Annotated in this window: 110 protein-coding genes and 1 pseudogene (2 of these 111 only partly in view); 39 read left to right on the plus strand and 72 right to left on the minus strand. The window is 57.1% G+C overall.

Translation table 11 applies throughout. The annotated features are described in order from the left end of the window. Positions 1–571, plus strand: the 3' portion of a protein-coding gene (gene gstA / locus OTG14_RS01375) for a glutathione transferase GstA (protein ID WP_048993219.1). 35 nt of this gene lie to the left of the window's left edge; 571 of the gene's 606 nt are visible here — the last part of the coding sequence; its start codon lies off the left edge, out of view; it ends in the stop codon at positions 569–571. Here the strand turns inward: gstA and OTG14_RS01380 are convergent. The 9 genes from OTG14_RS01380 to OTG14_RS01420 all read right to left on the minus strand — a co-directional run bounded on the left by OTG14_RS01380 (position 565) and on the right by OTG14_RS01420 (position 8,594). Further along, on the minus strand, positions 565–1,578 hold the full coding sequence (locus OTG14_RS01380) for a C45 family autoproteolytic acyltransferase/hydrolase (protein WP_267214472.1): 1,014 nt from the start codon (positions 1,576–1,578) through the stop codon (positions 565–567). The genes gstA and OTG14_RS01380 overlap by 7 nt on opposite strands. A gap of 21 nt (positions 1,579–1,599) precedes the next feature. After that, positions 1,600–2,322, minus strand: a complete 723-nt coding sequence (gene glnQ / locus OTG14_RS01385; protein ID WP_024906944.1) for a glutamine ABC transporter ATP-binding protein GlnQ — start codon at positions 2,320–2,322, stop codon at positions 1,600–1,602. Between the two features lie 2 nt (positions 2,323–2,324). After that, positions 2,325–2,981, minus strand: a complete 657-nt coding sequence (gene glnP, locus OTG14_RS01390; protein ID WP_024906945.1) for a glutamine ABC transporter permease GlnP — start codon at positions 2,979–2,981, stop codon at positions 2,325–2,327. Between the two features lie 50 nt (positions 2,982–3,031). After that, on the minus strand, positions 3,032–3,784 hold the full coding sequence (gene glnH / locus OTG14_RS01395) for a glutamine ABC transporter substrate-binding protein GlnH (RefSeq protein ID WP_267214473.1): 753 nt from the start codon (positions 3,782–3,784) through the stop codon (positions 3,032–3,034). Positions 3,785–3,909: 125 nt separating this feature from the next. Continuing rightward, positions 3,910–4,464, minus strand: coding sequence for a carboxymuconolactone decarboxylase family protein (locus OTG14_RS01400; protein ID WP_267214474.1), 555 nt, complete (start codon positions 4,462–4,464; stop codon positions 3,910–3,912). Then, a complete protein-coding gene (locus tag OTG14_RS01405; RefSeq protein WP_048993199.1) occupies positions 4,461–5,789 on the minus strand; it encodes an aspartate aminotransferase family protein in 1,329 nt (442 codons plus the stop codon). Before OTG14_RS01405 ends, OTG14_RS01400 begins: the two co-directional genes overlap by 4 nt. 127 nt (positions 5,790–5,916) lie before the next feature. Then, the gene (locus OTG14_RS01410; protein WP_208763590.1) at positions 5,917–6,774 is read right to left on the minus strand and encodes a MurR/RpiR family transcriptional regulator; all 858 of its coding nucleotides are present in this window, start codon (positions 6,772–6,774) and stop codon (positions 5,917–5,919) included. Positions 6,775–7,007: 233 nt separating this feature from the next. Continuing rightward, complete coding sequence (locus tag OTG14_RS01415) at positions 7,008–7,598, minus strand: hypothetical protein (protein WP_248272921.1); 591 nt, start codon at positions 7,596–7,598, stop codon at positions 7,008–7,010. Between the two features lie 111 nt (positions 7,599–7,709). Beyond that, positions 7,710–8,594 (minus strand): LysR family transcriptional regulator, encoded by an 885-nt coding sequence (locus tag OTG14_RS01420; RefSeq protein WP_248272920.1) that lies wholly within the window; start codon positions 8,592–8,594, stop codon positions 7,710–7,712. Between the two features lie 106 nt (positions 8,595–8,700). Between OTG14_RS01420 and OTG14_RS01425 the strand changes: the two genes are divergently transcribed. From OTG14_RS01425 to OTG14_RS01435, 3 genes are all read left to right on the plus strand, one after another. Then, positions 8,701–10,254, plus strand: coding sequence for an MFS transporter (locus OTG14_RS01425; RefSeq protein ID WP_267215182.1), 1,554 nt, complete (start codon positions 8,701–8,703; stop codon positions 10,252–10,254). A gap of 98 nt (positions 10,255–10,352) precedes the next feature. After that, positions 10,353–11,171, plus strand: coding sequence for an AraC family transcriptional regulator (locus OTG14_RS01430; protein WP_032649665.1), 819 nt, complete (start codon positions 10,353–10,355; stop codon positions 11,169–11,171). Positions 11,172–11,246: 75 nt separating this feature from the next. Then, positions 11,247–11,609: a cupin domain-containing protein gene (locus OTG14_RS01435; protein ID WP_032649663.1), complete on the plus strand. Its 363-nt coding sequence runs from the start codon at positions 11,247–11,249 to the stop codon at positions 11,607–11,609. A 122-nt stretch (positions 11,610–11,731) separates the two neighbouring features. Here the strand turns inward: OTG14_RS01435 and OTG14_RS01440 are convergent, their stop codons facing one another. Continuing rightward, the gene (locus OTG14_RS01440; protein WP_032649661.1) at positions 11,732–12,613 is read right to left on the minus strand and encodes a LysR family transcriptional regulator; all 882 of its coding nucleotides are present in this window, start codon (positions 12,611–12,613) and stop codon (positions 11,732–11,734) included. A 105-nt stretch (positions 12,614–12,718) separates the two neighbouring features. On the opposite strand from OTG14_RS01440, the gene budA reads away from it, so the two are divergent. The 4 genes from budA to OTG14_RS01460 all read left to right on the plus strand — a co-directional run bounded on the left by budA (position 12,719) and on the right by OTG14_RS01460 (position 16,587). After that, on the plus strand, positions 12,719–13,498 hold the full coding sequence (gene budA / locus OTG14_RS01445) for an acetolactate decarboxylase (RefSeq protein WP_061098944.1): 780 nt from the start codon (positions 12,719–12,721) through the stop codon (positions 13,496–13,498). Further along, on the plus strand, positions 13,470–15,191 hold the full coding sequence (alsS, locus tag OTG14_RS01450) for an acetolactate synthase AlsS (RefSeq protein ID WP_198925452.1): 1,722 nt from the start codon (positions 13,470–13,472) through the stop codon (positions 15,189–15,191). The genes budA and alsS overlap by 29 nt, the downstream gene beginning before the upstream one ends. 20 nt (positions 15,192–15,211) lie before the next feature. Next, positions 15,212–15,982 carry a (S)-acetoin forming diacetyl reductase gene (locus OTG14_RS01455; protein ID WP_024906954.1) on the plus strand — a complete coding sequence of 257 codons (771 nt, stop codon included), beginning with the start codon at positions 15,212–15,214 and terminating at the stop codon, positions 15,980–15,982. Positions 15,983–16,113: 131 nt separating this feature from the next. Further along, on the plus strand, positions 16,114–16,587 hold the full coding sequence (locus tag OTG14_RS01460; RefSeq protein ID WP_248272919.1) for a cold-shock protein: 474 nt from the start codon (positions 16,114–16,116) through the stop codon (positions 16,585–16,587). A gap of 43 nt (positions 16,588–16,630) precedes the next feature. Here OTG14_RS01460 and OTG14_RS01465 read toward each other — a convergent pair whose 3' ends face one another. From OTG14_RS01465 to OTG14_RS01485, 5 genes and pseudogenes are all read right to left on the minus strand, one after another. Beyond that, positions 16,631–17,335, minus strand: a complete 705-nt coding sequence (locus tag OTG14_RS01465) for an ABC transporter ATP-binding protein (RefSeq protein WP_248272918.1) — start codon at positions 17,333–17,335, stop codon at positions 16,631–16,633. Further along, complete coding sequence (locus OTG14_RS01470) at positions 17,322–18,158, minus strand: ABC transporter ATP-binding protein (RefSeq protein ID WP_267214475.1); 837 nt, start codon at positions 18,156–18,158, stop codon at positions 17,322–17,324. Before OTG14_RS01470 ends, OTG14_RS01465 begins: the two co-directional genes overlap by 14 nt. Continuing rightward, complete coding sequence (locus OTG14_RS01475) at positions 18,151–18,984, minus strand: ABC transporter permease (protein WP_267214476.1); 834 nt, start codon at positions 18,982–18,984, stop codon at positions 18,151–18,153. Before OTG14_RS01475 ends, OTG14_RS01470 begins: the two co-directional genes overlap by 8 nt. Next, positions 18,984–19,997: an ABC transporter permease gene (locus OTG14_RS01480; protein ID WP_248272915.1), complete on the minus strand. Its 1,014-nt coding sequence runs from the start codon at positions 19,995–19,997 to the stop codon at positions 18,984–18,986. Before OTG14_RS01480 ends, OTG14_RS01475 begins: the two co-directional genes overlap by 1 nt. A gap of 70 nt (positions 19,998–20,067) precedes the next feature. Beyond that, positions 20,068–21,635, minus strand: a pseudogene (locus tag OTG14_RS01485) (ABC transporter substrate-binding protein). Positions 21,636–21,836: 201 nt separating this feature from the next. On the opposite strand from OTG14_RS01485, the gene OTG14_RS01490 reads away from it, so the two are divergent. Next, complete coding sequence (locus OTG14_RS01490; RefSeq protein ID WP_248163546.1) at positions 21,837–22,535, plus strand: GNAT family N-acetyltransferase; 699 nt, start codon at positions 21,837–21,839, stop codon at positions 22,533–22,535. Between the two features lie 33 nt (positions 22,536–22,568). Here the strand turns inward: OTG14_RS01490 and OTG14_RS01495 are convergent, their stop codons facing one another. From OTG14_RS01495 to betI, 8 genes are all read right to left on the minus strand, one after another. Next, positions 22,569–24,263, minus strand: coding sequence for a thiamine pyrophosphate-binding protein (locus tag OTG14_RS01495; protein WP_248272912.1), 1,695 nt, complete (start codon positions 24,261–24,263; stop codon positions 22,569–22,571). A 33-nt stretch (positions 24,264–24,296) separates the two neighbouring features. Then, entirely contained in the window at positions 24,297–25,037 is a 741-nt protein-coding gene (locus OTG14_RS01500) for an SDR family oxidoreductase (protein WP_024906963.1), read from the minus strand. A gap of 275 nt (positions 25,038–25,312) precedes the next feature. Next, positions 25,313–25,960: an anti-sigma factor gene (locus tag OTG14_RS01505; protein ID WP_267215183.1), complete on the minus strand. Its 648-nt coding sequence runs from the start codon at positions 25,958–25,960 to the stop codon at positions 25,313–25,315. Next, positions 25,957–26,511 carry an RNA polymerase sigma factor gene (locus OTG14_RS01510; RefSeq protein ID WP_148768767.1) on the minus strand — a complete coding sequence of 185 codons (555 nt, stop codon included), beginning with the start codon at positions 26,509–26,511 and terminating at the stop codon, positions 25,957–25,959. Before OTG14_RS01510 ends, OTG14_RS01505 begins: the two co-directional genes overlap by 4 nt. Before the next feature lie 43 nt (positions 26,512–26,554). Continuing rightward, on the minus strand, positions 26,555–27,118 hold the full coding sequence (locus OTG14_RS01515; RefSeq protein ID WP_024906966.1) for a fasciclin domain-containing protein: 564 nt from the start codon (positions 27,116–27,118) through the stop codon (positions 26,555–26,557). Positions 27,119–27,271: 153 nt separating this feature from the next. Beyond that, positions 27,272–28,936, minus strand: coding sequence for a choline dehydrogenase (gene betA / locus OTG14_RS01520; RefSeq protein WP_267214477.1), 1,665 nt, complete (start codon positions 28,934–28,936; stop codon positions 27,272–27,274). A gap of 13 nt (positions 28,937–28,949) precedes the next feature. Next, positions 28,950–30,422: a betaine-aldehyde dehydrogenase gene (gene betB, locus OTG14_RS01525; protein ID WP_267214478.1), complete on the minus strand. Its 1,473-nt coding sequence runs from the start codon at positions 30,420–30,422 to the stop codon at positions 28,950–28,952. A gap of 13 nt (positions 30,423–30,435) precedes the next feature. Then, the gene (gene betI / locus OTG14_RS01530; protein WP_024906969.1) at positions 30,436–31,023 is read right to left on the minus strand and encodes a transcriptional regulator BetI; all 588 of its coding nucleotides are present in this window, start codon (positions 31,021–31,023) and stop codon (positions 30,436–30,438) included. Between the two features lie 128 nt (positions 31,024–31,151). Here betI and betT point away from each other — a divergent pair, with 128 nt between their 5' ends. Beyond that, a complete protein-coding gene (gene betT, locus OTG14_RS01535; RefSeq protein ID WP_267214479.1) occupies positions 31,152–33,185 on the plus strand; it encodes a choline BCCT transporter BetT in 2,034 nt (677 codons plus the stop codon). 46 nt (positions 33,186–33,231) lie between these two features. On the opposite strand, the gene OTG14_RS01540 is transcribed toward betT, so the two are convergent. The 3 genes from OTG14_RS01540 to OTG14_RS01550 all read right to left on the minus strand — a co-directional run bounded on the left by OTG14_RS01540 (position 33,232) and on the right by OTG14_RS01550 (position 38,753). Next, entirely contained in the window at positions 33,232–35,337 is a 2,106-nt protein-coding gene (locus OTG14_RS01540; RefSeq protein ID WP_267214480.1) for a prolyl oligopeptidase family serine peptidase, read from the minus strand. Between the two features lie 322 nt (positions 35,338–35,659). Then, entirely contained in the window at positions 35,660–36,313 is a 654-nt protein-coding gene (gene entD / locus OTG14_RS01545; RefSeq protein ID WP_267214481.1) for an enterobactin synthase subunit EntD, read from the minus strand. A 190-nt stretch (positions 36,314–36,503) separates the two neighbouring features. Beyond that, complete coding sequence (locus tag OTG14_RS01550) at positions 36,504–38,753, minus strand: TonB-dependent siderophore receptor (protein ID WP_267214482.1); 2,250 nt, start codon at positions 38,751–38,753, stop codon at positions 36,504–36,506. 144 nt (positions 38,754–38,897) lie between these two features. On the opposite strand from OTG14_RS01550, the gene fes reads away from it, so the two are divergent. The 3 genes from fes to entF are packed head-to-tail and all read left to right on the plus strand — an operon-like array spanning position 38,898 to position 44,174. Next, complete coding sequence (gene fes / locus OTG14_RS01555; protein WP_267214483.1) at positions 38,898–40,097, plus strand: enterochelin esterase; 1,200 nt, start codon at positions 38,898–38,900, stop codon at positions 40,095–40,097. 10 nt (positions 40,098–40,107) lie between these two features. Next, positions 40,108–40,320: an MbtH family protein gene (locus OTG14_RS01560; protein WP_267214484.1), complete on the plus strand. Its 213-nt coding sequence runs from the start codon at positions 40,108–40,110 to the stop codon at positions 40,318–40,320. After that, complete coding sequence (gene entF / locus OTG14_RS01565; protein ID WP_267214485.1) at positions 40,317–44,174, plus strand: enterobactin non-ribosomal peptide synthetase EntF; 3,858 nt, start codon at positions 40,317–40,319, stop codon at positions 44,172–44,174. The genes OTG14_RS01560 and entF overlap by 4 nt, the downstream gene beginning before the upstream one ends. A gap of 94 nt (positions 44,175–44,268) precedes the next feature. On the opposite strand, the gene fepC is transcribed toward entF, so the two are convergent. The 3 genes from fepC to fepD are packed head-to-tail and all read right to left on the minus strand — an operon-like array spanning position 44,269 to position 47,059. Beyond that, the gene (gene fepC / locus OTG14_RS01570) at positions 44,269–45,069 is read right to left on the minus strand and encodes an iron-enterobactin ABC transporter ATP-binding protein (protein ID WP_267214486.1); all 801 of its coding nucleotides are present in this window, start codon (positions 45,067–45,069) and stop codon (positions 44,269–44,271) included. Further along, complete coding sequence (gene fepG, locus OTG14_RS01575; RefSeq protein ID WP_267215184.1) at positions 45,066–46,055, minus strand: iron-enterobactin ABC transporter permease; 990 nt, start codon at positions 46,053–46,055, stop codon at positions 45,066–45,068. The genes fepC and fepG overlap by 4 nt, the downstream gene beginning before the upstream one ends. Next, on the minus strand, positions 46,055–47,059 hold the full coding sequence (gene fepD, locus OTG14_RS01580) for a Fe(3+)-siderophore ABC transporter permease (RefSeq protein WP_267214487.1): 1,005 nt from the start codon (positions 47,057–47,059) through the stop codon (positions 46,055–46,057). Before fepD ends, fepG begins: the two co-directional genes overlap by 1 nt. A gap of 108 nt (positions 47,060–47,167) precedes the next feature. Between fepD and entS the strand changes: the two genes are divergently transcribed. Then, positions 47,168–48,415, plus strand: coding sequence for an enterobactin transporter EntS (entS, locus tag OTG14_RS01585; protein ID WP_267214488.1), 1,248 nt, complete (start codon positions 47,168–47,170; stop codon positions 48,413–48,415). Between the two features lie 46 nt (positions 48,416–48,461). On the opposite strand, the gene fepB is transcribed toward entS, so the two are convergent. Then, complete coding sequence (fepB, locus tag OTG14_RS01590; protein WP_267214489.1) at positions 48,462–49,421, minus strand: Fe2+-enterobactin ABC transporter substrate-binding protein; 960 nt, start codon at positions 49,419–49,421, stop codon at positions 48,462–48,464. 188 nt (positions 49,422–49,609) lie between these two features. Here fepB and entC point away from each other — a divergent pair, with 188 nt between their 5' ends. The 7 genes from entC (at position 49,610) to OTG14_RS01625 (ending at position 56,950) form a co-directional block, all read left to right on the plus strand. Continuing rightward, on the plus strand, positions 49,610–50,785 hold the full coding sequence (entC, locus tag OTG14_RS01595; protein WP_267214490.1) for an isochorismate synthase EntC: 1,176 nt from the start codon (positions 49,610–49,612) through the stop codon (positions 50,783–50,785). Between the two features lie 9 nt (positions 50,786–50,794). Beyond that, complete coding sequence (gene entE, locus OTG14_RS01600) at positions 50,795–52,405, plus strand: (2,3-dihydroxybenzoyl)adenylate synthase EntE (protein WP_267214491.1); 1,611 nt, start codon at positions 50,795–50,797, stop codon at positions 52,403–52,405. Positions 52,406–52,415: 10 nt separating this feature from the next. Continuing rightward, positions 52,416–53,270, plus strand: a complete 855-nt coding sequence (locus OTG14_RS01605) for an isochorismatase (protein ID WP_267214492.1) — start codon at positions 52,416–52,418, stop codon at positions 53,268–53,270. Between the two features lie 5 nt (positions 53,271–53,275). Beyond that, complete coding sequence (gene entA, locus OTG14_RS01610; RefSeq protein WP_194266114.1) at positions 53,276–54,022, plus strand: 2,3-dihydro-2,3-dihydroxybenzoate dehydrogenase EntA; 747 nt, start codon at positions 53,276–53,278, stop codon at positions 54,020–54,022. Between the two features lies 1 nt (position 54,023). Next, positions 54,024–54,437 (plus strand): proofreading thioesterase EntH, encoded by a 414-nt coding sequence (gene entH, locus OTG14_RS01615; RefSeq protein ID WP_048993150.1) that lies wholly within the window; start codon positions 54,024–54,026, stop codon positions 54,435–54,437. Positions 54,438–54,586: 149 nt separating this feature from the next. Continuing rightward, the gene (gene cstA, locus OTG14_RS01620) at positions 54,587–56,692 is read left to right on the plus strand and encodes a pyruvate/proton symporter CstA (RefSeq protein WP_024906987.1); all 2,106 of its coding nucleotides are present in this window, start codon (positions 54,587–54,589) and stop codon (positions 56,690–56,692) included. A gap of 60 nt (positions 56,693–56,752) precedes the next feature. After that, the gene (locus tag OTG14_RS01625; protein ID WP_006809671.1) at positions 56,753–56,950 is read left to right on the plus strand and encodes a YbdD/YjiX family protein; all 198 of its coding nucleotides are present in this window, start codon (positions 56,753–56,755) and stop codon (positions 56,948–56,950) included. On the opposite strand, the gene OTG14_RS01630 is transcribed toward OTG14_RS01625, so the two are convergent. The 4 genes from OTG14_RS01630 to OTG14_RS01645 all read right to left on the minus strand — a co-directional run bounded on the left by OTG14_RS01630 (position 56,947) and on the right by OTG14_RS01645 (position 59,701). Next, positions 56,947–57,351 carry a helix-turn-helix domain-containing protein gene (locus OTG14_RS01630; protein ID WP_045909615.1) on the minus strand — a complete coding sequence of 135 codons (405 nt, stop codon included), beginning with the start codon at positions 57,349–57,351 and terminating at the stop codon, positions 56,947–56,949. The two genes, OTG14_RS01625 and OTG14_RS01630, sit on opposite strands and share 4 nt — an antisense overlap. Further along, positions 57,323–57,628: a type II toxin-antitoxin system RelE family toxin gene (locus tag OTG14_RS01635; protein ID WP_267214493.1), complete on the minus strand. Its 306-nt coding sequence runs from the start codon at positions 57,626–57,628 to the stop codon at positions 57,323–57,325. Before OTG14_RS01635 ends, OTG14_RS01630 begins: the two co-directional genes overlap by 29 nt. A gap of 183 nt (positions 57,629–57,811) precedes the next feature. Beyond that, positions 57,812–58,555, minus strand: a complete 744-nt coding sequence (locus tag OTG14_RS01640; protein WP_024906989.1) for an SDR family NAD(P)-dependent oxidoreductase — start codon at positions 58,553–58,555, stop codon at positions 57,812–57,814. A 57-nt stretch (positions 58,556–58,612) separates the two neighbouring features. Next, positions 58,613–59,701: an oxidoreductase gene (locus tag OTG14_RS01645; protein ID WP_267214494.1), complete on the minus strand. Its 1,089-nt coding sequence runs from the start codon at positions 59,699–59,701 to the stop codon at positions 58,613–58,615. Positions 59,702–59,860: 159 nt separating this feature from the next. Here OTG14_RS01645 and OTG14_RS01650 point away from each other — a divergent pair, with 159 nt between their 5' ends. From OTG14_RS01650 to OTG14_RS01665, 4 genes are all read left to right on the plus strand, one after another. Continuing rightward, positions 59,861–61,363 (plus strand): sugar ABC transporter ATP-binding protein, encoded by a 1,503-nt coding sequence (locus OTG14_RS01650; RefSeq protein ID WP_267214495.1) that lies wholly within the window; start codon positions 59,861–59,863, stop codon positions 61,361–61,363. Next, positions 61,360–62,355, plus strand: a complete 996-nt coding sequence (locus tag OTG14_RS01655) for an ABC transporter permease (RefSeq protein WP_045909610.1) — start codon at positions 61,360–61,362, stop codon at positions 62,353–62,355. Before OTG14_RS01650 ends, OTG14_RS01655 begins: the two co-directional genes overlap by 4 nt. Positions 62,356–62,374: 19 nt before the next feature. Continuing rightward, positions 62,375–63,439 (plus strand): sugar ABC transporter substrate-binding protein, encoded by a 1,065-nt coding sequence (locus OTG14_RS01660; protein WP_048026943.1) that lies wholly within the window; start codon positions 62,375–62,377, stop codon positions 63,437–63,439. 88 nt (positions 63,440–63,527) lie between these two features. After that, on the plus strand, positions 63,528–64,769 hold the full coding sequence (locus OTG14_RS01665) for an LVIVD repeat-containing protein (protein WP_267214496.1): 1,242 nt from the start codon (positions 63,528–63,530) through the stop codon (positions 64,767–64,769). Positions 64,770–64,858: 89 nt separating this feature from the next. On the opposite strand, the gene mtnK is transcribed toward OTG14_RS01665, so the two are convergent. Beyond that, a complete protein-coding gene (gene mtnK, locus OTG14_RS01670) occupies positions 64,859–66,058 on the minus strand; it encodes an S-methyl-5-thioribose kinase (protein WP_267214497.1) in 1,200 nt (399 codons plus the stop codon). A 103-nt stretch (positions 66,059–66,161) separates the two neighbouring features. On the opposite strand from mtnK, the gene mtnA reads away from it, so the two are divergent. Further along, a complete protein-coding gene (gene mtnA, locus OTG14_RS01675; RefSeq protein ID WP_267214498.1) occupies positions 66,162–67,178 on the plus strand; it encodes an S-methyl-5-thioribose-1-phosphate isomerase in 1,017 nt (338 codons plus the stop codon). Positions 67,179–67,220: 42 nt separating this feature from the next. Continuing rightward, positions 67,221–67,700, plus strand: a complete 480-nt coding sequence (locus OTG14_RS01680; protein WP_048990023.1) for an SRPBCC domain-containing protein — start codon at positions 67,221–67,223, stop codon at positions 67,698–67,700. Between the two features lie 35 nt (positions 67,701–67,735). On the opposite strand, the gene OTG14_RS01685 is transcribed toward OTG14_RS01680, so the two are convergent. Beyond that, the gene (locus OTG14_RS01685; protein ID WP_045325706.1) at positions 67,736–68,008 is read right to left on the minus strand and encodes a helix-turn-helix domain-containing protein; all 273 of its coding nucleotides are present in this window, start codon (positions 68,006–68,008) and stop codon (positions 67,736–67,738) included. A gap of 106 nt (positions 68,009–68,114) precedes the next feature. On the opposite strand from OTG14_RS01685, the gene OTG14_RS01690 reads away from it, so the two are divergent. Then, positions 68,115–68,339 (plus strand): helix-turn-helix transcriptional regulator, encoded by a 225-nt coding sequence (locus OTG14_RS01690; protein WP_048990019.1) that lies wholly within the window; start codon positions 68,115–68,117, stop codon positions 68,337–68,339. A gap of 140 nt (positions 68,340–68,479) precedes the next feature. Here the strand turns inward: OTG14_RS01690 and OTG14_RS01695 are convergent, their stop codons facing one another. Genes OTG14_RS01695 through OTG14_RS01705 form a run of 3 tightly spaced genes read right to left on the minus strand, consistent with a single transcriptional unit; the run spans position 68,480 to position 70,319 of the window. Further along, positions 68,480–69,022, minus strand: a complete 543-nt coding sequence (locus OTG14_RS01695; RefSeq protein WP_267214499.1) for a 1,2-dihydroxy-3-keto-5-methylthiopentene dioxygenase — start codon at positions 69,020–69,022, stop codon at positions 68,480–68,482. Continuing rightward, entirely contained in the window at positions 69,019–69,708 is a 690-nt protein-coding gene (gene mtnC / locus OTG14_RS01700) for an acireductone synthase (protein ID WP_024906997.1), read from the minus strand. Before mtnC ends, OTG14_RS01695 begins: the two co-directional genes overlap by 4 nt. Continuing rightward, complete coding sequence (locus OTG14_RS01705) at positions 69,705–70,319, minus strand: methylthioribulose 1-phosphate dehydratase (protein WP_267214500.1); 615 nt, start codon at positions 70,317–70,319, stop codon at positions 69,705–69,707. Before OTG14_RS01705 ends, mtnC begins: the two co-directional genes overlap by 4 nt. 123 nt (positions 70,320–70,442) lie before the next feature. On the opposite strand from OTG14_RS01705, the gene OTG14_RS01710 reads away from it, so the two are divergent. Further along, the gene (locus OTG14_RS01710) at positions 70,443–71,603 is read left to right on the plus strand and encodes a pyridoxal phosphate-dependent aminotransferase (protein WP_267214501.1); all 1,161 of its coding nucleotides are present in this window, start codon (positions 70,443–70,445) and stop codon (positions 71,601–71,603) included. Here OTG14_RS01710 and OTG14_RS01715 read toward each other — a convergent pair whose 3' ends face one another. From OTG14_RS01715 to citR, 3 genes are all read right to left on the minus strand, one after another. Continuing rightward, positions 71,604–72,230: an IbrB-like domain-containing protein gene (locus OTG14_RS01715; RefSeq protein ID WP_048990011.1), complete on the minus strand. Its 627-nt coding sequence runs from the start codon at positions 72,228–72,230 to the stop codon at positions 71,604–71,606. Continuing rightward, positions 72,215–73,438, minus strand: coding sequence for a phosphoadenosine phosphosulfate reductase (locus OTG14_RS01720; protein WP_267214502.1), 1,224 nt, complete (start codon positions 73,436–73,438; stop codon positions 72,215–72,217). The genes OTG14_RS01715 and OTG14_RS01720 overlap by 16 nt, the downstream gene beginning before the upstream one ends. A 156-nt stretch (positions 73,439–73,594) precedes the next feature. Further along, entirely contained in the window at positions 73,595–74,494 is a 900-nt protein-coding gene (gene citR, locus OTG14_RS01725) for a DNA-binding transcriptional repressor CitR (protein WP_267214503.1), read from the minus strand. Between the two features lie 622 nt (positions 74,495–75,116). Here citR and ahpC point away from each other — a divergent pair. Together ahpC and ahpF are read left to right on the plus strand one after the other, a co-directional pair. Then, entirely contained in the window at positions 75,117–75,680 is a 564-nt protein-coding gene (gene ahpC, locus OTG14_RS01730) for an alkyl hydroperoxide reductase subunit C (RefSeq protein ID WP_008501015.1), read from the plus strand. Positions 75,681–75,867: 187 nt separating this feature from the next. After that, positions 75,868–77,433: an alkyl hydroperoxide reductase subunit F gene (ahpF, locus tag OTG14_RS01735; RefSeq protein ID WP_148769596.1), complete on the plus strand. Its 1,566-nt coding sequence runs from the start codon at positions 75,868–75,870 to the stop codon at positions 77,431–77,433. Between the two features lie 60 nt (positions 77,434–77,493). Here the strand turns inward: ahpF and uspG are convergent, their stop codons facing one another. Next, entirely contained in the window at positions 77,494–77,922 is a 429-nt protein-coding gene (gene uspG, locus OTG14_RS01740) for a universal stress protein UspG (RefSeq protein ID WP_023310731.1), read from the minus strand. A 180-nt stretch (positions 77,923–78,102) separates the two neighbouring features. Between uspG and OTG14_RS01745 the strand changes: the two genes are divergently transcribed. Continuing rightward, the gene (locus OTG14_RS01745) at positions 78,103–79,341 is read left to right on the plus strand and encodes a zinc-dependent alcohol dehydrogenase (protein ID WP_045909599.1); all 1,239 of its coding nucleotides are present in this window, start codon (positions 78,103–78,105) and stop codon (positions 79,339–79,341) included. Positions 79,342–79,351: 10 nt separating this feature from the next. Here the strand turns inward: OTG14_RS01745 and yldA are convergent, their stop codons facing one another. Both yldA and rnk read right to left on the minus strand, forming a co-directional pair. Next, on the minus strand, positions 79,352–79,441 hold the full coding sequence (yldA, locus tag OTG14_RS23710; protein WP_008501020.1) for a small membrane protein YldA: 90 nt from the start codon (positions 79,439–79,441) through the stop codon (positions 79,352–79,354). 139 nt (positions 79,442–79,580) lie between these two features. Next, positions 79,581–79,991 carry a nucleoside diphosphate kinase regulator gene (gene rnk / locus OTG14_RS01750; RefSeq protein ID WP_024907006.1) on the minus strand — a complete coding sequence of 137 codons (411 nt, stop codon included), beginning with the start codon at positions 79,989–79,991 and terminating at the stop codon, positions 79,581–79,583. A gap of 246 nt (positions 79,992–80,237) precedes the next feature. Between rnk and OTG14_RS01755 the strand changes: the two genes are divergently transcribed. Further along, a complete protein-coding gene (locus OTG14_RS01755; protein ID WP_023310735.1) occupies positions 80,238–80,855 on the plus strand; it encodes a flavin reductase family protein in 618 nt (205 codons plus the stop codon). Here the strand turns inward: OTG14_RS01755 and rna are convergent. Both rna and dcuC read right to left on the minus strand, forming a co-directional pair. Then, positions 80,849–81,658 (minus strand): ribonuclease I, encoded by an 810-nt coding sequence (gene rna, locus OTG14_RS01760; protein ID WP_208763615.1) that lies wholly within the window; start codon positions 81,656–81,658, stop codon positions 80,849–80,851. The two genes, OTG14_RS01755 and rna, sit on opposite strands and share 7 nt — an antisense overlap. A 94-nt stretch (positions 81,659–81,752) precedes the next feature. Continuing rightward, positions 81,753–83,120, minus strand: coding sequence for an anaerobic C4-dicarboxylate transporter DcuC (dcuC, locus tag OTG14_RS01765; protein ID WP_267214504.1), 1,368 nt, complete (start codon positions 83,118–83,120; stop codon positions 81,753–81,755). A 393-nt stretch (positions 83,121–83,513) separates the two neighbouring features. Between dcuC and pagP the strand changes: the two genes are divergently transcribed. Both pagP and cspE read left to right on the plus strand, forming a co-directional pair. Then, on the plus strand, positions 83,514–84,131 hold the full coding sequence (gene pagP / locus OTG14_RS01770) for a lipid IV(A) palmitoyltransferase PagP (protein ID WP_080350496.1): 618 nt from the start codon (positions 83,514–83,516) through the stop codon (positions 84,129–84,131). Between the two features lie 190 nt (positions 84,132–84,321). Further along, positions 84,322–84,531, plus strand: a complete 210-nt coding sequence (gene cspE / locus OTG14_RS01775) for a transcription antiterminator/RNA stability regulator CspE (protein WP_002439184.1) — start codon at positions 84,322–84,324, stop codon at positions 84,529–84,531. A gap of 219 nt (positions 84,532–84,750) precedes the next feature. Here the strand turns inward: cspE and crcB are convergent, their stop codons facing one another. Beyond that, entirely contained in the window at positions 84,751–85,134 is a 384-nt protein-coding gene (crcB, locus tag OTG14_RS01780; RefSeq protein ID WP_024907010.1) for a fluoride efflux transporter CrcB, read from the minus strand. A gap of 67 nt (positions 85,135–85,201) precedes the next feature. On the opposite strand from crcB, the gene OTG14_RS01785 reads away from it, so the two are divergent. Both OTG14_RS01785 and tatE read left to right on the plus strand, forming a co-directional pair. Beyond that, a complete protein-coding gene (locus tag OTG14_RS01785) occupies positions 85,202–85,990 on the plus strand; it encodes a deaminated glutathione amidase (protein WP_157188769.1) in 789 nt (262 codons plus the stop codon). A 125-nt stretch (positions 85,991–86,115) separates the two neighbouring features. Beyond that, complete coding sequence (tatE, locus tag OTG14_RS01790) at positions 86,116–86,319, plus strand: twin-arginine translocase subunit TatE (protein ID WP_023310742.1); 204 nt, start codon at positions 86,116–86,118, stop codon at positions 86,317–86,319. Between the two features lie 82 nt (positions 86,320–86,401). Here the strand turns inward: tatE and lipA are convergent, their stop codons facing one another. The 14 genes from lipA to leuS all read right to left on the minus strand — a co-directional run bounded on the left by lipA (position 86,402) and on the right by leuS (position 101,365). After that, positions 86,402–87,367, minus strand: coding sequence for a lipoyl synthase (gene lipA, locus OTG14_RS01795; RefSeq protein WP_024907012.1), 966 nt, complete (start codon positions 87,365–87,367; stop codon positions 86,402–86,404). 207 nt (positions 87,368–87,574) lie between these two features. Then, positions 87,575–88,528: a YbeF family transcriptional regulator gene (locus OTG14_RS01800; RefSeq protein ID WP_024907013.1), complete on the minus strand. Its 954-nt coding sequence runs from the start codon at positions 88,526–88,528 to the stop codon at positions 87,575–87,577. Between the two features lie 291 nt (positions 88,529–88,819). Next, positions 88,820–89,461: a lipoyl(octanoyl) transferase LipB gene (gene lipB / locus OTG14_RS01805; RefSeq protein WP_024907014.1), complete on the minus strand. Its 642-nt coding sequence runs from the start codon at positions 89,459–89,461 to the stop codon at positions 88,820–88,822. A gap of 95 nt (positions 89,462–89,556) precedes the next feature. Then, positions 89,557–89,820, minus strand: a complete 264-nt coding sequence (ybeD, locus tag OTG14_RS01810) for a DUF493 family protein YbeD (protein ID WP_003858718.1) — start codon at positions 89,818–89,820, stop codon at positions 89,557–89,559. A gap of 106 nt (positions 89,821–89,926) precedes the next feature. After that, positions 89,927–91,138, minus strand: coding sequence for a D-alanyl-D-alanine carboxypeptidase DacA (gene dacA, locus OTG14_RS01815; protein ID WP_014069323.1), 1,212 nt, complete (start codon positions 91,136–91,138; stop codon positions 89,927–89,929). Positions 91,139–91,277: 139 nt separating this feature from the next. Then, entirely contained in the window at positions 91,278–92,390 is a 1,113-nt protein-coding gene (rlpA, locus tag OTG14_RS01820; protein WP_148769601.1) for an endolytic peptidoglycan transglycosylase RlpA, read from the minus strand. Positions 92,391–92,406: 16 nt separating this feature from the next. Next, complete coding sequence (gene mrdB, locus OTG14_RS01825; RefSeq protein ID WP_008501037.1) at positions 92,407–93,519, minus strand: peptidoglycan glycosyltransferase MrdB; 1,113 nt, start codon at positions 93,517–93,519, stop codon at positions 92,407–92,409. Between the two features lie 2 nt (positions 93,520–93,521). After that, the gene (mrdA, locus tag OTG14_RS01830) at positions 93,522–95,423 is read right to left on the minus strand and encodes a peptidoglycan DD-transpeptidase MrdA (RefSeq protein ID WP_032649564.1); all 1,902 of its coding nucleotides are present in this window, start codon (positions 95,421–95,423) and stop codon (positions 93,522–93,524) included. 28 nt (positions 95,424–95,451) lie between these two features. Next, a complete protein-coding gene (gene rlmH / locus OTG14_RS01835; protein ID WP_267214505.1) occupies positions 95,452–95,919 on the minus strand; it encodes a 23S rRNA (pseudouridine(1915)-N(3))-methyltransferase RlmH in 468 nt (155 codons plus the stop codon). A 3-nt stretch (positions 95,920–95,922) separates the two neighbouring features. Beyond that, entirely contained in the window at positions 95,923–96,240 is a 318-nt protein-coding gene (gene rsfS, locus OTG14_RS01840; protein WP_267214506.1) for a ribosome silencing factor, read from the minus strand. Between the two features lie 269 nt (positions 96,241–96,509). Then, a complete protein-coding gene (nadD, locus tag OTG14_RS01845) occupies positions 96,510–97,175 on the minus strand; it encodes a nicotinate-nucleotide adenylyltransferase (RefSeq protein WP_048989993.1) in 666 nt (221 codons plus the stop codon). Continuing rightward, the gene (gene holA / locus OTG14_RS01850; protein WP_267215185.1) at positions 97,168–98,199 is read right to left on the minus strand and encodes a DNA polymerase III subunit delta; all 1,032 of its coding nucleotides are present in this window, start codon (positions 98,197–98,199) and stop codon (positions 97,168–97,170) included. The genes nadD and holA overlap by 8 nt, the downstream gene beginning before the upstream one ends. After that, entirely contained in the window at positions 98,199–98,768 is a 570-nt protein-coding gene (gene lptE / locus OTG14_RS01855; protein WP_061715758.1) for an LPS assembly lipoprotein LptE, read from the minus strand. The genes holA and lptE overlap by 1 nt, the downstream gene beginning before the upstream one ends. Before the next feature lie 14 nt (positions 98,769–98,782). Then, positions 98,783–101,365, minus strand: coding sequence for a leucine--tRNA ligase (leuS, locus tag OTG14_RS01860; protein WP_208763618.1), 2,583 nt, complete (start codon positions 101,363–101,365; stop codon positions 98,783–98,785). Between the two features lie 214 nt (positions 101,366–101,579). Between leuS and OTG14_RS01865 the strand changes: the two genes are divergently transcribed. Beyond that, positions 101,580–102,062 (plus strand): zinc ribbon-containing protein, encoded by a 483-nt coding sequence (locus OTG14_RS01865; protein ID WP_023617134.1) that lies wholly within the window; start codon positions 101,580–101,582, stop codon positions 102,060–102,062. A gap of 54 nt (positions 102,063–102,116) precedes the next feature. On the opposite strand, the gene rihA is transcribed toward OTG14_RS01865, so the two are convergent. From rihA to miaB, 10 genes are all read right to left on the minus strand, one after another. Further along, entirely contained in the window at positions 102,117–103,058 is a 942-nt protein-coding gene (rihA, locus tag OTG14_RS01870; protein WP_267214507.1) for a pyrimidine-specific ribonucleoside hydrolase RihA, read from the minus strand. 120 nt (positions 103,059–103,178) lie between these two features. Further along, positions 103,179–103,904, minus strand: a complete 726-nt coding sequence (locus OTG14_RS01875) for an amino acid ABC transporter ATP-binding protein (RefSeq protein WP_014883001.1) — start codon at positions 103,902–103,904, stop codon at positions 103,179–103,181. Beyond that, positions 103,904–104,578 (minus strand): glutamate/aspartate ABC transporter permease GltK, encoded by a 675-nt coding sequence (gltK, locus tag OTG14_RS01880; RefSeq protein ID WP_032649550.1) that lies wholly within the window; start codon positions 104,576–104,578, stop codon positions 103,904–103,906. Before gltK ends, OTG14_RS01875 begins: the two co-directional genes overlap by 1 nt. Continuing rightward, on the minus strand, positions 104,578–105,318 hold the full coding sequence (gene gltJ, locus OTG14_RS01885) for a glutamate/aspartate ABC transporter permease GltJ (protein ID WP_008501048.1): 741 nt from the start codon (positions 105,316–105,318) through the stop codon (positions 104,578–104,580). Before gltJ ends, gltK begins: the two co-directional genes overlap by 1 nt. A gap of 155 nt (positions 105,319–105,473) precedes the next feature. Then, positions 105,474–106,379: an amino acid ABC transporter substrate-binding protein gene (locus tag OTG14_RS01890; protein WP_008501049.1), complete on the minus strand. Its 906-nt coding sequence runs from the start codon at positions 106,377–106,379 to the stop codon at positions 105,474–105,476. A gap of 353 nt (positions 106,380–106,732) precedes the next feature. After that, a complete protein-coding gene (gene lnt / locus OTG14_RS01895) occupies positions 106,733–108,271 on the minus strand; it encodes an apolipoprotein N-acyltransferase (protein ID WP_267214508.1) in 1,539 nt (512 codons plus the stop codon). Between the two features lie 5 nt (positions 108,272–108,276). Beyond that, positions 108,277–109,155, minus strand: coding sequence for a CNNM family magnesium/cobalt transport protein CorC (gene corC / locus OTG14_RS01900; protein WP_021242574.1), 879 nt, complete (start codon positions 109,153–109,155; stop codon positions 108,277–108,279). 89 nt (positions 109,156–109,244) lie between these two features. Further along, positions 109,245–109,712: an rRNA maturation RNase YbeY gene (gene ybeY / locus OTG14_RS01905; protein ID WP_061715754.1), complete on the minus strand. Its 468-nt coding sequence runs from the start codon at positions 109,710–109,712 to the stop codon at positions 109,245–109,247. Beyond that, positions 109,709–110,755, minus strand: coding sequence for a PhoH family protein (locus OTG14_RS01910; RefSeq protein ID WP_023310759.1), 1,047 nt, complete (start codon positions 110,753–110,755; stop codon positions 109,709–109,711). The genes ybeY and OTG14_RS01910 overlap by 4 nt, the downstream gene beginning before the upstream one ends. 163 nt (positions 110,756–110,918) lie before the next feature. Beyond that, positions 110,919–112,343: a tRNA (N6-isopentenyl adenosine(37)-C2)-methylthiotransferase MiaB gene (miaB, locus tag OTG14_RS01915; protein WP_024907023.1), complete on the minus strand. Its 1,425-nt coding sequence runs from the start codon at positions 112,341–112,343 to the stop codon at positions 110,919–110,921. Positions 112,344–112,478: 135 nt separating this feature from the next. Here miaB and ubiF point away from each other — a divergent pair, with 135 nt between their 5' ends. Then, positions 112,479–112,794: the 5' portion of a 3-demethoxyubiquinol 3-hydroxylase gene (gene ubiF, locus OTG14_RS01920; RefSeq protein ID WP_061715753.1), read on the plus strand. The gene runs 860 nt beyond the window's last position; only the first 316 of its 1,176 coding nucleotides appear in the window; the start codon lies at positions 112,479–112,481; its stop codon lies off the right edge, out of view.

Raw genomic sequence — 112,794 nt, forward strand, 5'->3', positions numbered from 1 at the left:
CTCACCCCATATCGTGCTTCGCGAACTGGCGATTGAGTTTGAGCTGGTTAAAGTGGACAACAGGAGCAAGCTTACCGCTGACGGGCGCGACTTCCTGACCATCAACCCTAAAGGCTATGTCGCCGCGCTTGAACGGGATGACGGAAATATCCTGACCGAGGGGCCAGCGATTTTGCAGTACCTCGCTGACCTCAAGCCGGAGAGGGGGCTGGCGCCGCGAGCAGACAGCTGGGAGCGGGTGCGGCTTCAGGAATGGCTTAACTTTATCACCAGTGAAATACACGCGGGATCGGCTCCTCTTTTCAATCGCGTGCTGCCCGAAGAGGTCAAATCCATTTTTCGTGAGAAGCTCTTCAGGCGGTTCAGTTTTCTTGAGGAAACGCTCTCCACTCGCGCTTATTTGACGGGATCGACCTTCAGCGTGGCAGATGCCTATCTTTTTACCGTGCTGGGGTGGTGCAAGTTCTTCTCCATTGAGCTGAGCCCCTGGCCTGCGCTGCTGGAATACAGAGATAAAATTAATGCCCGTCCAGCGGTGCAGGCCGCATTACGTGCGGAAGCGGCTCAGTAAGACTGTAAAGCAGGTTTTTGCCGATCGTGTGTGAATATCTGCCATTTTATCTCCGACGTACTCAGGGTAAAAATGGCCGTGGCCAGCGTGTTCTCTTCATCCGGGTCGTGTGGCGAGAGACGATAAATCGGGAGCGCGGGATCATGCTGGTCTGAAAGAATACCCAGTGCCGCCGCACCATCAAGGTGAGATTGCGTCTCCAGCCAGGCGTTTAGCCGCTGCTGGCGTGACCGGGAGCTGTCGGTGATCACCTGCTCAACCGCGTCAAGCTGAGGGTGGATAAGGTGATTAGCATGGGCGAAAACGTCCCGCAGCGGCGTGACGGAGCAGCCTGTTCCCGTCGCTTCTACGCTAAACAGCCGGCTGTCTCCCATTTGTCCCAGCGTATGATGAAATGCACCGGCGCGTGGCACGGTGGTCAGTATTGAGATGGCTTCATCTAAGGTGGCGGCATTCAGCGCGGCGCGGGCTAATACCTGGCGCGGCATTCCGCGTGGACGGTGCAAAGCGCGAATGTTATTCACCGTATTCACCACGCCCTTTTCGTTTACGGCGAAGGTATGTCCGCAAATTGAGCCCGGATAAGCAAAACTGGTGAACGCCAGGCCGTCATCCGGGGTGATGCTGACGATGGCGCAGTCATTACGAAGCTGCGGGAAACCGTCTTCATTATGCGCGATAATCAGCTCCCCCTCTGCGGTTCTTCCCGCTACCGTGGTACAGCCATCAGAGGTTGAGCGCACCAGATCGCCGCGGCAGTTCCAGGCAAACACCTCATCAAACGGTGCATCCAGACCCTCGGCTAATCCCTCCAGCTCCTGCCAGATCAGGGGATAGTGTGACTGGACCCGCGAGCGCATGCTTCGGGTCTGTTCTGCGTCTTTCATGGCGGTAACGGTTTGCCACAACGCCGTTTGCGTGAGTTTTGCATGCCAGGCCTCGCGGCCAAAGGCGCCAAGTTCCTGACCTACTGCAAAAGCGGAACCACGAATGTCGATTTTTTTCATAGTATTATCATTCACTTCTGTTCAGGATACGTGTTGCAAAAATTCTTTCAGGCGTGGATTGCGACTGCTATTCAGCAGCATATCAGGTGGACCATCTTCGGCAATGGTGCCGCCATCAATAAAGATGAGCCGTGATGCCACATCCCGGGCGAAGCCGATTTCATGGGTCACAATCACCATGGTCATGCCTTCTTCGGCCAGCGAGCGCATGACTTTCAGCACCTCGTGCCGTAATTCGGGGTCCAGCGCTGAGGTTGGCTCATCGAACAGCATCATTTTCGGTTTCACCGCCAGGGCTCTGGCAATGGCCACGCGTTGCTGCTGACCGCCAGAGAGCTCTGATGGGTAGTGACTGGCGCGTTCGCGTAAGCCAACGCGGTCCAGTAGCGCCAGCGCCTGCTCCCGCGCGGCGGCTTTGCTCTGTTTGCGTACGCGAACCGGACCAAACATCACATTCTCCAGCGCCGTCAGATGGGGGAACAGATGGAACTGCTGAAACACCATCCCGGCTTCGCGGCGGATATCACATTCGTTAGCGTGAGGATCGGTAATATGCATTCCCGCTACCAGCAGCGTGCCAGAGGAAATTTCCTCCAGCTTGTTAATGCAGCGCAGCAGCGTCGATTTGCCCGAACCGGAAGGGCCGATGATCACCACGACTTCGCCGGCGTCAATTTTTAAATTGATGTCGTGCAGCACCTGAGTGGCGCCGAAATTTTTCGACACTGCGCTAAATTCAACCATGCTCATAAAATATGGATCCTCTTCTCCAGTTGCTTCAGCAGGAAACTCAGGCACAGCGTCACCAGCAGATAAATCATTGCCACTGCGGTCCAGACTTCCAGCGCGCGGAAATTACCGGCAATAATTTCTTGCCCCTGACGAGTTAATTCCGCCACACCAATCACAATAAACAGCGAGGTGTCTTTAATACTGATAATCCACTGATTACCTAACGCAGGGATCATACGGCGTAATGCCAGCGGCATAATGACATGCCATAGCGTGCTGCGCTGAGATAATCCCATTGCCAGGCTGGCCTCTCTAAAACCTTTATTAATCGAGAGGATCGCCCCTCGGGTGATTTCTGCAATATAAGCACCCGAGTTAATCACAATAGTCGTAATGGCCGCGGTTACCGGATCGATATGAATCGGTAACACCATGGGGAGTGCGAAGTAAATAAACATCACTTGTACCATAATAGGCGTCCCGCGGATTAACTCGACAAAGACTAACGAGACTGTCTTTGATATTTTCCCTCCGAGCGCCCGGCAGGTTCCCGCCAGCAGGCCAATAACAAAACCACCCAATAAACCTGATAATGAAATAATCAGCGTCAGCTGTAGTCCTTGCAACAGCAGCGGCAGGGACTCCCAAATATATTTACTGTCGAAATTCATATGTTACCCGTTAAGATGCAACGAGGTCGGATCGCTCCGACCTGGCGGGATTATTTTGGCTGTTTAGCAAACCACTTCACGTAAATCTTGCTGTAAGTGCCGTCCGCACGTAACGCCTGCAGCGCGGCGTTGATCTTCGGCGTCAGGCTGCTGTTCTTCTGCATCGCAAAGCCGTAGTGCTGCGGCAGAATGCTGTCAGTCTCGCCGGTCGATTTCACTTTGCCATCACCTGCCGTTTTTACGTAATAGAGCACGTTGGGCGAATCATGCACCACGGCATCAAGGTTACCTGCCTGCAAATCAAGATAGGCGTTATCGATATTCGGGAATTCGACATAGTTCGCCTTATATTTGCTTTTCATAAAGCTGGCCGCCGCCGTTCCCTGCTTTAATCCCACTTTCTTTCCTGCTAAATCGCTGAATTTAGTAATGGTATTATCGCTGCTTTTCACCGCCATTAATAAATCAGCATCATAATAACCGTCGCTGAAATCGACGACCTGTTTACGCGCGTCGGTTATCGTAATGCCCGCCATGGCGACATCCAGATTACGTGATTGCAAACCCGGAATCAGTCCCCCGAAGTCCATCGGGCGTAATTCGTAGCTGACGTGCATTTTTTTAGCAATCGCATCCCACAAATCAATATCAAAGCCGACGTATTTATCGCCTTGTTTAAATTCAAAGGGGACAAACGCGGTATCAACGCCAACCGTTAATATATCCTGTGCTTCTGCCACAAAACTGGCGGAGCAAGCGACCAGTGCTAACGTAACTTTTAATTTAGTGAATAATCCAGACATGATAACCCTCGGCGTCAGTAAAGTAGCGTGCATGAATGTCACCCGGCGAAATATATCGGCAGGGTGGGGAAATAAAAAAGTTGATATGCAGGGCGCACTTTCATGCGCCAAAATTAAAACGATACTTATGCGGGAATAATCTCATCCCGCGTGTCGGGTACCGGCGTCTGTGCGCCGTTCATTACCATCGAGAGAAAACTGTAATAACCATTAATTCCGATTAGATCCACCACGCCTTTCTCGCCCCACAGCGCGATAGCGTGCTGCCAGGTGGCATCGCTGACCTTCTGCTGCTCCTGTAACTCCTTGCAAAAGTGATAGACCGCCCACTCATCCGACTGCAAATCCTCTGGAAGACGCTTTTCATTAATCGCCTGCACTGCCGCGGCAGAAATACCTTTCTCGCGCGCTATCGGCGCATGAATCGCCCACTCCACAGGCTGCGACCAGTGCCGCGCGGTCATTAAAATCGCCAGTTCCGACAGGCGCTGTCCCAGCGCGCTGCGATAACGCAGGTATTCGCCCATGCGTTGCGCATGCGCCATCAGCTCTGGACTGCGCAGCAGCGGCTCGAAAGGTGGCAGCAGCGCACCGCGGGGCCCGTTGATTATCTCTTCGGCCAAAGCACGCTGCTGGTCGTCCCATTCATGCTCCGCCAATGGGGGTAAACGATTGATCATAATTTGCCGGTCTCTTCGCGAATGACGGTGTTCAGCGTGTCCACTACAAAGTCGAGCTGGCCAGGCGTGACAATAAACGGGGGGGCGATCAGGATATGGTCGCCATACTGCCCGTCAATCGTTCCACCCATTGGATAGACCATCAGCCCACGTGACATACAGTTTGCTTTGATTGCTGCGTGCAGTTTCAGGGCAGGATCGAAGGGGGTTTTGCTGGCTTTATCGCGTACCAGCTCAACGCCCGCAAACAAGCCGCGTCCACGCGTATCACCGACATGCGGTAATTCCCCCAGCACTTCACGCAATGCGTTGTGCAGGTAAGCCCCCTGTTGCCTGACCGCCTGCAGTAAATTATCGCGCGCGATCACCTGCTGCACGGCCAGGGCTGCGGACGCGGCGGTCGCGTGACAAATGTAGGTGTGCCCGTGCTGGAACAGACCGCTACCGGCCTGCAGCGCTGAGACAATCTTCTCGCTCGCTAATACTGCGCCAATCGGCTGATAGCCGCCCCCCAGCCCCTTCGCGATGGTCACCAAATCCGGCACCACATCATCCTGTTCAAACGCATGCAATGTGCCGGTGCGTCCCATGCCGCACATGACTTCATCCGCGATATAGAGGATGCCGTATTTATCACACAGGTTGCGTACACCTTTAAGATAGCCTGGGGTAGGCGGCGTGGCGCCGGTGGTGGCTCCCACCACGGTTTCTGCACAGAAACCAATAATGGTGTCGGGACCGGCCTCAATAATGGCTTGCTCCAGCTCGTTGAGCAGACGCGTGGTGTATTGCTGCTGGGTTTCGTCTGCGCGGCGGTCGCGATACTCATTGCAGGCCGAAACGCGAATAACGTCGATCAGCAAGGGAGCAAACTGGCGGCGGCGCCATTCGTTGCCTCCCACCGCGAGCGCTCCAAGGGTATTGCCATGATAGCTCTGTTTACGGGCGATAAATTTGGTGCGCGACGGCTGGCCGATCTCAACAAAATACTGGCGCGCCAGCTTGAGCGCAGTTTCGACCGCTTCCGAACCGCCCGAAACGAAATAGGCATAGTTAAGATCGCCAGGCGCCGTGCGCGTCAGCTGTTCAGCAAGTTGTTCAACGGTGTCGCTGGTAAAAAAACTGGTGTGGGCATAGGCCAGTTGATCGATCTGGCGATGCATCGCAGCCAGAACGTCCGGATGCGCGTGGCCTAAACAGGAAACGGCGGCGCCACCGCAGGCATCCAGATACTGTTTTCCCTGTGCATCAAAAATGTACGCCCCCTGGGCGCGTACCGCCACGGCGGGCGTGTTGCGTAGACTGCGGTGAATGATATGGGTCATGCGGGTCCTGCTCCTGAATACGCTGTGCTAATAAAGCGCATCTTGCAGGATCCATTTGTATCACGTCAATTTCATTTTGATCCAAATGCATTCTGTTTTCTTATGCCGGATGCAAATGAATTATTTTTCAGGATTTTCCGGGCACCACATAGGCGCCAGAGTCGATAAGATAGCGTTCAGCATTTTCGATTTTATTGACTGCATCCCGACCATGGCGCGCGACCAGCATCGCCAGTAAACACTCGGCGAGCCCCATACCAGACACCACGGAAGGAAAAAACGACGGGCTGTCGATGGAGAACAGCAGCGTGCAATCGGCAGCCTGGGCTAATGGCGAGACGGGAGAATCCGTAATGGCGACGATTGTCGCGCCTGCCTGCTGGGCTGCGCGCAGGACATCGAGCGACTCACGCGAATAGGGGGCAAAACTGGTGAGTAACAGGCAATCTTGTGCTGTTAATTCGCGGGTGAACACCTCGATATTGCTCGCCAGACCATCAATGAGTGATGCTTGCCGATTGAACAGTCGATAGACATAAAACAGCGACCAGGCGATAGGAAAGCTGGCCCGGAAGCCGCAAATATAGACATTCTCAGCCGCGTCCAGCAGCGATACAGCCTGCTCCATGGCCTGATGGTTTTCATGCTGTGTGAAAGCCAAATTTACCTGATGCGCCTGAAACACCTCTTCATACAGCTGCGGCTGAGTGCCTTTGGCAATCAATTTCTCGGCTTTGGATACATATGTATCATTGCGCAGTCCGAGTTCATCAATGAATGCGTTCTTGAGTTCACCCCAGCCGTTGTAACCCAATCGTTGCGCTAACCGCAGCAGCGTGGCGGGTTTTACACCTGCTTCACTGGCGAAGGCACGCATCGATAGCACGACCAGCTGATTGGTATTCTGTAGAGAGAACTCGGCAGCACGCTGTAATTCTGCAGACAACTCACTGAATGTACTGACAATATTTTCCCTTGGATTCATAGCAAATAGTCCCGCTTTTTAAGGTTAGCGCTGCTGTTGTCAACTTACGTTCGATCTTCACAGACCGAACGGGTTCGCGTTGTCTCAGAAACGGATGATGAAAACACAGAGTGAATAAGTCAACGGGGAGCTGAACAGGGGGGGGTATCAGACGCGCGAAACCAATCTGATGATCATTATGATAAAGGCCAAAGGTAAGACTGTTTTCTATGCAGCATAGCGCTGCTCCTCGCTCATTCCAGCCCTTCGATATTCGACTTAACCGCTTTCAGCGTCTTTCTTCGGATCCAGCCGCTCCCGGCCCGTATTGCCAGCCAGTAGGCTACCATTTTTAGGTGAGTACGTTTGTCCGGACAATAGACGAAGGTCTCCGTACAGAGTTCATGTTGACCCGGGGCCAGTTCCGTTACCTGGTAGCGGAGCAACAGTTTTGCGCTGCCCGGCGCGGCTGGAGACTGAAAAGCAATGGCATCCGGTGCGTTTTCCAGACCGAAATCAGTCCTCCAGAATTGGCCTTTTAAGCCGTAGCTGAGCTCAGAGGCTGAGCTTTTCAAAAGCGTAAAGCTGTGCAACCCAAAGTTGCTGATTGAGTTAGCCTGCTGATTGCGCAGAAATCTTTGCGGCAATTGCCGCAAAGACATCAGCCGACGAATCACGGCATCTTGCCGGACGTCAAAGTTGGCAATCAACGGCAGAATATTTTCAGGATGCGCAGTAAGAATGACCGCTCGGTGTTTTTCATGAAACTGGAACTGGGGGAGAAAAGCAGGAACATCCCGCCACTGAGCAAGCGCTTTGCGGGTAACGAATCCGGGGTTCAGCATTGTTCTTCCTTGTCATCCTTTGAGCACAGCCAGAGTAACAGATGGTTTGCGGCAGACAATTACCAGGAAAACGTAGTACCGAAGCGTGCATCAACAAAACAATTACGGCTTTTAGATCCCGTTTTCAGACATGAAATCAATAAAGCAGCGAATTCTCGGGGAAAGGTGGCGTCTGGTTGCCCACAGCGCAGAAAATTGCCCTTGTCGTATACATGAACCCGATAAAACTTCTCTTAACTCTCCCTTTTCCAGTGCGTCACTCACGACAAAATCAGGAACGTAACTGATGCCCATTCCCGCAGTGCTCATGCGGATGATGGCTTCAATATTGTTGGCGGTTAAGACAGAAACCGGTGTGAAGTTACTTATCCCATCCGCACACTGCATCTCCCAGGGCTGTAATAACCCAGTTGAGGGAAAGCGGTAGAGAATGCACTTATGGTTGTTTAAATCCTCCGGGGATGCCGGTGAACCATACTCCAGCAGATAAGCGGGGCTGGCGCAGAGAACAAAACGGAAGCTACCAAGCTTCTTCGATGTGAGCCTGGAGTCCGCAATTTCACCGCTGCGTATCGCCACATCGAACCCTTCATCAATGATGTTTACCAGCCGATCGCTGAAGTCCAGCTCCAGCTCTATAGCTGGGTAGCGGCGGGTGAAGGACGGTAGAAGGGATAACAGCAATCGATAGCCTGTTACCGGAAGAGAAACCCTGAGTTTGCCAGAAGGTTGAGCAATATGGCGGGTCAGTTCGGCCTCCGCGTCCTGCAACTGTTCCAGGATCTGCTGACAACGAACCAGTAATACCGCTCCTTCTGCCGTCAGGCTTACGCTCCGGGTGCTGCGATTGAAAAGCCTGACGCCCAGTTTTTGTTCAAGCCTGGCAACATTTTTGCCAACGGCTGACGCTGAAATGCCTAGCAATCTTGCTGCCTGAACAAAACTCAGCGTTTCCGCGGTCCTGACAAACGAGGTGAGTGACGTCAAACTATCCATTGATTATAAACTTTATCTCTATTCAGTTGGTATTTTCAGTCTATTTATCTTGCTAATTGTCCGCAATAACATGGTTCACGTATTTCTCGCGAACCAGGATAACCCGATGCGCTCTTTCATAACTTCATTTCTCCGGCTTGCAGGAAGCCCCGCCGCCGCCTCAATTTTCGTGGCGGCCATACTGCTGCCGGTCAGTTTTACCGGTGGAGTGGTGACCACCCCTGCAATCAGCCATGAACTTGGCGGTTCCGCTGCGGCACTCTCATGGTTGACGAATGGATTCATGCTGACCTTCGGTAGCTTTCTCCTGTCAGCAGGCATAATGGCAGATGCAGCAGGCAGAAAACGGGTATTCATCCTGGGATTATTGATCTTTGGCCTCAGCAGTTCGCTCATATTCTTGGCCAATAATCTCTTTTTAATCAGCGTGCTCAGGTCACTACAGGGTATCGCAGCAGCGATGACTTTAGCGGGCGGGAGTGCTGTGCTCGCTCAGCTCTATGAGGGCGTTGCCCGAACCCGGGCATTCAGTATCCTGGGGACGATGTTTGGCACAGGATTAGCCTTCGGCCCTCTGGTTATTGGGTTTATCACTGATGTTCTGGGCTGGCGGTGGGTATATGCCTTGATGGCGCTGATCTCCGGAACGGTCATGCTGGCGGGCTCGTTGTTTATTCCCATGTCGGAAAAAAGTGAAAATCGACAGGTGGATTACGCAGGCTTAGCGCTGTTTACCGCTGCGCTGGTTCTGTTTACCGCGGGGGTCATGCTGGTGCCTGTCTGGGGATTCTTATCCCTCTCCAACCTTGCTCTGTTTGCTACCGCTTTACTGCTTTTTATCACGTTTATAGTGCGCTGCCTGAACGTCGAAAATCCTGTATTCGACTTATCTCTTGTGCGCGAGCCGCGTTTTGCCGGCGTCCTGTTGCTGCCGGTAGCAACCTGCTATTGCTATGTTGTACTGTTGATTATCCTCCCGCTGCATTTTATGGGCGGTGACGGCCTGAGCGAGACACAGAGTGCGTTTTATCTTATGGCACTGACGGCTCCGATGCTGATCGTTCCCTCACTCGCCGCCTTAATGACCCGGTGGTTTAATCCCGGGGCTGTTTCTGCCGCAGGACTCATGTTATCCGCAGCCGGATTGCTTATTCTCGGCCTGGCTTTACAGAGCACCAGTAGCAACCTCTTAGTGTTTTCACTGGTTTTAACCGGTGCGGGCGCCGCGCTTCCATGGGGGCTGATGGATGGCCTGGCTATTTCCTCCGTGCCTGTCGAAAAATCCGGTATGGCAGCAGGCCTGTTTAATACTGTTCGCGTTGCGGGAGAGGGCATTGCGCTTGCTATGGTGTCAGCATTTTTAGTGGAAATGAACGCGCTCAATCTTAGAAAGAACCTCTCCGGTTATGCGTCAAAAAGTATTGATAGTGCCGCTTCATGGCTGGGAAGTGGCAATATTGAACGGGCCGCCGCTCTTTTGCCGGAACTTTCTCATCCATTACTCAGGGAAAGTTATGATTCAGCCTATGTTTGGCTCTTTCGTCTCCTCGCCGTCATCACTGCGCTTTGCGCATTCCTGGTCTGGCGAATGTTAGGGCGGATAAGTCCCGTTTATACCTCCTTACCTTCAGCGGGGTCCCGGCCCCGACCCCCGTGTTAGCGCGCAAGGTCTTGCCGCGTTGCCAGCGACGACTTTCCAAACTGCACCCTATGCGTTTATGGTGTTGTTTCACCCTCACAGGGCATCAGGTGTCATCTATGACGAATGCAAAAGCCAACAAAGACTGGGTCAGACTGGCGCAACAACCCGGGAAAATAGAGCGCATTGAGGCGTATTTCAGCGGCCATGGCTATGAGCCGCATCGCCATGACACTTACGCCATAGGCCGGACCTTGTCCGGGGTGCAGAGTTTTCACTATCGGGGGAGTCAACAACATAGCCTTCCGGGCGGAACGATGGTCCTGCACCCGGACGAAGTGCATGATGGAGAAGCGGGAACAACAGAGGGATTCCAGTATCGAATGCTGTATATCGATCCGGCGTTAATTCAAAAAATCCTGGGCGGAAAGCCTTTGCCATTTATTCCCGGCGGGATTTCATCCGATCCCCGGCTTTTTGCCGCGACCGAACCGCTGTTAAAAGCGCCAGAAGAATCTGTCGATACGCTGGAAGAAGACGATGCGCTCTACGATCTCGCCCACGCGCTGGCCATCGTGGGAGGGCAACGTTTTCGCCGGAACAAGGTGGATTATCAATCCGCAGAGCGCGCGCGCGAATATATACACACTGAATTCATTCAGAACATTACGCTGGATACCTTATCCACCGTCAGTGGCAGGGATCGCTGGAGCCTGAGCCGGGATTTTCGTGCGCTTTACGGAACGAGTCCCTATCGCTATGTGACCATGCGTCGTCTTGAATACTGTCGACGCCTAATTCAGGCAGGCTTGTCGCTTGCTGAGGCTGCCGCTGCCGCGGGGTTTTCCGATCAAAGTCATATGACACGGCAGTTTATAAAAACGTTAGGGATCTCTCCGGGACGCTGGCAAAAATTCATCCAAAACAGCCGTGCCTGATTTGCACGATCGTTCAAGACCGGCACGCCGACCTTATTCTATCCTGGACGCTTCTCAACCATAGGAAGTATCTCCATGTATCAACCTGTTAATTTAGAAAATAAATTTTCTCTCTTCGACGCGCACTGGCAGCCGAAAGTCATCGCCCGGATGAACGACTATCAGTTTAAAATCGTCAAAATATCGGGTGATTTTATATGGCACGCGCACCCTGAAACCGATGAGGCATTCATCGTGGTCGAGGGCGTGTTACGTATTGATTTTCGTGACGGACATGTGCTCGTCAATCAGGGGGAAATGTACGTAGTGCCAAAAGGCGTTGAACATAAAACGTCTGCTGAAACGACGGTAAAAATGATGATGATAGAACCTTGCGGGGTCCTGAATACCGGACACGAGGGCGGGGATCGCACCGCAGAGAACGATGTCTGGATTTAACGCCGGAGGCTGCCTTGCCGGGTGGCGGCTGCGCCTTACCCGGCCTACAAGAGAAAAAAGAAAAGCGACACGAACCGTAGGCCCGTGCAAGCGAAGCGCCGCCGGGCACAGCCGCACTGCCGTCACCCCTCGCTCAGCATCGTCAAAAATCGCTTCACCGTCCGCGAACGTTCAAAACGCCGCCAGCAGAGCGCAATATCGGTATAAAGCTCCGGTGAACTCAGCGTGTGATAGGTGACATTCGGCGGTGAAATGGCCGCCATGGATTTGGGGACCAGCGCGAACCCGCCGCCAGCGGAGACCATGCTCAGGGAGGACGAAAGCTGCGACGACTGCAGCGCGTGCTGCACGTCAATCCCGGCCCGCTCGCAGCAGCCGTGAACCCGGTCATACAGGCCCGGCGCGACCTCCTGCGGGAACAACACCACCGGCGTTTCCCGAAGCTGCTCTAACGCCAGCGAATCGCACGCCGCCAGAGGATGATCGCGATGCAGCGCCACCACCATCGGCTCCCGGTCGAGAATTTTTAACTCGAATGCCTTGCTGCTCTCGCACGGCAGGCGCACGAAGGCGATATCCAGTTCACCCTCTGCCAGCATCGTCGTCAGCGACGACATATTGGCTTCCACCTGGTGAACCTGCACCGCCATGTTCTGCACCTGAAACTGGCGAATCAGGGTAAAAATTTTGGGATGAAAAGCGTCGGAGCTGGTGATGCCAATCGACAGGTTGCCGTTCAGCCCGCGCGCGATGCCGCGGGCTTTCTCCAGCGCGGCATCGCTCAGCGCCAGGATCTTGCAGGCATCCTCATAGAAGGCTTCTCCCGCTTCGGTCAGCTCCACGCCCCGCGTCAGACGTCTGAACAACGGCGTGCCCACTTCCTCTTCGAGCCGTTTGATTTGCTGACTCAGAGGAGGCTGTGAAATACCCAGCGCTTCGGCCGCCCTGGTGAAGTGTCGCTCGCGTGCAACCGCGACAAAATACCGCAGATAACGAAGTTCCATATCTAAAACGTCTCAAACCAGCATGGTTTCTATATTGGAACTCTCTGCTGAATCGGGTCAACATTTATTTAACCTTTCTAAATAAAGTTGAAGAGGACGAGCATGATGATGCATTCATCTGCCTGCGACTGTGAGGCCAGTTTGTGTGAGACCCTGCGCGGGTTCTCCGCCCAGCATCCTGACAGCGTGATCTATCAGACATCGCTAATGAGCGCCCTGTTAAGCGGCGTGTATGAAGGAGAGACCACCATCGCCGATCTGCTGGCACACGGTGATTTTGGTCTGGGTACCTTCAACGAGCTGGACGGCGAAATGATTGCCTTCAGCAGTCAGGTGTACCAGCTGCGCGCCGACGGCAGCGCCCGGGCCGCGAAGCCGGAGCAGAAAACGCCGTTCGCGGTCATGACCTGGTTCCAGCCGCAGTATCGCAAAACTTTCGATGCGCCGGTGAGCCGTCAGCAGATCCACGACGTCATCGACCAGCAGATCCCCTCCGATAACCTGTTCTGCGCGCTGCGCATCGACGGCAACTTCCGTCACGCCCACACCCGCACCGTACCGCGCCAGAAGCCGCCGTACCGCGCGATGACCGACGTGCTGGACGACCAGCCGGTGTTCCGCTTCAACCAGCGCGAGGGCGTGCTGGTCGGGTTCCGCACGCCGCAGCATATGCAGGGCATCAACGTGGCGGGCTATCACGAGCATTTCATCACCGACGACCGTCAGGGCGGGGGCCATCTGCTCGACTACCAGCTGGAGAGCGGTGTCCTCACCTTCGGTGAAATTCACAAGCTGATGATCGATCTGCCCGCCGACAGCGCCTTTTTACAGGCCAATCTTCACCCCAGCAATCTGGATGCGGCGATCCGTGCCGTCGAAAACTAACAGGAGAACTACCGTGAACAGTGAGAAACAGTCACGTCAGTGGGCGCACGGCGCCGATTTGGTTGTTGGCCAGCTGGAAGCGCAGGGCGTGAAGCAGGTGTTCGGGATCCCGGGGGCGAAAATCGACAAGGTCTTTGACTCCCTGCTGGATTCCTCCATCGAGATTATTCCGGTGCGTCACGAAGCCAACGCGGCGTTTATGGCGGCGGCGGTAGGGCGTCTGACCGGCAAGGCCGGGGTGGCGCTGGTGACCTCCGGGCCGGGCTGTTCCAACCTGATCACCGGCATCGCCACCGCCAACAGCGAAGGCGACCCGGTGGTGGCGCTGGGCGGGGCGGTGAAGCGGGCAGATAAAGCCAAGCTGGTGCACCAGAGCATGGACACCGTCGCCATGTTCAGCCCGGTCACCAAATACGCCGTGGAGGTGAGTGCGCCGGACGCGATTGCTGAGGTGGTTTCCAACGCGTTTCGCGCCGCCGAGCACGGCAGGCCGGGTGGCGCATTCGTCAGCCTGCCGCAGGATATTGTCGACCAGCCCGCCACGGGGGCAATTTTGCCCGCCAGCGGTCCCGCGCTGATGGGGCCGGCACCGGAATCCGCCATCAACGACGTGGCGAAGCTTATCGAAAAGGCCAAAAACCCGGTCATTCTGCTGGGGCTGATGGCGAGCCAGCCAGCCAACAGTGCGGCGCTGCGCAAGCTGCTGGAGAAAAGCCGCATTCCGGTTACCAGCACCTATCAGGCCGCCGGGGCGGTGAACCAGGAGCACTTCACCCGCTTCGCCGGACGCGTCGGTCTCTTCAATAACCAGGCGGGCGACCGGCTGCTCCATCTGGCGGATCTGATTATCTGCATCGGCTACAGCCCGGTGGAATACGAGCCGTCCATGTGGAACAGCGGCGACGCCACGCTGGTGCACATCGATGTGCTGCCTGCCTATGAAGAACGAAACTACGTGCCGGATCTGGAGCTGGTGGGGGACATCGCCGAAACGCTGAATCAGCTCGCTAACCGTATCGACCATAAGCTTGAGCTAAGCCAGCGGGCCTCCGAAATTCTGGTCGATCGCCAGCATCAGCGCGATCTGCTCGATCGTCGCGGCGCCTCGCTCAACCAGTTTGCCCTGCATCCGCTGCGCATCGTGCGCGCCATGCAGGACATCGTGAATAACGACGTGACGCTCACCGTCGACATGGGCAGCTTCCACATCTGGATCGCCCGCTATCTCTACAGCTTCCGGGCACGTCAGGTGATGATCTCCAACGGTCAGCAGACCATGGGCGTCGCGCTGCCGTGGGCCATTGGCGCGTGGCTGGTCAACCCGAGCCGCAAGGTGGTGTCGGTCTCCGGTGACGGCGGCTTCCTGCAGTCGAGCATGGAGCTGGAAACCGCGGTGCGCCTCAACGCTAACGTGCTGCACATCATCTGGGTGGATAACGGCTACAACATGGTTGCCATTCAGGAAGAGAAAAAATACCAGCGTCTTTCCGGCGTCGAGTTCGGCCCGGTCGATTTCAAAGTCTATGCCGACGCCTTTGGCGCGAAAGGCTTTGCCGTGGAGAGCGCCGACGCGCTCGAACCCACGCTGCGTGCGGCGATGGATGTGGATGGCCCGGCCGTGGTGGCCATTCCCGTCGACTACAGCGATAACCCGCTGCTGATGGGCCAGCTCCATCTCAGCCAGATTTTGTGAATCAACATAAGGACAGAGAAATGCAAAAAGTTGCTCTCGTAACAGGCTCAGGCCAGGGGATTGGTAAAGCGATCGCGCTTCGCCTGGTGAAAGATGGCTTTGCCGTCGCCATCGCCGACTATAACGTGGAGACGGCAAGAGCCGTCGCCGATGAAATCATCCGTAACGGCGGGAACGCCGTCGCCGTGAAGGTGGATGTCTCTGACCGCGAACAGGTATTTGCGGCGGTGGAGAAAGCCCGCACCGCACTGGGCGGATTCAACGTGATCGTCAATAACGCCGGGATTGCGCCGTCTACCCCAATTGAATCCATCACGCCGGATATTGTCGACAAGGTCTACAACATTAACGTGAAAGGGGTGATCTGGGGGATCCAGGCCGCGATTGACGCGTTCCGCAAAGAAGGGCACGGCGGCAAGATCATCAACGCCTGCTCCCAGGCGGGCCACACCGGCAACCCGGAGCTGGCGGTCTACAGTTCCAGCAAGTTCGCGGTGCGCGGCTTAACCCAGACCGCCGCACGGGATCTCGCGCCGCTGGGGATCACCGTTAACGCCTACTGCCCGGGCATCGTGAAAACGCCGATGTGGGCAGAGATCGACCGTCAGGTCTCCGAGGCGGCGGGTAAACCGCTGGGCTACGGGACCGAAACCTTTGCCAAACGCATCACGCTTGGCCGCCTGTCTGAACCGGAAGATGTCGCCGCCTGCGTCTCATACCTGGCTGGGCCGGATTCCGACTACATGACCGGCCAGTCGCTCTTAATTGATGGTGGGATGGTGTTCAACTAAATTCTAATAAGCTCTGACATGAGTTTTCCCCTGCACCCGTGCAGGGGCTTTTTTTTGTCTCCTCCGCCATTGTGCATTACACTGCGCGCTGCAAAACTTTAGTCATTACGATCTGACAGGCGGTAACAGCGATGAACGGTACAATCACAACGTGGTTTAAAGATAAAGGCTTTGGATTTATCAAAGATGAAAACGGCGATAACCGCTATTTTCATGTGATTAAGGTCGCGAACCCCGATCTGATTAAGAAAGATGCCGCGGTGACCTTCGAGCCGACCAACAACAACAAAGGCCTTTCCGCCTACGCGGTGAAGGTGATCCCCGAAAGCAAACATCTCTATATCGCAGGCGAGCGCGTGAAGCTCACCTCGATCAAATCCTTCGTGGTGTTCAACGAAGAAGAGCCCGCGGATACCAAAATCGACAAAGAAAATGCGGTGCTGTCGGTGGGGCTGCTGATGAACAGCATCAAGCCGAAATCTGATAAAAAGCCGGGCGAAATGCGCACGGTGAAGAAGCTGGCAATCACCACCTTCCAGAACACGACGCTGATCTTCACCGAAGATGAGATCGACATTGATGCCACGGTAAAGCTGCTGAAGTGATTGTTTGCCGGGTGGCGGCGATGCCTTACCCGGCCTGGAAAACTTAACCCATCCTGTGCTCGCCCCGTAACATCGCCTCACGGTCAAACACCTTCTGGATCTCCCCGTGCGACATAAACGCCGCCCGGTCGGACATATGGGCAATCACGTCCGCATCGTGACTCACCAGCAGATAGGTCATCTCGTGCTCGGCCTTCAGGCGGTTGAGCAGGTTCAGGATCTCCGCCTGCACGGACATATCCAGCGCCGAGGTCGGCTCGTCCAGCAGCAGAAGCTGCGGGCGCAGCAGCAGCGCGCGGGCAATGGCAACGCGCTGGCGCTGGCCGCCGGAAAGCTGGTGCGGATAACGTTTACCCGCGTCGGCAGAAAGCCCCACCTCGTGCAGCGCATTGGCCACCTTTTCCGCGATTTGTGTCTCGCCATGGATGCTTAACGGCTCCGACAGCGTGCGCGCAATGGTGTGGTTCGGGTGCAGCGACGCCCACGGATCCTGAAACACCATCTGCACGTTGCGGCGAAGCTCGCCTTCAAAACGTCGCCCTGGCGTTAACGCTTTTCCCAGCAGCGCAATACTGCCGCGCCACTCGCGCTGCAGCCCAGCCAGCACGCGCAGAATCGTCGATTTGCCGCAGCCGGATTCACCAATCAGGCTGAAGGTTTCACCTTTCTCGATGACAAAGCTGGCGGCGGACACCGCCGTTTTCTCCCCGAAGCTCACCTGGAGATCCTTTACTTCAACGAGCGCCATTATCGGCCTCCTTCCACGGCTGCGAACGGTCGAGCGTTGGCAGCATCTGTCCATAAGTATGGACGTCTGGACGACAGGTCCACAGGGTGCGCGTGTACGGATGCGTTGCCTGCGGGAGTTGGCTTGCCGCCATCTCATCCACCTTTTCGCCCTGATACATCACCAGCACGCGGTCGCAGTGCTCCGCCACCAGCGGCAGATCGTGGCTGATTAACAGCATCGCCATCCGGCGTTCTTCGCACTGCTGCACCAGCAGTTCGAGGATCTGGCTACGCAGGCGGGCGTCCAGCGCGGAGGTAGGTTCGTCGGCAATCAGCACCTGCGGGTTGTTGACGAGCGCAATCGCAATCATCACCCGCTGGCCCATGCCCCCGGAAAGCTCACCGGGGTAGCGCTGGAGGACATGTTCGTTGAGTCCGACGGCGCGGATGATGTCGTGAATGCGTGCCTGGCGTTCTGAACGCGGCAGCCGCTGATGCAGCGTGAGCGCCTCATCAAGCTGGGCGGCGACGGTTTTCACGGGGTTGAGGGCGTAGCGCGGGTCCTGCATGACCATCGCAATCCCGTTGCCGCGCAGCGCCTGCCAGCGGCGGGAGCTCAGGTTCAGCAGGTCGTTGCCGAGCACGTTAAGCCGGTTAGCGCTTACGATGCCGGGCTTACGCACCAGCCCCATCAGGGCGCGGGCGGACATCGACTTGCCGGAGCCGGATTCCCCCACCAGCGCCAGCCGCTCGTTGCCAAGCGTGAAGCTCAGGTTGTTGACCACGCGCGCGGCGGGGTAGTCGATATTCAGCGTATCGACGATGACGCGGTGTTCAGTCATGCTGTGGCTCCAGTACGTCGCGCAGGCCGTCGCCCAGCAGGTTAAAGGCCAGGCTGGCAAACAGGATGGCTCCGCCCGGAATGGCGGCAATCCACCACTGGTCGAAAATGACCTGCATGCCGTCGGCAATCATCGCCCCCCATTCGGCCATGGGCGGCCGTGCGCCAAGGCCGAGGAAGCCGAGACCAGCGGCCGCCAGAATAATCCCTGCCAGATCCAGCGCCAGGCGCACAATCGCGGACGGCAGGCACAGGGGCAGAATATGGCCGACCAGCAGGCGCATGCCGCGAATGTCCATCATCTCTGCGGCGGCCAGATAATCGCTGTGGCGCAGACGCTGAATTTCACTCCGTGCCTGACGCGCATAGGCAGGCCAGGTGGTTAAGGCCAGCGCCAGCGCGCCGTTGACCAGCCCCGGGCCGAGCATCGCCACAAACGCGAAGGCGAGGATCAGGCGCGGCATCGACATCACCACGTCGGTGAAGCGCATCAGGATGCGCTCCATCCAGCCGCCGTAGTAGCCGGACAAAATCCCCACCAGCAGCCCGGCAGGCAGGGTGATAACGGTAACCAGCGCCACCAGCCCGAGCGCCGGACGGGTGCCGTAAATCAGGCGCGAGAGCAGGTCGCGCCCGTAGCTGTCGGTACCCAGCCAGTGCTGGCCGTTCGGTGCCTGTAAGCGCGCGGCGGCGTCCTGCCAGTTCGGGTCAAGCGGCGCGAGCCAGGGGGCGAACAGGGCGATAAACACCAGCAGCGCGATGGCCACCAGCCCGCAAAACGCGGCAGGGGAGCGGCGCAGGCGGCGTAAGAAAAGATAAAACGGCATCAGCGCACCCTGGGATCGGTCGCCCGCACAAGCAGGTCGGTAAGGTTATTGATCAGCACAAAGCAGACGCCAATCAGCAGCGTGCCGCCCATGATGGCGGTGGTGTCTCCGGCGAACAGGGCGGTGGTGAGGTAGCGCCCGATCCCCGGCCAGGAGAAGACGGTTTCGGTCAGTACCGCGCCTTCCAGCATGCTGGTGTAGGCGAGGGCGATCACCGTCAGCAGGGTGCCACGAATGTTTGGCAGCACGTGGCGCAGCAGGATGGTCATCTCCCCGGCTCCCTTGGCGCGGGCGAGCAGGATGTACTCTTTGTTCATTTCGCTCAGGCAGGCGGAGCGCGTCAGGCGGGTAATGCTTGCCAGCGAGTAATAGGCCAGCAGCAGCACCGGCAGCACCAGGTGGCTGAGGGCGTTGCGAAACGCCTCGCGGTCGCCGGAAAGCCAGGTATCTATCAGCGCAAAGCCGGTACGCTGTTCGACGGTGAACTGCCAGATATCATCCAGCCTGCCGGGACCCGCGCTCCACTGCAGCTTCGCGTAGAACAGGGCCAGCATCAGCAGGCCGAGCCAGAAAATCGGTACCGAGTTGCCGAGCAGGGTAAGGGTTCTGATGGCGAGATCGAGCGGCGAACCGGCGTAGCGGGCGCACAGCACACCCGCAATCACGCCGAGCACGGCGCCGATGATCAAGGCAAGGGTCGCCAGCTCCAGCGTGGCGGGGAAGGCGTGCAGCAGATCCTGCAGCACCGGCTGTCCGGTGGCGCTGGCGGTGCCTAAATCACCATGGGCGAGGTTTTGCAGGTAGTGCGAGAACTGCACGGGCAGGGGCCGATCCAGCCCGAGCTGGTGGCGAACCTGATCGTACGTCGACTGGCTGGCGTGATCGCCGACGATCTGCAGCACGCGATCGACCGGTGAAAATGCCGACAGCGCAAACGTGACGAGCAGCAGCCCGAAAAGCGTGAGCAGCAGGGTCAGCAGACCCTGGAGCACGCGGGTGGAAAGATGTGGCATGGGAAAACCATTATTCTGAAAATATGCACGGACGACCCCCTCTCCCACGGGAGAGGGAGAAAGACAAGGGCTACTTCGTAACGCGATCGTACCAGACCATATCCGCGTTCAGCCCCTGCTGATACCCCTTCACGTTATCGCGCACCACGATCTGGGTTTTACCCTGATCGACAAATACGTATGGCGAGCTCTGCTGCAGCTGTTCCTGCATCTTCTTGTACAGATCCAGACGCTTCGCCGGATCCGGCTCAGCTACCGCCGCCAGCGTGGCCTTGTTCAGCTCCGGGATTTTCCAGCCGTTCAGACCGGCCACGGTGCTGGACTTCCCGTCGTTCCACGCGAAGGCGCTGGCGTTAGAGTGCGCATCGAAGTAGTCCGGGATCCACAGACGAATCGCCGCCTGATGCTGCTTAGCGCGCACGCGGGCATAGACCTGGCTCCCGGCGGCAGGCAGCAGATCCACCTTCACGCCACCCTGAGCAAAGCTCGCCTGCATCGACTGGGCGATGGTGATAAACGGCGGCTTGTTCTCTACGTCCAGCGTGAAGTGCGCGTCCTTAATGCCCGCTTTGGCGAGAATGGCTTTCGCTTTTGCCGGGTCAAATTTAAACGGATTGTCTTCCAGCGCGCCCGGCAGACCGACCGGCAGAAAGCTCTGGTGAACAAAATACTGGCCTTTCAGCAGATTTTTAGTGATGCCGTCATAATCGACCAGCCAGCGCGAGGCTTCCCAGAAGGCCGGGTTGTTCAGCAGCGGGTTAGCGCTGTTGCCGGTGTTAAACACCAGGTAATTCTGCTCGGCGGATGGAATGCTCAGCACCTTCACGCCCGGCTTGCCGTCCAGCGCGCTTATCTGATCGGCCCCCAGATCGCGCGCCACGTCCGCATCACCCTGCTGGATCAGCAGGCGGCGTGATGCCGGATCGGGGACGTTTTTAATGATGATGCTTTTGAGCTTCGGCGCGCCGCCGGGCGCGGAGTCGTTAGCTTCCAGCACGATGGCCTGATGCGGCTGATAGACGCGCATTTTGAACGCGCCGCTGCCCGCCGAGTGCATTTTCAGCCACGCGTTACCGAAGTCATTATCCTTCACGTTCGCGGCGACCTGCTTTTCATCGACGATAGAGGCAATCGGCGTGGAGAGAATATTGAGCGCCACAGACGGGCTGACGTCCGCCGTCCAGTGCAGCTGGAGGGTATGATCGTCCACCTTTTTCAGCTGGCTGGCGATGTTGCTCGCGTCCCAGCCCAGCACGTTCAGGATAAAGGCCGGGGATTTGTTCAGCGTCACGGCGCGGGTGTAGGAGAAAATCACGTCTTCCGGGCGCAGCGGGTTGCCGGAGGCGAATTTCGCATCGGGTTTAAGCTTGATGGTCAGGGTTTTTGCTGCCGCGTCCGCTTCCCAGCTTTCTGCCAGAATCGGCGTGATTTTTTCCGGATTATCGCGGTCCGGCTGGACCAGACGCTGGTACAGGCTCGGCACGGTCTGGATGCTGGAGAGCTCGTTGGCTTCAGCCGGGTCGAGGCTCACGATGTCATCAAGCCCCTGGGCAACCACAGCGTGTTGGGCGGAGTAGCGGCGTGGGTAGCGCCTGAGAGCGCAGCCAGCACCAGTAACGGCAACAGTTTTTTCGTCATAGCGATCCCTGAGAAGAATATATTGTGATTGTTTTATGCTCCGCTACGTTAGGGCGACTATGACATTCCGCAAAGTCGAAATTCAGCTTTGCTTATGCCTTCCGGGAATATCGCATGCGCTCGGGCTATTAAAATACGCTGCTTTTCGCGCGCTTTTTAACCTGCTATAACAAATGCCTTACCTTTCAGGGAGTCACCGCCGTGCCCGAAATCAATCAACATGGTCAAACCGTTAACGATATCGTTCCCGACTGGAAAGGCGCGCGCGCGTTAACCCGCACGCCGCTGTTCGGCCAGTATTGCCGCCTGGAGCCGCTGGACGCCGATCGCCACGCGGCCGATCTCTATGAGGCCTATGCGCTGGGCGACGACAGCGACTGGACGTGGCTTGCCAGCACGCAGCCCACGAGCGTGGAAGCCACCGCGCACTGGATCATGGCGAAGGTCATGGATGATGAGCTGGTGCCATTTGCCGTCATTGACTTACGCACCGAACGGGCGGTGGGGCTGGTGAGCTATATGGCCAACGAGCGGCTGCTGGGGTCGGTGGAGATAGGACACGTCACCTGGTCACGTAAAATGAAAGGTTCCCGCATCGGCACTGAAACGGTGTGGCTGCTGCTGAAAAATGCGTTTGAGCACGGCTACCGACGCCTCGAGTGGAAGTGCGATTCGATGAACGTTGCCTCACGCAGGGCGGCGGAGCGGCTGGGGTTTGTCTGGGAAGGGCGCCTGCGCCAGAAGCTGGTGCGCAAAGGACGCAATCGTGATAGCGATATGCTTTCTATTATTGACGGCGAATGGCCGCAAAGAGACGGGGAGCTGCGCGCCTGGCTGGCGGCGGAGAATTTTGACGACGACGGGCGTCAGATAAGGCGCCTTGAGGCGTTTCGGTTATAAGTGTTTTATGTAGGGTACAGCGTAAACGCGCGGCTAATCCGCGGAAATCGCGATTTCTATCAGGTTGGTTTTTCCTGACTGTAGCCCGCGCGCTACCGCTTCGGCGATATCTGCAGCCTCGGTTACCCGGCAGCAGTGGACGCCCATGGCGGTGGCCAGCGACTGAAAATCGATATGCGGGTTCACCAGGTCCATCCCGATAAAACGCCCCAGCCGCGTTGAGCTGTAGTCGGCCTGGCTCTTCATAAAGTTTTTCAGGATGTTGTACTCCCTGTTATTCATGACGATAAAGGTGACCGGCAGATTTTCGTGTGCCGCCGTCCAGAGCGCCTGCGGCGAGTACAGGGAGGCTCCGTCACCTATCAGGCAGACCACCGGCTCCCGTCCGCGTCCCAGCGAGTGCCCTACTGAGGCAGGCATCCCCCAGCCCAGTCCGCCGCCGCGCATAAAGTAGTAGCGCTGGTGCTGCTGGTCAGAGATGAACCGGCGGACATGCCGGGCGGTCGCTATCGCCTCATCCACGATGGTGGTACCCGCCGGAATGGACCGGATGACTTCCCAGGCAGCGACCATCGGTGAGATCGCCGGGCGTAGCCGCTCGGCGGCCAGACGTTCCTCCTGCTGCTGCCACTCCTTCTCCCGTTCGTCACGGGCTGCAACCAGCAGCCGCTGGTGGGCCAGCGTGCTGGCGATCAGGCGCTGCTTAAGCTTTGGCAAAAGTTCGTGCAGGGACAGTTTGATATCCCCCATCACCGAAAGGCGAGTGGCATAAGTGCGGCCAAGCTCGTGCATATCCGCCGAGAGCTGATACACCGCGCAGGTCGCCGGAATGGCCTCGCCCTCGCTGTACAAAATGGTGATCAGGCTTCTGCCGCCGATGATGAATACGGCATCGTAGGCGTTGATGATGCTGGCGATTTCGCTGGCGGTGGTGGGCATATTGCCCCGCCAGAGCGCGTGCTGAGTGGGAAAAGGCAAATTCAGCGGCCAGGAGGAGCCGTAGACATGGGCGCTGAGCGCTTCCGCCAGCTGGACAATCTCCTGCGTCGAGCCGCTGGAGTGCACCTCATCGCCCGCCACAATCATGATCCTGCCGGGCGTAACCTGGCTCAGTTCTTCGGCCAGTTCGTCCAGCGAGCCCGCCACGGTGTGGTAGTTCACTTTAGAGGCCGTTTGTATCCCGGCGTCGCTGAGCTCTTCCATCACGTTCATTGGCAGAGAGAGCAGCACCGGACCAGCCGGAGGATAGCTGGCAGCGTGAAACGCGCGGCGCACCAGCACCGGGAGCTGGTCGGCGCTGGTGACCTCCTGCGCCCATTTCATGACCGGGGAGCCAATGGAAACAATATCATCATACAGCAGCGGGTCGCGGACGTAGTGCCGCGTATCCTGCTGTCCAACGGTGACCACCAGCGGGGTTTTCATGATCCGCGAATTAATCAGATTCCCCATGCCGTGCCCCAGACCGCTGGCGGTATGCAAATTGATAAAGCCCGTTTTGCCGGAGGCTTTCGCATAGCCGTCAGCAATCGCCACTACGGTGCTTTCCTGAAGCGCCAGAATATAGTGAATATTTTCATGGCGAAGCAGGGCATCAATGAGTGGAAGCTCGGTGGTACCGGGGTTGCCAAAAATATATTCCACGCCTTCACTCTCCAGCACTTCAAGGAGAATATCGGCACCCGTTCGCATATTGAGATCTGATAAGGACGTTAATGATTTAATCATACTGATACCTCATTCAGTATTATTTAACCCAGGCTAAAATTCTTCCTGCGTTGGACGAACAACAATTTCATTAATATCAACGTCGCCAGGCTGTTCTATGGCAAATAAAACCGCGCGGGCAATCGCGTCAGCCGGAATAGCCTGCTTATAAAACTCATGGAGAAATTTTTTGCTCTCTTCGTCAGAGCTACCGAATTGCAGTTCGCTTTCAACGGCGCCGGGTGAAATAAGCGTCGTGCGGAGGGTTTTACCCGCTTCCTGACGTAAGCCTTCACTCAGCGCGCGGACGGCGAATTTCGTGGCGCTGTACACCACGCCGCCAGGCGCCAGCACCTTGATGCCCGCGACGGAGGCAACGTTAATAAAATGCCCGCTGCCCTGACGCTGGAACACCGGGAAAGCGGCAGCGATGCCGTACAGCACCCCTTTCAGATTGGTATCAATCATCTTGTCCCATTCGTCGGTTTTCAGCTCGCTAAGGGGGGCGATAGCCATAAAGCCCGCGTTGTTGATCAGCACATCCACGCGCTGGTAGGCGGCAACGGCAGCGTCAATGGCGCGCTGAACCTCTTCCTGACGGGTGACATCGGCCTTAACGGCAATAGCCTTGCCGCCTTGCTGAATAATCTGATCCACCAGGGCATTAATTCTGTCCAGACGGCGCGCCACCAGCACCAGCGAAAACGCGTTATTCGCTAAATGGAGGGCAATCGCCTGACCAATACCGCTACTGGCACCGGTAATGACAACAACCTTGTTTGCACTATTATTCATGATCTTATCTCGCTATTGAGTGATGCAAAAAATAAAAGGCAGAGAAGCGTTAATGAATAATGACAAATTCATTAACGCGGTTTTTTGATATATTGTGTATCGGGAATAAAATGATGTTCGTTTAAAACTTAATGGAGTGCGGAAGAGTCTGTCAATGTCGTTTTTTAATAATTAAATTAATTGCAGACTTAATATTTAATTCTTATAGGTAACCGAGAATAGTATATAGAATGAAATCGGGTCACGATAGCGGCCCTGCGAACAGGGCCTGAGGATTATAATTTGCCACTGTAAAGCACCGGGCCTGTGGGGAGTCCAGTGGGCGAGCCGCCCTCTGGTTCAAGGCTTATGGCTATCGTGGCGTCAGGAGGGAGCGTTGTGTTCCTGAGAGTGACACGTGTGGGGATGTCGTTATGCAGCAGCCCCATGGATACCGGCGCCTGCCCGCCTGGGATCAGCCAAAGCTGCAGGCTGTGTTGCGCCGCGACGGCCGTTGGTCGAAGAGGGGCAATGCTCAGGTGCTGACGGCTGGCGTCCGCGCTGACGACCCACTGTCCGTGCTGTTGGGTATCGTTGAGTACCATCAGCGGAGCGAGTTCCGGGGTGCGGATGGCATACCAGGCAACGACCGACAGGGCGGTGAGGGAGGCCGCAGCCATCCAGCCGACATAAGGCCGACTTTTGCGTAAAGGCTTTTTGGGCGGCAGATCGAGGGCGATTCTCTTCCACACCGTCTCGGGTGGAGAGACGGGCACAAGATGACTATCCAGCGTGCTGAACATTTCCTGCCAGTACGCCACGCGGGCGGCCAGAGCGGGTTCATGGAGGACCCTTTTCTGGAACTGAAGCCGCGCTCCTCCCCGCAGCGTGCCGAGGGCATACTCTGCTGCCAGCATGTCGTCGCGTTTTTCTGCATCATTCATAGCCCGACACACTCCCGAAGATGGTCCATTGCCCGGCGTATCCAGCTTTTCACCGAGCCCAGAGGCTGTTGGAGCCAGTCGGCAATGTCGCTGTGAGACATTCCCTGATAGTAGGCGAGCGTAATGCTCTGGCGCTGTTCGCTGCTCAAATGTTCGAGACACTGCCTGAGCCGTTCTGCCTGCACATCGTCGTGCCAGTTATTCTGCTCATCGTTCTCGCAAGGCAGAATCGCTTCGTTATACGCCGTCTCGCGGTCGGCAGCGCGGGTTTGCCCGCTGCGCAGCCAGTCAATACAGCGGTTGCGCACAATGTGCGTAAGCCAGGTCATCGGGGAGCTCAGTGCAGCGTTGTAAGTTTCGGCTTTACTCCAGACGGTGATAAAACAGTCGTGAAGGATCTCTTCTGCCCACGCGCGGTCACGCAGCATGCGCAGCGCGACGGCAAACAGGTGTGGCGACGTGAGTCGATAAAGTTGTTCAAATGCACGGCGATCGCCGTTTGCGACCGCCTGCATTAATTTCAGTTGCTGTTCAGCCAGCGCGTTATCCATGTTTTTCCCGGAAGGCAACGTCACACTTCCGAAGTATAGACAACTACTTAGGCATCAGGACGGTATCAATCACATCGATCACGCCGTTTTTTTGATGAACGTCATAGGTGCTAATGTTCGCCACATTGCCTTTACCATCCTTAAGCTGAATATTGTGCGGGCCGTTGCTCATGATCCACAGCGGCTGACCGTTAACGGTTTTCAGCTCCGCGTGGCCGCCGCCCTGTTTAATTTTCTGCTCCAGCGCTTTCATATCGTAATTACCGGCGACCACGTGATAGGTCAGGATGCTGGTGAGCGTGGCTTTGTTTTCGGGTTTGACCAGGTTTTCGACCGTGCCGGCAGGCAATTTCGCAAACGCCGCATTGGTCGGCGCAAACACGGTGAATGGCCCTTTGCTCTGAAGCGTATCCACCAGTCCAGCCGCTTTGACGGCGGCCACCAGCGTGGTGTGATCTTTCGAGTTTATGGCGTTTTCAACAATATTTTTGCTCGGGAACATTTCCGCTCCGCCTACCATCACGGAGCCTGACGTCATGGCGGCTGATGCGCCTGCACAGAAGAGTAAAGCGCTGGTTACGAATGCAACACGGGTTAGCTTTTTCATCATCTTTCCTCGGATTGGGGAGCAAAGGGGTTGCTCACTGACTGATATACGAGGGGCGGGTGGAAACTGGATGCAGGAAAATAAAAATAAATTATTGAAGGGGGGGATCCCCTCTCCCCTATGGGGAGAGGGCCAGGGTGAGGGGAAATATCCTCAGCGACGAACAGGTGCCCCGTTCGCCACATAATACGCGGCCGTGCTCTTCGCCAGCGGCTCGCGTCCGCGAATGACGTCGGCAATCTTTTCGCCGATCATAATGGTGGTGGCGTTCAGGTTGCCGGTGATGATCTGCGGCATAATCGACGCATCCACCACGCGCAGCCCTTCCAGCCCGTGAACGCGGCCTTCGCCGTCGACCACCGCCATCTCGTCGTAACCCATCTTGCAGGTGCCGCACGGGTGGAAGGCGGTTTCGGCGTGGTTGCGCACGAACTCGTCCAACTGCTCGTCGGTCTGGCAGTCAATACCCGGACTGATTTCACGGCCGCGGTACTTGTCCAGCGCGGGCTGGTGCATGATCTCGCGGGTGATGCGGATCGCGTCGCGGAACTCCTGCCAGTCCTGCTCGTGGGACATATAGTTGAACAGGATCGCCGGATGCTGGTGCGGATCGCGCGACTGGATGCGCACGTGTCCACGGCTCGGGGAGCGCATGGAGCCGACGTGGCACTGGAAGCCATGTTCTTTCACCGCGTTCGAGCCGTTGTAGTTAATCGCCACCGGCAGGAAGTGGTACTGAATGTTCGGCCATTCAAACTCTTCACGGCTGCGGATAAACCCGCCCGCTTCGAAGTGGTTGCTCGCGCCCACGCCGGTGCCGCCAAACAGCCACTCGGCGCCAATCTTCGGCTGGTTCCACCACTGCAGGGCAGGGTAGAGGGAGACCGGCTCTTTGCATTCGTACTGGAGGTACATCTCCAGGTGATCCTGCAGGTTTTCGCCCACGCCGGGCAGATCGTGTACCAGCGGGATATCGAACTGTTTCAGCAGGTCAGCGTTGCCCACGCCGGAGCGCTGGAGGATCTGCGGGGAGGCAATCGCCCCGGCGCTCAGCAGCACTTCTTTTTTTGCCGTCGCTTTGGATGGGATGGTGCTTTCACCCTCCAGCCACTCGACGCCCACCGCGCGCTTGCCCTCAAAGAGGATGCGATCGGTCATGGCGTGGGTGCGGATGGTCAGGTTTGGGCGCGGTTTCGCCTGATCCAGATAGCCGCGCGCGGTGCTGGCGCGTCGGCCCTGCGGCGTGACCGTGCGGTCCATCGGGCCGAAGCCTTCCTGCTGATAGCCGTTAAGATCGTCGGTACGCGGATAGCCCGCCTGCACGCCCGCCTCCACCATTGCCTCAAACAGCGGGTTCACACCCGGTTTCGAAGTGGTGACGCTCACCGGACCGTCGCCGCCGTGGTAGTCATTCGGCCCCACGTCGCGCGTCTCCGCCTTGCGGTAGTAGGGCAGGCAGTTGAGGTAGCTCCAGTGCTCCAGACCCGGCTCTTTTGCCCAGTGGTCGAGGTCCATCGCGTTACCGCGGATGTAGCACATGCCATTGATCAGCGACGAGCCGCCCAGCCCTTTGCCGCGTCCGCACTCCATGCGGCGGTTGTTCATGTGCGGCTCTGGTTCGGTTTCGTATGCCCAGTTGTAGCGCTTACCCTGCAGCGGGAACGCCAGCGCGGCGGGCATCTGGGTGCGGAAGTCAAAGCGGTAATCCGGTCCGCCTGCCTCAAGCAGCAGGACGGTGGTGTTCGGATCTTCAGTCAGTCGTGTAGCCAGCACGTTGCCGGCAGAGCCGGCCCCGATAATGATGTAGTCAAATTGCAAATAAACCTCCCGGTTAAAATATGGACTGGAATTTACCCATCTCAACCTGGATGGACTTCACCTGGGTGTAGCTCTGCAGCGTCATCACGCCGTTCTCGCGGCCAATGCCGGAGTGCTTGTAGCCGCCGACCGGCATCTCTGCGGCGGATTCACCCCAGGTGTTGATCCAGCAGATGCCCGCTTCGAGCTGATGAATGGCGCCGTGGGCGCGGTTCAGGTCGGCCGTGACGATGCCTGCCGCCAGCCCGTAGTCGGTGTCGTTGGCGCGGCGAATCGCTTCCTCAATGGACTCATAGGTGAGGATGGACATCACCGGGCCGAAGATCTCTTCTCGCACGATGGTCATCTCGTCGGTGCAGTCGGTGAACACGGTCGGGGCCACCCACGCGCCGTTATCGAAATCTTCGCCCTTCAGCGCGTCGCCACCGCACAGCACGCGCGCGCCTTCCTCTTTGCCTTTGGCGATGTAGCGCATCACGCTGTCGCGGTGCGGGAAGCTGACCATCGGACCAAAGTTGGTAGCTTCATCGAACAGATCGCCCGCGCGGATGCGGCCCACACGCTCGACGATTTTCTGCTCAAACGCGGCTTTGAACTTGGCCGGAACAAACACGCGGGTGCCGTTGGTGCACACCTGGCCGGAGCTGAAGAAGTTGGCCATCATGGCGATGTCCGCCGCGAGATCCAGATCGGCGTCGTCGAAAATAATCAGCGGGGATTTACCGCCCAGCTCCATCGTCACCTCTTTCAGGGACGAGGCCGCCGAGTTGGCCATCACCTTTTTGCCGCTGGCGACGCCGCCGGTAAAGGAGACTTTGGCGATGCCCGGATGCTCGGTCAGGTACTGGCCGGTCTCCGCGCCCACGCCCGGCAGGACGTTAAACACGCCGTCCGGCAGGCCCGCTTCGGTGTAGATCTCGGCAAGCTTCAGAGCGGTAAGCGGCGTCACTTCGCTTGGCTTGAAGATCATCGCGTTCCCCGCCGCCAGCGCCGGGGCCGATTTCCACAGGGCGATCTGGATCGGGTAGTTCCACGCCCCGATACCCGCCACCACGCCCAGCGGCTCGCGGCGGGTGTAGACGAATGAGGTCTCGCGCAATGGGATCTGACTGCCTTCCAGCGCCGGGATCAGTCCCGCGTAGTACTCCAGCACGTCCGCGCCGGTGACGATATCCACGGTTGAGGTTTCGGAATACGCTTTACCGGTGTCGAGGGTTTCCAGCTTTGCCAGGTCGTCGTTGCGTTCGCGCAGGATATCGACGGCGCGACGCAGGATGCGCGAGCGCTCCATGGCGGTCATCGCCGCCCAGACTTTTTGCCCGCGCGTTGCGCTTTCTACGGCGCGATCGACGTCTTCGCGCCCGGCGGCCTGTACGCTCGCCAGGACTTCACCGTTGGCCGGGTTGATGGTCTCGAAGGTGCGACCGCTGGTGGCCGATGTATAACCACCATTGATATAAAGCTGCTGTTCTGCCATTCGGGACATAAATTCTCCTCGGTTATTCGGTCGGTAAATGCTGGCTGATAAAGTGGCTGGTCAGTGACTGGGCCAGGGTCTTATCCAACGGCTTGCCGCTTAGCGCGGCGCGCAGCCACAGCCCGTCGATCAGCGCCGCCAGCCCGTAGCCCGCCTCTTCGGCCTGTTCGCGCGGCAGTTCGCGGCGGAACTCGTACACCAGGTTCGACAGCAGGCGGCGGCTGCTTACCTGCTGCAGGCGGTAGAGCATCGGCTGGTGCATGCTGCTCGCCCAGAAGGCCAGCCAGGCCTTCATTGCCGCGCCGCTGGTCTGGGTTTCATCAAAATTGCCGCCGACAATCGCCTGCAGGCGCTGCTCCGCGCTGGCGTCCGGCAGGGCGCGTAAGCGGCTTAATACCGCGTCGCGCAGCTGGCCGGTGATGTCGCGCATGGTTGCTTCCAGCAGACCGTTTTTGTCTTTGAAATAGTGACTGATGATCCCCGTGGAAACGCCCGCCCGACGGGCGATCTGCGCGATCGTCGCATCATGCATTCCCACTTCATTTATTGCTTCCAGCGTGGCGTCGATAAGCTGCCTGCGCCGGATCGGCTGCATCCCCACTTTGGGCATTTTTGCCACTCCATTCATCAGCGTTGGTTAACCATTAAAGCGGTTTTTGATTGGACGTTCAATATAAAATGTGTCTTAATTGTTGCGGATTTGGATTTTAATAGTTACAAGAAAAGTGGGGATACTGGATGACAGACCTTTCACAGGACAGAGAAAAAGACAAAATCAACCCGGTCGTTTTTTATACGTCTGCCGGGCTGATTTTGTTGTTTTCCCTGACAACGATCTTCTTTCGCGATTTTTCTGCCGAGTGGATTGGGCGCACCCTGAACTGGGTGTCGAAGACCTTCGGCTGGTACTACCTGCTGGCGGCGACGCTCTATATCGTCTTCGTGGTCTGCATTGCCTGCTCGCGCTTCGGTTCGGTGAAGCTCGGGCCAGAGCAGTCAAAGCCCGAGTTCAGCCTGCTGAGCTGGGCCGCAATGCTGTTTGCCGCGGGCATCGGCATCGACCTGATGTTCTTCTCCGTGGCCGAACCGGTCACGCAGTATATGCAGCCGCCGGAAGGGGCAGGGCAGACGTTGGAGGCCGCGCGTCAGGCGATGGTCTGGACGCTGTTCCACTATGGCCTGACCGGCTGGTCAATGTACGCCCTGATGGGCATGGCGCTGGGATACTTTAGCTATCGTTATAATTTGCCCCTCACCATCCGCTCCGCGCTGTACCCGATTTTCGGTAAAAAGATAAACGGCCCGATTGGCCACAGCGTCGACATTGCGGCGGTGATCGGCACCATCTTCGGTATCGCGACGACGCTCGGGATTGGCGTGGTGCAGCTTAACTACGGGCTGAGCGTGCTGTTTGATATTCCGGATTCGATGGCGGCGAAAGCGGCGCTGATTGCGCTCTCCGTCATTATCGCCACCATCTCGGTGACGTCGGGCGTCGATAAGGGCATCCGCGTGCTCTCTGAACTGAACGTGGCGCTGGCGCTGGGCCTGATCCTGTTCGTGCTGTTTATGGGCGATACCTCGTTCCTGCTCAATGCCTTAGTGCTGAACGTGGGCGACTATGTGAACCGCTTTATGGGCATGACGCTGAACAGCTTCGCCTTCGACCGCCCTGTAGAGTGGATGAACAACTGGACGCTGTTCTTCTGGGCGTGGTGGGTCGCGTGGTCGCCGTTCGTTGGCCTGTTCCTGGCGCGTATTTCGCGTGGTCGCACCATCCGCCAGTTTGTGATGGGCACGCTGATCATCCCGTTCACCTTTACGCTGCTGTGGCTGTCGGTGTTCGGCAACAGCGCGCTGCACGAGATTATCCACGGCAATGCTACTTTCGCGCAGGAAGCGATGGCGCACCCGGAGCGAGGCTTCTATAGCCTGCTAGCGCAGTATCCGGCGTTCACCTTTAGCGCCTCCGTGGCGACTATTACCGGCCTGCTGTTTTACGTCACCTCGGCGGATTCCGGCGCGCTGGTGCTGGGTAACTTCACCTCGAAGCTGAAGGACATCAACAGCGATGCCCCGAACTGGCTGCGCATCTTCTGGTCCGTCGCCATCGGCCTGCTGACGCTCGGCATGCTGATGACCAACGGCATCTCGGCGCTGCAGAACACCACGGTGATCATGGGGCTGCCGTTCAGCTTCGTCATCTTCTTTGTCATGGCCGGGCTGTATAAGTCCCTCAAGGTGGAAGATTACCGCCGCGTCAGCGCCAGCCGCGACACCGCACCGCGTCCGATGGGCGCGCAGGACCGGCTGAGCTGGAAGAAACGCCTCTCGCGCCTGATGAACTACCCGGGCACGCGCTACACCAAACAGATGATGGAGACGGTCTGCTTCCCGGCGATGGAAGAGGTGACGCAGGAACTTAAGCTGCGTGGCGCCTACGTGGAGCTGAAAAACCTGCCGCCGGAGGAGGGCGAGACCCTGGGGCACCTGGACCTGCTGGTGCACATGGGCGACGAGCAGAATTTTGTCTACCAGATCTGGCCGCAGCAGTACTCGGTCCCCGGTTTTACCTACCGGGCGCGCAGCGGGAAGTCGACCTACTACCGGCTTGAGACCTTCCTGCTGGAAGGGAGCCAGGGGAACGATTTGATGGACTACAGCAAGGAGCAGGTAATTACGGACATTCTGGATCAGTATGAACGGCACCTGAACTTTATCCATCTGCACAGGGAAGCGCCGGGGAATAGCGTGATGTTCCCGGATGTTTGAACCATTTCGTGTATGAATGACAGGGCACCCGTAACGGGTGCCGCTATCATCTATCCTGAACGTGAAGACCGGTTTTCCAGATAAAGAAGCTTACCGTGTCGACTAATTTTGAATCGGCCTCGGCATAGGTTGCGGCACTGTGTCCTCCCTGACGGTAAGCCAGAACCAGCACGCTGCGCGGCGAGCCTATTTCCTCTAAACGGGCGGCGAATTTTGCTGTTTGCCACGGGGAAACGCGCTGGTCATGCAGGCCTACGGTTAACAGGACGGGAGGATAACGTTTTTCAGGTACCAGATGCCGGTAAGCATCTATTTTCAGTAAGTTTAGCCTGCCAGACGGCGTCAGCGGCGATCCCAGTTCGTCATAGTTCATCACGCCTATCGGAATGTTATCCAGTCGGCTGGTATTGAGCATCCCTGCGTCTATGGCCGCAGCGGCAAACAGTTCCGGGCGACGGGTCATCGCCATACCCACGATAATTCCCCCCGCGCTTTCACCCCCGATTGCCAGTTTTGACGGTGAGGTGTAGCGACTGTCGATAAGATATTCCGCGCAACGGATAAAATCGGTAATGGAATTTTCTTTCTTATCTGCTCTTCCTGCTTCGTGCCATTCAGGGCCCATTTCACCGCCTCCGCGTACATGCGCGATAGCGAGAATACCGCCTTGTTCCAGCCAGAGCAGACGGGTCAGATCGAATGAAGGAAACGTACTCACGCCGTACGCGCCATAAGCCGTCAACCAGGTAGGGACCGAACCATCGCGCGCAATGCCTTTACGGTATATGAGGGTCAGTGGGACGCGAATATTGTCTGCTGTAGTGACCCATTTTTCTTCCGTCACATAGTCTGTCAGGGGCTGGCTTAACGGCGGTATTAACTCTGTTTTCTGGATAATGTTATCCGCAGGTTGATAATGATAAATGACGGGGGGATTAAGCCAGCCCTGACGGGTGAAGAGAATGTCCTGACTATTGCTGCTGGCAAATATCGCACTCACGTCTTCATCTGCAGGGACCGGAATTGCCTGGTGGTGACGGATATCAGCAAACGGAATACGCATGAATTTACTGCTTCCGGCGTTATGATAAGCAACATAAAGTGAATCCCTACTCAGGCTTAATTGTGTTAACTCTCCGTTCGACCAGCTCATCACGGGTTCTTTGGCGGAGGCAGGAGCCGCCAGATTGATGCGTGAAATATCATAGCCTGAGGAGGCGTTATAGCTCGCCAGATAAATCCACTCCCCGAAATAAACAAAGGCAGAAACATTTTTATCGGGATCAACAATCCTGGTCCAGTTGAGCGTGCCGTTGCCATCTGCGTCTTTTTTAGCGGAAAAAAGAGAGCTGCCATAACCGCTAATGGATTTTGACACGTTAACAATCAGGTAGTCAGAATCAGGGGAGGCGTAAAGATTAACGTTTTCGCAGGATTGCTGTGCGAGTTCTGGAATGGTGCGCCAGTCAAACGTCATAATATCGTTGTTGCTTTCTATATGGTGGAGATAGACCTTACCGCAGGTCTGCCGTCCTGAATCCTGAGTTATAGTGTTCAGACTGTAATAAAAGGACTGATTATCTGCGGCCCAGACAACATTGGGGTAGCGAACGGCGGGGATGCGAGTGTCTAATACCACGTTATCAGCCACTCTGATCACCGTGATATCCGTGCTTTCCGTTCCATTTCGTGAGCGCCCAACGGCAACGAAACGACCATCATGTGAAGGAATGAAAAAGTTAATCCCATAACCCACAGGCGGATCGATGAGCACACGTTCAGGCTTTCCCGCTTGTTTTACAAACAGCCGCAGGTAGGGATGTTCGACCGATGAGCGGAGATAAAAACGATTGTATCCCGCATCATAAATGTCTGAAATAGTGGGGGCCGTATTCACTAACTCGCTCAACCTTTTCGCCAGCACGTTTCGCCAGGGAAGGGCGTGGAGCATGTTAACCGTCTGGTTTGAGCGTTGATTTAACCAGCGTGCGGTCTGTTGGGGGTGAGTTTCCATCCAATGATAAGGATCCATGTCATCCTCATAGGGATTTTCGTTAGCATGAACGAAAAAGAGACAGCCAAAAAATGCGAGGATAGTAATAATTATCTGCTTGCTGATAGGTTTTATTCTCGGTATCAGGCAATGTTTCATTTCTGGCTGGGCTCATGTTGTTCTGTTAGTGGCGTTAGTTGAGTACGTTATGTTTCCTTAGTCACATCGAGATAATGTAAAACAGCGAAGGCATAATGTTCCTGAAATTATAAAATTGAAATAATTTATTTTGTATTTATTGATTTTTTATCCTCGTGTTTTTGATCTGGCTCGAGGTTTTATGACTGAATTCTGTTATGAAAAAACTCGCCCGAATACTTTTAAATGCTTCAGGAAGATTTTGGTGGCTATTATAAATGGTAGGAAGTGAGAGTTTCGTTATTTTTAGTCTTTAATTGCTGGAGCAATAAACAGGGCAGCATTATTCCTGAACGACAATCAAGGTATATACCTCTCCATTAACACATTGCCAGGCGAGGCTAAAGCATTTTCCCTGCTGATAACGGCCCGCCGGATGGCTGAGCGTCAACGCGATAGTTTTCTGATTCAACGCCGTGACCCGTGCACAATCGAATCCCATGTAGCGCCTTGCCGTAGGGAACAGGGCTTTAAACAAACTTTCCTTGGCGCTAAATGCCAACGTCAACGCCAGCGCAAAGGGGTAGCCCGAACGCTTCAGGCACATCGCTTCCTGTGCATCAATGATGCCGTCCTGGATTTCGCGGGCTTCACGGTCAGGAAGAATGGCTTCGCAATCAATACCCACCAGCGCATCTGGATGACGGACGGCAAGCGCCATCGCCTGCGTGCCGCAGTGGGTGATGCTCCCTGATACGCCGTCAGCCCAGAGAGGTTCACCGCTGGGGCCGATGCCGGGCACGGTGTGGTCAGGTAAGGCATGGGCTGCGGCGATGCGGCCTGCCAGATGCTCGGCTTTGCGTTTGCGCCCGGCATTTGAAAGCTCGGCGTGGTGGGGGAGCCAAAGGAGATCTGTGTCGGTGAAGGTGGTTGGGTCGAAGGTAACGTGGTGGACGGTGTGGCCGGCGAGAATGAGCGTGCTGTGGGTGGTGTGCATGGTTTTTTCCTTCAGAATTGTGCGGCCTGATGCCCTCACCCCGGCCCTCTCCCACGGGGAGAGGGAGCAAACACTAAAAACGGCAACAGGGTTGCCGTTTTGCTTTCACCTCGCCCTCACCCCGACCCTCTCCCACGAGGAGAGGGAGCAAACACTAAAAACGGCAACGGGGTTGCCGTTTTGCTTTTACCTAGAAACGCGTATTCACGCTCATGTACCAGGTACGACCCGGTTCATTATACGTATACGCACCCGCACCGTACATATACGCACCGGTGGTGGTGTTTCCGGTTGTCTGGGCATTACCCGCGCGCCACTGGCGTTTGTCAAAGACGTTGTCCACGCCGCCGGTCAGGCTGACGTTTTTGGTCATGTCCCACGTCGCGCTCAGGCCAACGATGCTGTACGGACTGACTTCGTCTTTTTCAGACCCGGTCACCGGCTGACCTTTGTAGTTGTACTTCTTCGGCTGCTGCTTGCCGTACCAGGTAAAGGTCGACTGGAGCGACACGTCCTGATGCACCTGCCAGCTCAGGGTTGAGTTCAGCGTGTACTCCGGAATGATCGACAGACGGTCGCCGGTCTCCTTGTTCTTGCTCTGCAGCATGTAGGTGATGTTGTTGGTCCAGTTAATCGTGTCGCTGACCGGCACGTTCAGGGAGCCTTCCAGCCCTTCGACGACTGCTTTAGGTACGTTTTCCCACTGGTAGATGTCGGTCTGCACTTTACCGGAAGAGGTGTGACCAATCGGCGCGTAGCCCGCTTCAATCTTGTCGCGGTAGTCGTTGCGGAACCAGGTGACGCCCGCCAGCCAGCCGTCGCGCTTCCACTCCAGACCAATCTCTTTGTTGATGCTGGTTTCGGCCTTCAGGTCGTCGTTACCCATCATATAGCAGCCCACGCCGTCGGAGCTGGCGTAGCAGCCCTGGCCTTTACTGTAGAGCAGGTAGTTCGGGTTGGTCTGGTACAGGCTCGGTGCCTTGTAGGCGCGCGCGATCCCCATCTTCAGCGTGAAGTTATCCCCCAGACCCTGCGACAGGTTAAGTGACGGGCTCCAGTTGTTGCCGACGATGGTGTGATGGTCGAAGCGCAGGGCAGGGGTCAGCATGGTGCTGTCGGTCAGCTCCATGTTGTTTTCGGCGAACAGCGAGAAGATCTCTGCCGACGTGTACGGGCTGCGGTCGTTGCTCATGCCCGGAATGGTGCCGCCCTGCTGGGTTTGGGTGAAGGAGGTCGAGTCCTTCATGCGCTGCTGGTTCCACTCGGTGCCGAGCGTCAAGTTTTGGTTGACGATGAAATCAATCGGCAGGTTGATTTCACTGTGCAGCATCACGTCGGCCAGATCGGTGTCGGTGAATTTATTACTGTTGAACAGACCTTCCAGACCGCCCGCCAGCCCCTCTCCCAGACGGGAGTTGCGGGTGTGCTCGTACTGCGCCCAGTTGCTGGTGGTAATGCCGTTATCCCAGCCGCCGTTCCAGGTCACCGCGAAGTTCTGGCGATAGATGCGGTTGGTCTCTTTGCCGTAGTTCTTTTTCACCAGACCGCTGGAGCTGTTGTCGTTGTTGGTGTTCTGCGTGTCGCCTGCGTAGAGGTTATTCTGACGGCTGTAGCCCGCCTCAAATTCCAGAGACTGCATCGGCGCAAAGTCCCAGCGCACCACGCCGTTAATGTCTTTGTTTTCTACACCCTCGCGGCCCGCGGGCAGCGTGTCGGCGTAGGCACCGGTTCGGTCAGACTGGTGACCCTGGTTGATGTCCCACGCGTCGGCCTGGGTTTTGTCCAGATTGCCGTACATGCGGAAGCTGAAGTCGCCGCCCAGCGGGCCGCTCAGGCTAAAGTTGGTGCGCTTGGTAGACCCTTCATCCTTGTGCTCAGGCGCATTCAGGTAGGTGTTCCAGGAGCCGTGCCACTGGTCGTCGAATTTTTTAGTGATGATGTTTACCACGCCGCCAGCCGCGCCGTTGCCGTAGCGTGCGGCGGCCGGACCGCGGATCACTTCGATGCGCTCGATCATCTCTGGTGGCACCCAGCCGGTATCGCCGCGGGTGTCGCGCTCGCCGCGCCAGCCCAGACGGATAGAGTTACGGCTGGTCACCGGCTTGCCGTCGATCAGGATCAGGGTGTTTTCTGGCCCCATGCCGCGGATATCAATCTGACGGTTGTTCCCGCGCTGGCCGCTGGTGGAGTTACCGGTCAGGTTAACGCCCGGCATGGTGCGGATGATTTCAGCCACGTCCCGCGCGGGCGGGTTTTTACGGATCTCATCGGCGGTGATGGTCGATACCCCCGGCGCCTGCAGATTCTGCTCGGCGGCGGTGATCACCATCGTGTCTTCGTGCTGCGCAGAGGCGGTGTTGTCGTCTGCCAGAGCGGGCAGCGCGACGCCGTAAATCCCTAAATTGACCAGCAAGGCCAAAGAGTGAATCTTCTTATTCATTGTACGTCCTGCTTTTGTGGTTGTTTTATGAGCGCTTCCCACAGCGCGGGCACTACGCTATTGCAAATGCAAATAGTTATCAATAATATTATCAATAAAATTTGCTCTGAAACAAAAAAGACTGTTAAACATGAGGTTATAAGGGTGACGGCGTTAACAACGGGAAGTGAAGCGTGGTGGCAGTCGAAAAACGGGCCTGAATGGAAGCCGGAAAAGGCAAACTATCGCGTCACGTTCTGGTGGCGTGACCCGGCAGGAACGCAAAGAACGTCACCGATCAAACGCGTCTGGCTCTACGTCACCGGCGTGACCGATCACCACCAAAATGCCCGCCCGCAGTCTCTCGAACGCATGCCCGATACCGACGTCTGGCAGTGGCAGGGCGAGTTCAGCCCCGAGTGGCGCGGAAGCTACTGTTTTATCCCCTCCGTGAATGAAAATGATTTTGCCGACGCGGTATTCGAAGGCGAGCAGCCGGACCGCATGGCGCTGCGCGAAGGCTGGCGCAAACTGCTGCCGCACGCGGTGTCTGATCCGCTGAATCCGCAAAGCTGGCGCGGCGGGCGCGGCCATGCCGTCTCCGCGCTGGAGATGCCGGACGCGCCCGTTCAGCCGGGCTGGAATCATCCCGATACGCCGTATCAGCCGCCAGTCTGCATTGAGTGGGAAAGCGCGCGCCTGAAAAATCGCCGTCGCGTCTGGATTTTCACTACCGGGGGCGACGACCCGGAACGTCCGCTGGCGGTGCTGCTCGACGGGCAGTTCTGGGCCGAAAGTATGCCCGTCTGGCCTGCGCTGGCGTCTCTCACCGCCGAGCGCAAATTACCGCCTGCGGTCTACGTCTTAATTGATGTTATCGATATGGAGCATCGCAACCGCGAGCTGCCGTGCAATCCCGATTTCTGGCTGGCGGTGCAGGAAGAACTTCTCCCCCTTGTCAAAAAACGTGCGCCGTTTAGCGACCGTGCCGACCGTACGGTAGTGGCAGGCCAGAGCTTTGGCGGTCTCGCGTCTCTTTATGCTGGCCACAACTGGCCGCAGCGTTTTGGCTGCGTGCTCAGCCAGTCCGGATCCTTCTGGTGGCCGCACCGCGGTGGGCAGCAGGACGGGCTGTTAATCGAACAACTTAAAGCCGGTGAAATATCCCCTCGCGGGCTACGCATCATTCTTGAAGCCGGGCGCAACGAGCCGCTCATCTTCCGCGCGAATCAGGCGATTTACGCCGAGCTGCACACGCACCAACCGGTTATCTGGCGTCAGGTTGACGGCGGACACGATGCGCTTTGCTGGCGCGGAGGGCTGACGCAGGGGCTGATGACCCTCTGGCAGCCGCTAATTCACTAACGGAGTCTGTATGGAATTCAGCAATCCTTTCGATAATCCGCAGGGACAGTTCGCCATTTTGCAAAACGACCAGGGGCAGTACAGCCTGTGGCCGCAGCAGTGCGAACTGCCGGCGGGGTGGCACGTGGTGTGTGAAGCACAGTCTCAGGAGGCGTGCCAGCAGTGGCTTGCCGGGCACTGGCACACGCTTGAGCCGTCCCATTTTGCGGAGGGAAGCGCATGAACCGTCTTCCTCTCGTCGCCGCCCAGCCGGGTATCTGGATGGCGGAACAGCTGTCCACGCTGCCAAACGCCTGGAGCGTGGCGCACTACACCGAACTGAAAGGCGATATCGACGCGCCGCTGCTGGCAAAAGCGATTGCTGAAGGCATGATGCAGGCCGATACCCTGCGGATGCGTTTTGCCGAGGAGAACGGCGAGGTGTGGCAGTGGGTGGACGAGTCCACGATCCTGCCTGAGCCGTCCATCGTTCGCGTTAACTCTCACGACGCCGCCGTGACGCTGATGGAATCCGATCTTGACCAGAACCTGCGCGTCGACAGCGATCAGCCGCTGGCGTTTCAGCAGCTGATTCAGGTGGGTGAAAGCCACTGGTACTGGTATCAGCGCTATCACCATCTGGTGGTGGATGGCTTCAGTTTCCCGGCCATTACCCGCCAGATCGCCGCGATTTACGCCGCGTGGAAAAAGGGCGAACCTACGCCCGCATCTCCGTTTACGCCGTTTGAAGAGGTGGTGGACGAGTATCAGCGCTATCGCGACAGCGAGGCGTACCAGCGCGACGGTGCCTTCTGGGCAGAGCAGCGCAAGGAGTTGCCTTCTCCGGTCTCGCTCTCCTCCACACCGCTGCCGGGCCGAGCCGCGACAACGGATATCCTGCGCCTGAAAATCGCCGCCGACGGTCGTGCTTTTAGTCAGCTTGCGCAGGCGGCAGAAAAGGTACAGCGCACCGACCTGGCGCTTGCGCTGGTAGCGCTCTGGCTGGGCCGCCTGACCGGACGGCTGGACTACGCCGCCGGGTTTATCTTTATGCGCCGCATGGGCTCCGCGGCGCTCACCGCGACCGGGCCGGTGCTTAACGTCCTGCCGCTGGCGGTCAATATCGATCCGCAGGAGAGCCTGCCCTCGCTGGCGCTGCGCCTGGCGAACCAGCTGAAAAAAATGCGCCGCCACCAGCGCTACGACGCCGAGCAGATCGTGCGCGACAGCGGGAAAGCAGCGGGCGATGAAGCGCTGTTCGGCCCGGTGCTGAACGTGAAAGTGTTCGACTACCAGCTGGATATCGACGGCGTGGAGGCCATCACCCACACGCTGGCGACCGGCCCGGTGAACGATCTGGAGCTGGCGCTGTTCCCGGACGAGCAGGGCGGGTTGAGCATTGAGATCCTCGCCAATAAGCAGCGCTACGACGATGCGACGCTGACGCGTAACGTCGCGCGTCTGAACGCGATGCTGAGGCAGTTTGCGGCTAATCCGGACCTGCGCTGTGGCGAAGTGGAAACCGTTTCAGAGCAGGAGTATCAGCAACTGGCGCGCATCAACGATACCGGACTGGCGCTGCCGTCCACCACGCTCGCGGATCTGGTGGCGGAGCAGGCGAGCAAAACGCCGGACGCCCCTGCGCTGGCGGACGCGCACGTTGAGCTGAACTATCGCCAGATGCGCGAGCAGGTGGTCGCGCTGGCAAACCTGCTGCGCGCGCGCGGCGTGAAGCCGGGCGACAGCGTGGCGGTGGCCCTGCCGCGCTCGGTGTTCCTGACGTTAGCATTGCACGGCATTGTGGAGGCGGGCGCCGCGTGGCTGCCGCTCGACACCGGCTACCCGGACGACCGCCTGCGGATGATGCTTGAGGACGCGAAGCCGTCCCTGCTCATTACTACCGACGAACAGCTTCCGCGCTTTAGCGATCTGTCCGTCGAGACGTTTAGTTACAACACACTGTTACCGGCTGCGGGTGCTGAGCCGCTGCGGCTGGCGACGCCGGAGCAGACGGCGTACATCATCTTTACCTCCGGCTCGACGGGGCGCCCTAAAGGGGTCATGGTCGGCCATACCGCCATCGTTAACCGCCTGAAGTGGATGCAGGATCATTACCCGCTGGACGCGACGGACGTGGTGGCGCAGAAAACGCCGTGCAGCTTTGACGTGTCGGTGTGGGAGTTCTGGTGGCCGTTTATCGCCGGGGCGAAGCTGGTGATGGCCGAGCCGGACGCGCACCGCGATCCCCAGGCGATGCAGAGCTTCTTCACCCGGTACGGCGTGACCACCACCCACTTCGTGCCGTCGATGCTGGCGGCGTTTGTTGCCTCGCTGACGCCGGAAAACGTTGCGTGCTGTAAAACCCTTAAGCAGGTGTTCTGCAGCGGCGAAGCGCTGCCAACCGAACTGTGCCGCGAGTGGGAGCAGTTGACCCATGCGCCGCTTCACAACCTCTATGGCCCGACGGAAGCGGCGGTGGACGTGAGCTGGTATCCGGCGTTTGGTCCCGAGCTGGCGGCGGTGGAGGGCAACAGCGTGCCGATTGGCTTCCCGGTGTGGAACACGGGGCTGCGCATTCTGGACGCGATGATGCGCCCGGTGCCGTTCGGCGTGGCGGGCGATCTCTATCTCACCGGCATTCAGCTGGCGCAGGGGTATCTGGGCCGTCCGGACCTCACCGCCAGCCGCTTTATCGCCGACCCGTTTGCGCCGGGCGAGCGAATGTACCGCACCGGAGACGTTGCCCGCTGGCTGGACAACGGCGCGGTGGAGTATCTGGGCCGCAGCGACGACCAGCTTAAAATTCGCGGCCAGCGCATCGAGCTGGGTGAAATCGACCGGGCGATGCTGTCGCTGCCGGACGTGGCTCAGGCCGTGGCGCACGCCTGCGTGTTCAACCGGGCGGCGGCAACGGGCGGCGATGCCCGGCAGCTGGTGGGGTACGTGGTTTCTGAAACCGGCTTACCGCTGGACCGCGACGCGCTGCTCGAATCGCTCAAGGCACAGCTGCCGCCGCATATGGTGCCGGTGGTGCTGCTGCAAATCAGCGCGCTGCCGCTGAGCGCCAACGGCAAGCTTGACCGCAAGGCGCTGCCGCTGCCGGAGCTGACCGGTAAAACCTCCGGGCGGGCGCCGGAAAGCGAAACCGAAATCGCCGTCGCGCAGGCCTTTGCCGCGCTGCTGGGCTGCGAGGTGAACGACATTGAGGCCGACTTCTTTGCCCTCGGCGGCCACTCGCTGCTGGCGATGCGCCTGGCCGCGCAGCTAAGCCGCGCGTTCGAGCGCAAGGTTACGCCGGGGCAGATTATGGTCGCCTCCACGGTGAGCAAGCTGAGCACGCTGCTGGACTCGCAGATGAGCGACGAGCAGGCGCAGCGTCTGGGGTATGAAACGCTTCTGCCGCTGCGCGAGAGCGGCGGCCCGACGCTATTCTGCTTCCATCCGGCTTCCGGCTTCGCCTGGCAGTTTAGCGTGCTGGCGCGCTACCTCAGCCCGCGCTGGTCAATCGTCGGCGTTCAGTCGCCGCGTCCGGACGGGCCGATGCAGCAGTGTGCGGATCTGGATGGAGTGATTGAGCATCATCTGAATACGCTGCGTATGCAGCAGCCGCAAGGGCCGTATTATCTGTTCGGCTATTCCCTCGGGGGGACGCTGGCACAAGGGATTGCAGCCCGTCTGCGCGAGCAGGGTGAAGAGGTAGCCTTCCTCGGCCTGCTGGATACCTGGCCGCCGGAAACCCAGAACTGGGCGGAGAAAGAGGCCAACGGCCTCGACCCGGAAGTGCTGGCGGAAATCGAGCGCGAGCGTCAGGCGTTTATCGCCGCCCAGCAGGGGCAGGGCTCCAGCGAGCTGTTTAACGCTATCGAAGGCAACTACGCCGACGCGGTGCGGCTGCTCACCACGGCGCACAGCGCGCGGTTTGACGGCAAAGCGACGCTGTTCGTCGCCGAGCGCACCCGAACGATGGATCTGCAGGCCGCCTGGGCGCCGTGGGTGGCGGAACTGGAGGTGTACAGTCAGGACTGCGCCCACGTGGATATCATTTCACCGCAGGCGTTTGAGAAGATAGGGCCGGTTTTGAGGGAGATATTGGGATAACGTCAAAAGCCCCTCACCCCAGCCCTCTCCCCAAAGGGGAGAGGGTGTAATCGTCCCCTCTCCCCTTTGGGGAGAGGGTCAGGGTGAGGGGACATCAGACCGCACGCTTTCCAAGCGGCACCACCAGCGGCGTACCCGCCACCGGATCGTCAATAATCATGCAGCGCATGCCGTAGATCCGCTCGATCAGCTCCGGCGTCACAATCTCTTTCGGCGCGCCCTGCGCCACAATCTCCCCGTCTCGCAAGGCAATCAGATGCGTAGCGTAGCGGCACGCCTGGTTTAAATCGTGCAGCACCGCTGCCAGGGTATACCCCTGCGTGCGGTTCAGCTCGCTCAGCAGCTCCAGAAGGTCAATCTGATGGCTGATATCCAGCCAGGTCGTCGGCTCGTCCAGCAGCATGATAGACGTTTCCTGCGCCAGCACCATCGCGATCCACGCCCGCTGACGCTGGCCGCCGGAAAGGGTGTCCACGCTCTGCTGGGCGAGATCGGTGATGCCCGTCGCCTGCATCGCGCGGCTGACCGCCTCGTCGTCCTCTTTACGCCAGCGGGTAAACAGCGGCTGGTGCGGGTAGCGCCCGCGCGAGACCAGCTCCTGCACCGTGATGTCCCCCGGCGTGGTGGCGTTTTGCGCCAGCAGCCCGATGCGCCTGGCCACTTCTTTGCTGGCGAAACGCTGGATCTGCTCCCCGTCCAGTAAGACACTGCCCTCCACCGGCGTCATCAGGCGGCTCAGCGTGCGCAGCAGGGTCGATTTGCCGCAGCCGTTCGGGCCGATAATCGCCGTGAAGTGGCCGTCCGGAATGGCAACGGATAAGTCACGGGCAACGATTTTTTTGCCGTAGCCGAGGGTGAGATGTTCGCCGCGCAAGCGGGTGATTGAATCTGTCATTTCTTGCGTGACTCCTGAACGAGCAAGACGATAAGGTAAATCCCGCCGAGGCTGACGGTCACCACGCCCACCGGAAGCTGGTAAGGCATAAACAGCCGCTGGGCGCAGAGATCGGCGGCCAGCAGCAGCACAGCGCCGCATAGCGCCGCCTGAGTTAATCCCCAGCGCGCGGTACCGCTAAGTCGCCGCGCGATATGCGGCGCGACGAGGGCAATAAACGAGATCGGCCCGGCGATAGCGGTGGAGGCGGCGGTCAGCAGTACGGCGACCAGCATCAGCATCAGGCGCGAGCGTTCGACGCTCACGCCCAGCGCGCAGGCGCTGTCGTCGCCCATCTCCAGCAGCCGCATGCGTCGCACCAGCAGCAGCGCGCCGATAAACATCAGCACAATCAGCGGCGCGGCGGGCCAGGTTTTGCCCCACGTCAGGCCGTTGAGAGAACCTGCGTACCACAGCCCGGCGGAAAGCGCCGTTTCCAGCGAGGCCTGCAGCAGCAGCCAGGTATTAAAGGCCATCAGCATGGCGCGGATGCCGATTCCGATAATGATCAGCCGGAAGGTATCGATGCCGTTGCGCCAGGCCAGCGCCCAGATCAGTAAGGAGGTCAGAATGCCGCCCGCCATTGCCGTAAAGGTAATGGCCGTCAGGTGCTGACCAAACAGCACCATCGCCACCAGCACGCCGCTCCAGGCCCCGGTATTGAGGCCCATCACGTCCGGGCTGCCGAGCGGGTTGCGCATCAGTGACTGGAATATCGCACCGCTCACGCCGAGCGCCGCGCCGACCAGAATCGCCATCGCCACGCGCGGCAGTCGCCATTCGGTGACAACCAGGGTGATGTTGCGCGGCGCGCTGCCGAGCAGGGCGTTAAGCACCTGGGTGAAATCGAGCGTCACCGCGCCGCTTTGCAGGCTCCAGACCGCCAGCAGCAGAATGGCGATAACCAGCAGCGAGACGCTGGTGAGTAAACGACGGGACGGAGCCATCATGCGCCACCTCCGCGTTTACGGCGTACGAGGAAGATCAGCACCGGCGCGCCGATAAAGGCGCTGACCACCGATACGCGCAGCTCGCCGGGCACCAGCAGGCGGCCCAGCACGTCGGCAAACAGCAGCAGGGCAGGGGTGGCCAGCAGCGTCACCGGCAGCGACCAGCGGTGATCCGCACCTACCAGCCAGCGCGCCATGTGCGGCATCATCAGGCCAATAAAGGCGATCGGGCCGACCACGGCGGTCGCGCTGCCGCACAGCACGGTGATGGCGCACAGACCAATCAACTGCGTACGTGCCACGCGGTTGCCGAGGGCTGTCGCGGTGTCGCTGCCGAGGCTCAGGCTGTTGAGCGGCCGGCTTAAAAACAGCGCCACGGCAGCGGCAATCATCACCGGGATCGCCACCACTTTCAGGGTTTCAAGAGTGCGGATATCCAGCGAACCGGCCTGCCAGAAGCGTAGCTGGTCGTAAACGTCCGGGTTGAGCAGGGCGATGCCGTTGGATAAGCCTTCCAGCACCGCCGCGAGCGCCACGCCCGCCAGCGTCAGGCGCACCGGGCTCAGCTGGCCGCCGCCCTGGCTGCCGGTAAACGCGACCACCAGCGAGGCGGCCAGCGCGCCGCAGAAGGCCATCACCAGCTGTTCAGAGGGCGACGTCAACCCGAACAGCGCCGCGCCCAGCACGATGGCAAAGCTGGCACCGGAGTTCACGCCGAGAATGCCGGGGTCGGCCAGCGGGTTACGGGTGAGGGTTTGCATCAGGGCACCGGCAAGGCCGAGCGCGCCACCGGCCAGCAGTCCGGCAAGGGTGCGGGGCAGGCGGGCGTCGAGCACAATGACGCAGTCGGCGCTCTGGCAGGTACCGGAGAGCGCATCAACGATAACGGACGCGGGCAGAGGCTTCGCGCCAACCAGCAGGCTGAGTGCAATCGCCAGGCTCAATAGCAGCAATAAAACGGGCACGGCAACGGCGCGCACCGAAGAAGAGGAAAACGACATAGCAACATCCATGATTTGATAATGATAGTGATTATCGTTATCTATCTTATTTGGCTATGTTAGCATGTGCGCCCATGGAATGGGTAGAATTACACTCAAGGCTTTGTCATGAATCAAAAACCCTGGCTGCTCAACCTCAGCCTGCTCAAAACGCACCCGGCGTATCGCGCCGTTTTTATCGCTCGTTTTATCTCCATTTTATCCCTCGGCCTGCTCGGCGTGGCCGTGCCGGTACAGATCCAGACTATGACCCACTCCAGCTGGCTGGTGGGGTTATCGGTGACGTTAACCGGCGGAGCGATGTTTATCGGCCTGATGGTCGGCGGCGTAATGGCGGACCGCTACGAGCGCAAGAAGCTGATCCTGCTGGCGCGCGGCACCTGCGGCGTGGGCTTTATCGGGCTGTGCCTGAACGCGATGCTGCCGGAGCCGTCGCTGATCGCCATTTATGCCCTCGGGCTGTGGGACGGTTTCTTTGCCTCCTTAGGCGTGACGGCGCTGCTGGCGGCGACGCCCGCGCTGGTCGGGCGCGATAACCTGATGCAGGCGGGGGCGATCACCATGCTCACCGTGCGCCTCGGCTCGGTGATTTCGCCGATGGTGGGCGGCCTGCTGCTGGCAACCGGCAACGTGGCGTGGAACTACGGGCTGGCGGCGGCGGGGACCTTCATCACCACGCTGACGCTGCTGCGCCTGCCGCTGCTGCCGCCTCCGCCGCAGCCGCGCGAGCATCCGCTGAAATCACTGATGGCCGCTATTCGTTTCCTGTTCAGCAACCCGCTGATTGGCGGCATTGCGCTGCTCGGCGGCCTGCTGACCATGGCGAGCGCCGTGCGCGTGCTCTACCCGGCACTGGCGGGAGAGTGGCAGATGAGCGCCTCGGAAATTGGCATTCTCTACGCCGCCATTCCGCTCGGCGCGGCGTGCGGGGCGCTGACCAGCGGCAACCTGGCGCAGAGTGCGCGTCCGGGGCTGATTATGCTGCTTGCCACGCTGGCCTCGTTTATCGCCATCGGCTTCTTTAGCCTGATGCCGGTGTGGGCGCTGGGCGTGTTGTGTCTGGTGATTTTCGGCTGGCTGAGCGCCATCAGCTCGCTGTTGCAGTACACCCTGATCCAGACCCAGACGCCGGAAGGGATGCTCGGGCGCATCAACGGTCTGTGGACGGCGCAGAACGTCACGGGCGATGCCATCGGCGCGGCGATCCTCGGCGGGCTGGGGGCGATAATGACCCCGGTGGCGTCGGCGAGCAGCAGCGGGTTTGCGTTAGCGATAGTTGGTGGAATTTTGTTAGTGGCGTTGGTGGAATTGCGGCGGTTCAGGCAGGAGAGTGTGTTGAACGACGGTGCGGCCTGATGCCCTCATCCCGGCCCTCTCCCACAGGGAGAGGGAGGGAAAATGCCTACTTAAACAACGCATTCAATCTGTCTAATACTAACATCGCGCTGTAATAATCCAGGCGGAACGTCTCCGTTCCCAGCGCCCAGACGCGCTTGTTCTTCACCGACGGCAGATGCGCGAGCAGCGGGTTGCCGTAAATCGCCTTCACGTCTTTCTCGTCACCGGCAAACACAAACAGCCCTTCGCCGTTCAGTCCCGTCGCCAGGTTTTCGCCGCCTAGCTGGATAATGTCGTGGCGCTTGCCCTGGCTAGTTGAGGTCTGCAATCCGGCAGGCAGCTCCGCCAGCGCAAAGCCCAGCTGGTGCAGCAGCTTGCCCTGCGCGGATTCCGCGGTCCACAGGTTGGCGCTGTGCGCGGCGGCGGTGTAGACGATGGCGTTCACCGGCTGCGGCGGCAGCTTCATCTGCTGTTTCACCTGCGCGAGCTGTTTATCAAACGCGGCAATGCGCTCAGCGGCCTGCTTTTCCTGTCCGGTGATGGTGCCCAACTGAGTTAGCAGCGCCTGCCAGCTCTTGTCGTCGTAGTTGATGATAAGCGTCGGGGCGATGGCGGAGAGCTGATCGTACAGCGCCAGTGCGGAATCCCCGCCGGTGGCGCTGATCAAAATCAGATCCGGCATTTGCGCGGCGACCGCTTCAGCGCTCGGCTCGCCAATGTACAGTCGCGCAACCTTCCGCTGCTTCGCGATATCACCCCACTGGCGCAGGAAGCCCTGCCCATCCGCCACGCGGTTATTCGGCGTGGTCGCGCCGCTGGCGACGACCGGTGCGTCAATCGCCAGCAGGGAGCCGGTTAAGGTCACGCTGGTGGAGACAATGCGCGTCGGTTTGCTCTCAAGCGTGTGAACGCCGCGGCTGTCGGTTACCTGACGCGGCCAGTCGGCGGCAGCGGCTGAGGCAAGTCCGAAAACAATAAGTCCAGGTAAAAGCAGGGTAATACGAAATACGGCGGGGAATTTCACAGCGCGACATCCTGTTTTTGTTGAAGATAATGCTTCTCATTTTCATGGTTGCCGCGAAGGGATGCAAGCTTTTGTCGCACAAGTTATTTGCCCGACGGTTGACAGCGAAGCGATGTGGGATTAGGTTAGCCGACGAAAATATAAATGATAATCATTATTGCTTCTTTTATCATTTTGAGGAGGATGATATGGATACGTCCCTGGCTGAGGAAGTTCAGCACACCGCAAACACGCTCGAATCAGACCGCTTTTTCTTTATGTCGCCTTACCGCAGCTTTACCACGTCCGGCTGCTTTGCCCGCTTCAGTGAACCCGCCGTTGGCGGCGACGATCAGGCAGGCCGTTTCCAGCAGAAATTAGCCCAGGCTTTCCAGAACGCGAAGGCCAGCGGCATCGCCCATCCGGTGATGGTAGGGGCTATCCCGTTCGATACCCGCAAGCCATCCTCTCTGTTTATTCCACAGCGCTGGCAGACCTTTTCCCGTCCGGCGCGTCAGCAGTCCGCACGCTATTTTTCCGGCTCGCAGGCGCTGAAGGTGGAACAACGCACCGAGATCCCGCCGCAGCCCGTGTTCGAAGAGATGGTTGCCCGCGCCGCGTCGCTCACTGCCACGCCGCAGGTGAACAAGGTGGTGCTGTCGCGCCTGATTGATATCACGACCGATAAGCACATTGATAGTGGCGCGCTGATGGAGCGCCTGATCGCCCAGAACCCGGCGAGCTTTAACTTCCACGTGCCGCTGGAAGACGGCGGCGTACTGCTCGGCGCCAGCCCGGAGCTGCTGCTGCGCAAAGAGGGTGGGCACTTTAGCTCGCTGCCGCTGGCAGGCTCCGCGCGTCGTCAGCCGGACGACGTGCTTGATCGTGAAGCAGGCAACAAGCTGCTGGCCTCCGAAAAGGACCGTCACGAGCACGACCTGGTGACCCAGGCGATGAAAGCCATTCTGGCACCGCGCAGCCACCATCTCAGCATGCCGGATTCGCCTCAGTTGATTACCACGCCGACGCTGTGGCATCTGGCAACGCCGGTAGAAGGCGAGGCGCGTAAAAATGAAAACGCCCTGACCCTGGCCTGTCTGCTGCACCCGACGCCGGCGCTGAGCGGTTTCCCGCATCAGGTGGCGAAAGACCTGATCGCCGAGCTGGAGCCGTTCGACCGCGAGCTGTTCGGCGGCATCGTCGGCTGGTGCGACAGCGAAGGCAACGGCGAGTGGGTGGTGACCATCCGCTGCGCGCGTCTTCGCGAAAATACCGTTCGCCTGTTTGCCGGTGCGGGCATTGTGCCTGCCTCCTCCCCGGTGGGCGAGTGGCGCGAGACGGGCGTGAAGCTCTCCACCATGCTCAACGTGTTTGGTTTGCACTAAGGAAGACTCATGACCATTCCCTTTACCCGCTGGCCTGAGGCATTTGCCCGCCGCTACCGTGAAAAAGGCTACTGGCAGGATCTGCCGTTGACCCACATCCTGACGGATCGGGCGGACAGCGATGCGATGGCGATTATCGATGGCGATCGCCACATTACCTACCGCGCGCTGAATCAGGCCGTGAACAACCTGGCCTCAGCCCTTCAGGCGCGTGGGCTACAGCGTGGCGAGACGGCGCTGGTGCAGCTTGGCAACGTGGCCGAGTTCTACATGACCTTCTTCGCGCTGCTGCAAATCGGCGTCGCGCCGGTCAACGCGCTCTTTAGCCACCAGCGCAGCGAGCTGAACGCCTACGCGGCGCAGATCAACCCCGCCGTGCTGATCGCCGATCGCGACCATGCGCTGTTTGCGGGCGATGATTTTCTTCATACCTTTGTGGATGAACATCGCTCGGTGCGCGTCGTGCTCCTGCGCGGCGATAAGGGTGAATATGCCCTGGACGCGGTGATTGCGCGCCCGGCGGACAACTTCATCCCTAACCCGACGCCCGCCGACAAAGTGGCATTCTTCCAGCTCTCCGGCGGCAGCACCGGCACGCCGAAGCTGATCCCGCGCACGCACAACGACTATGACTACAGCATTCGCCGCAGCAACGAGATCTGCGGCATTACTGCGCACACCCGCTATCTGAACGCGCTCCCTGCGGCGCATAACTACGCCATGAGTTCGCCGGGATCGCTGGGCGTCTTCACGGCGGGCGGCTGCGTGGTGCTGGCGAACGATCCGAGCGCGACGCTCTGCTTCCCGCTGATCGAACAGCATCAGATTAACGTCACCTCGCTGGTCCCGCCGGCGGTGAGCCTCTGGCTGCAGGCGATTGCCGACGGCGCGGGCAACGCGCAGCTTAACTCCCTGAAGCTGCTGCAGGTGGGCGGCGCACGCCTCTCCGCCACGCTCGCGGCGCGCATTCCGGCAGAAATCGGCTGCCAGCTTCAGCAGGTGTTCGGCATGGCGGAAGGGCTGGTGAACTACACCGCGCTCGACGACGCGCCGGAGCGCATCATCAACACCCAGGGCCGCCCGATGTGTCCGGACGACGAAGTGTGGGTGGCGGACGAGCACGGCAACCCGCTGCCGCGCGGGGAAGTCGGGCGTCTGATGACGCGCGGTCCGTATACCTTCCGCGGCTATTTCAACAGCCCGGAACACAACGCCAGCGCCTTCGACGCCGACGGCTTTTACTGCTCCGGGGATCTTATCGCCATTGACGAGCAGGGCTACATCACCGTGCAGGGACGCGAGAAGGATCAGATCAACCGCGGCGGCGAGAAGATTGCCGCAGAAGAGATCGAAAACCTGCTGCTGCGCCATGAGGCGGTGATCCACGCCGCGCTGGTGAGCATGGAGGACAGCCTGCTGGGCGAAAAAAGCTGCGCGTATCTGGTGGCGAAACAGCCCCTGCGCGCGGTTGAGGTGCGTCGCTTCCTGCGCGAGCAGGGCGTCGCCGAATTCAAGCTGCCGGACCGAGTGGAGAGCGTGGATGCGCTCCCGCTGACGCCTGTCGGCAAAGTCGATAAGAAACAGTTGCGCCTGTGGCTTGCTGAACGCGCCCGGGGCTGAGGAAAAGAGTATGGCCATTCCAAAATTAACCGCTTACGCGCTGCCGACCGCCGCAGAGCTGCCGACCAGCAAGGTGAACTGGACGTTTGAGCCCGAGCGCGCGGCGCTGCTGATCCACGATATGCAGGAGTATTTCCTGAACTTCTGGGGCGAAAACAGCGAGATGATGCAGCAGGTGGTGGCGAACATCGCCAGACTGCGCGCCTGGTGCAAAGAACACAATATCCCGGTGTACTACACCGCTCAGCCGAAAGAGCAGAGCGACGAAGACCGCGCCCTGCTGAACGACATGTGGGGGCCGGGCCTGACCCGCTCGCCGGAGCAGCAGCGCATCGTCGCAGAGCTGACACCGGACGAAGCGGACACGGTGCTGGTGAAGTGGCGCTACAGCGCGTTTCACCGCTCTCCGCTGGAGCAGATGCTGAAAGAAACGGGCCGCAACCAGCTGCTGATTACCGGCGTGTACGCCCACATCGGCTGTATGACCACCGCCACCGATGCCTTTATGCGCGACATTAAGCCGTTCTTCATTGCCGACGCGCTGGCGGACTTTACCCGTGACGAGCATCTGATGTCGCTGAACTACGTGGCAGGACGCTCGGGCCGCGTGGTAATGACCGACGAGCTGCTGCCGTCCGTTCCGGCGACCAAAACCGCGCTGCGCGAGCTGATCCTGCCGCTGCTGGACGAGTCCGACGAGCCGATGGATGACGAAAACCTGATCGACTACGGCCTGGACTCGGTACGCATGATGGCGCTGGCAGCCCGCTGGCGCAAAGTACATGGCGATATCGACTTCGTGATGCTGGCAAAAAATCCAACAATCGACGCCTGGTGGGCACTGCTTTCCCGCGAGGTGAAGTGATGGGACTGGATTTCACCGGTAAAACCGTCTGGGTGACGGGCGCGGGGAAGGGGATTGGCTACGCGACGGCTCTGGCGTTCGCCGAAGCCGGCGCGCAGGTGACCGGGTTCGATCTGGCGTTTCCGCAGGATGATTACCCGTTCGCCACCGAAACGCTGGACGTGGCGAACGCCGCGCAGGTGCATGAGGTGTGCGGGCGCGTGCTGACAACGCTTGAGCGTCTGGACGTGCTGGTCAACGCGGCGGGCATTCTGCGCATGGGGGCAACGGACCAGCTCTCGCAGGAGGACTGGCAGCAGACCTTCGCGGTCAACGTCGGCGGCGCGTTCAATCTGTTCCAGCTGACCATGGGCCAGTTCCGCCGTCAGCAGGGCGGGGCGATTGTTACCGTGGCGTCCGATGCGGCGCACACGCCGCGCATCGGCATGAGCGCCTATGGCGCATCGAAAGCGGCGCTGAAAAGCCTGGCTCTGACCGTCGGGCTGGAGCTGGCAGGCAGCGGCGTGCGCTGTAATCTGGTGTCGCCAGGCTCAACGGATACCGATATGCAGCGCACCCTGTGGAAAAGCGACGATGCGGAGCAGCAGCGCATCCGTGGCTTCGGCGAGCAGTTTAAGCTCGGCATTCCGCTCGGCAAAATCGCCCGTCCGCAGGAGATTGCCAGCACGGTGCTGTTCCTGGCATCCGATGCCGCCAGCCATATCACCCTGCAGGATATTGTGGTGGACGGCGGCTCCACGCTGGGGGCGTAAGATGATCTGGAAACGTCATATACCGCTCGAGGAGCTGAACGCGACCAGCCTGAACACCCTGGTGGCGCATCTCGGCATTGTCTATACCCGTATCGGCGACGACACGCTGGAAGCGGAGATGCCGGTGGATGCGCGTACCCACCAGCCGTTTGGCCTGCTGCACGGCGGCGCGTCGGCGGCGCTGGCGGAGACGCTGGGCTCAATGGCCGGTTTTCTGATGACCCGCGACGGGCAGAGCGTGGTGGGGACGGAGCTGAACGCCACGCACCATCGCGCGGTCTCCCACGGTAAGGTACGCGGGGTGTGCCAGCCGCTGCATCTTGGGCGTTCGAGCCAAAGCTGGGAGATCGTGGTCTTCGACGAGCAGGGGCGGCGGTGCTGCACCTGCCGGCTGAGTACGATGGTGTTGGGCTAGCCCAGGCAGATCAAAGTGATCGGCTTAACACTGTGGTGTAAATCTCTGGTTTGACCACGCATTATTGCGTTTCAAAGTTGTTAAATTTTTCCGGTTGTTCTAGAAACAAAATGTAACATCTCACTGTTTCACAACAACGGACAACAACTATGAACAACTCAGGGAAATACCTTACATGGGCAGGGCTCTCCGTTGTGGGAGCCTTTGCCCTGGGCTATATCGCCCTCAACCGGGGGGAGCAGATCAACGCGCTCTGGATCGTTGTCGCCTCCGTCTGCATTTATCTGATCGCGTACCGTTTTTATGGCCGCTATATCGCAAAGAACGTGTTAGGCGTTGATGCGACGCGCATGACGCCAGCCGTCCGCCACAACGACGGGCTGGACTACGTGCCGACCGACAAGAAAGTGCTGTTCGGTCACCATTTTGCGGCGATTGCCGGGGCAGGCCCGCTGGTGGGTCCGGTGCTGGCGGCGCAAATGGGTTACCTGCCGGGGATGATCTGGATCCTCGCCGGGGTGGTGTTGGCGGGGGCGGTACAGGACTTTATGGTGCTGTTTGTCTCCACCCGCCGCGACGGACGTTCGCTGGGTGAGCTGGTGAAAGAGGAGATGGGGGCCACCGCCGGGGTGATTGCGCTGGTGGCGACCTTTATGATCATGGTGATCATCCTCGCGGTGCTGGCGATGATAGTGGTGAAAGCGCTGACCCACAGCCCGTGGGGAACCTATACCGTAGCCTTTACCATTCCGCTGGCGCTGTTTATGGGGATCTACATTCGCTATCTGCGCCCGGGGCGCATTGGTGAAGTGTCGGTGATTGGTCTGGTATTCCTGGTGTTCGCCATTATCTCCGGCGGCTGGGTGGCGGAAAGCCCGACCTGGGCGCCGTTCTTCGACTTTACCGGCGTACAACTGACCTGGATGCTGGTGGGCTACGGCTTTGTGGCGGCGGTGCTGCCGGTGTGGCTGCTGCTGGCCCCGCGTGACTACCTCTCTACCTTCCTGAAAATCGGCACCATCATTGGGCTGGCGATCGGCATTCTGATTATGCGCCCGACCCTGACCATGCCTGCGTTAACCAAATTTATCGACGGCACCGGCCCGGTCTGGACCGGTAACCTGTTCCCGTTCCTGTTTATTACCATTGCCTGCGGCGCGGTGTCCGGCTTCCACGCGCTGATCGCCTCCGGGACGACGCCGAAGATGCTGGCGAATGAAAATCAGGCCTGCCTGATTGGCTACGGCGGCATGCTGATGGAGTCCTTCGTCGCCATCATGGCGCTGGTCTCGGCCTGTATCATCGACCCGGGTGTGTACTTCGCGATGAACAGCCCGATGGCGGTGCTGGCACCGGCTGGAACCGTTGACGTGGTGGCCTCCGCCGCGCAGGTGGTGAGCGGCTGGGGGTTTGCGATTACCCCTGATACGTTGACGAGCATCGCCAGTGAAGTGGGCGAGCAGTCGATTATCTCCCGTGCGGGCGGGGCGCCAACGCTGGCGGTGGGCATGGCGTATATTCTCCACGGCGCGCTGGGTGGGCTGATGGACGTGTCGTTCTGGTATCACTTCGCCATTCTGTTTGAAGCGCTGTTTATCCTGACGGCGGTGGATGCGGGAACCCGTGCGGCGCGCTTTATGCTGCAGGACCTGCTGGGGGTGATCTCCCCGAACCTGAAGCGTACCGATTCGCTCCCGGCTAACCTGCTGGCGACGGCGCTGTGCGTGCTGGCGTGGGGCTACTTCCTGCATCAGGGCGTGGTCGATCCGCTGGGCGGGATTAACACCCTGTGGCCGCTGTTCGGTATCGCCAACCAGATGCTGGCAGGTATGGCGCTGATGCTCTGCGCGGTGGTGCTGTTCAAGATGAAGCGCCAGCGTTACGCCTGGGTGGCATTAGTGCCAACCGCGTGGCTGCTGATTTGTACCCTGACGGCGGGCTGGCAGAAGGCCTTCAGCCCGGACAACAAAGTGGGCTTCCTGGCGATCGCCAACAAGTTCCAGGCGATGATCGACAGCGGTAAGATCCCGGCGCAGTACACCGAGTCGCAGCTGTCTCAGCTGGTGTTTAACAACCGTCTGGACGCCGGGCTGACCATCTTCTTTATGGTGGTGGTCGTGGTGCTGGCGTTGTATTCTCTCAAGACCGCGCTGGCGGCGTTGAAAAACGATAAGCCAACGGCGAAAGAGACGCCGTACGAGCCAATGCCTGAAAACCTGGAAGAGATTGTGACCCAGGCGAAAGGGGCGCACTAACCTTTGTGCCGGGTGGCGGCTTCGCCTTACCCGGCCTACATTCCCTGTGAGATCAGAATCATGTTCGACACCCTTTCCAAAGCCGGTAAGTACCTGGGCCAGGCCGCCAAAATGATGATTGGCGTGCCGGACTACGACAACTACGTCGAGCATATGCGCGTCAACCATCCGGACCAGACGCCAATGACCTACGAAGAATTTTTCCGTGACCGCCAGGACGCCCGCTACGGCGGCAAGGGCGGGGCGAAGTGCTGTTAACCCTCTTTCGGGAGATAGAGGCTGATCTGCTCCTGCTTACAGCCGTAGATCGCCGCCAGCTTTTCGCGGGTGCGTTTTTGCGGACGGGAGTCCAGCGCTTCCAGCTGTGACACGGCGGACTGGCTGATACCGAGTTTCTCCGCCACCTCCTGCTGGGATAACCCACGCAGGATACGCCACGCGGCCTGCAGGCTGACGTTCTGCCAGGTCATGATGCTGCACACTTCTCCGGGCAATTCCACGTCATCCAGACTATCGTGTTCGACCTCAATATCCTCCAGATCGTCATCGGTTTCGTCGTCAATTTCTGACATCTGTAAGAGCATACGAAAATATTCGTGATAGGGAATAACGGCGTACTGCGTTTTCCCGTTATCGTCCTTGATTAGCTGTACAGCCATAGGTGGCACTCTCCTCATGCAGGTAAGTCGTTGAAGTTCTGCGCTTGACGGCCAAAACATAACAATGGTCATCGGGATCGTCCCGAAGCGTATAGACGATGCGGTAATCGCCAACGCGTAACCGGAAATGATTTTCTGTCGCCGATATTTTTTTGATATCGGGCCGGGGAGCCGAGCGGTCATCCAGCTCAGTAAGCTTTACCTCAATGCGTCGCTGATACCGCTCGTCAATCTTTGAAAACGCCTTCTTTGCACCATTGGACCAGACAATCTTCATCCGTACCTCCACTGTACGCCCACACAGAATATAAGGAAATAATAAGACTATTAGATAAATTCCGAATTTCTAATGGGGTACTGTAGAGCGGAGAAAAACCGGGAGAAAGCGGCAAAACGTGAACCGTCGAGGGTGCTCGGGAAGGCCTCTGCCGGACGACAGAGGCTTGCAGGAAATGTGCGATCAGGCGTTCAAACCACCGTCCACATCGAGACCGGTACCGGAGATCTGCCCGGCAGCCGGGCTGGCGAGGAAGGTGACCGCCGCCGCGATGTCTTCCGGCTGGCCGTAGTGACCGACCGCAATCATCTGGCGCTGGGCTTCCGCCTGTTCGCCGTCTTCCGGGTTCATATCGCTGTTGGTGGGGCCGGGGTGCACCAGGTTTACGGTAATGCCGCGCGGTCCTAAATCACGGGCCAGACCGCGGGTGAGGGAGTTAAGAGCGGACTTCGTCATCGAGTAAACGGCAATACCCGGCATCGCCACGCGGTTTGCCAGACAGCTGCCGATGTTGATGATGCGCCCGCCGTCGGACATGTGCACCAGCGCTTCCTGAATGGCGATCACCACGCCGCGGATGTTGACGTTGATAAGGGCGTCAATATCCGCCAGCGTCATGGACTCCAGCGGGCCGCCGCGCGCGATCCCGGCATTGTTGACCAGAATGTCCAGCCCGCCAAGGGAACGTGCCGCATGGGTGACGGCATCCTGAATCGCCTGCGCACTGGCGCTGTCCGCCTGCACGGCTTCGCTGTGTCGTCCCAGCGCCTTAATCTCATCGGCGACCGCCTGGGCTTTATCGGCAGATTTTTCATACGTAATAATCACATCCGCACCGGCGCGCGCCAGCGAGAGTGCAATAGCCCGACCCAACCCGCGGCTGGCACCGGTAACCAGCGCCTTTTTACCTGTTAAATCGATCTGCATGATGACCTCGTTGCAAGAGTAGAAAGAATCATCATTAGGTATAGCCTGTCGGCGCGATTAACGGCTGAAGGATTCCACTTTCTCAAACGCGGCGCGCAGAACGTCAGGCGTTAACGCAACCGGTAGATAGTGAATCGACTCCACCGGGCGCAGGGTGTGGGCAATGACCTTATCCAGCGCTTCCCGGTTATTGATGTCGACGTCCAGCTCGCGAAGCGTGGTCGGCAGGTTAAAGCGCTGGTACGCCGTCACCAGTTGCGCCAGCACGTCGTCCTGGCCGAGCAGGGCGCTCTGCACCAGAATGCCGTAGGCCACCTTGGTACCGTGCAGGTATTTTTCGGTCTGCGGCAGCACGGTTAAACCGTTGTGCACCGCATGCGCCGCCGCCACGCGGGTATAGCGTTCGCCCAACCCGCCGACCATCCCGCCGCCGGCGATAATCGCATCCACCACGTCCCGAAACGCCTGCGTCTGTTCGCCGCGCTGCTGGTCGGCCAGTGCTTCCTCACTGTACTCCAGCAGCACGTCGCGGATCGCCAGCGCGCCGTTGATGCCCAGCCGCACGGTCAGCGGCAGGTTCTGCGGCTCAGGTGCCAACACAACCGCTTCGTACCACTTCGCCAGCGTATCGCCGATGCCCGCCAGCAGGTATTCCGCCGGGGCGTTAAGGACGATCTGCGGCTCTACCAGCACCAGGAAGTTGGCGTCGTCGAAGATCTCAAAATGCAGCGCCTGACCTGCATCGTTGTACCAGACGGAGAGCGGGGTCCACGCCGCGCAGGTGGCGGCAACGGTGGGGATGCCCACGAACGGCACGCCCAGACGACGCGCCACGGCCTTGACGGTATCCAGTACCGCACCGCCGCCGACGCCAATCACCACGCTGGCGTCACTGCCGGATTCGTTCACCAGATGGGTGACGTCGCGCTCGCTGCAGTGGCCTTTAAACAGCAGGTGTTTCGCCCCCGGCGCGTGAAAGCTCTCAGGCAGGAAAGGGCGCGCGCCGTCGATAGCGCGCTCGCCGTAGATCCACACCGCACGGGAAAGCTGTTCCGGGGTAAAGAAGTCATTCAGATGCGCAAGGCTTCCGGGATGGGAGAAGTAGTTCGCCGGGCCAGGCACGACGCGGATATCGGTGTTGCTCATGGTGTTGTCCTTTTTTAGCAAGCGCTAACCCGATGTTATGTCTGGACATCCGGATGGCTAATAATATTTCGCTTTAACTTATGCCTTTTCCGTCGTTGTCAGTCAACCGGAGCTGTGAAAAATTCGATAAATCAGAAGAGTAATGAAGGATTTACGCGGATGGTTTCCAGTCGCCTTGAAATGCGCGGTATCAGCCTGGCCTTTTCCGGCTTTCAGGCGCTGTCGCGCGTGAACTTCACCTTAACCGGCGGATCGGTACATGCGCTGACCGGCGCCAACGGCGCGGGGAAATCGACGCTGATGGCGGTGCTGTGCGGGACGCACGACAACTATGAGGGTGAGATCAGCATTAACAACCAGTCGGTGACGATCCGCGAACCGCTCGACGCCAAACGGCTGGGGATCCACCTCGTGCAGCAGGAGGTGGACGTGGCGCTGATCCCGGGGTTAAGCATCGCCGAGAACATCATGCTCGACCAGCTGGCGCAGCCGGGGCATCGCTTCCGCTGGCGCGACGTCCGCCAGCAGGCGAGACAGGCGCTGGCGCAGCTTGACGTTACGCTGGACGTCCGCCGTTCCATCGACAGCTGCACGCTTGCCGAAAAGCAGCAGATTTTGCTGGCGCGCGCCCTGTCACACCACTGCCGTTTTCTCATTCTTGATGAGCCCACCGCGCCGCTGGACGCGCACGAGAGCGAGCGCCTGTTTGCGGTGGTGAGACGGTTAAAGCAGCAGGGCATCGGCGTGGTGTTTATCTCCCACCGCATTCACGAGCTGAAGGCCATCTGCGACACCCTGACGGTGCTGCGCGACGGCAAGCTGATTGAGTCCGGCCCGATGGCCGATCTCAGCGGCGAAGCGATCGTCGAGAAGATGCTCGGCCACGTGCTGAGCGATATCTACCCGCCCGCGCGGCCGCCGCACGGCGCCGAAACGTTGCTGCGGGTAGAAGGGCTGCACGACGACGCGCTGCTGAAAGATATCTCCTTGCACCTGCGTAAGGGCGAAATTCTCGGTATTGCCGGGCTGGCGGGCGCGGGCAAAACAGAACTCTGTAAGGCGCTGTTTGGCGCCAGCAAAAGCCGCGTGTCGCGCGGTGAGTTGAATCAACAGCCCTGGCAGCCGCGCGATCCGGCGGACTCGGTGCTGCGCGGCCTGGCGCTGGTGCCGGAAGAGCGGCGCAAAGAGGGCATTTTTATCGACGAGCCGGTGAGCATGAACCTTGCCGTGTGCGCCGATAACAGCTTCTCGCGCTGGAGCCTGTTTGGCCATCGTCAGGCGTGGCGCTGGGCGGAGGAGGTGATTGCCCGCGTCGGCGTGCGCGCCCGCGGTCCCGGGCAGGTTTTGCGACGTCTCTCCGGCGGCAACCAGCAGAAGGTCGCCATCGGCAAGTGGCTGCGCAATGATGCGAGCGTGCTGATCTTCGACGAGCCAACCAAAGGCGTGGACGTGAAGGCCAAAACCGATCTGTTCCAGCTGATTGACGGCCTGGCGCGCGAGGGCAAAGGGGTCATTTACGCCTCGGGCGAGTTTGCCGAGCTGGTCGGGCTGTGCGACCGCATCTGCGTGCTGTGGGACGGGCGCATCGTGGCGGAAATCGCCGGAGCCGAGGCCCGTGAAGAGACACTACTTTATTATTCAACCGGAGGAACGGCGTCGTGAGCAAGGCCCTTTCAGTAAACGCGACGGCGTCTGGCCGTCAGCAGATTTTCGATTTTCTCTACAAGTGGGGCATGCTGTTAACCGTCGTCGCGCTGGTGGCCGTCTTTGGCCTGGCGTCGGACAGCTTCCTCGATCCAAACAACATCATCAATATTCTGCGTTCGATTGCCATCGTGACGGTGATAGCTATCGGCGTGTCGATCTCGCTGACCATCGGCGGGTTCGATCTCTCCGTAGGATCGACCGCGTCGCTGGCGAACGCGCTGGTGATTTCCCTTTTCGTCTGGCACGGCTTCGGCACCACCGAGTCGATTCTGATCACCCTCGCGCTCTGCACGCTGGTGGGGCTGTTTAACGCCTTTCTGATCGTCATCCTGCGCATTCCGGACATGCTCGCGACGCTGGCCAGCCTGTTTGTGATCCAGGGCGTGGCGATGACCTACAGCTACGGCGGGTCGATTACCGAGAACATGGTGCTGCCGAGCGGCGACATGGCGGAAGGCACCATTCCGGCGACGTTCAGCCTGCTGGGGCAGGTGCCGACGATTGTGATCATCATGCTGGTGGTGACGGTTCTGGCGCAGCTGGGCCTCTCGTTGACCACGCACGGCCGTCGGATGTACGCCATTGGCGGTAACCCGGAAGCGGCGCGCCTCTCGGGGATTCGCACCACCCGCTACAAGGTGGCGGCCTACGTGATTGCCTCCCTGCTGGCGGGCCTGGGCGGGATTTTGCTGGCCTCGCGCATTGGTTCGTCGCAGGTGAATGCGGGCGGCGGATACCTGATGGATGCGGTGGCGGCGGCGTGGATTGGCTTCTCGCTGGCCGGGTCCGGCAAGCCGAATGCGCTGGGGACCCTGGTCGGGGCGGTTATTCTCGGCGTGCTGTCGAACGGGCTGGTGATGCTTTCCGTGCCGTATTACGCCATGGACATTATAAAAGGTCTGGTGCTCGCGGTAGCGCTGGCGATTACGTACATACAAAAACGCTGACAACACAACGGGATAAAAAATGAAAAAAATTGCACTCTCTTTGGTGGCATTAGGGTTATTCACCGCTCTGCCTGGCTTCGCGGCTACGCCCGCGCCGCTTCCGGCGGCCATTGCCAACCATGACGGCCCGATCCGCATCGCGGTGATCCGTAACCTTGGCTCAGACGACAACACCACGCAGTTTATTGCCGGGGCAATTCAGGAAGGGAAGAAGCTTGGCTTTAAGGTCAGCACCTTTTTAAGCAACGGGGACGATGCCAAATTCCAGGACTTCGTGAACCAGGCTATCAGCCAGAAGTACGACGGGATTATCCTGTCTCAGGGCCGCGATCCGTACTCCACCGCGCTGGTGAAGAAGGCGGTGGACGCCGGGATTAAGGTCGCGGTATTTGATACCGCCGTTAACGGCGAGATCCCGGGCGTGACCGTCACCCAGCAGGACGACGCCTCCCTGACGAATCTCTCCTTCGGCCAGCTAGCGAAAGATTTCAACGGCAAGGCCAATATCGTCAAGCTGTGGGTAGCGGGCTTCCCGCCGATGGAGCGTCGTCAGGCGGCCTATAAAGAGCTGCAAAAGCAGTATCCGGACATCAAAGAGCTGGAGTCCATCGGCGCGGTCTCCTCTGACGTGCAGGGCGACACCGCTAACAAAGTGGGCGCGATCCTGGCGAAGTACCCGAAAGGTAAAATCGACGCCATCTGGGGAACCTGGGACGCCTTCAGCCAGGGCGCGTACAAAGCGCTGAAAGAGAACGGCCGTACCGAGATCAAACTCTACAGCATCGACATCTCCAACCAGGATCTGCAGCTGATGCGCGAGCCGGGCAGCCCATGGAAGGTGAGCGTGGCGGTGGATCCGAAGCTGATTGGCGCGACCAACGTGCGTCTGGTGGCGAACAAGATTGCCGGGGAAGCCACGCCTGCGACCTACGATTTTAAGGCGGCCGCTATTCCACAGGCGCTGCTGACCGCCCAGCCGGGCGCGGTGAACGTGGCGTCGCTGGGGAAAATCATTCCGGGCTGGGGCCAGACGGAAGATTTTATCGCGCCGTGGTTTGCGACGCTGGAAGCGAAGAATAAATAAAACCAAGCCGGGTGGCATCAGGTGCGGCCTGATGCCCTCACCCCGGCCCTCTCCCACGGGGAGAGGGGGAAACCAACAGGAGCTAACGGTGAATCATTTACCCCCTCCCGAATACAGCCGCAATATGCGGCTGATTGGCCATAGCGACCAGGGCGGTCGCCCGGACGGCGTGCAGCTGATGGTGCACCGCGGTTTCGCTTATATCGGCCATATGGTGTCGCAGGGCTTTTCGATTGTCGACGTGCGCGACCCGAAAAACCCGAAAGCGGTGGGCTACGTGCCCGCGCCGCCCGGCACCTGGAACGTGCATCTGCAGGCGCATGATGACCTGCTGCTGGTCATCAACGCCCGGGATCTGTTTGCCGATGCCCGCTTTGCCGACGAAAAGGTCTACTACACCCGCCAGGTGGGCGAGACCGTCCGCGACGTGCAGGACAAAGGCTGGAGCGCCGGGCTGCGCGTGTTTGATATCTCCACGCCGGACAGGCCGCGCGAAATCGGTTTTCTGTCGCTGAGCGGGATTGGCATCCACCGCATCTGGTACGTCGGCGGTCGCTGGGCGTACGTATCGGCGCTGATCGACGGCTTTACCGACTACATCTTTCTGACCATCGATCTGGCGGACCCGCGTAGGCCCGAAGTGGCCGGGCGCTGGTGGCTGCCGGGGATGAACCAGGCCGAAGGTGAGAAGCCGAACTGGCCGGAAGGGAAACGCTACGCCCTGCACCACGCGATTATCGCGGGGGATACCGCGTACGGCAGCTGGCGCGACGGCGGCCTGACGCTGCTGGACGTGAAGGATCGTACCCAGCCGAAGCTGATTAGCCACCGTAACTGGAGTCCGCCGTTTGGCGGCGGGACGCACACCGCGCTGCCGCTGCCGGACCGCGATCTACTGGTGGTGCTGGACGAAGCGGTGCTGGATAACCAGGAAGACGGCGAGAAGCTGATCTGGCTGTTTGATATTCGCGAGCCGTCGAATCCGGTCAGCATCTCTACCTTCCCGCAGCCGGACGAAACTGACTACGTGGCGAAAGGGGCGCATTTCGGGCCGCACAACCTGCACGAGAACCGGCCGGGGAGCTTCGTCAGCTCGACGCTGATTTTTGCGACGTATCAGAACGCGGGCGTGCGCGCATATGACATCTCCAATCCGTATCGTCCGGTGGAAACCGGCGCGCTGGTGCCTGCTGCACCGGAGAAAATGATGGATACCCGTCCGAATCGCCCGCAGGTGATCCAGTCGTGCGACGTGTTTGTGGATACGCAGGGAATTATCTACAGCACGGACTATAACGGTGGGCTGTCGGTGATTGAGTATTTGGGGTGAGTTTTTGCCGGGTGGCGGCTTCGCCTTACCCGGCCTACATTTTGTACCCGTAGGCCCGGTAAGGCGAAGCCGCCACCGGGCAAATGCACTCAGCTGTACTGCCGTACCCGCGCCACCAGATCTTCCGCGCTGTCGATACGGTCGGCAATAACAATCAGCGCTTTACCAAGCGTTATCGCGTGGCGAAGGCATTCATGGCGCATCGCCTCGTCCTGAATGGTGTCGATATCCGCGACGTGGGAAAGCCCGACGCTGCGGCGAATCAGCTCGGTACCGCAGAAACCGATGGCATCATGCCAGACCTTTTTCAGGAAGGCGGAGGCATAGCCCGGCGCGCTGAGCGCGGCGTCACGTGTTTTCTCGTGTGCCAGCGCCTGGAAGCGCTCCGCGAAGGTGTTCCACAGTTCCTGAATATCGGTCAGTCGCTGTTCGCGGGCGGCGGCGGCATCGCGAGTGCCCAGATGTCCCGGCAGGCCGCAGAAGTTCAGCAGCAGGTTGCCGATAGCGGTGCCGATGTCAAAGCCCATCGGCCCGAAATAGCCGAACTCGGCGTCGATGGCCTTCAGGCTGCCGTCGGCCACAAAAATCGAGCCGCTGTGAATGTCTCCGTGCAGCAGGGCTTCAGCCTGAGAAAAGAAGCGATGCTTCAGGGAGGCCACGGCAATTTTCAGCTGGGCGTCGTCGCGCAGCGCGGCGACGTCATTTTCCAGCTCGGCCGGGTAGCTGTTGCGTTCGTGGATCTGGTACGGATCGTTGAAGAACAGATCTTCGGTGATCTCGCACATCGCCGGGTTGATGAATTTCGCCACCTGCGCTTTTTTCTCGTGCGGGTGCAGGTAGAAATCGCTGGTGTGGAACAGCGCGTGCGCGAGGTATTCACCCAGCTGACGCGCCGCCTGAGGGTAGTAGATGTTGCCGATCAGCTCGCCGCGCCAGATGCGATGGCTGGAGAGATCTTCCATCACCATCACCGCCAGCTCCGGGTCGAAGTGGTGGATTTTCACCGTGTGCTGCGGGCTGTGCCGGTAGTGCTCGACCAGGGTTTGCGCCTCCAGACGGGCGCGGTCCAGCGTCAGCGGCCAGGACTCGCCGACGCAGCGCACGTAGGGCAGCGCCTGCTTAACGATGATGCGGCTCACGCCCGCGCTGTCGAAGATTTTGAACACCAGATTGAGGTTGCCGTCGCCTACCTCCTGCGCCTCCACCAGCGATGAAGGATCGTCAAGGCCGCCAAACTGCCTGGCATACTCCACGGCGTCCTGAGCGGTAAAGGTACGGTATTGCGACATGGCCTGCTCCTCACGGTTTGCTAATAAAGACATGTAGACGTCTATACATCTGGATTTCATCCTGACACAATGTGCTACAACAACGCAACAGGGAATTAACGACATGCAAACATTACAGACGACCAGCCTGTGGGTAGCGGATAATCAGCTCTTTATTCTCGACCAGCAGGCCCTTCCGCAGGAGAAACGCTGGCTTGATGCCTCAACGGTAGAGGCACTGGTCGGGCATATTCACGCCCTGCGGGTGCGCGGCGCGCCGCTGATTGGTCTCTCTGCAAGTCTGCTGCTGGCGCTGCTGGCGGAAAACGGCAAAAGCCGCGACGAGCTGGCGGTGGCGCTGGAAACCCTGCGCGCATCCCGCCCGACGGCGGTGAACCTGATGAACAACCTTGACCGCATGAAGATTGCGCTGTGGCAGGAAGAGTATGTTCCGGCGCTGGTCGCGGAGGCGCTGCGCCTGATCGACGAAGACAAACGGCTCTGTGACGCCATTGCGCAAGCGGGCAGCGCGCTGGTGAAGCCCGGCAGCCGCCTGCTGACCCACTGCAACACCGGCGGGCTGGCAACGGCGGGCGTCGGCACGGCGCTGGGCGTGATTGCTCGCGCGCATCAGGAGGGCAAGGTCAGCAACGTCTGGGTGGATGAAACCCGTCCGCTGCTGCAGGGGGGAAGATTAACCGCCTGGGAACTTGGCGAGCTGGGCGTGCCGTATCAGCTGATTACCGATTCCATGGCCGCCAGCCTGATGGCGAAAGGGCTGGTGGATGCCGTGTGGGTGGGCGCAGACCGCATTGCGGCTAACGGCGACGTGGCGAATAAGATCGGCACCTATTCTCTGGCGGTGCTGGCGAAATTCCACGGCATTCCGTTCTATGTGGCCGCGCCGCAAACGACCCTCGATCCGGACTGCCCGAACGGTGATGCGATCCCGATTGAGCAGCGCGCCGCAAGCGAGGTGACGGGCGTCGCCGGAAGCTTTGGCGCGGTGCAGTGGGCGCCGGAAAACGCGCAGGTCTACAACCCGGCGTTTGACGTTACGCCAGCCTCGCTGATTAGCGGCTGGGTGCTGGATACGGGCGTGGTCACGCCGGACGCGGTGGCAAACGGGAAATTCGCCTGAGTCGGGCTATTCTTTAAGGGGTTTCCCTGAGAGGACAATATCGTGACGCTCGATCCTGAAACAGACTTAAAACTGGAGCGCGTGGTGGATGCCCCGCGCGACCTGCTGTGGCTTTGCTGGACTACGCCCGAACACATCAAAAACTTCTTCATTCCTGCTCCCCATAAGGTGACCGAATGCGACCTCGATCTGCGGGTGGGCGGACGGTTCAACACCGTGTTTGAGGTGGACGGTCAGCGGATGGATAACCGGGGTGTGTTCCTTGAAATCGACCCGGGGAAAAAGCTGGTCTTTACCGACGGCTATACCGAAGGCTGGAAACCGGCCGAGAAGCCGTTTATGACGGCGATTTTATTGCTGGAAGATGTCGGGGAGGGCAAAACGCGCTATACGGCGATTGCGCGTCACCCCACGAAGGACATCCGCGAGCAGCACGAGCAGATGGGCTTCCACGAAGGGTGGGGGATTGTGCTGGATCAGCTGGTTGAGTATGTGAAGTCTCTTCGACCCCCTCTCCCTTGAGGGAGAGGGTTGGGGTGAGGGGGAGAATTCATTGATCAAGTCGAAGAAAGGTTTCTCTTTTTGGTATTCCTCATCTGACGAAATACTGGCGCTCCCTTTTCATCAAAATATCTTTCCGGCCATATCACATCGGGTGGAATGTCTAGCGCCTGAGCGATAAGCAATTCACCTTTGGGCCATGGTCGGGTAAGCGCGTTTGCCAGTGTGGATGAGGAAAGGCCAGCCTTTCGGGACAAAGCAGCCAGGCTTGTTCCATGTTTCTTTAGTGCGGCAATGATATCGGCAGGATGCCAGTTCTGATGACGCATAGTGTCCTCCTTACGTGTGCTCATTACGTGCTCAATTATCCTGTTTTGGGATAAAAAGGCAATAGGAGGATATTCGATTTCAGGATATTTGTATGGAATCGGAACAATGGCCTCAGTTTATTCGGATGAATATCAGCGAGTTATCAATGCGTTGAAGAAAGCGCGTAAAGAGAAGGGCATTACTCAGGCGCAGCTTGCTGAGGCGCTGGGTAAACCACAATCGTTTATTGCAAAAGTGGAAAACGGTGAGCGCAGGTTAGATGTGGTGGAGTTTGTGCATCTGGCGAGGCTGGTTGGCGCTGATGTGCAGAGGATCATCACCAGTATTTAATTAATGCCTGAATATGGAACTGACCACCTGAGCCGTATGTTCCCCTCACCCTAACCCTCTCCCCGGAGGGGCGAGGGGATAGCACAGTGCTCGCATGACTTTGTGGGGTTCCCTCAGTTCACAGGGAGAGGGAGAAAAGCTCAAGCGAGGCGCGGATACGCATCCGCAATGGCGTTACCGGTAAACTGCGCCACCCAGCCTTCCGGGTTATCGAAAATACGAATGGCCGTAAAGTTCGGCTCTGAGCCCATATCAAACCAGTGCGGCGTGCCCGCGGGCACGGAGATCAGGTCGTTTTTCTCGCACAAGACCAGATATACCTCATCGCCGATGTGCAGGCAGAACAAGCCCGCGCCTTCCACGAAAAAACGTACTTCGTCTTCGCCGTGGGTGTGTTCGTTCAGGAACTTCGCGCGCAGCGCCTCTTTCTGCGGGTTGTCGGCGCGCAGGCTGATCACGTCCCAGCTCTGGTAACCCTTCTCTGCGACCAGTTTGTCGATCGCATGTTGATACGCCGCGATCACGGCTTCAGGCGCGGGATCGTGTCCTAAATCGCGATCCGCCGCCCAGCGTTCAAACCGCACGCCTTTCGCGTTGAGCTGTTGGGCAATCTCGGCGGCGTCGGTACTGTGCCACTGGTGGTGACTGGCGTCTTTATCGGAATAAATGGTCAATGCGCTCATGAAGGGATCTGCTCCGGGTTAATCTCGTCAAACTGGTGGACCTGATGATGGTGGCTTGCGCCGTCATCATCGCCGCGAATCAGCTGCAGGGTGCGAAAACCTGCCTGTTCAGCCGCGTCCAGCTCCTGATGAATATCGGAGAGGAACAGGATCTGCGACGGGGCGATGCCCGTTTGCGCCGCAATGTTCTGATACGACTGCACCTCGCGCTTGGCGCCGATGTGGGTGTCGAAATAGCCGCTGAACAGATGAGTAATATCACCTTCGTCGCTGTAGCCAAATAACAGTTTCTGCGCAGCAACGGAGCCAGAGGAATAAACATAGAGATCAATCCCTTGCGCTTTCCATTTTTCCAGCGCGGGCAGCACGTCCGGGTAAAGATGTCCGGTAAAGTCGCCGTTGACGTAGCCGTCGTGCCAGATTATCCCCTGCAGCGCTTTGAGCGCGGTAGACTTGCGGTCTTCATCCATAAAGGCAAACAGGGCGTCGATAAGCTCGCTGACGCTGGCGTGCGGATTACCGATTTCATCACGCAGGTTGTCCAGAATGGATGTGACCGGCTCGGCGTACTGCTGCGCGGTCACGAAGGCCGCCAGCCGCTCACGCGCGTAGGGGAACAAAACATCATGAACAAAACGAATATCGCTGGTGGTGCCTTCAATATCCGTCACAATCGCGCGAATCATACTCTCTCCAGTTGTCGTAAACGCATTTCACATTCAAACAGGAATTCCAGTCCTTCCAGATGACGGCGGGCTTCGGCCACATCGCGTCCCCAGCAGGTTAAGCCATGGCCGCGCAGAAGAAAACCATAATTAAGCGGGCGTTTCTGCGCGTAATGGGCGATTCGCGAGGCGAGGGCGTCAATATCCTGATCGTTATCGAAGACCGGGATAGCCACCGTATCCAGATGCGTGGTCTGCCCGGTGAGGGATTTTTGCATCTCAAAGCCGCTGATTTTGAGCTCCGCTTCTTTGACCAGACGCGAGAGCACCGTGGCGTTGACCGTATGAACGTGCAGGACGGCGTTGGCCTCCGGGAACAGACGATAGATAAGGGTGTGTAGCCCCGTTTCGGCTGATGGCTTACGACCAGACGGTGCGCGGTTGGTGGCGATCTCCACCTGGAGAAAATCCTCCGTCGTCAGGCTGCCTTTGTCTTTGCCCGATTCGCTGAGCCAGCAGAGGCGTTCATCCTGACGCACCGACATATTGCCCCCGGTGGCGGGTGCCCAGCCTTTGGCGCCAATCCAGCGGCAGGCGTCGACCAGATGCGTGAGTTGCAGGTTGTCTGTCATTTTCCTTTTACCCTCTCGGCCAGGAATATTCATATTGTTTAGACGTCTAAGCGTCTTGATTGCCAAAGACTAACATCGTGTTATAGTGGCAGCAACATAAGTATTACAAGCAGGCACAACACAATGAGCATTAACGCATTGATTCCGCAAAGTAAACTTCCTAATCTCGGTACGACCATCTTTACGCAGATGAGCGCCCTGGCGCAGCAGCACAATGCGATTAACCTCTCGCAGGGGTTCCCGGATTTTGACGGGCCGTCATATCTGCAGGAGCGCCTGGCGTACCACGTTGCCCAAGGGGCCAATCAGTATGCGCCGATGACCGGCGTGCAGGCGCTGCGGGAAGCCATTGCGGACAAAACGGCTGAGCTCTATGGCCATAAGCCCGATGCGAACACCGACATCACGGTGACGGCAGGGGCAACCGAAGCGCTGTATGCGGCCATCACCGCGCTGGTGCGCGCGGGCGATGAAGTTATCTGCTTTGACCCGAGCTACGACAGCTACGCGCCTGCGGTTGAACTTTCCGGCGGCGTGGTGAAGCGCGTGGCGCTCCAGCCGCCGCATTTCCGCCCGGACTGGCAGGCGTTTGCCGCGCTGCTGAGCGATAAAACCCGTCTGGTGATCCTGAACACGCCGCACAACCCGTCCGCGACGGTGTGGCAGAAAGCCGATTTCGCCGCGCTGTGGCAGGCCATCGCCGAACGTGAAATTTATGTTCTGAGCGACGAAGTGTACGAGCACATCTGCTTTGCTGAGGAAGGGCACGCCAGCGTGCTGGCCCATCCGCAGCTTCGCGAGCGCGCGATCGCCGTCTCGTCGTTCGGTAAGACCTACCATATGACTGGCTGGAAAGTGGGCTACTGCGTCGCACCGGCCGCCATTAGCGCTGAGCTGCGCAAGGTGCATCAGTACCTGACGTTTGCCGTAAACACGCCGGCTCAGCTGGCGCTGGCGGATATGCTGCGCGCGGAGCCTGAGCATTATCGCGCGCTGCCGCGTTTCTACCGTGAACGTCGGGATCTGTTCGTGACGGCGCTGAGTAAAAGCCGCCTGGAAATTTTGCCGTCTGAAGGAACCTACTTCCTGCTCGCGGACTACAGCGCGATTTCCGATCTGGACGACGTCAGCTTTTGCCAGTGGTTGACAAAAGAGGTGGGGGTGGCCGCCATTCCACTGTCGGTATTCTGCGCCGATCCCTTCCCGCACAAGCTGATCCGCCTTTGCTTTGCCAAGCAGGAATCGACGCTGCTGGCGGCGGCAGAGCGTCTGAACACGCTCTGATTATTTCACCGTCCAGGCTTCGGAATAGCGACGGTCTGCAAACAGCATCAGCAGGCCGTTGATTTGCTTGAGGCGCAGCACCTCGTCGCTGTCCATCCCGAGCTCTTTGCCAATTCGCTCATCGTTCCAGCCGAGCTGTGCCAGTTCGCGCACGATATCTGACATGGCGTTAATCTGGTGCCGACCCCGCGCCCGGTTGTGACGGATCGTGGCGGCCATACGGTCATGCTTTTCCTGTCGATCCTGGCGCAGGCAGGTGACGGGGAGATATCCCCTGAGCTGACGCTTCAACGCCGCCCGAGTTTTGCCGATTTCATGGCGGTGGAAACCATCCACAATTTCGTAATGTTGCGGTTCACTTTCCGTCACGACAATAGGTTGGGTGAATCCATCGAGTTCCAGCGACTTGCTGAGCAGCCGTTTTTCTGGAGGGGCAACGTTATTGGGGTTGTAGTCGTTAGCGGTAATCGCGTCCTGTTTGATCCAAAGCACGCAGTCTATCGGTTGCTCACGAAAAGGACTGTTTCGATGGATCGCTTCACGAAAAGCATTAATGGCGTTAATCCGATCCTCTTCGGGAAGAGACTGAAGGTACGTTTCGATCTCGGTGATTAATCGTTGTCGCATAATATGCCCCACTCCTTGCGTTTCGCCTTCACTCTTTCACTGTAGCGCTGATAATGTTTGGGTTTATTTGGGCTGAACGACAGCGCCCTGCACCAGTAGTCATTATTAAGTAAAACCTTACAAATACGGCGCCATGAGGGGATGTCTTTGGCGCCGATATCGCCCTCCTGCGTCTCGGGAATATCCGGCATGCCTCTCTTCTGATACCAGTGCAGATAGATCGCGATTTTATTGCGGTAATGCTCAGCCGTGTTTTGCGGCATGCTGTCCAGCAGGAGCATGGCGTAGTCGCGCCAGCCGAGGTGCCCGGGTTTGAGGATTTTGCGGTGGCCATAAAAATGGTTGTCCTGCCCGGCGTAGATACCGCCGCTGCGCATGCCGCTGACGCGCTCGCACATCGCGGCCCAGCGCTCGGGCTCGAGAACGTGATAGAGCCAGAGCCCCTGGCGCTGTTCCGGGCCGAAGGGTTCGCAGATGCGCATATAGCGCGGCGGGACGCCCGCCTGAAACATGAGGTTGTAGAGCGGGTTATAGCTGCACCCGGATTTTGCAAACCATGTCCAGATGTCTGCGGTTTTCCAGTCGTAGAGAGGATAGACGTACCAAGCGTGCCCCCCGGGAGCGGTGGTTGTCCAGGGCTTATCGTCCGCGAAGCGCTGCTTGCGGTTGTTGGCGATGGTCAAAAACCGGTTGTAGGATTCATCGGCGCGGATGCCCACCAGCATGGCTGCAGGCCGGTGCAGGGCAAACCAGTCGGAAAACGAGCGGACAAACGCTTCAAAGGTCATTCCCGCCTGGTAAAAATCAAAATAATCGGCAGCGGTGATGGCGTCTTCCGGCGGCTGGCGCACCCAGCGCACGTCCGGCGCCCAGCACTGCCATTCCGGCTGATACTGTGAGAGCGAATTTTGCGTGGTCAGCGGAAGCGCCACCCAGTAAAAGTGCTCGATGACGTCCCGGTAGCATTCGCGCAGCGCATTAACGTGCTCAATGGTGCAGGAGAACTGAGCCTCCCAGTCAATAAACAGCACGCTGATTTTTCGCTTTTGCGCCCGGGCCATTTGCGCGGTGAGATGCAGCATGACGGTGGAGTCTTTGCCGCCGGAAAAGGAGACGCAGATGCGGGAAAAAGTGGCGAACGTCCAGGCGATGCGCGCCTGCGCGGCCTCCAGCACGTTAAGCTGCAGGGGATGTTTATACAGTGACATGTGCAATTTCTTCCTGAGGATGACTGTCGGGGCTTTTATTTACGCTAATTAAACATGAAGAGTAAAGATATTAAAGCGAAACCGGAATAATGTGATTTGTCCATTCCTGGATTGTTGCCAAAATGTAATTAAAAGGTACTCGGGCAATATCGGAAATTATTCCGATTCGATTTTTTCAATGAATTGCGAAAACACGCTGCTGTTTAACGCTGAACGATTATATAGCATAAAGATATCTAATTTCGGAACCGTGAAAGGCAAGGCGACGCGCTTCAGGTTGAGAATGTCTTTATATCGCTCAAACATTGCGGTTGGAACAAAACCGACTAAATCACTCATGCCAATAATATTCATAATCGAAATCAGCGAGTCGCTGCGGAAGCAGAAATTCCGTTCCGGAAGGAGCACGTTCGACTGCTGCTGGAAGTCCTTTATGCCGTTCTCCTGGCTGCGCATCAGCGTGAATTTTTCCTGGCAGAGCTCCTCAAGCGTTGCGCTATCGCCAAGGCGGGGGTGCTCTTTGCAGCAGACCAGCTGTGCCGAAAACTGGATAAAGCGGGTACAGACGATAGAGCGGCTGTTAACCGGCGCAAAACTAAACACCAGATCGGCCTTGCGGTAGGCGAGCAGATCCTCGGCCGACTCAGGTGATAAGACCACATCATTATGTTCTATCTCGTAATTCCCGTCCGCAAGCAGTGACTTTAGCAGGCCGCCGAATCGGCCCTGGACCAGAATCTGCGGGCAGTAGATGACAAAGCTCTTTTTGATCTGCGCGTTATTCAGGATATTGATGGTTTGCTCAAGCTGGTTAAGATTTTCTTCCAGATGATGATGCAGGTTGATCCCCACGGTCGTCGGGGTGATACCTTTACCCGAACGAATAAAAAGCGGGTCATTCAGCTGCGTACGCAGGCGTTGCAGTGACTGACTCACGGCAGAGGGTGTGATATACAGCGTCTCGGCGGCTTTACTGATACTAAGATGTTGGTAAATGCACTCGAAAATGACTAACAGATTAAGATCGAATTTTTTAAGGTCGTAGAGGTTTGCCATGTTTCGTCCTGAGGATGCTGTGTTTGCTGTGGTTATCACATCACTGATAACTATAGTTTGAAGGTAACCATTTACAATCCTTTCGATTAACCCTCTTAAATCTAAATTAAATTCACCTTAATATATCACGACGCCAGATTATTGAAATAGTGCTTCAAGGAATATTAAGGTAATTTTATCTCAGATGCTTGAATGAGCATTTTAAATAACAATTGTCATTTATATATTGAGGTATTTTTATAATGAAAATAAATTTATAACGTTCTGAAATGATGTTTGGCAAAACCTATCGCAGCCATAGGCAGGATTACCTCTCTTATGGATTGCCCAATCCCTGTACGGGTGGTGTAATCAAAGGGCTGTTATCCCTTGAGATAAAGGGTTGTAGAGCGCAACGCAACGCCAGCTTCGGCTGGCACTGAATGTACCTGCGGGGAATTCAGGTATCAGGGCCGCCCGTTGAGGCGGCCTTTTTACTTTCAGGCTTTCCTGTAAAAGGTTCACCTTGTTGACTTGTCGACGTTGTAAGGTTTGGCTGATTGATTTGATAAAGCATACGCATTAGCCCCGATGGATAAAGTTGGTTACCTTACATCTCAACGAAAACACGGAGGAAGTACAGATGTCTTTGATTAACACTAAAATTAAACCTTTCAAAAACCAGGCGTTCAAAAACGGTGAGTTCATCGAAGTAACCGAGAAAGATACCGAAGGTCGCTGGAGCGTCTTCTTCTTCTATCCGGCTGACTTCACCTTCGTTTGCCCGACCGAACTGGGCGACGTGGCTGACCATTATGACGAACTGCAGAAGCTGGGCGTAGACGTTTACTCTGTGTCTACCGATACCCACTTCACCCACAAAGCATGGCACAGCAGCTCTGAAACCATCGCAAAAATCAAATACGCGATGATCGGCGACCCGACTGGCGCCCTGACCCGTAACTTCGACAACATGCGTGAAGATGAAGGCCTGGCTGACCGCGCCACCTTCGTTGTTGACCCGCAGGGTATTATCCAGGCTATCGAAGTTACCGCTGAAGGTATCGGCCGTGATGCGTCTGACCTGCTGCGTAAAGTGAAAGCAGCGCAGTACGTGGCTTCTCACCCAGGCGAAGTGTGCCCGGCGAAATGGAAAGAAGGCGAAGCGACTCTCGCTCCATCCTTAGACCTGGTCGGCAAGATCTAAGTCTGTAAAGCCTGGCGGGGCTGCGCTTGCACAGGCCTACAGTATCGTAGGCCGGGTAAACGAAGTGCCACCCGCAATCAATGGGCGCCCCCCGCGCCCATTTCATTCCAGCACCATGATGCAAGTTGCATTCAGGCCGCCTGTGTAAGGCAGCTTGCATGATGACGTTTTAAGAGAGGGAAGAATAATGCTCGACACTAATATGAAAACCCAGCTCAAGGCCTATCTTGAGAAACTGACCAAACCCGTTGAGCTGATTGCCACGCTGGACGACAGCGCGAAATCGGCAGAGATCAAGGAACTGCTGGCTGAGATCGCCGAACTGTCGCCAAAAGTGACCTTCAAAGAAGATAACTCGCTTAACGTCCGTAAGCCTTCTTTCCTGATTACTAACCCAGGTTCTGAGCTGGGACCGCGCTTTGCCGGCTCGCCGCTGGGGCACGAATTTACCTCGCTGGTGCTGGCGCTGCTGTGGACCGGTGGCCATCCGTCGAAAGAGGCGCAGGCGCTGCTGGAGCAGATCCGCGATATCGACGGCGATTTTGAGTTTGAAACCTATTACTCGCTCTCCTGCCACAACTGTCCGGACGTGGTGCAGGCGCTGAACCTGATGTCAGTCCTGAACCCGCGCATTAAGCACACGGCGATTGACGGCGGTACCTTCCAGAATGAAATCACCGATCGCAACGTGATGGGCGTTCCGGCGGTGTATCTGAACGGTCAGGAATTCGGTCAGGGTCGTATGACGCTGACGGAAATCGTCGCCAAAGTGGATACCGGTGCCGAAAAACGTGCGGCGGAAGCACTGAACAAACGCGATGCCTACGACGTGCTGATCGTCGGTTCCGGTCCGGCGGGCGCGGCGGCGGCGGTGTACTCCGCTCGTAAAGGGATCCGCACTGGCCTGATGGGCGAGCGTTTCGGCGGCCAGGTACTGGATACCGTGGACATTGAAAACTATATCTCCGTGCCGAAAACCGAAGGTCAGAAGCTGGCGGGGGCGCTGAAGGCGCACGTCAGCGACTACGACGTGGACGTGATCGACAGCCAGAGCGCCAGCAGGCTGGTACCTGCTGCGGTTGAGGGTGGTTTACACCACATTGAAACCGCCTCCGGCGCGGTGCTGAAAGCGCGCAGCATCATCATTGCCACCGGTGCGAAATGGCGCAACATGAACGTCCCGGGTGAAGATCAGTATCGCACCAAAGGCGTGACCTACTGCCCGCACTGCGACGGCCCGCTGTTTAAAGGTAAACGCGTGGCGGTGATCGGCGGAGGTAACTCCGGCGTGGAAGCGGCTATCGACCTGGCGGGGATTGTTGAACACGTCACCCTTCTGGAGTTCGCACCAGAGATGAAGGCCGACCAGGTTCTGCAGGACAAAGTGCGCAGCCTGAAAAACGTCGACATCATACTGAACGCGCAGACCACGGAAGTGAAGGGCGACGGCAGCAAGGTGACCGGCCTGGAATACCGTGACCGCGTGAGCGGCGACGTTCACAGCGTTCAGCTTTCAGGGATCTTCGTGCAGATTGGTCTGCTGCCAAACACCACCTGGCTGGAAGGCGCGATTGAGCGCAACCGCATGGGCGAAATCATCATCGATGCGAAGTGTGAAACCAGCGTGAAGGGCGTGTTTGCGGCGGGTGACTGTACTACCGTACCGTACAAACAGATCATCATCGCCACGGGCGAAGGGGCGAAGGCGTCGCTGAGTTCGTTTGACTATCTGATTCGCACCAAAACCGCATAATAGAAGAAAGTAAGGCGATACCTGCAATAGCGAGAGGCCACCGAAAGGTGGCCTCTTTTTTTATCTGACGACCATCACCGGTATGTGTGTGTGGCGGATCACGCTGGAGGCGTTAGAGCCCAGCAGATGTGTGGTAATGGAAGGGTTGCGCGAACCGATGACCACCACGTCTGCTTTCAGCTCGTTCGCCAGTTCATTTACCGCATCACGTACGCTGCCGAATCTGACGTGCGTTTTGATCCGTGAAGGGTCAATACTGAAGTGGCTGACCATGGTTTGCAGACGCGTTTCCGCTTCATGCTGCAAATGCTCCTCGAAGCGGCGCACATCGGCAGCGAAGCGGTGCAGGCTCAGGCTGGCTGATCCCGGGAGCACGTGCAACAGATGGATGACACCGTCCTGCTGCGCCAGGAACTCCGCGTGGCGAACGGCCTTGTCGCTCAACTCCATCTCAAAAACATCAACCGGCATAATGATTCTCTGATACATACCCGTTTCTCCTTGTTTATAAACGCTGTACTCATTTAACCACAAAATATTAATGGTTTCTGTAAGCGCCCCGTCAGTTTTCTTATCTCGCCAGGATAAATCTCAAAAGACCCGTATTCCGGGGCAGACCTTCAGGGGTAGCTACCCTTATAGACTTACCTGGAACCTTTCGGAGGTCGCATGAAAGCACTTACGTATCACGGTCCACACCATGTTCGCGTCGAGAATGTCCCTGACCCCATCATCGAACAGCCCGACGATATCATTCTGCGCGTCACGGCCACGGCGATCTGCGGCTCCGATTTGCATCTCTATCGCGGAAAGATCCCGAAGGTGCAGCACGGCGATATTTTTGGCCATGAGTTTATGGGGGAAATCGTCGAGTGCGGTGCAGAGGTAAAGAATTTGCAAAAAGGCGATCGCGTGGTGATCCCCTTTGTCATCGCCTGCGGGGACTGTTTCTTCTGTCGTCTGCAGCAATACGCGGCCTGTGAGAATACCAACGCCGGGCAGGGTGCCGCGCTGAACAAAAAGCAAATCCCCGCGCCGGCCGCGCTGTTTGGCTATAGCCACCTCTACGGTGGTGTGCCGGGGGGACAGGCGGAATACGTTCGCGTGCCAAAAGGTAACGTCGGGCCGTTTAAGGTCCCGCAGCTTCTTTCTGACGATAAAGCACTTTTCCTTTCCGACATTTTGCCCACGGCCTGGCAGGCGGCAAAAAATGCGCAGATTGAAAAAGGTTCAAGCGTAGCCGTTTTTGGCGCCGGGCCGGTGGGGCTACTGACCATTGCCTGCGCACGGCTGCTGGGGGCTGAGCAGATCTTTGTTATCGATCACCACCCGTACCGTTTGCGATTTGCCGAGGCGCGTTACGGCGCAATTCCCATCAACTTTGACGATGATAACGACGCTGCGGAAAAAATCATCGAGCAGACCGCGGGCCAGCGCGGCGTTGACGCCGTGATTGATGCGGTCGGGTTTGAAGCGAAAGGCAGCACCACGGAAACAATCCTCAGCAATCTTAAAATTGAAGGCAGCAGCGGCAAAGCGTTGCGTCAATGCATTGCTGCCGTGCGGCGCGGTGGGGTAGTTAGCGTACCCGGCGTGTACGCCGGGTTTATCCATGGCTTCCTGTTTGGCGATGCCTTTGATAAGGGGCTGACGTTTAAGATGGGTCAGACGCACGTCCATGCCTGGCTGGGTGAACTGTTACCGCTGATCGAAAAAGGGCTGCTTACGCCGGAAGAGATCGTGACCCATTATCTCCCCCTTGCGGATGCGGAACGCGCCTATAAGATTTTCGAAAAACGGGAGGAGGAGTGCCGGAAGGTGATTCTGGTCCCGGGGGCAGACACCCCCGAAGCCGCAGAGCAGACCGTTAAGGGCCTGGTGAATGCCTTCCCGGGTGGGGTGGCTTGAGAATGTTCGCTTACCAGTGGCGTTCAAGATAGAGCACTGCCGTGACGATAATCGCCACAAAAATCAGAAAGATAAGTGTGATAACGCCTATCTCACTCATGACCGTCCCCGCGGCACCAAAACAGATTAAGCGTGGATTAAGGCCATTTTGCGCGGTATAGGAAAATCGTGTGAATTTGCGGAAAGAGGATGCGGTGGCATCCTCTGTGCAAAGCGGATAGGCGCTTATTCAGAAGAGATTAACGCAGGTAATCGCCCGCGGCTTCTGGCTGGTAGAGCAGCTCCAGCACTTCCAGATGGGTTGAAGCGCCGCCCGGCAATTCCCAGTGGATCGTATCCCCCGTACGCAGTCCCAGCAGTGCGGCACCCACAGGCGCAAGCACAGAAAGCTGTGCGCTGCTGTCGGTCATCTGCGCCGGGTAAACCAGCGTGCGGGTCAGCTCTTCACCGGTGGTCAGATTGCGGAATTTCACCTGGCTGTTCATGGTGACTACGTCATGCGGCATCGTCTCAGGCGTGCACATCTGTGCCCGGTCGAGCTCCTCATTCAGGGCGTCGGCCACGGGGAGCGAGGCAAATTCTGCTTTTTCCAGCAGCCTGTCGATACGTTCTGCGTCGAGCTCATTGATGATAATGGTAGGTCTGGACATTTTTTACTCCATGTCGTTAATGCTGCGTCTAACGCAGAAACTGATCCAAAAGAAAACCCTCGCCGTCTGGCAGCGAGGGTTTAACTCTCCCGATGATACTGGCTGAGCGCGCAAGTTTGAAGTGATGAAAGTCACATTCATGGTCCATATGAATTTTCGCTGAAATTTATTCAGTCTTCATTCCTGGCGGAATACGTTACGCTGAGTGTCCTGAATCCGGGCGTTGCCCGCCAACGAGAGAGCACTATGTACTTCTATCAACCGTCTCAGGGGCACGGCCTGCCGCATGACCCGCTGAACGCCATTATTGGCCCACGTCCGATCGGCTGGATCTCCTCATGCGATAAGGCCGGTCAACTGAACCTTGCGCCGTATAGCTTCTTTAACTGCTTTAACTATCGCCCACCGATCATCGGCTTTTCCAGCAACGGCTGGAAGGACAGCGTGCGTAATATTACTGAGACAAAAGAGTTTGTCTGGAATCTGGCGACGCGCGATCTCGCGCAAGCGATGAACCAAACCTCCGCGATGCTTCCCCACGATCGGGATGAATTTAGCTTTGCCGGACTCACGCCAGCGGCCAGCCAGCTGGTTAACGCCCCACGCGTTGCAGAAAGCCCGGTGAATTTTGAGTGTCGACTGTCGCAGTGCATTCAGCTGACCGGTGCCGACGGTACGCCGGTGGACACATGGCTGGTGTTGGGGGAGGTGGTCGGTATCCATATTGCCGAAACGCTGCTGGAAGAGGGGATATACCAGACGGCGAAAGCGCAGCCCATCCTGCGTGCGGGTGGGCCGACGGCGTACTATGGCATCAGCGATGAAAACCGGTTTGATATGGTGCGCCCGGGCGCGGATCAGTAGCCGGCTTTATCAATCACGAATTGGTTTCCGCAGTTACCCGGATGTGGCTGCGGGGCAAACGAGGTCGCAGAAAGCGGGTTGTTAATGGCGTTTGCCTTCAGCGAAATCTGCATCTCGGTGAGATACGCCGGATTGCCGTTGCAGGTCAGCTTGAACGCTTTGACGTTCTCGTTGCCCCAGCTTTTGGCCACGGCACTGTCAAAATCACTACGATTGACGGGTTTCCCGTAGTTATCGGCGAGGAATTTTCCGACCGCACTGTTTTTAACTTCCTGATTCATCCGCACCATCGTGCCGAAATAGGCATCCGGGTCAAAACCAAAGCAGACGCCATGTTTGGCGTATTCGTAGCGTTCCAGGCAGGAATTCCCGCCCGCGCCCGGCATCACGTCATTGAGCTTTGCGGCAGCGGAAAGCGACAGTCCGGTTTCGGCGGCATCGCATTTGCGGCTGGCCTTCACTTCCGGCATGTTCGGAATGGGGCGTGTGGCGCAGCCAAAACGCATCCATCGACGGTCATCCACGCCGCGTGCGGCAATAGATTTCGGCAGGCCGGGCCATAACCCGTGAACGGTCAGAAAATCGGCTTTATTCTCGCGCTCTTTTTGCAGGCGACATTCGTCAGGTTCATTACGGTTGCGCTCAACCATGCTCTGACAAAACCCGGTTTGCCAGGACAAAGCCAGCACATAGCGATCGAAATCGCCATACTGGGTTGCCTTCAGCGGTTCCGCCTGTGCGGAGAAGATACAGAGTGCAAGCGCCAGTGCGCCAGACGGGATGACGATATCCTTCCTGAACATATGATTTCCTGATCGAATGAGCGTGATTAATTTCTGAGGGTTATTAAAGCATAAAAAGCGCCCGCAGGCGCTTTTTGGATATCCCTAATTTAGCTTAGGCCGCGCCGGGAACCAGCACTTCCGTGGTGATAATCACGATAATCAGGCCAACCATAACGGGCACTGAGGTGCGTTTTACCACTTCGAATGGTGAGATTTTCGCCATCCCGGCAACGGCGACCACCACACCTGATACCGGGGAGATGGTACGGCCCAGGTTTGACGCTTGCAGCATGGGTATGGAGAGATAGGCCGGGTTAATACCGGAGGAGTGAGCCAGTTTCGGGATCATCTCAACGAAAGCGTAGAAAGGCGCATTACCGGAACCCGTGGTCATCGCCGCCAGCATGGTGAGCACCACCAGAACCAGCATCAGGATAATACTGGCCGATCCGAACGAGGTGGCGATAGAGATCAGGCTCTGGATAAAGCCGATGGTGCTCAGACCCTGGGCAAAAACGCCCGCTGCCACCAGCAGCATCACCACGCCAGCGAAGGCATCCGCCATACCGCGATAGGCAACTTCCAGACCGGAGAACACCTTTTGCGTGTTAAAACCACGCACAAATTCCAGCACGGCAGCCAGCAGCATGCAGATAACCAGAATGGTGATGATGTGCAGCTGCGGACCCCATTTGCCGTCAAAAATCAGCACCCCGATAATCGGCGTGAAGGGCAGAATGGCATAAAACGCGGGAGCGGTGGTGGTGATTTCACTCACGTCCATCATTTCATGGCTGATGTTTTCTTTCTTATCGAGATAGCGCTGCCAGAAGAAATGCGCGATACCCATGCCGACAATGGCAACAATGGAGATCGGCAGCGTGGTTTTAAAGGCGAAGTCGATGAGCGACATCTCCGCTGCCTTTGCCGCCAGCACGACGTCGCCGGAGGTAGGGGAAAGAATAATCGCGGCCGGAGACGCGCAAATGGCTGCTGCCGCGCCGCGGCTGATACCGACGTTCACCATGACCGGGAACAGCGTGGCCATCAGCAGTACGCCAAGTCCGGTAGCCGACGAAACGGCCAGCGACATCAGGCAGGCGAGGAAATAGGCGGCGACCATCAGCAGATACGGCGAGTTAATGTACTGCAGGGGTTTTGAGGCAAGTTTAACGACCATGTCGTTGGCGCCGATGTGGGTCATGTAGGCCGCAAAACCACACAGCATCATGATCATCATGCCCAGATCGCCGCCGCGGCTCATGAGCAATATTTTAATGTATTCAACAATATCTGTAGCGATGTAACCGGTGCTCGTGGCGCTGGCAGGTAACACCTGGTGCCCCATCAGTGCGCTGATAATCAACAGCGTTAAACCGCCAACAAATAATACGCCCGTGGCCGAGTAGCCTTTAATGATGTAGCGCGCGACGCCGACAATGACGACGACTCCAATAAGGAGCTCGAATAACGTAAGCATGATTTCCCCTGTATCTCTGCTGCAGTGGAGCACAAAAAATCAATAAAAAAAGAAGGATGGAAATGTGCCGAATAATTGGCCTGTTCTTGCTGATTAAAATCAATAAACAGACGACTAGAGAACAGAACAAGCGTGTTTTTGCCATGGCCCATACATTTATACCATGAGGGTCTTGACCATCAGAAATGGCGCAATGTGTCCCAATAATGATAACAAATTGTTAATGTTTTGTATGGTTTTGCATGTCACTGATTACGAACGCTAAATGGCAAAAGTCACACCTCTTGTGGGCTTATTTGAGCATATCCCCCCATTTCTTTAAGAATATTCCCGGAAAATGGCCGAATAATTAGGAATAACGCCGATGCCGTTAAGCCTTGATTCAACTATTTTATGGTAAACTTTGCCTCGAATACTAAGAATGGTAATTGCATTGTGATCGTACGTAATACATTTTTCTCTGTTTTGTTGTTTATTTTTGGGCAGTTAACGTTTTCTTCTGTTGCACAGGCAGAAGGCAACGCGACGGACAAAGGCTGGTTCTCCACCTTTACGGATAATGTTTCCCAGACCTGGACGGCTCCTGAACATTATGATCTCTATGTTCCGGCAATAACGTGGCATGCGCGTTTTGCTTATGACAAAGAGAAAACCGATAAATACAACGAGCGTCCGTGGGGCGCGGGTTTTGGTCAGTCTCGCTGGGACGAAAAGGGAAACTGGCATGGCATCTATCTGATGGCCTTCAAAGACTCGTTTAATAAATGGGAGCCGATTGGGGGATATGGTTGGGAGAAAACCTGGCGTCCGCTAGCGGACGAGAACTTCCACGTCGGTTTGGGCTATACCGCCGGGGTCACTGCACGTGACAACTGGAACTACATCCCGATCCCGGTGCTGCTGCCTTTGGCCTCTATTGGCTATGGCCCCGCAACGTTCCAGATGACCTACATCCCGGGTACGTACAACAACGGAAACGTTTACTTCGCCTGGATGCGTTTTCAGTTTTAACTGACAAAACGTTACATTGCGGTGAAAAAACGCGCAGGCGTTGATTCATAAACGATAAAAATCTGCCAGTGAAAATTAACGCGACTTTAGTCACTTTTTATCAAAGATCCGCTGGACAAAAGGTCCCACAATTGATGTACTGGTAACCGACACAGCATTTGTGTCGTTTTTTAATGTAAAGGTAATTTTGATGTCTAAGATTAAAGGTAACGTTAAGTGGTTTAATGAGTCCAAAGGATTCGGTTTCATTACTCCTGAAGATGGCAGCAAAGACGTGTTCGTACACTTCTCTGCAATCCAGTCTAATGGTTTCAAAACTCTGGCTGAAGGTCAGCGTGTAGAGTTCGAAATCACTAACGGTGCCAAAGGCCCTTCTGCTGCTAACGTAATTGCTCTGTAATTCAGACGCGTCAGCAAGAATTTCAAAACCCGCTCCCTGAGCGGGTTTTTTTCGTTTTGAATCAGCCAAGCAGATACATTTTCAGGAAGCTGGCAACGATCAGCACGCTCAACAACACCATGCCTGCGCTCATCAGACTCTGTTTCATTCTGTCACCCTCGTTCAGTTCTGCATTCAGAGTGACAGAGAAAAATTAAGCCAACATTAACGGTTCGACGGTTAATGCGTGCTTGCGGAGGAAAAGAGCCAAAATGCGATCCCCGTCATCGCAAACGAGCCGAGCATGTTAATCGCGATGTTCGCCAGTGCCCAGCCGATACGGCCTTCCTGAAAGAGAAACACGACTTCTGCGGAGAACGTCGAGAAGGTGGTTAACCCGCCGCAGAAACCCGTCGTAATCAGGACCTTCCACATCGGGTCGATGTGCGTCATTCGGTTAAACCAGGCCAGACCCATGCCAATGATAAAGGCACCAATCAGGTTAGCGGCCAGTGTCCCCATAGGAATCGCCTGATGCAGAGGATTAAACCGCATACTCAGAAACCATCGCGCAACGCTACCCGTTCCCCCACCAATAAAAACGGCTAAAAGTAGTTGTAACACGCTAAATACCTGCTATTTGATGTGTAAGAGAAGCGAGTTTAACGCCGTTTATGATGAGGGGACAAATATGTATGTTGCGGTAGGGCAATTTGCGGTCACGCCTGACTGGCAGGCGAACGCGATAACATGCGTCAACCTGATGATGCAGGCCCGGCAGAAAGGCGCGTCGCTGCTGGTTCTCCCTGAAGCGCTGCTGGCCAGGGATGATAATGATCCGGATTTATCGGTGAAGTCCGCGCAGTCGCTGGACGGCGAATTCTTGCAGCAACTGCTCGCCCAGAGCGTGGGCAATACGATGACGACGATCTTAACGATCCATGTCCCCTCAACGCCGGGTCGCGCAGTCAATACGCTTGTGGCTATCCGTGGCGGGGCCATTGTCGCACGCTACGCCAAGCTGCATCTCTATGATGCGTTCAGCATTCAGGAGTCGCGGCGCGTTGACCCCGGAGACAGTATCCCACCGCTTCTGGAGATTGACGGATTTAAGATCGGGTTGATGACCTGCTATGACCTGCGTTTTCCCGAGCTGGCGCTCCATCTGGCGCTGCAGGGTGCGGACGTACTGGTACTCCCTGCCGCGTGGGTTCGCGGGCAGTTAAAAGAGCACCACTGGGCAACGCTGCTTGCGGCGCGTGCGCTGGATACAACCTGCTATGTGGTTGCCGCAGGGGAATGTGGCACGAAAAACATCGGGCAAAGCAGGGTGGTCGATCCGCTGGGGGTGACGATCGCCGCCGCCGCTGAAGCCCCGCATTTGCTGGTGGCGGAGCTAAACTTAGAGAGAATTACGCTTGCACGTCAGCAACTACCTGTTCTTCGCAATCGTCGGTTTGCGCCACCGCAATTATTGTGATGTTTTTTTCAACAATGCTTGATTCACCTTGTTACAGATTGCTATTGTGTGCACGCGCTAAATGACCGTTAATACAATCAGGTTTTGGCGCTGAATGCAGCCTGTTTTAAGTAAAGAAGGTATCTATGGGTGAGATTAGTATTACCAAACTGCTGGTGGTTGCCGCACTGGTCGTCCTGCTGTTTGGTACCAAGAAGTTACGCACGCTGGGTGGTGACCTGGGGGCTGCCATCAAAGGCTTTAAGAAAGCGATGAACGACGATGATGCAGCGGCGAAGAAAAGCGCCGAGGATGACGTCCCGGCAGACAAGCTTTCTCATAAAGAATGACAGCAGCGCCTGAGGGCTTGCGAAAAAAAAACCGGCTCATGAGGCCGGTTTTTTTGTATTACTGTAAAAGAATATTACAGCATTATTTAACTTCTTCGCCTTTTGCCTGCATATCGGCGTGGTATGAGGAGCGAACGAACGGGCCGCAGGCTGCGTGGGTGAAGCCCATCGCCATCGCTTCGGCTTTCATTTCATCGAACTCATCCGGGCTAACGTAGCGCTGTACCGGCAGGTGGTGACGGCTTGGCTGCAGATACTGCCCCAGGGTCAACATGGTCACACCGTGGCGGCGAAGATCGCGCATCACCTCAATGATTTCCTCATTGGTTTCACCCAGCCCCACCATCAGACCAGACTTGGTCGGAATATGCGGATGCGCTTCTTTGAAACGCTCCAGCAGTTTCAGAGACCAGTTATAGTCAGCACCCGGGCGGACCTGACGGTAGAGACGCGGCACGTTCTCCAGGTTGTGGTTAAACACATCTGGCGGCGTTGCTGTCAGGATATCCAGCGCGCGGTCCATACGGCCACGGAAGTCAGGCACCAGCGTCTCGATTTTGATGTTAGGGCTTTTCTCGCGAATGGCCGTAATACAGTCGGCGAAGTGCTGAGCACCACCGTCACGCAGATCGTCACGGTCAACGGAGGTGATAACCACATAGCGCAGCGCCATGTCAGCAATGGTCTGCGCCAGTTTCTGGGGTTCGTTAGCATCAGGTGCAACCGGACGGCCATGAGCAACATCGCAGAACGGGCAGCGGCGGGTACAGATAGCACCCAGAATCATAAACGTCGCGGTACCGTGATTGAAACATTCAGCAAGGTTCGGACAAGAGGCTTCTTCACATACGGAGTGAAGGCCATTCTTGCGCATCGCCGCTTTGATCCCCTGGATACGCGAAGAGTCGGCCGGAAGTTTGATTTTCATCCATTCCGGTTTTCTTAACAGCGCCTCGCGCTCTGTAGCCACGTTTTTAACCGGGATAAGGGCCATTTTATCGGCATCGCGGTATTTAACACCGCGTTCCATCACAATGGGTTTACTCATAGCGTGCGTGTTCCAGTTGCGAATATCGAAGGAAAGCGTTTCAATTCAAGGGAATGTTGTATTTATCAACTATTTTTGAACGAACGACAGGCAGTATATCATTGAAACGGTCGTTAAAGCAGCCTGCCAGATCGCCAATTTGTAAAATAGTTGTTGTTTTGTGCCTTTCGCCCTGCCTGTTGCAGGGGCTTGTGCTGGCTAAACCTGTCAGAAGGCCTGACGGATAATGCGGATGACGTTTTCCAGGACTGGGTCGCGTAAACTCAGCTTGTTGTAATGCAGTGAAATCTCGATTGATTCCGCATTAAGCTGACTGAGTGGAATGCTCTCCAGCGGCCAGCATTTTTGTAGCAGGCTGTACAGGCGTGATGGCATAACGCACAGCATATCGCTGCTGCCAATCAGCGATGCGGTGGTAAACATATTGTAACTGCTGAAGCTGATCTGACGTTCCGGGAAAATTTCATCAATACGCTGACGAAGGGCGTGGTTAGACTGCCCTTCGGTCATGAAAGACGAGTGGTCGTAGTTGCGCAGGTTTTCGATGGTCAGCGGTTCGCTGAGAACCGGATGCTGCTGCCGGCAAACCAGCACCAGGTTATCCGAATAGAGCACATTTTGACCCAGCGCTCTGGCACTGAAGCTGCCGCTTTCAATAATCAGGTCCGTCTGGAACTGGGCAAGCTGAATGTCAGGTTCATTGAGCGGCACATTACGAAGCAGGAGCTGCGGAGCATGCTCTTTCACGGCCTGGAAGATCGCCGGCATCACCAGCACACCCACAGAAGGGGAGCAGCCGATGGTGATGGTTCTCTGCTTATCATAGCTCCCGGTTAAATCCAGTGCGCCCAGAATCGACTCCAGCCCCTGGCTGATGTACTCGTGGAGATGCGTGGCGTAAGCCGTCGGCGTTACCCCCTGGCCCTTACGAATAAATAACGGGTCAGGAAATATAGCGCGTAGCTTTTGGATTGACTGACTTATTGCTGATGGCGTGAGATTAAGAATTTTCGCAGCGTTAACGATACCTTTATGGACATATACTGCCTCAAAAATAGTCAGTAAATTGAGATCAATATTACGTAAAGTCCGAAAAATTTGCGGCTTGTCTTCGCCACCAGGTTCATTCAGTCGTTTGGCTGGTAAATTATTATACTCCACGCTTTCACCCCGTATACATTCACAATATGAATGATAGTTGAATTTATTTATTATGCTTGTAGAGATTCGTAAAGTGTTGGTTTTGTATCACTTGTTTATCAAAAGCAAACAGTTGTGTGATAATTGCTCACGTTACTTATGCCGTGTTTGCCGAGCTTTCTGGAGGCTAAATAATATGTAGCGGTAATATTCGGGCGCTTCGAAAATATAGAATCTGTGGATTATTGTAAAGTGCAAAAGCGGTAAATAAACAGTGGCCCGTCAAATTATCGAGCCATGTTGTACGATATATTAAGCAGGGATATATTCGTGTGGGGGATTGTTAAGTAGCGCTAACACGTTCTTCAAAAGCACGGGACGAATATGTTCGGGCGTAGCGGCTTCTACCCACTGGCGCATTTGCGTCATTTCCATGCCGGCGTAGCCGCAGGGGTTTATGCGCTGGAACGGCGCGAGATCCATATTAATATTCAATGCCAGGCCATGGAATGAGCAGCCTTTTCGAATACGCAGCCCCAGGGAGCAGATCTTCATTTCCCCAACGTAAACGCCCGGCGCATCGGCACGCGGATGCGCGTCAATACCATATTCCGCCAGCGTGTTGACGACGGTTTGTTCCAGTAAAGTGACCAGTTCACGCACGCCCAGCTTTCTGCGCTTCAGATTGAGCAGGACGTACATCACCTGCTGCCCGGGCCCATGGTACGTGACCTGACCGCCGCGATCGCTCTGAATAACCGGGATATCTCCCGTCATTAATAGATGTTCTGCTTTACCCGCCTGACCCTGCGTAAATACCGGCAGGTGTTCGACCAGCCAGATTTCATCTGGGGTGCTGTCATCGCGTGAATCGGTGAAGTCATGCATGGCCTGGGAGACAGGCTCATAAGGTTGCAGCCCGAGGTGACGGACCAGAATTTTATCCTGATACAAAACTGCGTCTCCGAAGACGAGGGACAAAAAGTGTGGGGGGAGTATATCACAGCGGGGAGAAGGGTTACCCGGCAAACCGGGTAACCGCAAAGGGACTACAGTACCATACGAACGATTTCGATATTGCCGAGCTCTTCGTACAGCGTCTCAACCTGCTCAATGTGTGTCGCAGTGATGGTGATAGAAACCGAGTGGTAGTTGCCCTTGCTGCTTGGTTTTACTGACGGAGAGTAGTCACCCGGCGCATGGCGCTGTACCACTTCAACCACCTGATCAACCAGCTCAGGTTTCGCCAGACCCATTACTTTGTAGGTAAATGGGGTAGGGAATTCAAGCAGTTCGTTAAGTTTGGTTTTCATGTCAGCTCCGGCGTAACGTCAAAAAATAATAACTCCCACGTCAGGTGGGAGTTATCAGGATACTTAGTATATGGGGATCAAAATCACACTTTCAAGTGTTCAATTTTTAACCAAACCAGTGGTGGAACATCAATTTAATGTAATCAATGATTTTGCCGAAGAAATTGCCTTCAGGAATTTCTTGCAGGACAACCAGCGGACGCTGATCGATCGTTTTTCCATCCAGCTGGAAGTTGATCGTGCCTACAACCTGGTTTTTCTGCAGCGGGGCGTGCAGCTCGGTGCTGTTCAGCACGTAGCTGGCTTTCAGATCCTTCATACGACCGCGCGGAATGGTCAGGTAGAGGTCTTTATCAACGCCGAGAGAAGCACGGTCGTTGTCGCCGAACCAGACGGGTTCAGACGCAAACTCTTTGCCTGCTTTCAGTGGATTCACGGTTTCGAAGAAGCGGAAGCCCCAGGTCAGCAGCTTCTTGCTTTCTGTTTCACGACCTTTAAAGGTGCGGCCGCCCATCACGGCAGAGATCAGACGCATCTGACCTTCAGTAGCAGAGGCCACCAGGTTGTAGCCCGCTTTGTCGGTATGGCCAGTTTTAATGCCGTCAACGTTCAGGCTGTTATCCCACAGCAGACCGTTACGGTTGGTCTGACGAATCCCGTTGAAGGTGAACTCTTTTTCTTTGTAGATAGAGTATTCGTTAGGGACATCGCGGATCAGCGCCTGACCAATCAGGGCCATATCACGTGCGGAGCTGTACTGACCGTCTGCGTCCAGGCCGTGTACGGTCTGGAAGTGGCTGTTTTTCAGACCCAGCGCGGTAACGTAGCTGTTCATCAGACCCACGAAGGCATCCTGGCTACCGGCGGCGAAATCGGCCATCGCCACGCAGGCATCGTTACCCGACTGCAGGTTGATACCACGAATCAGCTGGGAAACAGGAACCTGCATACCCGGCTTCAGGAACATCAGAGAGGAACCTTTGAAGACAGGGTTCCCGGTTGCCCACGCATCGTTACCGATGGTGACCAGATCCGATTCTTTGAATTTACCTGCCTTCATCGCCTGGCCGATAACGTAGCTGGTCATCATTTTGGTCAGGCTGGCCGGATCACGGCGGGCATCGGCATTCTGTTCTGCCAGCACTTTGCCAGAGTTGTAATCGATCAGGATGTAGGATTCCGCATCGATTTGCGGAACGCCAGGGATCATGGTCTTGATATTCAGGTCATCGGCGTGAGCTGCAGAAAGAGCAGCCGCGCAAAGGGCCGTGGTCAGCGCCATGCGCTGCACAAAACGAGCAGAAAAAGTGGTCTTCATGGTCAGAACTACGACATCCGTGATGGAATTAAAAAAAGTGCCTTACTATAGCAAATGCTATTCAGGCAGGCATCCGACTTTAAGCATGAGTTTGTGAATGTGTTTTACACTAACTGACAATTCGGATACCGCCGGTTAATTATTTCGCAACAGCGATAAATGACTGAAGTTGAGCTTCATTCTGCAGACGCTGCTGCAGGGAGGCTGCCTGCGATTTGCTGGCAAACGGCCCCATCTGAATGCGCCAGACCGCGCCGTTCTGCTCAACGCGTCCTGGTACGCCAAACTGCTGGCTCAGACGCTGTTGATACTGTTTGGCCCGGGCCTGATCGCTCACTGCGCCTACCTGAACCACATAGCTTCCGCTGGCCGCTGCTGGAGCCGCCACCGCCGCACTTTGCGTGGCCGCTGGCGCCGTTACGGGAGCCGGCTGGGTCGCTGGCGTAGCGACGGGAGCAGGGGCTGGAGTGGGTTCACTGCCTTCCAGCACGCCCGCGGCTAAGGTCGTCGGTGCGCCAAGAAAGCCGCTACTCTTTACCGGCGCGCCGGTAGCATCCTCGCTTTGCAGCGTGTCATTGCTAATCGGGCGTATTTCTCCTCCCGGCTGAGCAGGCTCTGCCGGAGACGAGACGCTTCCCATTCCGCCGTCAAGATTTGGGCGGTCAGGAAGGGCATAGGTCTGTTTCGCCACCGTTGTACACGCGGTACCCGGTCCGGAGAGCGAACCATCCTGCGCGACGATAATCGGGTCAATACGAACTTTGGTGTTGTTCGAGGTGTTCAGGCGATCGGCAGACGCGCGCGAGAGGGAAATCACCCGGTCATTCCCGTACGGGCCGCGATCGTTGATACGCACGACGATCATGCGGCCATTCGCCAGGTTGGTGATACGGGCGTAGCTCGGAATCGGCAGCGTTGGGTGTGCCGCCGTCAGTTGCATTGGGTCGAACGCCTCCCCGGAAGCCGTCAGGTTACTGCCTGGCTCGGCATCATAAATGGCGGCAAAGCCTGCCTGACTGAAACGGGAAGGATCCTGAACAATTTTATAGCTTTTGCCGTCGCGCTCGTAATCCTGATTGGCACTGGCATTCAGCGGTTCATAAACGGGATCGGCACCGCTGATTTCAACGATCGGGCCATTACACACCGCAGGCTGCGGCGGCGCGACGGTTGCCTGTTGCTGACCATCATCACTTGTGCAGGCCGCAAGTAAACTTGCCGCGATGCAGATCCCCAGCCACTGCTTACGCATTCCGATCCCCTTATTTTTATACGCTTTTTGACAACATTTTTCTGTGGGTATGGATCGACATCACGATACCAAACCCGGCCATCAACACGATCAGTGCCGAGCCTCCGTAACTCACCAGCGGCAGCGGTACGCCTACCACCGGCAGAATACCACTCACCATACCAATATTTACGAAGACATAAACGAATAAAATCAGCATCAACCCGCCAGCCATGACGCGACCAAACGTGGTTTGTGCACGCGCTGCAATCCACAATCCCCGCATGATCAGCAGGACATACAGCGCAAGAAGTATCAGAATGCCAACCAGCCCCAGCTCTTCCGCCAGTACGGCAAAGATAAAATCGGTGTGGCGTTCCGGTAAAAATTCCAGCTGCGACTGCGTACCGTGCAGCCAGCCTTTACCGCGCAGCCCCCCGGAGCCAATTGCAATCTTCGACTGAATAATATGATAGCCCGCGCCCAGCGGATCGGTTTCCGGATCGAGTAGCATCATGACGCGCTGGCGCTGGTAGTCATGCATCAGGAAGAACCAGAGGATAGGGATGAACGCCGCAATCAGCACCACTGCGATACCAATCAGGCGCCAGCTCAGTCCCGACAGGAACAGGACAAACAGGCCGGAGAGGGCAATAAGGATTGAGGTCCCCAGGTCAGGCTGTGCCGCAACCAGCAGCGTTGGCAGGAAAATCAGCACCAGCGCGATAGCGGTATTCTTCAGAGACGGCGGACAGACATCGCGGTTGATAAAGCGTGCCACCATCAGTGGCACGGCGATTTTGGCAATCTCCGAGGGCTGGAAGCGGACAATCCCCAAATCCAGCCAGCGCTGCGCCCCTTTTGATATGGCGCCAAACGCATCTACCGCAACCAGCAAAATAATACAGAAGATGTAGAGGTAGGGCGCCCAGCCTTCGTAGACGCGCGGCGGGATCTGCGCCATTACCACCATAATGATCAGACCCATGGCGATCTGGCCGATTTTGCGCTCCATCATGCCGATGTCCTGGCCGCTCGCGCTCCAGATAACCAGGGCGCTGTAAACCAGCAGGGCCAGCAGGATCAGCAGCATGGCTGGGTCGATGTGGATTTTGTCCCACAGCGATTTTTTATTTGGATTATCCGTCATGATTATTGGTCCTCCGCCGCAGCGGCGGCCGGGTTTTCAGCCGGCAGTTCGGTGTTGTTATCACCCAGCATAATGTGGTCAAGGATCTGGCGCATGATGGTCCCTACAGCTGGACCGGCACCGCCGTTCTCCAGAATCATCGCCACCGCGACCTGCGGGTTATCATAAGGGGCAAACGCCGTCATCAGCTTATGGTCACGCAGACGTTCAGCAATGCGGTGCGCGTTATAGGTTTCGTTGGCTTTCAGACCGAACACCTGCGCAGTACCGGATTTCGCGGCCACTTTGTACGGCGTACCGGTGAAGTACTTATGCGCGGTACCGTTCGGGCGGTTTGCCACGCCGTACATACCGTCTTTCGCAATTTCCCAGAAGCCGGAATGAATGTCACCCACCGGGGCCTCATGCGGCTGGTTCCACGGCACTTTTTTGCCGTCTTCAACCGTGCTCTGTAGCAGATGAGGCACTTTTACCACGCCGTCATTGATGAGGATCATCATGGCCTTGTTCATCTGAAGCGGTGTTGCCGTCCAGTAGCCCTGGCCGATACCCACCGGAATGGTGTCACCCTGATACCACGGTTTTTTAAAGCGCTTCAGCTTCCATTCACGCGTTGGCATGTTGCCAGAACGTTCTTCGGAGAGGTCAACGCCGGTGTAATGCCCGTAACCGAATTTGCTCATCCACTCTGACAGGCGGTCGATCCCCATGTCATACGCCACCTGATAGAAGAAGGTATCCGCAGATTCTTCCAGTGATTTGGTGACGTTCAGATGACCGTGGCCCCATTTTTTCCAGTCACGATAGCGTTTATCTGAACCAGGCAGTTGCCACCAGCCCGGGTCAAACAGACTGGTATTACGGTTAATGACGCCGGCACTCAGCGCAGAAACCGCTACGTACGGCTTAACCGTTGATGCCGGCGGATAAACCCCTTGCGTCGCGCGGTTCACCAGCGGCGTGTTCGGGTCATTCAGCAGACCGGAATAGTCCTTACTGGAAATGCCGTCAACGAACAGGTTCGGGTCATAGCTAGGCATGGACACCATTGCCAGGATGCCGCCGGTACGAGGATCGGTGACCACAACGGCTGCACGGCTGCCCGCCAGCAGGGTTTCGATATACTGCTGCAGCTTAAGGTCGAGGGTCAGATAGACGTCATGCCCCGCCTGAGGAGGGACTTCTTTCAGCTGGCGAATCACGCGGCCGCGGTTGTTAACCTCAACTTCTTCATAGCCGGTTTGCCCGTGCAAAACGTCTTCGTAGTAACGTTCGATCCCCAGCTTACCGATATCGTGTGTTGCAGCGTAGTTTGCCAGCTTGCCGTCTTTATCAAGGCGGTCGACGTCTTTGTCGTTAATCTTGGAGACGTAGCCAATCACATGCGTCAGCGCGGAGCCGTAGGGGTAGTAGCGACGCTTGTAACCCTTCACTTCCACGCCGGGGAAGCGGTACTGGTTTACCGCAAAGCGGGCTACCTGGACTTCCGTCAGGTTGGTTTTAACCGGGATGGAGGTGAAACGGTGAGAGCGGGAGCGCTCTTTTTTGAAGGCCGCGATATCGTCATCGTTAAGGTCGACAACGCTTTTCAGCGCTTCCAGCGTATCCTGAACATTATCAACTTTTTCCGGCATCATCTCGATTTGATAGATGGTGCGGTTTAACGCCAGCGGCGTGCCGTTACGATCGTAAATAATGCCGCGGCTGGGAGCGATAGGCACCAGCTTGATACGGTTTTCGTTTGAGCGCGTCTGGTAGTCGGTAAAGCGGACAATTTGCAGATTATAAAGGTTGGCGATCAGCACGCCGGTAAGCAGCAAAATCCCGGTAAAGGCGACCAGCGCCCGGCGCACAAACAGCGCGGACTCAGCCGTATAGTCGCGAAAAGAATTCTGTAGTTTCATCCGCTGCTTAATCTACCCTGGTCAGTCATTACTCGCGGTGATAGGGGTGGTTGGTAGTAATGCTCCACGCGCGATACAGGCTTTCTGCCACCAGTACCCGAACGAGCGGGTGGGGAAGCGTCAGCGCGGAGAGGGACCAACTTTGTTCAGCCGCCGCTTTGCAGGCGGGGGATAACCCTTCTGGACCGCCAATCAACAGACTGACGTCACGGCCATCCTGCTTCCAGCGCTCCAGTTCGTGCGCCAGCTGCGGCGTATCCCAGGGTTTTCCTGGAATATCGAGGGTGACGATGCGGTTTTTGCCTGCGACAGCCAGCATCAGTTCGCCCTCTTTATCGAGAATACGTTTGATATCCGCGTTCTTGCCGCGCTTACCGGCGGGAATTTCCACCAGTTCGAACGGCATGTCTTTTGGAAAACGACGCAGATATTCAGTAAAACCGGTTTGTACCCAGTCCGGCATTTTGGTGCCGACGGCGACCAGCTGCAACTTCACGCATTAACCCCAGAGTTTTTCCAGCTCATACAGGCGACGGCTCTCGTCCTGCATGACGTGGACAATCACATCGCCGAGGTCGACAACCACCCAGTCAGCCGTTGCTTCACCTTCAACACCCAGTGGCAACAGTCCTGCTGCACGCGATTCCTGAACCACATGATCGGCAATCGAAACAACATGACGCGTAGATGTACCGGTGCAGATGATCATGCAGTCGGTAATACTGGATTTACCATTAACGTCGATAGCGATGATGTCCTGACCTTTCAGGTCATCAATTTTGTCAATAACAAAATCCTGGAGTGCTTTACCCTGCAAGTTTTCCCCCTGGGGTGAATGAGATTGTAAAACGTTGAATTCGTAGCCAGACAGTATACCTGAACTCACGCCTGTGTCGGGACAAATGTCTCCGACCGGGCTTTTGAAGGCGGGTATCATCCCACCCTCTGCCTGAGATTGCATCGCCATTTTTGTAAAACAATTTCTGTAAAGCAATGATCGGCGGGAAAGTCTGGCAGCGGAGAATAACAGTATGGCTTAACCTGTCAAGGCAGGATAAACAATAAGCCGCTTTTTATGCCCTCCGGCTATTCATCTGCGCTTTTCTGATACAACCCGTGCGTATGGATATACGCCAGCACCGGGGCTGGCAGTAGATCGTCACAGGCTAAACCCTGCTGTAAACGCTCACGTATGAGGGTTGCAGAGATATCGAACCACGGCGTTTCCGCCAGATAGATCTTCCCGGCAGGCCGATTGTGAAGATCTTCAACATTATCGGTGAGATGATCTTCCAGCCACTGCTGGTACTGCGCTTCACGCATGGTCAGAGGATAGCCAGGGCGGCGGCAGACGAGCAGATGGCTGTTCTCCAGGATGGTTTCATACTGATGCCATGTGGGTAAATTCAGCAGGGAATCCTGGCCGATGATAAACGCCAGCGGCTGGTCTGGACCCTGTTCTGTGCGCCACTCCTGAAGCGTCTGTGACGTCCAGGAGGGCGTGTCGCGACGCAGCTCACGCTCATCAAGTTGGAAGAGCGGTTTATCTTCGATGGCAAGGGCGAGCATCGCTTTTCGCTGCTCGCTGGTCGCCTCCGGCTGTGGGCGATGGGGCGGAACATTATTGGGCATGATGGTGACGCGCTGAAGGCCGATCAAATTCGCCAGAATTTCAACCGGCTTCAGGTGCCCGTAATGTACCGGGTCGAAGGTGCCGCCATACAGGGCCTGTAAAGAATGCATACTATCCATCAATAAAAACGTCTGCCAGCGCCTTGTGGCAGAGCAGCAGAGAAAGGCTTTCCAGCTCCGCCCAGACCGACTGGCCGTAATCTTGTTTTAACGTGAGCTCAGCGCGCATCAGAAGCTGTACAGCCTGACGAAGCTGTTCATGACTCAGGCGGTTGACGGCCTCGGTGGTCAAAGCCCGGCGATTTTGCCACACGCGGTGTTTATCAAACAGCGAACGCAGCGGCGTATGGGCAGACTGGCGCTTGAGCGTAATCAGCAGCAGTAATTCGCGCTGCAGCGTACGCAGCAGAATAACGGGTTCGCTCCCTTCAAGACGCAGTTGTTGCAGAATATGCAGGGCGCGTTTGCTTTTTGCCGACAGTAGCGCGTCCACCCAGTGGAACGGCGTGAAGTGCGCCGCGTCGTTAACAGCCTGCTCGACGCGCGGCAAGGTCAGCTTGCCATCCGGCCAGAGCAGGGAGAGTCTGTCCAGCGCCTGCGCCAGGGCCAGCAGGTTACCTTCATAGCAGTAGCAGAGCAGCTGATTTGCCGCGTCATCCAGCTGAAGGTTGTGCTGTTTCGCTCTCGCGGCGACCCATTTAGGCAGATGTGCCTGCTCAGGCGTCTGACAGGTGACCAGCACCGCGTGGGTCGCGATCTGGGTAAACCACGCCGCGTTTTCCTGGGCTTTGGTCAGCTTGTTGCCACGCACAATAAGGAGCAGATCGCTGTGTAAGAGGCTGACCAGCGTAGCGAGCTGCTCGTTCATCATCGCGTTAGGGCCGTTCTCCGGCAGCAGGATCTGAATTGTCTGGCGCGAGGCGAAAAGGCTCATCGCCTGACAAAGCGAGAAGAGGGCGTTCCAGTCGGTGTTGTTGTCCAATTGGACGGTGTGGTGTTCATCGAAGCCCTGCGCGGCGGCGGCATGCCGCACGGCATCCTGGCTTTCCTGAAGTAATAACGGATCGTTTCCAAGAAGCAGATACGCCGCGCGCAGCCCTTCATTGAGCTGCGCGCGGAGTTGTTCAGGATACAGCCTGATCATCATTTACCCAGAGAGTTAGCAGCAGGAAGCGTGCCAGCAACCGGTTTTTCAACGATGTCAGATCCTTGTTTAGTTGACGCTGCAATACTTGGCAGTTTACGGATCAGCTGTTCCGCTGCCTTGTCGTACATTTCGTTGATGATAATCTGCTGTTCGGCATCTTTTGCCAGCGCTGTCTGCGGGTTATCGAAGAACGAACGGTATACTTTCGTGCTGATCGGGTAGATGTCTTTACCGGGGATCAGGACTGCCGCGTCGACCGTCAACACCATCTGATATTCAGCTGTACGGCCATCCTGGAAGATAGAGGCTGTATCTCTCGACAGGCCGCCACCTATAACACGCAGAGACGGTACATCCTGGCGCAGGGTTTGTTTTTCGACAATCTCTACGCCGTTGAGACGCAGCTGATTACGAATGGCCCGGCTGAGTGGGCCATTCGGATCTGGTGAGTCGAACATCATCGTTTTCATCTCAGCGGGCACCGCCGTGGTATTGCGCAGGTGCCAGCCACAGCCAGCGGTGACAAGCACCGCCAGTGATAAGAGTATTGTTGCCAGTTGTCGCACGTTTCCTCCCGCGCTTAGCCAACGACCAGATTGAGCAGTTTACCCGGTACGTAGATCACTTTACGTACGGTAACGCCCTCAAGATATTTTGCGACCAGAGGTTCCTGGCCCGCGCGCTCGCGAACCTGTTCTTCGGTTGCATCGACCGCCACGGTAATTTTACCGCGGACTTTGCCGTTCACCTGGACCACGACCAGCGTCGTGTTTTCCACCATCGCTGATTCGTCAGCCTGCGGCCACGGCGCGTTGTCGATATCGCCTTCGCCTTTCAGCTCCTGCCACAGGGTAAAGCTAACGTGCGGCGTGAACGGGTTCAGCATGCGAACAACGGCCAGCAGCGCTTCACGCATTAAAGCACGATCCTGCTCGCCGTCCTGTGAAGCCTTCGCCAGCTTGTTCATCAGTTCCATAATAGCCGCAATTGCGGTATTGAAGGTCTGACGACGACCAATATCATCGGTCACTTTTGCAATCGTTTTATGAACATCGCGACGCAGCGCCTGCTGATCTTCAGTCAGTGCGGCGGCATTCAGCGCCGGGGCATCGCCCAGTGCAGTGTGTTCGTAAACCAGTTTCCAGACGCGTTTCAGGAAGCGGTTTGCACCTTCCACGCCAGACTCCTGCCACTCCAGCGTCATGTCCGCCGGAGAAGCAAACATCATGAACAGACGCACGGTATCTGCACCGTAACGCTCAACCATCACCTGCGGGTCGATACCGTTGTTTTTCGACTTAGACATCTTGCTCATGCCGGTGTAGACCAGCTCATGACCTTCGGCGTCTTTGGCCTTCACGATACGGCCCTTCTCGTCGCGTTCAACGATCGCGTCAACCGGAGAAACCCAGTTACGCTCGCCGTTGGCACCGACGTAATAGAAGGCATCCGCCAGCACCATGCCCTGGCACAGCAGCTGTTTTGCAGGTTCGTCAGAGTTCACCATGCCCGCATCGCGCATCAGCTTGTGGAAGAAGCGGAAGTAGAGCAGGTGCATGATGGCGTGTTCGATACCACCGATGTAGATGTCTACCGGAAGCCAGTAGTTTGCCGCTTTGGAATCCAGCATACCGTCCTGATACTGCGGGCATGTGTAGCGCGCATAGTACCAGGATGACTCCATAAAGGTGTCAAAGGTATCGGTTTCACGCAGCGCAGGCTGACCGTTGACGGTGGTTTTTGCCCACTCAGGATCGGCTTTGATCGGGCTGGTGATGCCGTCCATGACGACGTCTTCCGGCAGGATCACCGGCAGCTGATCTTCTGGCGTTGGCATCACGGTGCCATCTTCCAGCGTCACCATTGGAATTGGCGCACCCCAGTAACGCTGACGGGAAACACCCCAGTCGCGCAGACGGAAGTTAACTTTACGCTCGCCCACGCCAAGGGAGGCCAGCTTGTCGGCGATGGCGTTAAAGCCCTCTTCGAAGCTCAGACCGCTGAATTCACCGGAGTTGAATAGGGTGCCTTTTTCAGTCAGCGCGTTTTCGGACAGGTCTGGTTCAGAACCATCGGCGGCCAGAATAACGGCTTTAATCGGCAGGTTGTATTTGGTGGCAAACTCGTAGTCGCGCTGATCGTGGCCCGGAACAGCCATTACCGCACCTGTACCGTACTCCATCAGCACGAAGTTCGCTGCCCAGACCGGGATCGCTTCGCCAGTCAGCGGATGCTTAGCATAGAAGCCTGTCGCAACGCCTTTTTTCTCCATCGTCGCCATGTCGGCTTCGGCCACTTTGGTGTTGCGGCACTCATCGATGAAGGTAGCCAGTTCCGGATTGTTTTCTGCCGCTTTCTGCGCCAGCGGGTGACCTGCAGCCACGGCCAGGTAGGTCGCGCCCATGAAGGTGTCCGGACGGGTGGTGTAGACAGTCAGAGTCTGGTCGTAGTTCTCAACGTTGAAGGTAATCTCCACGCCTTCAGAACGGCCGATCCAGTTGCGCTGCATGGTCTTAACGGTATCTGGCCAGTGGTCGAGGTTATCCAGATCGTTCAGCAGCTCATCAGCGTAAGCGGTGATTTTGATAAACCACTGTGGGATCTCTTTACGCTCAACTTTGGTGTCACAGCGCCAGCAGCAGCCATCAATAACCTGTTCGTTCGCGAGAACGGTCTGGTCATTCGGACACCAGTTAACGGCAGAGGTCTTCTTATACACCAGGCCTTTTTTGTACAGCTCGGTGAAGAACTTCTGCTCCCAGCGGTAGTATTCCGGGGTACAGGTTGCCAGCTCGCGGCTCCAGTCATAGCCAAAGCCCAGCATTTTGAGCTGGTTTTTCATGTACGCAATGTTGTCGTATGTCCACGGGGCCGGTGCGGTGTTGTTTTTGACCGCCGCGCCTTCCGCAGGCAGACCGAACGCATCCCAGCCGATAGGCTGCAGAACGTTTTTGCCCAGCATGCGCTGGTAACGTGCGATCACATCGCCAATGGTGTAGTTACGCACATGGCCCATGTGTAGTCGACCAGAAGGATAGGGAAGCATCGACAGGCAGTAATACTTCTCTTTGCTCTCGTCTTCGGTTACTTCAAAGGTGCGCTTCTCGTCCCAGTGTTGCTGGACTTTTGATTCTATCTCTTCCGGGCGGTATTGCTCTTGCATGGCAGCCAGTGGTCCTGTTTTCAATACAGCTACAAATGTAGCCAATGGATGTGGTCATTCAGATCCGCATAGCATAGCCCAAACGCCCGCGTCAAAACAGCCTTTCGCACAAATGCGCTTTGCAGGAATTTACCGGGTCTGTGCTTCACCTGACAAAGCGGCGATGAAATAAGGTCTATTATTAGAAATAGTTACTTACCCGGGAGGCAAAATGATGAACAAGGTTGCTCAATTTTACCGCGAACTGGTGGCGACACTGACGGAACGACTGCGTAACGGCGAGCGCGATATCGATGCGCTGGTGGAGCAGGCGCGTGCCCGCGTGTCGCAAACGGGTGAGTTAACGCGAACCGAAGTGGAAGAGGTGACGCGCGCCGTGCGTCGCGATCTGGAAGAGTTCGCGCGCAGCTACCAGGAGAGCCAGGAGGAGGTCACGGACAGCGTTTTCATGCGGGTGATTAAAGAGAGCCTGTGGCAGGAGCTGGCCGATATTACGGATAAAACGCAGCTGGAGTGGCGTGAGGTCTTTCAGGATTTGAACCACCATGGTGTGTACCACAGCGGTGAGGTGGTCGGGCTGGGAAATCTGGTGTGCGAGAATTGCCACCACCATATTGCGGTGTATACGCCGGAGGTTCTGTCGCTGTGCCCGAAATGCGGCCACGATCAGTTTCAGCGTCGGCCGTTTGAGCCCTAGGTAAAAGCGCAGGTTTGCTCCCTCTCCCCATGGGAGAGGGTCGGGGTGAGGGCATCAGGCCGCACTATAGTAAGCCAGTCTCTCCGCCAGCAAATCCACAAACGCCTCCCTGTCGATGTCCACCATCACGGTAGTATTCGGCGTATTCCCCGTCAGCGAGTAATAATCCACCACCGTCATTCCCTGGGTGTATTTTCCCTGCGTTTCCACGCCAACCCAGCGGTCAACCGTGGTGAATATCTCAGGCTTTAACAGCCAGGCAATCGTGCACGGGTCGTGCAGGGGCGCGCCGTGGAAGCCCCACTTCTCGGCTTTGTGATACTCCATAAAGAAGTCGAGCAGCTCGGCCACGGTTGTCGCGACCGGATTACCAACGGAACGGAAGCGCTCAATATCGTCCGCCATAATCTGCGCGCGATGGGTAACGTCCAGTCCCGCCATTACAATCGGTAAGCCGGACTGGAAGACAATCTCAGCGGCTTCCGGGTCGACAAAGATGTTGAACTCCGCCGCAGGCGTCCAGTTACCCAGCCCTATGGCCCCGCCCATGATGACGATACGGGCTATTTTGCTGTGCAGTTCAGGGTGGCTGTTCAGCAGCAGCGCGACGTTGGTTTGCGGCCCGGTAGCCACCAGCGTCACGGGTTCCATGCTCTCGTGCAGCACCTTCGCCATCAGCTCCACGGCGGTGCAGTTTTGCGGCGCGAAGCCCGGCTCCGGCAGCGCCGGACCGTCCAGCCCGCTTTCACCATGCACGTTATCCGCGATAATTAATTCACGCATCAGGGGCTTGAGGGCTCCACCAGCGACGGGAATATCGGTGCGCTTGAGCAACGTCAGCATACGCAAAACGTTACGCAGGGTTTTATCCGGCGTCTGGTTTCCGGCAGAAGAGGTGACGGCTTTGAGGTCGAGTTCAGGGGAGGCAAGTGCAAGGACGAGCGCGATCGCGTCATCATGACCCGGATCGCAATCGAGAATAATAGGCTGTGCCATAGCGTTCTCCATACGTAGCGTTATTTTGTGACAAGGTTAACGCTGCGATGTGATGCCGACGAGAGGAAGTGAGTGAAAGCGTGAAGCAGTGCGCAATCCGCAGATTGCGCACCGGGAAGATTAGTGCAGGATTTTGGCGAGGAAGTCTTTGGCGCGCTCGGATTTCGGGTTAGCGAAGAACTCTTCTTTCGGTGAGTCTTCGACAATTTTCCCTTCGTCCATAAAGATCACGCGGTTGGCCACCTTACGGGCGAAGCCCATTTCGTGGGTCACCACCATCATGGTCATCCCTTCGTGCGCCAGTTCGACCATCACGTCCAGCACTTCGTTGATCATCTCCGGATCGAGCGCCGACGTGGGCTCATCAAACAGCATCGCCACCGGATCCATGCACAGCGCGCGGGCGATCGCCACACGCTGCTGTTGGCCGCCAGAAAGCTGCGCCGGGAACTTATCGGCATGCGCAGAAAGCCCAACGCGTTCCAGGAGCTTCAGACCTTTCTCGCGCGACGCTTTTTTATCACGCTTAAGCACTTTAACCTGCGCCAGCGTCAGGTTCTCAATAATAGAGAGGTGAGGGAACAGCTCAAAATGCTGGAATACCATGCCAACGTGAGAGCGAAGCTGGGCGAGGTTGGTTTTCTTGTCGTTGACTTTAGTACCGTTGACGACGATCTCACCCTGCTGCACTGGCTCCAGTCCGTTGACGGTTTTGATCAGCGTCGATTTACCGGAACCTGACGGCCCGCACACTACCACCACGTCGCCTTTTTTCACTTCGGTGGAGCAGTCGGTCAGCACCTGAAAGTGCCCATACCATTTAGAAACATTTTTCAGGGAAATCATTATACCGTCCTTTTCTTCAGCCAGCTGACCAACAGCGACGCGCTTAAACTAATCACAAAATAGACCGCACCCGCGAAGAGCACCATCTCAACCTGCGTACCATCACGCTCACCGATGGTTGACGCGGTACGGAAGAAGTCTGCCAGGCTCAGAACGTAGACCAGCGAGGTATCCTGGAACAGCACGATACCCTGGGTCAGCAGGAGCGGAACCATGGCGCGAAACGCCTGCGGCAGAATAATGAGCTGCATGGACTGCCAGTGCGTCATCCCCAGCGCCAGCGCGGCGCTGGACTGTCCGCGGGAGATACTCTGAATGCCCGCTCGGATAATCTCTGAATAGTAAGCGGCCTCAAACATCGAGAACGCTACCATCGCCGAGATCAGACGGATATCGGTTTTCGGCGACAGCCCCAGCACGTTCTGCAGGAAGCCGGGCACGATCAGGTAAAACCACAGCAGCACCATTACCAGCGGGATGGAGCGGAACACGTTAACGTAGGCGGTCGCGAACCAGGCGAGCGGCTTAAAGCTCGACAGACGCATAACGGCCAGCAGGGTGCCCCAGACGATACCGACGATGATGGCAATGACGGTGATTTTTAAGGTAATCATCAGGCCATCAAGCAGGTAAGGCATGGATGGAACGATAGAACTCCAGTCAAATTCGTACATTATTTGCCCCCCATGTTGCCCGGCAGGCGAATTTTGCGTTCAACCAGGTTCATCACCAGCATGATGAAAGCGTTTATCAGAACATAGGCGAGCGTGATCGCGGTGAAGGATTCCCACGCGTGAGCGGAGTAATCCAGCAGCTTGCCCGCCTGCGCAGCCATATCGACCAGGCCGATGGTCGAGGCGATGGCCGAGTTTTTCACCAGGTTCATCATCTCGGAGGTCATCGGCGGAACGATGACGCGGTAGGCGTTAGGCAGCAGCACGTAGCGGTAGGTTTGTGGCAGGGTTAATCCCATCGCCAGACCCGCATTTTTTTGTCCACGGGGCAATGACTGAATGGCGGCACGCACCTGCTCGCAAACGCGCGCAGCGGTAAACAGCCCCAGACACATCATGGAGGAGACAAAGAACTGTACGTTCGGATCCAGTTCCGACTTGAACCACATGCCAATATTTTCCGGAAGCAGTTCCGGGATAACCAGATACCAGGTAAAGAATTGCACGATCAGCGGAACGTTACGGAACAGTTCCACATACAGGGTGCCGAGTGTTGAAAGAAAACGGTTAGGGACGGTGCGCAGAATACCGAACAAAGAACCGACAAGAAACGCGATGATCCACGCCGTTATCGATAATGCCACGGTGACCTGAAAGCCGCTCCACAGCCAGCCAAGATAGGTGGTGTTGCCGAACGGGGCTTGTTGCAGAAATATGCCCCAGTTCCAGTCGATTGACATAATAAACTCCAGAAAAAAAAGGGTAGCAGCGCTACCCTCGAAGATTGGTGAGAAGCTCATTTTTCGCGCTGAGTGGGGAACGACCACTCAACGTATAGTCTGTCCATGCTTCCCGACAATCGAGAGGGCAGGAGATCCCGCCCCTGTTGTTCTAATTAGTTAAGAGCCTTGTCATTTGGAGATTTGAACAGCGCTTTCATGTCGTCAGACAGTTCAAAATTCATGTTCAGGTTTTTAGGTGGAATCGGGTTCTTGAACCACTTGTCGAACCATTTTTCCGCTTCGCCGGAGGTCTGCACCTGAGCGATGGTGTCATCGATCAGCTTTTTGAACTGCGGATCGTCTTTACGCAGCATACAGCCGTAGGCTTCTTTCGACTGCGCGGTGCCGACGATATCCCAGTTGTCTGGTTTTTTCGCTTTCGCACGTTCACCCGCCAGCAGGGCGTCATCCATCATAAACGCGACGGCACGACCGCTTTCCAGGGTACGGAAGGAGTCGCCATGGTCTTTCGCGCTGATGATGCGCATATCCATTTTTTTCTCGTCGTTCAGCTTGTGCAGCAGCACTTCTGACGTGGTACCGGAGGTGACAACAACCGCTTTGCCTTTCAGGTCAGCGAAGTCTTTAATCTCACCGCCTTTCTTCGTCAGCAGGCGGGTGCCTACAACAAAGATGGTGTCAGAGAAGGCAGCCTGTTTTTGACGCTCGAGGTTGTTGGTGGTGGAGCCACACTCGAAGTCAAAGGTGCCGTTTTGCAACAGTGGAATACGGTTTTGTGAAGTGATAGGGATCAGCTTCACCTGCAGGTCAGGTTTGTTCAGCTTTTTCTTCACGGCTTCAACGATAGCGTTGGAGTAATCCTGTGAATAGCCCACGACTTTTTGCGTGTTGTCGTAGTAAGAGAACGGGACAGATGATTCACGGTGGCCGACCACGATGACGCCGTTTTTGGCAATCTTGTCGAGAGTGCTGCCTGCTGCAGGCGCATCTTCAGCGTGAACCACGCCAGCAGACATTCCCATAACCAGCATTGCTGTGGCCAGTTTACGTAATTGCATACCCAACTCCTTTTTTATCAGCGCCAGAGACGCATTGATACCCATTGTGATGTTGTTATATCTCGCGCAATGCGAGTGCAGTGTTATGCAAGCTTGTTAACATTTAGTCTGGCTTAATGTAAAGATTTTGCTGCGTTATTGTTTATTTTTGCGAAGCGCGCCGCACCATTCAGAGGCAAATATCTCCCGTTGCACCGTTTCGGTGCTACCGATGATCTACGCTGGTGCGACAAAGTTGCACGTTAAGCCAAACTGCGTTTACCTGAATAAACAAAGCAATAGGCGTGCCAGAATGGGAGTTTGGGAGGATTTGCCGGGTAAGCGTCAGCGCCACCCGGCAACAGAAGGGAAGGTTATTTACGACGCTGACGCAGGCTCATCAGCACCGCGCCAAAGCCGAACAGCACGGTCAGTATCCACAGCGACCAGTTGCCGGTACGGGCGTATGGCGTCAGTCCCGTGGTCGGCGTGACGTTAGCGGTCAGTACCTCACGGGTAAACTGCGGGATCATCGCCTGAATTTCACCCTGAGGACCAATCACGGCGGTGATGCCGTTGTTGGTGCTGCGCAGCAGCGGACGCGCCAGCTCCAGGGAGCGCATACGAGCCATCTGGAAGTGCTGCCACGGGCCGATTGACTTACCAAACCAGGCATCGTTGGAGATAGTCAGCAGATAGTCCGTATCCGGGCGGAAGTTATCGCGCACCTGCTCGCCGAGAATGATTTCGTAGCAGATGGCCGGCGTCAGGGCAGCGCCGTGCGCGTGCAGCTGAGGCTGAACGTACGGTCCGCGGCTGAAGGAGGACATCGGCAAATCAAAGAACGGGGCCAGCGGGCGCAGAATCGATTCCAGCGGCACAAATTCACCAAATGGCACCAGGTGGTTCTTGTTGTACCGGTCAGTGGAGTGGTAGCTGTATTCGCTGTCTTTGCCGAGCGTAATGATGGTGTTGTAGGTGTCGTAGCGGTTCTGCTGATTCAGACGCGCATCGACAATCCCGGTGATAAGCGTGCTGCCGCGGGCCAGCAGCAGGTCGTTCATCATGTTGAGGAACGGCTGCTGGTTAATTTCCAGATCGGGGATCGCAGATTCCGGCCAGATAATCAGCTGTGATTTACCCATCACCTCTTCAGTGGCGTTGGCGTAGATCTTCAGCGTATTCAGCAGCTCTTTTTCGTCCCACTTCATGGACTGCGGGATATTCCCCTGCACCATGGAAACCCGCATGGCGCGATCGGGCTCAGGCGTGAACCACTGGATATAGCACAGCGGGAAGGGCAGGGCGAACAGCACCAGCGCCACAGCCAGCGGTTTCCAGCCGCGCGTGACCAGCGCTAATACCAGCAGGCCGCTCACGACCATCAGCAGGAAGTTGATAGCTTCAACACCCATTACCGGTGCCAGGCCTTTCAGCGGGCCGTCAATCTGGCTGTAGCCGAACTGCAGCCACGGGAAGCCGGTCAACACCCAGCCGCGCAGGAACTCGGTTACCTGCCAGACCACCGGCGCGGCAATGGCGACGCGCAGCCAGTTGGTTTTGGGCCACAGGCGAGAAAGGATGCCGGCGAACAGACCGGTATAGAGCGAGAGATAGGCGGCGAGCAGTACCACCAGGAAGACGTTTACCGGGCCAGGCATACCGCCAAACTGGGCGATGCTGACATAAACCCAGTTGATGCCTGAGCCAAACAGCCCCAGCCCCCAGAAGTAGCCGATAGCGGCAGCCTGTACCGGACGACGGTTCAGGGTCAGACCCTGAAGCCCCATCAGGGAGAGAATGGCCGCGGGCCAGATATCGTAAGGAGAAAAAGCCAGCGTACCGCTGGCTCCGAGTAACAGCGCCAGCAGCAAACGGACGCGCTGGCGTTCAAGCAATGGGGCAAATGCCATTTACATTAATCTTCCAGTTTTGGCACCGGTGAGTCGTCCGGCGTTCTGACGTGAACCTGTATAATACGTCGGCTGTCGGCCATGGCTACTTTGAACTGGTAACCGTCGATGTCAACGGTCTCTCCACGCGCCGGGAGGTGGCCAAAGGCCTGCATCACCAGCCCGCCAATGGTATCGACCTCTTCATCGCTGAAGTGGGTTCCGAAGGCGTCGTTGAAGTCTTCGATGGAGGCCAGCGCGCGCACGGTCCAGGTGTGGCGGCTAAGCTGACGGAAGTCGATATCTTCTTCTTCGTCGTACTCGTCTTCGATTTCGCCCACGATCAGCTCAAGGATATCCTCGATCGTGACCAGACCGGAAACGCCACCAAATTCATCAATAACAATCGCCATGTGGTAACGCTGAGAGCGAAACTCTTTCAGCATCCGATCCACACGTTTACTTTCCGGCACAACCACGGCCTGGCGTAACACTTTTTCCATGCTGAAGGCTTCGGCATCGCTGCGCATAAACGGCAGCAGGTCTTTCGCCATCAAAATCCCTTCGATGTGATCTTTGTCTTCGCTGATGACCGGGAAACGCGAGTGGGCGGATTCGATGATCACATCGAGGCACTCGTCCAGCGTCTGGTTACGTTTCAGGGTGATCATCTGCGAGCGGGGGATCATGATATCGCGAACGCGCTGGTCGGCGATGTCCATTACCCCTTCGAGCATTTCGCGCGTATCTTCGTCGATAAGGTCGTTCTGCCCGGAATCACGAATCAGCTCCAGCAGTTCATCACGGTTTTTCGGTTCGCCGTGGAAAAGCTGGTTCAGAATGAGGGAGAAAAATCCCTTTTTACTGGTTGTCGTGTCGCTACTGTGTGAATTGTCGTCGCTCATGGCGTTTGTTAAGGGTTCTCTTGTTAGTTCAACGTTTACCGCCACGCGATGTCCTTTCGTGGCGGCAGGGGAGTCCGTCAGGTGACGGACTATTCTTTCTCGGCAATGTACGGATCCTCATAGCCCAGAGCAAGCATTATCTCTGTCTCGAGGGACTCCATCTCTTCCGCTTCGTCGTCTTCAATATGATCGTAGCCGAGCAGATGCAGGCTGCCGTGTACCACCATATGCGCCCAGTGGGCCTCAAGCGGCTTTTGCTGCTCTTTGGCTTCCTGCTCAACCACCTGACGGCAGATGATCAGATCGCCCAGCAGCGGCATCTCGATGCCCGGCGGCGCTTCGAACGGGAAAGAGAGCACGTTGGTCGGCTTATCTTTCCCGCGATAGGTCAGGTTAAGCTCATGGCTTTCCGCTTCATCCACCAGGCGAATCGTAACTTCTGATTCTTCCTGAAACTGAGGAATAACGGCATCCAGCCATTTCTGAAACTGTGCCTCATCTGGCATGCCGGAATTGTTTTCACAGGCCAGCTGTAAATCGAGGATCACCTGACTCATTTCTGTTCTTGCTCCTGCGCTTCGCGCTTACGTTCTGCGGCCAGTTCGGCCTTACGCTTCTGATCCGCCTCTTCCCAGGCTTCATAGGCATTAACGATACGCGCGACCACCGGGTGGCGTACCACGTCTTCACTGTGGAAGAAGTTAAAGCTGATTTCGTCGACCTCGGCCAGCACCTCAATGGCGTGGCGCAGGCCGGATTTGGTGCTGCGCGGCAGGTCAATCTGAGTGACGTCGCCGGTAATCACCGCTTTCGAGTTAAAGCCAATACGCGTCAGGAACATCTTCATCTGTTCAATGGTGGTGTTCTGGCTCTCATCGAGAATGATGAACGCATCATTCAGCGTACGGCCGCGCATGTAGGCGAGCGGGGCAACTTCGATAACGTTACGTTCAATGAGCTTCTCGACCTTCTCAAAGCCCAGCATTTCGAACAGCGCATCGTATAAAGGACGCAGATACGGGTCGACCTTCTGGCTCAGATCGCCCGGCAGGAAGCCCAGTTTTTCACCGGCTTCAACGGCAGGGCGGGTCAGCAGGATACGGCGGATTTCCTGACGTTCCAGCGCATCGACCGCCGCGGCAACGGCGAGATAGGTTTTACCCGTCCCCGCTGGACCCACCCCGAAGGTGATGTCGTGGTCGAGGATATTGGCGATGTACTGCGCCTGGTTTGGCGTACGCGGCTTAATGACGCCACGTTTGGTCTTGATGTTAATGGCCTTGCCGTAGTCCGGTACGCTCTCCGCGCTCTGCTCAAGCACGCGCGCCTCTTTAATCGCGAGGTGGATCTGTTCCGGTTCGATATCCTGCGTTTCGCCGCGCATTGGGGCGGTATCAACATACAGGCTACGCAGAATGTCCGCAGCGGCGTTGACGCAGATAGGGCGTCCGGTAAGTTTGAAATGATTATCGCGACGATTGATTTCGATACCCAGACGTCGCTCCAGTTGTTTGATATTGTCATCAAACGGCCCGCACAGGCTCAGCAGGCGAGCGTTGTCTGCTGGCTCAAGGCTAATTTCACGCGTATCTATGTTCAAACTGTTCCTCTTTAATTGGTTAACCGATCCGTTGCGACAGGACGTAATAAAACGGTCATTACCGAAATTATTCACGCCACAGAATAAAGGCGCAAGCGTTGCGGAAGATATTGGGGACGATGAGAGGAAATACAAGGCCTGCCGGAAGGGCAGGCCATGAGGATTAAGGCTGGTAAATCCCAACGCCAGAATCGTTTTCTTTACGGGTACGCGAGATCACGGATTCCGGTGACTCGGCAATGCGCAGGCCCATTTCGTCCTCGGTGCGGACTACCTTCGCGCGCAGCGAGTTGGTCAGCACTTCAACAATCTCGACGTCTACGAATTTACCGATCATATCCGGGGTGCCTTCAAAGTTCACCACGCGGTTGTTCTCGGTACGACCGGACAGTTCCATAATGCTCTTGCGTGAGGTGCCTTCCACCAGAATGCGCTGAACGGTGCCGAGCATGCGGCGGCTCCAGGCGTTGGCCTGCTGAAGGATACGCTCCTGCAGAATATACAGACGCTGTTTCTTCTCTTCTTCCGGAACATCGTCAACCATATCGGCCGCAGGTGTTCCAGGACGCGCAGAGAAGATGAAGCTGTAGCTGACGTCAAAATTCACTTCACCGATGAGCTTCATGGTGCGCTCGAAGTCATCAGCGGTTTCGCCAGGGAAGCCGACGATAAAGTCGGAGCTAATCTGGATATCCGGACGCGCTTCACGCAGCTTGCGGATGGTGGACTTGTACTCCAGCACCGTATGCGGGCGGCCCATCAGGTTCAGCACGCGGTCAGAGCCGCACTGAATTGGCAGGTGCAGGAAGCTCACCAGCTCTGGCGTATCGCGATAGACGTCAATAATGTCGTCGGTAAATTCCATCGGATGGCTGGTGGTAAAGCGAATGCGGTCGATACCGTCAATCGCGGCCACCAGACGCAGCAGTTCGGCAAAGCTGCCGGTGGTGCCGTCGTAGTTTTCCCCGCGCCAGGCGTTAACGTTCTGGCCCAGCAGGTTCACTTCGCGAACGCCCTGCGCGGCAAGCTGTGCGATTTCAAACAGAATGTCATCTGCCGGGCGGCTGACCTCTTCACCACGGGTGTACGGTACCACGCAGTAAGTACAGTATTTGTTGCAGCCTTCCATGATGGAGACGAAGGCGGTTGGGCCATCGGCGCGCGGCTCAGGCAGACGGTCAAACTTTTCGATTTCCGGGAAACTGACGTCAACGACCGGGCTGCGGTTGCCGCGAACCTGATTGATCATCTCGGGCAGGCGGTGCAGAGTCTGAGGACCAAAGACAATATCCACATACGGGGCTCTCTGGCGGATCAGCTTGCCTTCCTGCGACGCAACGCAGCCACCCACGCCGATGATCAGGTCCGGATTTTTTCGCTTGAGAAGCTTCCAGCGGCCTAACACGTGAAAGACTTTTTCCTGCGCTTTTTCACGAATCGAACAGGTGTTCAGCAGCAGCACGTCCGCTTCTTTCACATTTTCTGTCAGCTGGTATCCGTGGGTTGAATCCAGCAGATCGGCCATCTTGGATGAATCGTATTCGTTCATCTGACAGCCCCAGGTTTTTATATGGAGTTTTTTAGTCATCGACTTGCTCAGCTCAGGATTGCAAGCCGCGTATTGTAATGCTTTGGTGGGGTTGTGACCAGTATGAAGGTTATGTGTCTCAGGACCGCAAAAATCCGGTAAACTTAAGGGATTCTCCAATAAGGAAAATTGACCATGACACTCCTACACACCGAAGTTGCCGTTGTCGGCGGCGGTATGGTCGGCGGCGCGCTGGCGCTGGGGCTGGCGCAGCAGGGATTTGAGGTAACGGTAATTGAACAGGCTGCACCGCCGGCCTTCGATCCCGCCAGCAAACCGGATGTGCGCATTTCCGCGATCAGCGCGGCTTCCGTCGATCTGCTGCGCGGGCTGGGCGTCTGGGAGGCGGTGCTGGCAATGCGCGCCCATCCTTACAGCCGTCTTGAAACCTGGGAGTGGGAAAATGCCCACGTTGCGTTTGATGCCGCTGAGCTGAAGCTGCCGCGCCTGG

The organism is Enterobacter pseudoroggenkampii (genome assembly GCF_026420145.1).
GTDB lineage: Bacteria > Pseudomonadota > Gammaproteobacteria > Enterobacterales > Enterobacteriaceae > Enterobacter > Enterobacter pseudoroggenkampii.

What these genes read in the sequence shown, in the direction of transcription:
- OTG14_RS01720 (WP_267214502.1), bottom strand. Translation starts at nt 73,438, where the DNA reads ATGTCACTGTATAAACATCCCCTGCAGCTTAACGTGCTGGAGGCCGCG.
- OTG14_RS01475 (WP_267214476.1), bottom strand. Translation starts at nt 18,984, where the DNA reads ATGCCGTTTTATCTTTTCTTACGCCGCCTGCGCCGCTCCCCTGCCGCG.
- dcuC (WP_267214504.1), bottom strand. Translation starts at nt 83,120, where the DNA reads ATGCTTACGTTATTCGAGCTCCTTATTGGAGTCGTCGTCATTGTCGGC.
- entD (WP_267214481.1), bottom strand. Translation starts at nt 36,313, where the DNA reads ATGCACACCACCCACAGCACGCTCATTCTCGCCGGCCACACCGTCCAC.
- OTG14_RS01455 (WP_024906954.1), top strand. Translation starts at nt 15,212, where the DNA reads ATGCAAAAAGTTGCTCTCGTAACAGGCTCAGGCCAGGGGATTGGTAAA.
- OTG14_RS01405 (WP_048993199.1), bottom strand. Translation starts at nt 5,789, where the DNA reads ATGACCCATATCATTCACCGCAGTCTACGCAACACGCCCGCCGTGGCG.
- cspE (WP_002439184.1), top strand. Translation starts at nt 84,322, where the DNA reads ATGTCTAAGATTAAAGGTAACGTTAAGTGGTTTAATGAGTCCAAAGGA.
- gltJ (WP_008501048.1), bottom strand. Translation starts at nt 105,318, where the DNA reads ATGTCAATCGACTGGAACTGGGGCATATTTCTGCAACAAGCCCCGTTC.
- OTG14_RS01515 (WP_024906966.1), bottom strand. Translation starts at nt 27,118, where the DNA reads ATGAAAAAGCTAACCCGTGTTGCATTCGTAACCAGCGCTTTACTCTTC.
- OTG14_RS01430 (WP_032649665.1), top strand. Translation starts at nt 10,353, where the DNA reads ATGACGAATGCAAAAGCCAACAAAGACTGGGTCAGACTGGCGCAACAA.
- OTG14_RS01500 (WP_024906963.1), bottom strand. Translation starts at nt 25,037, where the DNA reads ATGAATAATAGTGCAAACAAGGTTGTTGTCATTACCGGTGCCAGTAGC.
- OTG14_RS01420 (WP_248272920.1), bottom strand. Translation starts at nt 8,594, where the DNA reads ATGGATAGTTTGACGTCACTCACCTCGTTTGTCAGGACCGCGGAAACG.
- OTG14_RS01415 (WP_248272921.1), bottom strand. Translation starts at nt 7,598, where the DNA reads ATGCTGAACCCCGGATTCGTTACCCGCAAAGCGCTTGCTCAGTGGCGG.
- entH (WP_048993150.1), top strand. Translation starts at nt 54,024, where the DNA reads ATGATCTGGAAACGTCATATACCGCTCGAGGAGCTGAACGCGACCAGC.
- mtnC (WP_024906997.1), bottom strand. Translation starts at nt 69,708, where the DNA reads ATGATTCGCGCGATTGTGACGGATATTGAAGGCACCACCAGCGATATT.
- entF (WP_267214485.1), top strand. Translation starts at nt 40,317, where the DNA reads ATGAACCGTCTTCCTCTCGTCGCCGCCCAGCCGGGTATCTGGATGGCG.
- fepD (WP_267214487.1), bottom strand. Translation starts at nt 47,059, where the DNA reads ATGTCGTTTTCCTCTTCTTCGGTGCGCGCCGTTGCCGTGCCCGTTTTA.
- OTG14_RS01715 (WP_048990011.1), bottom strand. Translation starts at nt 72,230, where the DNA reads ATGCGACAACGATTAATCACCGAGATCGAAACGTACCTTCAGTCTCTT.
- corC (WP_021242574.1), bottom strand. Translation starts at nt 109,155, where the DNA reads ATGAGCGACGACAATTCACACAGTAGCGACACGACAACCAGTAAAAAG.
- gltK (WP_032649550.1), bottom strand. Translation starts at nt 104,578, where the DNA reads ATGTACGAATTTGACTGGAGTTCTATCGTTCCATCCATGCCTTACCTG.
- pagP (WP_080350496.1), top strand. Translation starts at nt 83,514, where the DNA reads ATGGTAAACTTTGCCTCGAATACTAAGAATGGTAATTGCATTGTGATC.
- rlpA (WP_148769601.1), bottom strand. Translation starts at nt 92,390, where the DNA reads ATGCGTAAGCAGTGGCTGGGGATCTGCATCGCGGCAAGTTTACTTGCG.
- OTG14_RS01705 (WP_267214500.1), bottom strand. Translation starts at nt 70,319, where the DNA reads ATGACAGACAACCTGCAACTCACGCATCTGGTCGACGCCTGCCGCTGG.
- OTG14_RS01470 (WP_267214475.1), bottom strand. Translation starts at nt 18,158, where the DNA reads ATGACTGAACACCGCGTCATCGTCGATACGCTGAATATCGACTACCCC.
- OTG14_RS01890 (WP_008501049.1), bottom strand. Translation starts at nt 106,379, where the DNA reads ATGCAATTACGTAAACTGGCCACAGCAATGCTGGTTATGGGAATGTCT.
- uspG (WP_023310731.1), bottom strand. Translation starts at nt 77,922, where the DNA reads ATGTATCAGAGAATCATTATGCCGGTTGATGTTTTTGAGATGGAGTTG.
- glnH (WP_267214473.1), bottom strand. Translation starts at nt 3,784, where the DNA reads ATGTCTGGATTATTCACTAAATTAAAAGTTACGTTAGCACTGGTCGCT.
- OTG14_RS01640 (WP_024906989.1), bottom strand. Translation starts at nt 58,555, where the DNA reads ATGCAGATCGATTTAACAGGTAAAAAGGCGCTGGTTACCGGTGCCAGC.
- OTG14_RS01510 (WP_148768767.1), bottom strand. Translation starts at nt 26,511, where the DNA reads ATGGATAACGCGCTGGCTGAACAGCAACTGAAATTAATGCAGGCGGTC.
- OTG14_RS01540 (WP_267214480.1), bottom strand. Translation starts at nt 35,337, where the DNA reads ATGAAACATTGCCTGATACCGAGAATAAAACCTATCAGCAAGCAGATA.
- OTG14_RS01550 (WP_267214482.1), bottom strand. Translation starts at nt 38,753, where the DNA reads ATGAATAAGAAGATTCACTCTTTGGCCTTGCTGGTCAATTTAGGGATT.
- OTG14_RS01745 (WP_045909599.1), top strand. Translation starts at nt 78,103, where the DNA reads ATGAAAGCACTTACGTATCACGGTCCACACCATGTTCGCGTCGAGAAT.
- glnP (WP_024906945.1), bottom strand. Translation starts at nt 2,981, where the DNA reads ATGAATTTCGACAGTAAATATATTTGGGAGTCCCTGCCGCTGCTGTTG.
- OTG14_RS01465 (WP_248272918.1), bottom strand. Translation starts at nt 17,335, where the DNA reads ATGGCGCTCGTTGAAGTAAAGGATCTCCAGGTGAGCTTCGGGGAGAAA.
- OTG14_RS01425 (WP_267215182.1), top strand. Translation starts at nt 8,701, where the DNA reads ATGCGCTCTTTCATAACTTCATTTCTCCGGCTTGCAGGAAGCCCCGCC.
- OTG14_RS01710 (WP_267214501.1), top strand. Translation starts at nt 70,443, where the DNA reads ATGAGCATTAACGCATTGATTCCGCAAAGTAAACTTCCTAATCTCGGT.
- OTG14_RS01645 (WP_267214494.1), bottom strand. Translation starts at nt 59,701, where the DNA reads ATGAGCAACACCGATATCCGCGTCGTGCCTGGCCCGGCGAACTACTTC.
- OTG14_RS01560 (WP_267214484.1), top strand. Translation starts at nt 40,108, where the DNA reads ATGGAATTCAGCAATCCTTTCGATAATCCGCAGGGACAGTTCGCCATT.
- betT (WP_267214479.1), top strand. Translation starts at nt 31,152, where the DNA reads ATGACAGACCTTTCACAGGACAGAGAAAAAGACAAAATCAACCCGGTC.
- ahpF (WP_148769596.1), top strand. Translation starts at nt 75,868, where the DNA reads ATGCTCGACACTAATATGAAAACCCAGCTCAAGGCCTATCTTGAGAAA.
- mrdA (WP_032649564.1), bottom strand. Translation starts at nt 95,423, where the DNA reads ATGAAACTACAGAATTCTTTTCGCGACTATACGGCTGAGTCCGCGCTG.
- rna (WP_208763615.1), bottom strand. Translation starts at nt 81,658, where the DNA reads ATGTTCAGGAAGGATATCGTCATCCCGTCTGGCGCACTGGCGCTTGCA.
- OTG14_RS01625 (WP_006809671.1), top strand. Translation starts at nt 56,753, where the DNA reads ATGTTCGACACCCTTTCCAAAGCCGGTAAGTACCTGGGCCAGGCCGCC.
- entS (WP_267214488.1), top strand. Translation starts at nt 47,168, where the DNA reads ATGAATCAAAAACCCTGGCTGCTCAACCTCAGCCTGCTCAAAACGCAC.
- OTG14_RS01380 (WP_267214472.1), bottom strand. Translation starts at nt 1,578, where the DNA reads ATGAAAAAAATCGACATTCGTGGTTCCGCTTTTGCAGTAGGTCAGGAA.
- cstA (WP_024906987.1), top strand. Translation starts at nt 54,587, where the DNA reads ATGAACAACTCAGGGAAATACCTTACATGGGCAGGGCTCTCCGTTGTG.
- OTG14_RS01660 (WP_048026943.1), top strand. Translation starts at nt 62,375, where the DNA reads ATGAAAAAAATTGCACTCTCTTTGGTGGCATTAGGGTTATTCACCGCT.
- OTG14_RS01785 (WP_157188769.1), top strand. Translation starts at nt 85,202, where the DNA reads ATGTATGTTGCGGTAGGGCAATTTGCGGTCACGCCTGACTGGCAGGCG.
- ybeD (WP_003858718.1), bottom strand. Translation starts at nt 89,820, where the DNA reads ATGAAAACCAAACTTAACGAACTGCTTGAATTCCCTACCCCATTTACC.
- OTG14_RS01435 (WP_032649663.1), top strand. Translation starts at nt 11,247, where the DNA reads ATGTATCAACCTGTTAATTTAGAAAATAAATTTTCTCTCTTCGACGCG.
- OTG14_RS01865 (WP_023617134.1), top strand. Translation starts at nt 101,580, where the DNA reads ATGAACAAGGTTGCTCAATTTTACCGCGAACTGGTGGCGACACTGACG.
- OTG14_RS01410 (WP_208763590.1), bottom strand. Translation starts at nt 6,774, where the DNA reads ATGAATCCAAGGGAAAATATTGTCAGTACATTCAGTGAGTTGTCTGCA.
- lipA (WP_024907012.1), bottom strand. Translation starts at nt 87,367, where the DNA reads ATGAGTAAACCCATTGTGATGGAACGCGGTGTTAAATACCGCGATGCC.
- nadD (WP_048989993.1), bottom strand. Translation starts at nt 97,175, where the DNA reads ATGGATAGTATGCATTCTTTACAGGCCCTGTATGGCGGCACCTTCGAC.
- OTG14_RS01480 (WP_248272915.1), bottom strand. Translation starts at nt 19,997, where the DNA reads ATGCCACATCTTTCCACCCGCGTGCTCCAGGGTCTGCTGACCCTGCTG.
- citR (WP_267214503.1), bottom strand. Translation starts at nt 74,494, where the DNA reads ATGGCAAACCTCTACGACCTTAAAAAATTCGATCTTAATCTGTTAGTC.
- OTG14_RS01440 (WP_032649661.1), bottom strand. Translation starts at nt 12,613, where the DNA reads ATGGAACTTCGTTATCTGCGGTATTTTGTCGCGGTTGCACGCGAGCGA.
- OTG14_RS01685 (WP_045325706.1), bottom strand. Translation starts at nt 68,008, where the DNA reads ATGCGTCATCAGAACTGGCATCCTGCCGATATCATTGCCGCACTAAAG.
- OTG14_RS01460 (WP_248272919.1), top strand. Translation starts at nt 16,114, where the DNA reads ATGAACGGTACAATCACAACGTGGTTTAAAGATAAAGGCTTTGGATTT.
- OTG14_RS01495 (WP_248272912.1), bottom strand. Translation starts at nt 24,263, where the DNA reads ATGATTAAATCATTAACGTCCTTATCAGATCTCAATATGCGAACGGGT.
- mtnK (WP_267214497.1), bottom strand. Translation starts at nt 66,058, where the DNA reads ATGTCGCAATACCGTACCTTTACCGCTCAGGACGCCGTGGAGTATGCC.
- OTG14_RS01635 (WP_267214493.1), bottom strand. Translation starts at nt 57,628, where the DNA reads ATGAAGATTGTCTGGTCCAATGGTGCAAAGAAGGCGTTTTCAAAGATT.
- OTG14_RS01695 (WP_267214499.1), bottom strand. Translation starts at nt 69,022, where the DNA reads ATGAGCGCATTGACCATTTATTCCGATAAAGACGCCAGTCACCACCAG.
- ahpC (WP_008501015.1), top strand. Translation starts at nt 75,117, where the DNA reads ATGTCTTTGATTAACACTAAAATTAAACCTTTCAAAAACCAGGCGTTC.
- alsS (WP_198925452.1), top strand. Translation starts at nt 13,470, where the DNA reads ATGCGGCGATCCGTGCCGTCGAAAACTAACAGGAGAACTACCGTGAAC.
- yldA (WP_008501020.1), bottom strand. Translation starts at nt 79,441, where the DNA reads ATGAGTGAGATAGGCGTTATCACACTTATCTTTCTGATTTTTGTGGCG.
- OTG14_RS01650 (WP_267214495.1), top strand. Translation starts at nt 59,861, where the DNA reads ATGGTTTCCAGTCGCCTTGAAATGCGCGGTATCAGCCTGGCCTTTTCC.
- miaB (WP_024907023.1), bottom strand. Translation starts at nt 112,343, where the DNA reads ATGACTAAAAAACTCCATATAAAAACCTGGGGCTGTCAGATGAACGAA.
- tatE (WP_023310742.1), top strand. Translation starts at nt 86,116, where the DNA reads ATGGGTGAGATTAGTATTACCAAACTGCTGGTGGTTGCCGCACTGGTC.
- dacA (WP_014069323.1), bottom strand. Translation starts at nt 91,138, where the DNA reads ATGAAGACCACTTTTTCTGCTCGTTTTGTGCAGCGCATGGCGCTGACC.
- OTG14_RS01875 (WP_014883001.1), bottom strand. Translation starts at nt 103,904, where the DNA reads ATGATTTCCCTGAAAAATGTTTCTAAATGGTATGGGCACTTTCAGGTG.
- glnQ (WP_024906944.1), bottom strand. Translation starts at nt 2,322, where the DNA reads ATGGTTGAATTTAGCGCAGTGTCGAAAAATTTCGGCGCCACTCAGGTG.
- OTG14_RS01505 (WP_267215183.1), bottom strand. Translation starts at nt 25,960, where the DNA reads ATGAATGATGCAGAAAAACGCGACGACATGCTGGCAGCAGAGTATGCC.
- lnt (WP_267214508.1), bottom strand. Translation starts at nt 108,271, where the DNA reads ATGGCATTTGCCCCATTGCTTGAACGCCAGCGCGTCCGTTTGCTGCTG.
- rnk (WP_024907006.1), bottom strand. Translation starts at nt 79,991, where the DNA reads ATGTCCAGACCTACCATTATCATCAATGAGCTCGACGCAGAACGTATC.
- OTG14_RS01755 (WP_023310735.1), top strand. Translation starts at nt 80,238, where the DNA reads ATGTACTTCTATCAACCGTCTCAGGGGCACGGCCTGCCGCATGACCCG.
- leuS (WP_208763618.1), bottom strand. Translation starts at nt 101,365, where the DNA reads ATGCAAGAGCAATACCGCCCGGAAGAGATAGAATCAAAAGTCCAGCAA.
- entC (WP_267214490.1), top strand. Translation starts at nt 49,610, where the DNA reads ATGGATACGTCCCTGGCTGAGGAAGTTCAGCACACCGCAAACACGCTC.
- fepC (WP_267214486.1), bottom strand. Translation starts at nt 45,069, where the DNA reads ATGACAGATTCAATCACCCGCTTGCGCGGCGAACATCTCACCCTCGGC.
- betI (WP_024906969.1), bottom strand. Translation starts at nt 31,023, where the DNA reads ATGCCCAAAGTGGGGATGCAGCCGATCCGGCGCAGGCAGCTTATCGAC.
- OTG14_RS01605 (WP_267214492.1), top strand. Translation starts at nt 52,416, where the DNA reads ATGGCCATTCCAAAATTAACCGCTTACGCGCTGCCGACCGCCGCAGAG.
- ybeY (WP_061715754.1), bottom strand. Translation starts at nt 109,712, where the DNA reads ATGAGTCAGGTGATCCTCGATTTACAGCTGGCCTGTGAAAACAATTCC.
- mrdB (WP_008501037.1), bottom strand. Translation starts at nt 93,519, where the DNA reads ATGACGGATAATCCAAATAAAAAATCGCTGTGGGACAAAATCCACATC.
- fepG (WP_267215184.1), bottom strand. Translation starts at nt 46,055, where the DNA reads ATGGCTCCGTCCCGTCGTTTACTCACCAGCGTCTCGCTGCTGGTTATC.
- holA (WP_267215185.1), bottom strand. Translation starts at nt 98,199, where the DNA reads ATGATCAGGCTGTATCCTGAACAACTCCGCGCGCAGCTCAATGAAGGG.
- OTG14_RS01690 (WP_048990019.1), top strand. Translation starts at nt 68,115, where the DNA reads ATGGCCTCAGTTTATTCGGATGAATATCAGCGAGTTATCAATGCGTTG.
- rihA (WP_267214507.1), bottom strand. Translation starts at nt 103,058, where the DNA reads ATGGCACAGCCTATTATTCTCGATTGCGATCCGGGTCATGATGACGCG.
- mtnA (WP_267214498.1), top strand. Translation starts at nt 66,162, where the DNA reads ATGCAAACATTACAGACGACCAGCCTGTGGGTAGCGGATAATCAGCTC.
- betB (WP_267214478.1), bottom strand. Translation starts at nt 30,422, where the DNA reads ATGTCCCGAATGGCAGAACAGCAGCTTTATATCAATGGTGGTTATACA.
- budA (WP_061098944.1), top strand. Translation starts at nt 12,719, where the DNA reads ATGATGCATTCATCTGCCTGCGACTGTGAGGCCAGTTTGTGTGAGACC.
- OTG14_RS01630 (WP_045909615.1), bottom strand. Translation starts at nt 57,351, where the DNA reads ATGGCTGTACAGCTAATCAAGGACGATAACGGGAAAACGCAGTACGCC.
- OTG14_RS01400 (WP_267214474.1), bottom strand. Translation starts at nt 4,464, where the DNA reads ATGATCAATCGTTTACCCCCATTGGCGGAGCATGAATGGGACGACCAG.
- entE (WP_267214491.1), top strand. Translation starts at nt 50,795, where the DNA reads ATGACCATTCCCTTTACCCGCTGGCCTGAGGCATTTGCCCGCCGCTAC.